108 protein-coding genes and 1 pseudogene (2 of these 109 running past the window's edge) are annotated in these 111,534 nt (G+C 66.0%); 53 read left to right on the forward strand and 56 right to left on the reverse strand.

The features are described 5' to 3' along the window. Together ACQR07_RS01025 and ACQR07_RS01030 are read right to left on the reverse strand one after the other, a co-directional pair. A protein-coding gene (locus ACQR07_RS01025) for an ABC transporter permease (RefSeq protein ID WP_434900531.1) crosses the window boundary here: on the reverse strand, positions 1-315 show its 5' portion. It extends 795 nt beyond the left edge of the window; the window shows 315 of its 1,110 coding nt (coding positions 1-315); its start codon is at positions 313-315; the stop codon falls past the left edge of the window. Beyond that, on the reverse strand, positions 312-1,421 hold the full coding sequence (locus ACQR07_RS01030; protein WP_434900532.1) for a BMP family ABC transporter substrate-binding protein: 1,110 nt from the start codon (positions 1,419-1,421) through the stop codon (positions 312-314). Before ACQR07_RS01030 ends, ACQR07_RS01025 begins: the two co-directional genes overlap by 4 nt. A 469-nt stretch (positions 1,422-1,890) precedes the next feature. Here ACQR07_RS01030 and ACQR07_RS01035 point away from each other — a divergent pair, with 469 nt between their 5' ends. Then, positions 1,891-2,859: an SDR family NAD(P)-dependent oxidoreductase gene (locus tag ACQR07_RS01035; RefSeq protein ID WP_434900533.1), complete on the forward strand. Its 969-nt coding sequence runs from the start codon at positions 1,891-1,893 to the stop codon at positions 2,857-2,859. 356 nt (positions 2,860-3,215) lie between these two features. Here the strand turns inward: ACQR07_RS01035 and ACQR07_RS01040 are convergent, their stop codons facing one another. The 3 genes from ACQR07_RS01040 to ACQR07_RS01050 form a co-directional block, all read right to left on the reverse strand. Further along, on the reverse strand, positions 3,216-3,695 hold the full coding sequence (locus ACQR07_RS01040) for a GcrA family cell cycle regulator (protein ID WP_434900534.1): 480 nt from the start codon (positions 3,693-3,695) through the stop codon (positions 3,216-3,218). Positions 3,696-3,771: 76 nt separating this feature from the next. Then, a complete protein-coding gene (locus tag ACQR07_RS01045; RefSeq protein WP_006614936.1) occupies positions 3,772-3,969 on the reverse strand; it encodes a hypothetical protein in 198 nt (65 codons plus the stop codon). A 1,054-nt stretch (positions 3,970-5,023) separates the two neighbouring features. After that, positions 5,024-5,965 carry an acetamidase/formamidase family protein gene (locus tag ACQR07_RS01050; protein ID WP_434900535.1) on the reverse strand — a complete coding sequence of 314 codons (942 nt, stop codon included), beginning with the start codon at positions 5,963-5,965 and terminating at the stop codon, positions 5,024-5,026. 130 nt (positions 5,966-6,095) lie between these two features. Between ACQR07_RS01050 and ACQR07_RS01055 the strand changes: the two genes are divergently transcribed. Continuing rightward, positions 6,096-6,884 (forward strand): YdcF family protein, encoded by a 789-nt coding sequence (locus ACQR07_RS01055; RefSeq protein WP_434900536.1) that lies wholly within the window; start codon positions 6,096-6,098, stop codon positions 6,882-6,884. On the opposite strand, the gene ACQR07_RS01060 is transcribed toward ACQR07_RS01055, so the two are convergent. Further along, a complete protein-coding gene (locus ACQR07_RS01060; protein WP_434900537.1) occupies positions 6,881-8,728 on the reverse strand; it encodes a tetratricopeptide repeat protein in 1,848 nt (615 codons plus the stop codon). The two genes, ACQR07_RS01055 and ACQR07_RS01060, sit on opposite strands and share 4 nt — an antisense overlap. 198 nt (positions 8,729-8,926) lie before the next feature. On the opposite strand from ACQR07_RS01060, the gene ACQR07_RS01065 reads away from it, so the two are divergent. The 3 genes and pseudogenes from ACQR07_RS01065 (at position 8,927) to ACQR07_RS01075 (ending at position 12,233) form a co-directional block, all read left to right on the forward strand. Continuing rightward, positions 8,927-9,709, forward strand: coding sequence for a DUF169 domain-containing protein (locus ACQR07_RS01065; RefSeq protein ID WP_434900538.1), 783 nt, complete (start codon positions 8,927-8,929; stop codon positions 9,707-9,709). 120 nt (positions 9,710-9,829) lie between these two features. Beyond that, positions 9,830-11,008 carry a saccharopine dehydrogenase family protein gene (locus tag ACQR07_RS01070; RefSeq protein WP_434900539.1) on the forward strand — a complete coding sequence of 393 codons (1,179 nt, stop codon included), beginning with the start codon at positions 9,830-9,832 and terminating at the stop codon, positions 11,006-11,008. Positions 11,009-11,053: 45 nt separating this feature from the next. After that, positions 11,054-12,233: pseudogene (locus ACQR07_RS01075) on the forward strand (saccharopine dehydrogenase family protein). On the opposite strand, the gene ACQR07_RS01080 reads toward ACQR07_RS01075, so the two are convergent. From ACQR07_RS01080 to ACQR07_RS01090, 3 genes are all read right to left on the reverse strand, one after another. Continuing rightward, entirely contained in the window at positions 12,230-13,498 is a 1,269-nt protein-coding gene (locus ACQR07_RS01080) for an O-antigen ligase family protein (RefSeq protein ID WP_434900540.1), read from the reverse strand. The pseudogene ACQR07_RS01075 and the gene ACQR07_RS01080 overlap by 4 nt on opposite strands. Before the next feature lie 88 nt (positions 13,499-13,586). Beyond that, positions 13,587-15,116, reverse strand: coding sequence for an undecaprenyl-phosphate glucose phosphotransferase (locus ACQR07_RS01085; RefSeq protein WP_434900541.1), 1,530 nt, complete (start codon positions 15,114-15,116; stop codon positions 13,587-13,589). Positions 15,117-15,269: 153 nt separating this feature from the next. Further along, positions 15,270-16,379 (reverse strand): glycosyltransferase family 4 protein, encoded by a 1,110-nt coding sequence (locus tag ACQR07_RS01090; RefSeq protein WP_434901036.1) that lies wholly within the window; start codon positions 16,377-16,379, stop codon positions 15,270-15,272. Positions 16,380-16,759: 380 nt separating this feature from the next. On the opposite strand from ACQR07_RS01090, the gene ACQR07_RS01095 reads away from it, so the two are divergent. Further along, positions 16,760-19,087 carry a GumC family protein gene (locus ACQR07_RS01095; protein WP_434900542.1) on the forward strand — a complete coding sequence of 776 codons (2,328 nt, stop codon included), beginning with the start codon at positions 16,760-16,762 and terminating at the stop codon, positions 19,085-19,087. On the opposite strand, the gene ACQR07_RS01100 is transcribed toward ACQR07_RS01095, so the two are convergent. Continuing rightward, positions 19,084-20,316, reverse strand: coding sequence for a GNAT family N-acetyltransferase (locus ACQR07_RS01100; RefSeq protein WP_434900543.1), 1,233 nt, complete (start codon positions 20,314-20,316; stop codon positions 19,084-19,086). The two genes, ACQR07_RS01095 and ACQR07_RS01100, sit on opposite strands and share 4 nt — an antisense overlap. Before the next feature lie 275 nt (positions 20,317-20,591). Between ACQR07_RS01100 and ACQR07_RS01105 the strand changes: the two genes are divergently transcribed. Beyond that, positions 20,592-21,653 carry a polysaccharide deacetylase family protein gene (locus tag ACQR07_RS01105; protein WP_434900544.1) on the forward strand — a complete coding sequence of 354 codons (1,062 nt, stop codon included), beginning with the start codon at positions 20,592-20,594 and terminating at the stop codon, positions 21,651-21,653. On the opposite strand, the gene ACQR07_RS01110 is transcribed toward ACQR07_RS01105, so the two are convergent. Beyond that, entirely contained in the window at positions 21,654-21,875 is a 222-nt protein-coding gene (locus ACQR07_RS01110; protein ID WP_434900545.1) for a DUF2842 domain-containing protein, read from the reverse strand. Positions 21,876-21,977: 102 nt separating this feature from the next. Between ACQR07_RS01110 and ACQR07_RS01115 the strand changes: the two genes are divergently transcribed. The 3 genes from ACQR07_RS01115 (at position 21,978) to ACQR07_RS01125 (ending at position 24,423) form a co-directional block, all read left to right on the forward strand. Continuing rightward, a complete protein-coding gene (locus ACQR07_RS01115; protein WP_434900546.1) occupies positions 21,978-23,057 on the forward strand; it encodes a COX15/CtaA family protein in 1,080 nt (359 codons plus the stop codon). An 802-nt stretch (positions 23,058-23,859) separates the two neighbouring features. Then, complete coding sequence (locus ACQR07_RS01120) at positions 23,860-24,087, forward strand: type II toxin-antitoxin system RelE/ParE family toxin (RefSeq protein ID WP_434900547.1); 228 nt, start codon at positions 23,860-23,862, stop codon at positions 24,085-24,087. A gap of 12 nt (positions 24,088-24,099) precedes the next feature. Then, positions 24,100-24,423, forward strand: coding sequence for a transcriptional regulator (locus tag ACQR07_RS01125; RefSeq protein WP_434900548.1), 324 nt, complete (start codon positions 24,100-24,102; stop codon positions 24,421-24,423). 25 nt (positions 24,424-24,448) lie between these two features. Here the strand turns inward: ACQR07_RS01125 and ACQR07_RS01130 are convergent, their stop codons facing one another. Next, complete coding sequence (locus ACQR07_RS01130; protein ID WP_434900549.1) at positions 24,449-24,745, reverse strand: hypothetical protein; 297 nt, start codon at positions 24,743-24,745, stop codon at positions 24,449-24,451. Positions 24,746-24,878: 133 nt separating this feature from the next. Next, on the reverse strand, positions 24,879-25,217 hold the full coding sequence (locus ACQR07_RS01135) for a hypothetical protein (RefSeq protein WP_434866931.1): 339 nt from the start codon (positions 25,215-25,217) through the stop codon (positions 24,879-24,881). A gap of 327 nt (positions 25,218-25,544) precedes the next feature. Here ACQR07_RS01135 and ACQR07_RS01140 point away from each other — a divergent pair, with 327 nt between their 5' ends. Continuing rightward, positions 25,545-25,739: a hypothetical protein gene (locus ACQR07_RS01140; protein ID WP_434900550.1), complete on the forward strand. Its 195-nt coding sequence runs from the start codon at positions 25,545-25,547 to the stop codon at positions 25,737-25,739. A 439-nt stretch (positions 25,740-26,178) separates the two neighbouring features. Here the strand turns inward: ACQR07_RS01140 and ACQR07_RS01145 are convergent, their stop codons facing one another. The 3 genes from ACQR07_RS01145 to ACQR07_RS01155 form a co-directional block, all read right to left on the reverse strand. Then, entirely contained in the window at positions 26,179-27,462 is a 1,284-nt protein-coding gene (locus ACQR07_RS01145) for an O-acetylhomoserine aminocarboxypropyltransferase (protein ID WP_434900551.1), read from the reverse strand. Between the two features lie 224 nt (positions 27,463-27,686). Next, positions 27,687-28,271 carry a CoA-binding protein gene (locus tag ACQR07_RS01150; RefSeq protein WP_434900552.1) on the reverse strand — a complete coding sequence of 195 codons (585 nt, stop codon included), beginning with the start codon at positions 28,269-28,271 and terminating at the stop codon, positions 27,687-27,689. A gap of 172 nt (positions 28,272-28,443) precedes the next feature. Continuing rightward, positions 28,444-29,265 (reverse strand): enoyl-CoA hydratase, encoded by an 822-nt coding sequence (locus ACQR07_RS01155; protein WP_434900553.1) that lies wholly within the window; start codon positions 29,263-29,265, stop codon positions 28,444-28,446. A gap of 70 nt (positions 29,266-29,335) precedes the next feature. Here ACQR07_RS01155 and ACQR07_RS01160 point away from each other — a divergent pair, with 70 nt between their 5' ends. From ACQR07_RS01160 to ACQR07_RS01190, 7 genes are all read left to right on the forward strand, one after another. After that, positions 29,336-29,767: a PaaI family thioesterase gene (locus ACQR07_RS01160; protein ID WP_434866936.1), complete on the forward strand. Its 432-nt coding sequence runs from the start codon at positions 29,336-29,338 to the stop codon at positions 29,765-29,767. A 158-nt stretch (positions 29,768-29,925) separates the two neighbouring features. After that, positions 29,926-30,390: a 50S ribosomal protein L13 gene (rplM, locus tag ACQR07_RS01165; RefSeq protein ID WP_434866937.1), complete on the forward strand. Its 465-nt coding sequence runs from the start codon at positions 29,926-29,928 to the stop codon at positions 30,388-30,390. A gap of 1 nt (position 30,391) precedes the next feature. Then, positions 30,392-30,874 carry a 30S ribosomal protein S9 gene (rpsI, locus tag ACQR07_RS01170; RefSeq protein WP_006611043.1) on the forward strand — a complete coding sequence of 161 codons (483 nt, stop codon included), beginning with the start codon at positions 30,392-30,394 and terminating at the stop codon, positions 30,872-30,874. A gap of 422 nt (positions 30,875-31,296) precedes the next feature. Next, positions 31,297-32,526 (forward strand): diguanylate cyclase, encoded by a 1,230-nt coding sequence (locus ACQR07_RS01175; RefSeq protein WP_434900554.1) that lies wholly within the window; start codon positions 31,297-31,299, stop codon positions 32,524-32,526. 66 nt (positions 32,527-32,592) lie between these two features. Further along, positions 32,593-32,895, forward strand: coding sequence for an antibiotic biosynthesis monooxygenase family protein (locus ACQR07_RS01180; protein WP_434900555.1), 303 nt, complete (start codon positions 32,593-32,595; stop codon positions 32,893-32,895). Between the two features lie 18 nt (positions 32,896-32,913). Then, positions 32,914-33,462, forward strand: a complete 549-nt coding sequence (locus ACQR07_RS01185; protein WP_434900556.1) for an HD domain-containing protein — start codon at positions 32,914-32,916, stop codon at positions 33,460-33,462. A gap of 130 nt (positions 33,463-33,592) precedes the next feature. Then, positions 33,593-34,762: a M20 aminoacylase family protein gene (locus ACQR07_RS01190; protein ID WP_434900557.1), complete on the forward strand. Its 1,170-nt coding sequence runs from the start codon at positions 33,593-33,595 to the stop codon at positions 34,760-34,762. A gap of 8 nt (positions 34,763-34,770) precedes the next feature. Here ACQR07_RS01190 and ACQR07_RS01195 read toward each other — a convergent pair whose 3' ends face one another. After that, positions 34,771-35,919: an AI-2E family transporter gene (locus tag ACQR07_RS01195; RefSeq protein ID WP_434900558.1), complete on the reverse strand. Its 1,149-nt coding sequence runs from the start codon at positions 35,917-35,919 to the stop codon at positions 34,771-34,773. Positions 35,920-36,162: 243 nt separating this feature from the next. Here ACQR07_RS01195 and ACQR07_RS01200 point away from each other — a divergent pair, with 243 nt between their 5' ends. Further along, positions 36,163-36,948, forward strand: a complete 786-nt coding sequence (locus ACQR07_RS01200) for a gamma-glutamyl-gamma-aminobutyrate hydrolase family protein (RefSeq protein WP_434900559.1) — start codon at positions 36,163-36,165, stop codon at positions 36,946-36,948. Positions 36,949-36,954: 6 nt separating this feature from the next. Here ACQR07_RS01200 and ACQR07_RS01205 read toward each other — a convergent pair whose 3' ends face one another. Then, positions 36,955-37,686, reverse strand: coding sequence for an aspartate/glutamate racemase family protein (locus ACQR07_RS01205; RefSeq protein WP_434900560.1), 732 nt, complete (start codon positions 37,684-37,686; stop codon positions 36,955-36,957). Between the two features lie 163 nt (positions 37,687-37,849). On the opposite strand from ACQR07_RS01205, the gene ACQR07_RS01210 reads away from it, so the two are divergent. From ACQR07_RS01210 to ACQR07_RS01245, 8 genes are all read left to right on the forward strand, one after another. Next, on the forward strand, positions 37,850-38,440 hold the full coding sequence (locus tag ACQR07_RS01210) for a hypothetical protein (RefSeq protein WP_434900561.1): 591 nt from the start codon (positions 37,850-37,852) through the stop codon (positions 38,438-38,440). A 182-nt stretch (positions 38,441-38,622) separates the two neighbouring features. Continuing rightward, positions 38,623-39,210, forward strand: a complete 588-nt coding sequence (locus ACQR07_RS01215) for an NnrU family protein (protein ID WP_434900562.1) — start codon at positions 38,623-38,625, stop codon at positions 39,208-39,210. Positions 39,211-39,321: 111 nt separating this feature from the next. Then, on the forward strand, positions 39,322-40,917 hold the full coding sequence (locus ACQR07_RS01220; RefSeq protein ID WP_434900563.1) for a class I adenylate-forming enzyme family protein: 1,596 nt from the start codon (positions 39,322-39,324) through the stop codon (positions 40,915-40,917). Between the two features lie 177 nt (positions 40,918-41,094). Further along, positions 41,095-41,748: a tetratricopeptide repeat protein gene (locus ACQR07_RS01225; RefSeq protein ID WP_434900564.1), complete on the forward strand. Its 654-nt coding sequence runs from the start codon at positions 41,095-41,097 to the stop codon at positions 41,746-41,748. Positions 41,749-41,792: 44 nt separating this feature from the next. Further along, positions 41,793-42,329: a hypothetical protein gene (locus ACQR07_RS01230; RefSeq protein WP_434900565.1), complete on the forward strand. Its 537-nt coding sequence runs from the start codon at positions 41,793-41,795 to the stop codon at positions 42,327-42,329. A gap of 84 nt (positions 42,330-42,413) precedes the next feature. Beyond that, positions 42,414-43,784 carry a ribosome biogenesis GTPase Der gene (der, locus tag ACQR07_RS01235; protein ID WP_434900566.1) on the forward strand — a complete coding sequence of 457 codons (1,371 nt, stop codon included), beginning with the start codon at positions 42,414-42,416 and terminating at the stop codon, positions 43,782-43,784. Between the two features lie 168 nt (positions 43,785-43,952). After that, positions 43,953-46,052: a methyl-accepting chemotaxis protein gene (locus tag ACQR07_RS01240; protein ID WP_434900567.1), complete on the forward strand. Its 2,100-nt coding sequence runs from the start codon at positions 43,953-43,955 to the stop codon at positions 46,050-46,052. Positions 46,053-46,348: 296 nt separating this feature from the next. Next, positions 46,349-47,611 carry a TCR/Tet family MFS transporter gene (locus ACQR07_RS01245; RefSeq protein WP_434900568.1) on the forward strand — a complete coding sequence of 421 codons (1,263 nt, stop codon included), beginning with the start codon at positions 46,349-46,351 and terminating at the stop codon, positions 47,609-47,611. Between the two features lie 60 nt (positions 47,612-47,671). Here the strand turns inward: ACQR07_RS01245 and ACQR07_RS01250 are convergent, their stop codons facing one another. From ACQR07_RS01250 to ACQR07_RS01260, 3 genes are all read right to left on the reverse strand, one after another. After that, on the reverse strand, positions 47,672-48,898 hold the full coding sequence (locus ACQR07_RS01250) for an ABC transporter substrate-binding protein (protein ID WP_434900569.1): 1,227 nt from the start codon (positions 48,896-48,898) through the stop codon (positions 47,672-47,674). 144 nt (positions 48,899-49,042) lie between these two features. Beyond that, a complete protein-coding gene (locus ACQR07_RS01255; protein WP_434900570.1) occupies positions 49,043-50,179 on the reverse strand; it encodes a hypothetical protein in 1,137 nt (378 codons plus the stop codon). A 98-nt stretch (positions 50,180-50,277) separates the two neighbouring features. Beyond that, positions 50,278-50,910, reverse strand: coding sequence for a TetR/AcrR family transcriptional regulator (locus ACQR07_RS01260; RefSeq protein ID WP_434900571.1), 633 nt, complete (start codon positions 50,908-50,910; stop codon positions 50,278-50,280). Positions 50,911-51,090: 180 nt separating this feature from the next. On the opposite strand from ACQR07_RS01260, the gene ACQR07_RS01265 reads away from it, so the two are divergent. From ACQR07_RS01265 to ACQR07_RS01280, 4 genes are all read left to right on the forward strand, one after another. Continuing rightward, positions 51,091-51,993 (forward strand): DUF3313 family protein, encoded by a 903-nt coding sequence (locus ACQR07_RS01265; RefSeq protein WP_434900572.1) that lies wholly within the window; start codon positions 51,091-51,093, stop codon positions 51,991-51,993. Then, on the forward strand, positions 51,990-53,228 hold the full coding sequence (locus ACQR07_RS01270) for a patatin-like phospholipase family protein (protein WP_434900573.1): 1,239 nt from the start codon (positions 51,990-51,992) through the stop codon (positions 53,226-53,228). Before ACQR07_RS01265 ends, ACQR07_RS01270 begins: the two co-directional genes overlap by 4 nt. Continuing rightward, complete coding sequence (locus ACQR07_RS01275; RefSeq protein WP_434900574.1) at positions 53,225-53,560, forward strand: hypothetical protein; 336 nt, start codon at positions 53,225-53,227, stop codon at positions 53,558-53,560. The genes ACQR07_RS01270 and ACQR07_RS01275 overlap by 4 nt, the downstream gene beginning before the upstream one ends. A 369-nt stretch (positions 53,561-53,929) precedes the next feature. Then, positions 53,930-54,316: an ATP-binding protein gene (locus ACQR07_RS01280; RefSeq protein ID WP_434900575.1), complete on the forward strand. Its 387-nt coding sequence runs from the start codon at positions 53,930-53,932 to the stop codon at positions 54,314-54,316. Positions 54,317-54,323: 7 nt separating this feature from the next. Here the strand turns inward: ACQR07_RS01280 and ACQR07_RS01285 are convergent, their stop codons facing one another. The 6 genes from ACQR07_RS01285 to ACQR07_RS01310 form a co-directional block, all read right to left on the reverse strand. Then, the gene (locus ACQR07_RS01285) at positions 54,324-55,067 is read right to left on the reverse strand and encodes an SDR family NAD(P)-dependent oxidoreductase (RefSeq protein ID WP_434900576.1); all 744 of its coding nucleotides are present in this window, start codon (positions 55,065-55,067) and stop codon (positions 54,324-54,326) included. Between the two features lie 165 nt (positions 55,068-55,232). Beyond that, positions 55,233-55,388 carry a hypothetical protein gene (locus ACQR07_RS01290; protein ID WP_434901067.1) on the reverse strand — a complete coding sequence of 52 codons (156 nt, stop codon included), beginning with the start codon at positions 55,386-55,388 and terminating at the stop codon, positions 55,233-55,235. A gap of 10 nt (positions 55,389-55,398) precedes the next feature. Further along, positions 55,399-56,895, reverse strand: a complete 1,497-nt coding sequence (gene purF / locus ACQR07_RS01295) for an amidophosphoribosyltransferase (protein WP_434900577.1) — start codon at positions 56,893-56,895, stop codon at positions 55,399-55,401. Positions 56,896-56,954: 59 nt separating this feature from the next. Further along, entirely contained in the window at positions 56,955-57,581 is a 627-nt protein-coding gene (locus ACQR07_RS01300; protein ID WP_434866962.1) for a CvpA family protein, read from the reverse strand. Between the two features lie 175 nt (positions 57,582-57,756). Further along, the gene (radA, locus tag ACQR07_RS01305; RefSeq protein WP_434900578.1) at positions 57,757-59,256 is read right to left on the reverse strand and encodes a DNA repair protein RadA; all 1,500 of its coding nucleotides are present in this window, start codon (positions 59,254-59,256) and stop codon (positions 57,757-57,759) included. A gap of 19 nt (positions 59,257-59,275) precedes the next feature. Beyond that, a complete protein-coding gene (locus ACQR07_RS01310; protein ID WP_434900579.1) occupies positions 59,276-60,001 on the reverse strand; it encodes a sulfite exporter TauE/SafE family protein in 726 nt (241 codons plus the stop codon). Between the two features lie 290 nt (positions 60,002-60,291). Between ACQR07_RS01310 and ACQR07_RS01315 the strand changes: the two genes are divergently transcribed. Then, a complete protein-coding gene (locus ACQR07_RS01315; RefSeq protein ID WP_434900580.1) occupies positions 60,292-60,588 on the forward strand; it encodes a hypothetical protein in 297 nt (98 codons plus the stop codon). On the opposite strand, the gene ACQR07_RS01320 is transcribed toward ACQR07_RS01315, so the two are convergent. Then, positions 60,580-61,569: a helix-turn-helix domain-containing protein gene (locus tag ACQR07_RS01320; protein WP_434900581.1), complete on the reverse strand. Its 990-nt coding sequence runs from the start codon at positions 61,567-61,569 to the stop codon at positions 60,580-60,582. The two genes, ACQR07_RS01315 and ACQR07_RS01320, sit on opposite strands and share 9 nt — an antisense overlap. Before the next feature lie 103 nt (positions 61,570-61,672). On the opposite strand from ACQR07_RS01320, the gene ACQR07_RS01325 reads away from it, so the two are divergent. Together ACQR07_RS01325 and ACQR07_RS01330 are read left to right on the forward strand one after the other, a co-directional pair. Further along, positions 61,673-62,398, forward strand: a complete 726-nt coding sequence (locus ACQR07_RS01325; protein ID WP_434900582.1) for an alpha/beta fold hydrolase — start codon at positions 61,673-61,675, stop codon at positions 62,396-62,398. Positions 62,399-62,561: 163 nt separating this feature from the next. Then, positions 62,562-63,047 (forward strand): hypothetical protein, encoded by a 486-nt coding sequence (locus tag ACQR07_RS01330; protein WP_434900583.1) that lies wholly within the window; start codon positions 62,562-62,564, stop codon positions 63,045-63,047. Positions 63,048-63,072: 25 nt separating this feature from the next. Here ACQR07_RS01330 and ACQR07_RS01335 read toward each other — a convergent pair whose 3' ends face one another. Beyond that, the gene (locus tag ACQR07_RS01335; RefSeq protein ID WP_434900584.1) at positions 63,073-63,843 is read right to left on the reverse strand and encodes an exodeoxyribonuclease III; all 771 of its coding nucleotides are present in this window, start codon (positions 63,841-63,843) and stop codon (positions 63,073-63,075) included. 27 nt (positions 63,844-63,870) lie between these two features. Here ACQR07_RS01335 and ACQR07_RS01340 point away from each other — a divergent pair, with 27 nt between their 5' ends. From ACQR07_RS01340 to ACQR07_RS01350, 3 genes are all read left to right on the forward strand, one after another. After that, positions 63,871-64,107, forward strand: a complete 237-nt coding sequence (locus tag ACQR07_RS01340) for a cysteine rich repeat-containing protein (protein WP_434900585.1) — start codon at positions 63,871-63,873, stop codon at positions 64,105-64,107. 122 nt (positions 64,108-64,229) lie between these two features. After that, complete coding sequence (locus ACQR07_RS01345) at positions 64,230-64,964, forward strand: FkbM family methyltransferase (protein ID WP_434900586.1); 735 nt, start codon at positions 64,230-64,232, stop codon at positions 64,962-64,964. An 8-nt stretch (positions 64,965-64,972) separates the two neighbouring features. Further along, on the forward strand, positions 64,973-65,542 hold the full coding sequence (locus ACQR07_RS01350; protein ID WP_434900587.1) for a GNAT family N-acetyltransferase: 570 nt from the start codon (positions 64,973-64,975) through the stop codon (positions 65,540-65,542). Between the two features lie 57 nt (positions 65,543-65,599). Here the strand turns inward: ACQR07_RS01350 and ACQR07_RS01355 are convergent, their stop codons facing one another. After that, a complete protein-coding gene (locus tag ACQR07_RS01355; protein WP_434900588.1) occupies positions 65,600-66,178 on the reverse strand; it encodes a TetR/AcrR family transcriptional regulator in 579 nt (192 codons plus the stop codon). A 94-nt stretch (positions 66,179-66,272) separates the two neighbouring features. Between ACQR07_RS01355 and ACQR07_RS01360 the strand changes: the two genes are divergently transcribed. From ACQR07_RS01360 to ACQR07_RS01370, 3 genes are all read left to right on the forward strand, one after another. After that, on the forward strand, positions 66,273-67,091 hold the full coding sequence (locus ACQR07_RS01360) for an SDR family NAD(P)-dependent oxidoreductase (RefSeq protein ID WP_434900589.1): 819 nt from the start codon (positions 66,273-66,275) through the stop codon (positions 67,089-67,091). A 33-nt stretch (positions 67,092-67,124) separates the two neighbouring features. After that, the gene (locus tag ACQR07_RS01365) at positions 67,125-68,429 is read left to right on the forward strand and encodes an SCP2 sterol-binding domain-containing protein (protein WP_434900590.1); all 1,305 of its coding nucleotides are present in this window, start codon (positions 67,125-67,127) and stop codon (positions 68,427-68,429) included. A gap of 272 nt (positions 68,430-68,701) precedes the next feature. Further along, positions 68,702-68,974, forward strand: a complete 273-nt coding sequence (locus tag ACQR07_RS01370) for a hypothetical protein (protein WP_434866977.1) — start codon at positions 68,702-68,704, stop codon at positions 68,972-68,974. A gap of 355 nt (positions 68,975-69,329) precedes the next feature. Here the strand turns inward: ACQR07_RS01370 and ACQR07_RS01375 are convergent, their stop codons facing one another. The 7 genes from ACQR07_RS01375 to ACQR07_RS01405 all read right to left on the reverse strand — a co-directional run bounded on the left by ACQR07_RS01375 (position 69,330) and on the right by ACQR07_RS01405 (position 76,827). Next, on the reverse strand, positions 69,330-69,797 hold the full coding sequence (locus ACQR07_RS01375) for a hypothetical protein (protein ID WP_434900591.1): 468 nt from the start codon (positions 69,795-69,797) through the stop codon (positions 69,330-69,332). A gap of 616 nt (positions 69,798-70,413) precedes the next feature. Continuing rightward, entirely contained in the window at positions 70,414-70,857 is a 444-nt protein-coding gene (locus tag ACQR07_RS01380) for a hypothetical protein (protein ID WP_434900592.1), read from the reverse strand. A gap of 31 nt (positions 70,858-70,888) precedes the next feature. Further along, positions 70,889-71,086, reverse strand: coding sequence for a hypothetical protein (locus tag ACQR07_RS01385; protein WP_434900593.1), 198 nt, complete (start codon positions 71,084-71,086; stop codon positions 70,889-70,891). Positions 71,087-71,956: 870 nt separating this feature from the next. After that, on the reverse strand, positions 71,957-73,156 hold the full coding sequence (alr, locus tag ACQR07_RS01390; RefSeq protein WP_434900594.1) for an alanine racemase: 1,200 nt from the start codon (positions 73,154-73,156) through the stop codon (positions 71,957-71,959). Between the two features lie 45 nt (positions 73,157-73,201). Then, the gene (locus ACQR07_RS01395; RefSeq protein ID WP_434866981.1) at positions 73,202-74,710 is read right to left on the reverse strand and encodes a replicative DNA helicase; all 1,509 of its coding nucleotides are present in this window, start codon (positions 74,708-74,710) and stop codon (positions 73,202-73,204) included. Positions 74,711-74,985: 275 nt separating this feature from the next. Beyond that, the gene (locus ACQR07_RS01400) at positions 74,986-75,108 is read right to left on the reverse strand and encodes a hypothetical protein (protein ID WP_434901068.1); all 123 of its coding nucleotides are present in this window, start codon (positions 75,106-75,108) and stop codon (positions 74,986-74,988) included. Positions 75,109-75,576: 468 nt separating this feature from the next. Beyond that, entirely contained in the window at positions 75,577-76,827 is a 1,251-nt protein-coding gene (locus tag ACQR07_RS01405) for a class I SAM-dependent methyltransferase (RefSeq protein WP_434900595.1), read from the reverse strand. 409 nt (positions 76,828-77,236) lie between these two features. Between ACQR07_RS01405 and ACQR07_RS01410 the strand changes: the two genes are divergently transcribed. Continuing rightward, positions 77,237-77,983, forward strand: a complete 747-nt coding sequence (locus tag ACQR07_RS01410) for a hypothetical protein (RefSeq protein WP_434900596.1) — start codon at positions 77,237-77,239, stop codon at positions 77,981-77,983. A gap of 62 nt (positions 77,984-78,045) precedes the next feature. On the opposite strand, the gene rplI is transcribed toward ACQR07_RS01410, so the two are convergent. The 4 genes from rplI to rpsF all read right to left on the reverse strand — a co-directional run bounded on the left by rplI (position 78,046) and on the right by rpsF (position 80,488). After that, positions 78,046-78,639 carry a 50S ribosomal protein L9 gene (rplI, locus tag ACQR07_RS01415; RefSeq protein WP_434900597.1) on the reverse strand — a complete coding sequence of 198 codons (594 nt, stop codon included), beginning with the start codon at positions 78,637-78,639 and terminating at the stop codon, positions 78,046-78,048. A 50-nt stretch (positions 78,640-78,689) separates the two neighbouring features. After that, complete coding sequence (locus ACQR07_RS01420; protein ID WP_434900598.1) at positions 78,690-79,637, reverse strand: DUF2232 domain-containing protein; 948 nt, start codon at positions 79,635-79,637, stop codon at positions 78,690-78,692. A 132-nt stretch (positions 79,638-79,769) separates the two neighbouring features. Further along, a complete protein-coding gene (rpsR, locus tag ACQR07_RS01425) occupies positions 79,770-80,009 on the reverse strand; it encodes a 30S ribosomal protein S18 (protein WP_008963441.1) in 240 nt (79 codons plus the stop codon). Between the two features lie 5 nt (positions 80,010-80,014). After that, positions 80,015-80,488 (reverse strand): 30S ribosomal protein S6, encoded by a 474-nt coding sequence (rpsF, locus tag ACQR07_RS01430; RefSeq protein WP_434867424.1) that lies wholly within the window; start codon positions 80,486-80,488, stop codon positions 80,015-80,017. Positions 80,489-80,860: 372 nt separating this feature from the next. On the opposite strand from rpsF, the gene fabD reads away from it, so the two are divergent. The 7 genes from fabD (at position 80,861) to gmk (ending at position 87,974) form a co-directional block, all read left to right on the forward strand. Further along, entirely contained in the window at positions 80,861-81,817 is a 957-nt protein-coding gene (gene fabD, locus ACQR07_RS01435) for an ACP S-malonyltransferase (RefSeq protein ID WP_434900599.1), read from the forward strand. Positions 81,818-81,852: 35 nt separating this feature from the next. Continuing rightward, positions 81,853-82,590, forward strand: a complete 738-nt coding sequence (gene fabG, locus ACQR07_RS01440) for a 3-oxoacyl-[acyl-carrier-protein] reductase (RefSeq protein ID WP_434900600.1) — start codon at positions 81,853-81,855, stop codon at positions 82,588-82,590. A 435-nt stretch (positions 82,591-83,025) separates the two neighbouring features. After that, positions 83,026-83,265, forward strand: a complete 240-nt coding sequence (locus ACQR07_RS01445; protein ID WP_006610957.1) for an acyl carrier protein — start codon at positions 83,026-83,028, stop codon at positions 83,263-83,265. A gap of 223 nt (positions 83,266-83,488) precedes the next feature. After that, on the forward strand, positions 83,489-84,754 hold the full coding sequence (fabF, locus tag ACQR07_RS01450; protein ID WP_434900601.1) for a beta-ketoacyl-ACP synthase II: 1,266 nt from the start codon (positions 83,489-83,491) through the stop codon (positions 84,752-84,754). A gap of 259 nt (positions 84,755-85,013) precedes the next feature. Continuing rightward, positions 85,014-86,300, forward strand: coding sequence for an endolytic transglycosylase MltG (gene mltG, locus ACQR07_RS01455; RefSeq protein WP_434900602.1), 1,287 nt, complete (start codon positions 85,014-85,016; stop codon positions 86,298-86,300). 123 nt (positions 86,301-86,423) lie between these two features. After that, positions 86,424-87,311 carry a YicC/YloC family endoribonuclease gene (locus ACQR07_RS01460; RefSeq protein ID WP_434900603.1) on the forward strand — a complete coding sequence of 296 codons (888 nt, stop codon included), beginning with the start codon at positions 86,424-86,426 and terminating at the stop codon, positions 87,309-87,311. Between the two features lie 3 nt (positions 87,312-87,314). Continuing rightward, complete coding sequence (gmk, locus tag ACQR07_RS01465; RefSeq protein ID WP_434900604.1) at positions 87,315-87,974, forward strand: guanylate kinase; 660 nt, start codon at positions 87,315-87,317, stop codon at positions 87,972-87,974. A 7-nt stretch (positions 87,975-87,981) separates the two neighbouring features. Here the strand turns inward: gmk and ACQR07_RS01470 are convergent, their stop codons facing one another. The 10 genes from ACQR07_RS01470 to lptF form a co-directional block, all read right to left on the reverse strand. Then, positions 87,982-90,384 carry a hypothetical protein gene (locus ACQR07_RS01470; RefSeq protein ID WP_434900605.1) on the reverse strand — a complete coding sequence of 801 codons (2,403 nt, stop codon included), beginning with the start codon at positions 90,382-90,384 and terminating at the stop codon, positions 87,982-87,984. Between the two features lie 288 nt (positions 90,385-90,672). Next, positions 90,673-91,173, reverse strand: coding sequence for a hypothetical protein (locus ACQR07_RS01475; protein WP_434900606.1), 501 nt, complete (start codon positions 91,171-91,173; stop codon positions 90,673-90,675). A 68-nt stretch (positions 91,174-91,241) separates the two neighbouring features. Next, positions 91,242-92,591: a caspase family protein gene (locus ACQR07_RS01480; RefSeq protein WP_434900607.1), complete on the reverse strand. Its 1,350-nt coding sequence runs from the start codon at positions 92,589-92,591 to the stop codon at positions 91,242-91,244. Between the two features lie 107 nt (positions 92,592-92,698). Next, positions 92,699-93,757 (reverse strand): alcohol dehydrogenase, encoded by a 1,059-nt coding sequence (locus ACQR07_RS01485; protein ID WP_434900608.1) that lies wholly within the window; start codon positions 93,755-93,757, stop codon positions 92,699-92,701. A 27-nt stretch (positions 93,758-93,784) separates the two neighbouring features. Continuing rightward, entirely contained in the window at positions 93,785-94,645 is an 861-nt protein-coding gene (gene rsmA, locus ACQR07_RS01490; RefSeq protein WP_434900609.1) for a 16S rRNA (adenine(1518)-N(6)/adenine(1519)-N(6))-dimethyltransferase RsmA, read from the reverse strand. Beyond that, the gene (gene pdxA / locus ACQR07_RS01495; protein ID WP_434900610.1) at positions 94,642-95,643 is read right to left on the reverse strand and encodes a 4-hydroxythreonine-4-phosphate dehydrogenase PdxA; all 1,002 of its coding nucleotides are present in this window, start codon (positions 95,641-95,643) and stop codon (positions 94,642-94,644) included. Before pdxA ends, rsmA begins: the two co-directional genes overlap by 4 nt. Beyond that, positions 95,643-96,578, reverse strand: a complete 936-nt coding sequence (locus tag ACQR07_RS01500) for a SurA N-terminal domain-containing protein (RefSeq protein WP_434866998.1) — start codon at positions 96,576-96,578, stop codon at positions 95,643-95,645. Before ACQR07_RS01500 ends, pdxA begins: the two co-directional genes overlap by 1 nt. A 106-nt stretch (positions 96,579-96,684) precedes the next feature. Continuing rightward, positions 96,685-99,183, reverse strand: a complete 2,499-nt coding sequence (locus ACQR07_RS01505) for an LPS-assembly protein LptD (protein ID WP_434900611.1) — start codon at positions 99,181-99,183, stop codon at positions 96,685-96,687. Then, a complete protein-coding gene (gene lptG, locus ACQR07_RS01510) occupies positions 99,183-100,280 on the reverse strand; it encodes an LPS export ABC transporter permease LptG (protein WP_434867000.1) in 1,098 nt (365 codons plus the stop codon). Before lptG ends, ACQR07_RS01505 begins: the two co-directional genes overlap by 1 nt. Continuing rightward, positions 100,277-101,446, reverse strand: coding sequence for an LPS export ABC transporter permease LptF (gene lptF / locus ACQR07_RS01515; RefSeq protein ID WP_434900612.1), 1,170 nt, complete (start codon positions 101,444-101,446; stop codon positions 100,277-100,279). Before lptF ends, lptG begins: the two co-directional genes overlap by 4 nt. A gap of 332 nt (positions 101,447-101,778) precedes the next feature. On the opposite strand from lptF, the gene ACQR07_RS01520 reads away from it, so the two are divergent. The 3 genes from ACQR07_RS01520 (at position 101,779) to ACQR07_RS01530 (ending at position 104,445) form a co-directional block, all read left to right on the forward strand. Beyond that, positions 101,779-103,275 (forward strand): leucyl aminopeptidase, encoded by a 1,497-nt coding sequence (locus ACQR07_RS01520; protein WP_434900613.1) that lies wholly within the window; start codon positions 101,779-101,781, stop codon positions 103,273-103,275. A 14-nt stretch (positions 103,276-103,289) separates the two neighbouring features. Then, positions 103,290-103,742, forward strand: coding sequence for a DNA polymerase III subunit chi (locus tag ACQR07_RS01525; RefSeq protein WP_434867003.1), 453 nt, complete (start codon positions 103,290-103,292; stop codon positions 103,740-103,742). Positions 103,743-103,947: 205 nt separating this feature from the next. Further along, a complete protein-coding gene (locus ACQR07_RS01530) occupies positions 103,948-104,445 on the forward strand; it encodes a hypothetical protein (protein ID WP_434867425.1) in 498 nt (165 codons plus the stop codon). Between the two features lie 46 nt (positions 104,446-104,491). Here ACQR07_RS01530 and ACQR07_RS01535 read toward each other — a convergent pair whose 3' ends face one another. The 3 genes from ACQR07_RS01535 to ACQR07_RS01545 all read right to left on the reverse strand — a co-directional run bounded on the left by ACQR07_RS01535 (position 104,492) and on the right by ACQR07_RS01545 (position 107,083). After that, complete coding sequence (locus tag ACQR07_RS01535; protein WP_434900614.1) at positions 104,492-106,360, reverse strand: ABC-F family ATP-binding cassette domain-containing protein; 1,869 nt, start codon at positions 106,358-106,360, stop codon at positions 104,492-104,494. A 64-nt stretch (positions 106,361-106,424) separates the two neighbouring features. Next, positions 106,425-106,625: a hypothetical protein gene (locus ACQR07_RS01540; protein ID WP_434900615.1), complete on the reverse strand. Its 201-nt coding sequence runs from the start codon at positions 106,623-106,625 to the stop codon at positions 106,425-106,427. Positions 106,626-106,813: 188 nt separating this feature from the next. After that, complete coding sequence (locus ACQR07_RS01545; RefSeq protein ID WP_434900616.1) at positions 106,814-107,083, reverse strand: sulfur globule protein precursor; 270 nt, start codon at positions 107,081-107,083, stop codon at positions 106,814-106,816. A gap of 285 nt (positions 107,084-107,368) precedes the next feature. On the opposite strand from ACQR07_RS01545, the gene ndk reads away from it, so the two are divergent. Next, the gene (gene ndk, locus ACQR07_RS01550; RefSeq protein WP_257168256.1) at positions 107,369-107,791 is read left to right on the forward strand and encodes a nucleoside-diphosphate kinase; all 423 of its coding nucleotides are present in this window, start codon (positions 107,369-107,371) and stop codon (positions 107,789-107,791) included. 100 nt (positions 107,792-107,891) lie between these two features. Further along, positions 107,892-108,755 (forward strand): TerC family protein, encoded by an 864-nt coding sequence (locus ACQR07_RS01555; RefSeq protein ID WP_434900617.1) that lies wholly within the window; start codon positions 107,892-107,894, stop codon positions 108,753-108,755. A 27-nt stretch (positions 108,756-108,782) separates the two neighbouring features. On the opposite strand, the gene ppx is transcribed toward ACQR07_RS01555, so the two are convergent. Together ppx and ACQR07_RS01565 are read right to left on the reverse strand one after the other, a co-directional pair. Beyond that, complete coding sequence (gene ppx / locus ACQR07_RS01560) at positions 108,783-110,282, reverse strand: exopolyphosphatase (RefSeq protein ID WP_434900618.1); 1,500 nt, start codon at positions 110,280-110,282, stop codon at positions 108,783-108,785. A gap of 27 nt (positions 110,283-110,309) precedes the next feature. Continuing rightward, positions 110,310-111,534, reverse strand: partial view of an RNA degradosome polyphosphate kinase gene (locus ACQR07_RS01565; protein WP_434900619.1) — the 3' portion only. 971 nt of this gene lie beyond the right edge of the window; only the last 1,225 of its 2,196 coding nucleotides appear in the window; its start codon lies beyond the right edge, outside the window — the gene reads right to left on this strand; the stop codon is at positions 110,310-110,312.

A 111,534-nucleotide genomic window follows, 5' to 3' on the forward strand; every position in this document is an offset into this window, starting at 1 on the left:
GCCGATGATCACCATGCCCAATTGCGCGGGCAGGGCGGTGCACAGCGCGGTGAGGATCAGGGGGGCGGCGCGGCTCAGCGTGTTCTGCCAGGAGAACCAGGTGCCGAATGCGCCGTAATACATGTACCAGTAGAGGTCGAGCGGGTTCTTGCCGAACAGCGCGACGAAGATGCCGAACAGGATGAGCGCGGCGACCAGCGCCGCGCCCGGAATGAGAATGTACTCAATGCTCGCGCCATGACGCTGCAGAAAGCCCGCCTCCGCGGCTGGCGCGATGGCGGCCGCATCAACCGGATCGGCCGCCTCCGTGGTCACGACGTCGCTCCGATCACGCCCTCGACCAGGTAGTCCATCTTCTCGAGCTCGGGATCCTTCTGGCCGCGCTCGGTGCCCGCGGTGATCACGGTGTTGCCCTTGTTATCCTTGATCGGCCCCTTGAAGATCGTATAGCCGTCGCCGAGGAATTTGGCCTTGATCTCGTCGGCATGCTTGCGCGCCTGCTCGGAGACCGCCTCGCCATAGGCGGAGATCTTGACCACTTCTTCCTTGAGACCGCCGCGATAGAAGTTCGGAATGCTCTCACCGGCGGCGAGCATCTTGACGAACTTCGGATACAACGCCTCCCAGTTCCACTCGGCACCGGTCAGATAGGCTTTCGGCGCCAGCGGCGACTGGTTGACATGATAGCCGGTGACGAAGGCGCCGCGGCGCGCCGCGTTCTCGACCATCGTCTTCGGACCGTCGACATGGCAGGTCAGCACGTCCACGCCCTGGTCGATCAGGCTGTTCGTCGCCTCGGCTTCCTTGACCGGCATCGACCAGTCGCCGGTGAAGATCGCCTGCGTGGTCGCCTTGGGGTTGGCGAGCCGTGCGCCGAGCGTGAAGGCGTTGATGTTGCGCAGGACCTGCGGGATCGGCTTGGCGGCGACGAAGCCGAGCTTGCTGCTCTTGCTCGTATAGCCGGCGACGATGCCGGCGATGTACTGGGCCTCGTCGATGTAGCCGAAATAGGAGCCGGCGTTCTTCGGGTCCTTGTCGCTCCAGAGCCCGCCGCAGTGCTCGAAGCGCAGCTTCGGGTACTTGTTGGCCATCTTGATCATGTGCGGATTGTAGTAGCCGAACGAGGTCGGGAACAGCAGAGTGGCGCCATCGAGATTGATCATCGACTCGATCGTCTTCTCGACCGCGTCGGTCTCCGGCACCTTCTCCTCTTCAATGACCTTCAGCCCGGGCAGCTTCTTCAGCGCGGCCGCGCCTTGCGCATGCGCCTGGTTGTAGCCGTAGTCGTCGCGCGAGCCGACATAGATGAAGCCGATCGTCGTGTCCGCGGCGAAGGCCGGCCGCAGGCCCGCGGCTGCGCCCAGCGTCAGCGCCGCGCCACCCTGCAACAGATGCCGTCGCGAAATCCTGCCAAAGTCCATTGCTGTGCTCCCTCGGCGAGCTCTTGGCCCGCGCCCTGTCATCTCGGCTTCACCGGCACGGCGGAGCCTCGCGGAGGAACCTTTCAAGCTTTGTGCCAGGGTCGCGGAGCTCCGTAGCCTTGGTAAGTTACGGAAATCACTGCGATTTGCAGTTGGCGATATGTTGGGCGAAATCTTTGACCGTCAGAAATAAGCTCAATTATTGAGCAATCGACTTCAATTGTATGCAACGCGCTCGATCTCGCGAAGCCGGCGCGATGGTGCGTCGGCGTTGTGCGAGTGCGCTGACGTTTTCGCGTCGAGGGGGGCAAGGGGCGCACCGACATCTGCTCTGGTCATTGACCCCAGACGCCCTAAGCTCGCGGCGCGTTCCGCCAAGAGAACGTGCAAGAGAACGTACGAGAGTACGAGGAAGTCGCCGCGGCGGCATCGGCCGTCACGCGGCAGAGCAGGGAAGGAAGTGCGTCCGATGAAGGATTTCGCCGGCAAGATCGCCGTCATCACCGGGGGCGGCACGGGCATGGGCCGCGAGCTCGCCCGTCAGCTCGTCGCCGAGGGCTGCAACGTCGCGATGTGCGACGTCTCGGCCGAGGCCATGGCCGAGACCAAGCGGCTGTGCGAGGCGGAGAAGCTGCCGCAGGGACTGCGGGTCACCGCTCATGTCGCCGACGTCTCGATCGAAGCCCAGCTGCAGCGCTTCCGCGACGAGCTCGTCGAGCAGCAGGCCACCGACAGGATCCATCTGTTGTTCAACAATGCCGGCATCGGCGGCGGCGGTAGCCTGTTCACCAACAGCCGCGAGCAGTGGGAGCGCACCTTCAACATCTGCTGGGGCGGCGTCTATCTCGGCGTCCGCACCTTCCTGCCGATGCTGCTCAAGGCGGATGAAGCCCACATCGTCAACACCTCCAGCGTCAACGGCTTCTGGGCCTCGGTCGGCATGGGCGTGTCGCACACCGCTTACAGCGCCGCGAAATTCGCCGTGAAGGGCTTTACCGAAGCGCTGATCAACGACCTCCGCCTCAACGCCCCGCACATCAAGTGCTCGGTGGTGATGCCCGGCCATATCGGCACCTCGATCGTGTCGAACTCGCGCAAGATGCAGAGCGGAGGCGCCTCGGACGAACTGAGCGAGACCGAGATCGCCCAGGCGCGCCAGCGCATGAAGGGCATGGGTATCGACGTCGCCGCCATGAGCGACCAGGACATCCAGGCTGCCGCCCGCGAGCGCGCCCGCAGCTTCCTCGAAGATGCGCCGACGACGGCCGCGCAGGCCGCGAAGATCATCCTCGACGGCGTGAAAGCCGAGCAATGGCGCATCCTCGTCGGCGAGGACGCCAAGATGCTGGACATGCGCGTGCGGCAATCACCGGAGCAGGCGTATGAACCGGAGTTCTTCCAGCGCTTCGTGCAGGAGGCGGGCTGGAAGCTGGGGTAGGGGCTGTTGTTAGTTGGGCGGGATCTCTCACCGCCGCGACGGTGCGCTCCCCTCCTCATGCCGCGATCGCGTCAGCGATCGCCGGCAGCGGGGAGGGGGCGGGGGTGGGGCACCACACGGCACACTCTTGCTGTTCGTCGCGATCGCGCCAGGCAAGATCGAAGGCGTGCTTCACAGAGTTCCGTACGCGCTGCCCCCACCCCCGACCCCTCCCCGCAGTCGCCAATCGCTGGGGCGATTGGCGACCGGGGGAGGGGAGACGAGATCGCCGCGCCGTCCCCGCAGAACGCGGAGACTGGGCAAAGCGTGAAGGTCGAGAGCATAGGCCCGCAGGATCTTCGCCTCGCCGCTTCCTCCTACCGCGACGATGCCACGCGATACGCCATCCGGGTGTGGCTCGGGCAATACGGCAGGCCGTCGATCGGCTTCGAGCCGCAGAAGCAGAAATCATCCGCTCCCGGCGTCGAGATCGGCCAGCGGCAGCGTTCCTTGGAGAGCTCGAACAGCGAGCAGCCGTTTTCGACGGGACCGGCCGGCGGTTCCTCGATCAGGATCGGCGGCGGATCGTTGGTCACCGCGCGCAGGATGCGGCGGCGCAGCTTTGGCACGGGACGGCGTGAACCGTCGCGGGCAGTCTCGGCGCGGACCACGCGCCTGGAGTCGCCGCCATTGTCGCGCGTCAGCGCGAGGCGGGAGATCTTGCCGATCACGGCATTGCGGCTGACGCCGAGCTCGGCGGCGATCTCTCGGCAGGTCAGCCCGGCCTCAAAGTGCTGCTTCAGGGCCTGGAGCCGTTCCTCGGTCCAGGTGGGTTGGGTCTGTCGTTCGGCGGGCATTGTGTCGCTTCCAAGTTTGATCCGTCCTGGATCGTCCTGGCCGACGGTCGTCCGAAACTTTCCGCTGATGTCCCTGTTACGCCCGTCCGTTGTCGCGAATCGACAGCAGCCCATCCTTGATGGCGAGCCGGATGCCTTCCTCGATCAACGTTCTGCAGACACCCGGAACGCTGGTGCCATGGGTGCCCTGTTTCACGAGCTTTTCGAGATAGCCAATGGTTGCCAGGGCCAGGGTTACGGGGATGCGGTCAGTCTCGGCTTTTTCCGTCGCCATGCCTAAAAGCTAGTCCGTAACCGGGGTACAGAAAAGTAACTTTTTAGACTCTATTAGGAATCCAGGAGGTTGTACAGCGGCCTGGGGATAAGTGGTTAAGATATTGAATTTCAAACAAATATGACGAATCAGGGCGGTCGTGGCGGTGACTCTCCGCCCGCTCGGCGAGTCCGGGCCCGGATTGGTACGGTACACGAGCGAGTGGAGAGGATTCGCGCCGCAACTGGCGGGACTCCTTCCGCGGCGGTTCCCCGGCCGATCGGTGGCGCTCAGGCCCGAGGGCGCATAGCGGCCGCCGACCAGGACGGCGATCGTGCGACGGCAGCGTCCTCGATCGCAATTTCGATTATCCAGAAAATAACGCTTTCGCTTTTCCGGAAAACGTGTTCTATTGCACGCATCCCGCCTCACTCGGTAGGGGCGTAGCGCGCGATCGTCACGACACGCGAGGCGAGGATGCGATGGCTGCAAGGAGCCGCAGCGTGTCCCTATGGGATGCGCGGACGAACGGCTCGTTGCGGACGCAAAAGCGTGTGGTCCTGGCGCCCCGAAGCTGGCGCCAAGTCCGCGGGTGATGATGATCCCGCTGACGACGGTGGCTATCAAGCCGGACACCGGGGAGAGCGCGCCATAAGCGTGAAAACCATCGCGCAGGGAGGGCCGGGCGTTCTCGGCTGTACCTGTGGTTCTGCCGCCTGCATTTTTTCTCGCAGGCGGGCCGCAGGCGTCAGCCGACGCCTGGCCTTCCCTGCGCCCTCCGATTTGAGAGGGTGAGATCTGCAGCATGACTCGGGCAGAACCGTCGCGAGGCAGCGGACGTGTGTCCGCGTGTGTCTATGAGTTGCTCTGTCCGCGCCTCATTCTCCGCTGTCGTCCCGGGCAAGCCGCGACGCCGCGTCAGCGGCGGCGTGGCGCCGACCCGGGATCCATAACCCCAGGGAGCGGTTGGCTTGCGCAAGTCCAACCATCTCGTGTCACACGCCCGCCGGTGGTTATGGATCCCGGGTCAAGCCCGGGACGACAGCGGAGCGCGCTGCGACAGCGTGCGCAGACCTCACCCGTGCACCACCGCCTTCGCGATCATGCAATGAATGCCCTTCGAGCCGTTGACGGTCTGCGTCACCCGGAGATCGGCGGCCAGGCTGCACAGCGTGTAGGCGTCCTCGCGCGACAGATTGCGCTTCTCGCCGAGCAGCACGATCATGTCGCGCAGCGCCTTGACCACGCACTGGTCGAGATCCGGGTCCATCGCCATCGTCATGTAGTGTGTAGCGGTCTCGGCGCGCGGATAGTCGAACTTCAGGTCCTTGCGCACCGTGAGCCGGAAGCGCCCCTGCAGCGCGGTCTCGATCGCGGTGACGCAGACCTCGCCGTCGCCCTGCACGCCATGGCCGTCGCCGCAGGAGAACAGCGCGCCCTGCACAAACACCGGCAGGTACAGCTTCGCGCCGGCGCCGAGCTCCTTGTTGTCGAGATTGCCGCCCATCGCGCGCGGGATCAGCGAGGTGATGCGGCCCCAGGCCGGCGGCGGTGCTACGCCCATCACGCCGAAGAACGGCGCCAGCGGCAGCTCCAGCCCCCAGGGCAGCTTGCCGACCATGCGCTCCTTGTCGAGTGGGATGTTCAACAGCCGGCTGTCGTGGAAGTCGTCGGGCAGGGTGCCGGCCAGCGGCCGGATGAAATTGTAGCCCCAATCCTGGCGCAGCTGCACGTCGAGGATGTCGACCTCGAGCACGTCGCCGACCTCAGCGCCCCTGACCGCGATCGGGCCGGTCAGGATGTGGCCCGGCACCATGCGCTCGGACCTCGCATGGACGTCGAACAATTCCGGCGGCACGTGGAATTTGCTGGTGTCCGGCAGCACGTCTGGCCCGCCGCTGATGGTGTCGATGGTGACCTCGTCGCCGCTGTCGACCGTGAGCACCGGCTTCAGCCGGGATTCGAAGAAGCCCCAATGGCAGGTCTCGGGGCTGGCGTGCAGATGGTGATGGGCCATGATGCTCTCATTGTTACCGGTTCTGATCCAAGCATAGCGCATCACACGGCGTTCGCAGAGAGATGGCGGCGCATGGCCGCTGTCGTGTATGAGGGCGGCCGAGACACCTCACCCCGCGCCGGAGCCCGGAATGTTTTTCGTCCTGTCGAAGACGCTCGGCCTGCTGGCGCTGCCGACCAATTTCATGATCGCGCTCGGTCTCGCCGGCGCCATCCTGATGCTGACCCGCTTTGCCGTGCTTGGCCGCCGGCTGGTGGTGTCGGCCATGCTGCTGCTGGCCATCGCCGGGCTGTCGCCGCTCGGCAGCCTGATGCTCTACCCGCTGGAGAGCCGGTTTCCGAAATGGGACCCGGCCAGTGGTGCGCCGGACGGCATCATCGTGCTCGGCGGTCCCGTGGATTCCGATCTCTCCGTAATGTACGGCATGCCGGTGACGGTGGCGGGCGCCGACCGGGTGATCCAGGCGGCAGCGCTGGCGCGGCGTTATCCGAATGCGCGCGTGCTGTTCACCGGCGGCAGCGCCAATTTGATCGCGACCGAGGCCAAGGAAGCCGATGTCGGCGCCGAGATCCTGCTCAGCCTCGGCGTCGCCAAGGAGCGGCTGCTGCTCGAGCGGCAGTCACGCAACACCTACGAGAACGCGATCTTCTCCAAGGCCATGCTGGCGCCGAAGCCGGGCGAGCGCTGGCTGCTGGTGACCTCGGCCTATCACATGCCGCGTTCGGTCGGCCTGTTCCGCAAGGCAGGTTTTCCGGTCGAGCCCTATCCGGTGGATTGGCGCGTCGGCCGCGTGCTCGATTTCGACGGCGTCTCGCTGCTGGGCCTGCGGCGCACCGACATCGCGGTACGCGAATGGATCGGGCTGTTGGCCTACCGCCTGCGCGGCCGCATCGACGATCTGTTTCCCGGCCCGGCCTAGTCGGCCGTTCTGCTGAAGCCTGCCGCTTTCGCCGCGAGCTCGTCGCGCACGCGGGCAACGACCGGCTCGAAGCGACGGCTGGCATCCTGCCGGAACAGCCGCGCGCTCGGATACCATGGGCTGTCGTCGCGATCCCTCAGCCAGCGCCAGTCGGCGAGATGCGGCAGCATGATCCAGGTTGGCCGTCCCACTGTTGCCGCGAGATGCGCCGCGCTGGTGCAGACCGTCACGACCACGTCGAGGCAGGACATCAGCGCAGCCGTCTCGGCGAAGTTGGTCAGCTCGGTCGTCAGGTCGCGGATCCGGCTCTGCTGCGCGAGCAGCGCATTGTCCGCGGGCCGCAGCTCTTTTTGCAGGCTGATGAAGTCGGCGTCGACATCGAGCAGCGGCAGCAGGGTCGACAACGGCATCGAGCGGTTGCCGTCGTTGGCCTGGTGCGGATTGCCGGCCCAGACCAGGCCGACGCGCAGCCGGTCATGCGCGCCGAGCCGCTGCTCCCAGGCGGCAATACGATCGGCGGGCAGGGGAGGCAGATAGTTGGCGGGCGGAATACTGTCCAGCGTGGTGCCGAAGGCGAGCGGCAGGCTCATGATCGGGCAGTGCATGTCGAAGGCCGGCCGCTGCAGGTCCGGCGCGAAGGTGAGGCACTGCGACACGCCCTGGACACCGGCCATCAGCGGCCGCAGCGCCTCGCGCACGACGAGGATCACCTTGGCGCCGCGCGCCGCGACCATCGGCAGGTAGCGCGCGAACTGGATGTTGTCGCCGAACCCCTCGTCCTCTTCGATCAGGATGGTCTTGCCGGCGATGTCCTCCTTGCCGAGCCATTTCGGCTGAACGAAGCGCGGATATTCCGGCGAAAAACCGGGCACGTTCCAGCGTGCCTCGCGGTGCGCCCAGCCGGAGGCGAAGTCACCGCATTGCAGCTCGACATGGGCGAGCTGCCATTCGGCCTTGGCGTTGCCGGGCTCCACGACGAGGATCCGGCGATAGACCTCGGCCGCCTCCTCGAACCGCAACGATTGCAGCAGGGCAAAGCCCTTGTTCAGCAGCACCTCGACGAAATCCGGCCGCGCCGCCAGCGCCTGATCGAACCATCGCAGCGCCTCGGCGCTGCGGCCGAGCCGGACCAGCGCGTCACCGACATTGTTGCAGGTGATCGGATCGCCCGGCGCGAGCGCCTGCGCCCGTTCGGCGTCCGCCAGATAATCGTCGTAGCGCTTCAAATCGGCAAAGCACCTGGCCCGCATCTGCAGTGCCGGCAGATCGTCCGGCTGCTGTGTCAGGCAGACGGTGAACGCCTGCACGGCCTCTTCGAGGCGCTGCTGCTGTCGCAGCAGCAGCCCGCATTGCCAGGCGGCGTCGCGATGGCCGGGATTGATCGTGAGCGCCTGCTGATAGCTCAGCAGCGCCTCGGCACCGCGATTCTGCGCCAGCAGCACGCTGCCCATGTGCTTCCACAATTCGGCATCGTCGGACTTGAGCTGGATCGCCTTGTCGAACACCGCCAGCGCATCGTCGAGCCGGCCCGTCTGCTTCAAGGTGAAGCCGAGGCTGGTGAGATAGTCGATCTTCGGGGTCTGCCGGATGGCGCGCGAAAACCACGCCACCGCGTGGTCGAGCTGGCCGCTCTGCAGCGCGATGATGCCCATCAGCGCCAGGCTGTCGGCGTGGTTCGGATCGGCGGCCAAGGCCTGCTCGCAGCACATCTGGGCGTCGAGCAGACGTCCGCCGCCGAGATGGGCGAGGCCGGCCTCGTAGAGCGCCGCGGGCGACAGCACCGCTGGTCCGCCCGGGCCGGCCGTCGCGCTCGTGGCGCCTTCCTTCCGGTCGCTGCGGCTCATTGCATGGTCCTGTCCGAGGAGACGAAATTCATAAGTGATTCCTGGGGGATCGAGAAGGATCATGGTATGGCGGGCGAGCCTCGAGGGAGCCTTTGGGGGCGGAAATACTGGCATCGCGCCAAGCGAGGGTCTAACAAGCGCCCCGAAGCCGAACCACGCACGATGTGCGCAGACGACGCGGCAGGGAGGGAGCGCGACATGCAACAGCCGACCCCGGACAGGCTGGACCTGGTGGCCACGGTCGCCGACCTCAACAGCCTGCTGCGGCTGAAGACCACCGTGATCGGCATCAAGATGTTCGCCCGCGTCGAAGACATGGCGGCGGTGGAGAAGATCCGCCGGCCCAACGCGGTGCACACCACCGATCAGATCGTCAGCATGGCCGCACGGCTCGGCTGGACCGTCGGCGTGACCGGCGATGATCTCGTCGGCGCGCAGTGCCGCGCCGTGATCGGTCTCGGCCCGCAGGACGACACTTGGCTCAAGGGCGAGAATTATGTCGGCGTCTGGCATGGCACGGCGGAAGACGCCCGCAAGCGGCAGGAGGCGCTCGATGTGGTGCCTTTCGGCCGCTACCAGGCGATGGCGGTAAGCCCGCTCGCGAGCGGCAGGCTCGATCCGCCCGACATTTGTCTCGTCTACGCGACGCCGGGACAGATGATCATCCTGATCAACGGCCTGCAATATGTCGGCTACAAGAAGTTCGAATGGGGCGTGGTCGGCGAGACCGCCTGCGCCGACTCCTGGGGCCGCGCGCTGAAGACCGGCGAGCCGAGCCTGTCGCTGCCGTGTTTCGCCGAGCGCCGCTATGGCGGCGTGCCGGATGAAGAGATGTTGATGGCGCTAAAGCCGGCCGATCTTGCCAAGGCGATCGCCGGCATGAAGCAGCTGGCCAGGAACGGTCTGCGCTATCCGATCGCGCCATATGGCATTCAGAACGACGTGCGCGCCGGCATGGGCGTATCTTATGGCAAGAAATGACATGCGACGTCATTGCGAGCGAAGCGAAGCAATCCAGAGTCCCGTCCCCAGCCCTGGATTGCTTCGCTTCGCTCGCAATGACGGAGCAACCGTTTTGCAGCTGATCTCCAAGGAACAAGCATGACCTCTTCCAAATTCGACCTCGTCGTCTACGGCGCCACCGGCTTCACCGGCAAGCTCGTCGCTGAATATCTCGCGACGCGCTATCGTGGCGACACATCGCTGCGCTGGGCGATGGCTGGCCGGAGCCTCGATAAGCTTGCGTCCGTGCGCGATGAGATCGGCGCGCCGGCCGACACGCCCTTGATCGTCGCGGATGCATCGAACGCCGAGTCACTCAAGGCCATGGTGGCACAGACCCGGCTGGTGCTCACCACGGTCGGCCCGTATCAGTTCTACGGCAACGAACTCGTTGCCGCCTGCGCCGAAACCGGTACCGACTACATCGATCTCTGCGGCGAGCCGGTGTGGATGCGGCAGATGATCGACAAGCATCAGGCCGCCGCCGAAAAGAGCGGCGCCCGCATCGTGTTCTCCTGCGGCTTTGATTCCGTGCCGTTCGAGCTCGGCGTCTACTTCGTGCAGCAGCAGGCTCAAAAGGTGCTCGGCGCTGCTGCATCGCGCGTGAAGGGCCGCGTCCGCGGCATGAGCGGCACGCTGTCGGGCGGCACGGCGGCGAGCGCCAAGGCGACGTTCGATGCGGTCGCCAAGGATCTGAGCCTCGTGGCGATCCTGAAGGATTCGTTCGCGCTGACGCCGGGCTTCAAGGGGCCGAAGCAGCCGTCCGGCAACAAGCCCGCCTATGAGGAAGACCTGCAGTCCTGGACCGCGCCGTTCATGATGGCGCTGATCAACACCCGCAACGTGCATCGTTCCAACATGCTGATGGGCTTTCCGTACGGCCAGGACTTCGTCTACGACGAGATGGTGCTGACCGGCCCTGGCGAGAAGGGCGAAGCCATCGCCAAGAAGGTGATGGCGGCCAACGCCGAGAAGACCGGCCCGAGCGCGCCGAAGCCGGGCGAAGGGCCGTCGAAGGAGGAGCGCGAAAAGGGGTACTACAATCTGCTGTTTGTCGCCCTCGCGCCCGACGGCCGCCAGGTCCGAGCCTCCGTCAAGGGTGACTGCGACCCCGGCTACGGCTCGACCTCCAAGATGATCAGCGAATGCGCCATCGGCCTGCTGCGTGATGGCGACAGCGTGAAGGGTGGCTTCTGGACGCCGGGCGCAGCGCTGCGCGACAGCCTGATCAAGCGGCTGGTCGACAATGCCGGGCTGACGTTTGCGGTGGAGAGCTGAGACGCGACGGGCGCGCAACCGATCCGCATCCATTCGGGAGCACGAATGACGTCTGCGACATTCGACATCGTGGTCTATGGTGCGACCGGCTTCACCGGCCAGCTCGTCGCCGAGTACATCGCCACGCATGATCGCGGAGACTCCGAGCTGAGCTGGGCGATCGCCGGGCGCAGCCGCGAGAAGCTTGCCGCCGTCCGCGATGCGATCGGAGCGCCGGACGATTTGCCGCTGATCGTCGCCGATTCCAGCGATCCCGCCTCGATCCGCGCGATGGTCGAGCAGGCGAAGCTCGTGCTCACGACGGTCGGGCCGTATCAGCTGTATGGGACCGACGTGCTCGCCGCCTGCGTGGCGACGGGCACCGACTATGTCGATCTCTGCGGCGAGCCGCTGTGGATGCATCAGATGATCAACAGCCATCAGGCCGAAGCCGAGGCGAGCGGCGCACGCATCCTGTTTTCGTGCGGCTTCGATTCGGTGCCGTTCGAACTCGGCGTGCACTACGTGCAGCAGCAGGCCAGGCGCGTGCTCGGCGCCGCCGCGCCCCGCGTCAAGGGCCGCATTCGCAGCATGAGCGGTTCACTATCGGGCGGCACCGCTGCGAGTGCCAAGGCGACGGCGACCGCGTTGGCGCGCGATCTGAGCCTGGTCGCGGTCATGAAGGACCCGTTCGCGCTGACGCCGGGATTCCGCGGACCGAAGCAGCCGCCGGCCAACCGGCCGCTCTACGAGGAGGACCTGCAGTCCTGGGCGGCGCCGTTCGCGATGGCGCTCGTCAACACGCGCAACGTCCATCGTGCCAACATGCTGACCGGGTTTCCGTACGGCCAGGACTTCGTCTACGACGAGATGGTGCTGACCGGCGACGGCGAGCAGGGCCAGGCGAATGCGAGGCTGGTGATGGCGGCCAATGCCGAGAAGACCGGCCCGAATGCGCCCAAGGCCGGCGAGGGGCCGTCGAAGGAGATGCGCGAGAACGGCCATTTTGATCTGCTGTATGTGGCGATCGCTCCCGACGGCCGGCGCGTTCGCGCGTCGGTGAAGGGCCGGGGCGATCCCGGGCTACGGGCTCACGGCGAAGATGATCAGTGAATGCGCCATCGGCCTGCTGCGTGATGGCGCGGGCGTGACGGGCGGCTTCTGGACGCCGGGCGCAGCGCTTGGCGACAGCCTGATCAAGCGGCTGGTCGACCATGCAGGGCTGACGTTTGCGGTGGAGGATTAGGAAGGGAGTGGGCCGATGTCGGCGGATCGGCCGGTTTCGATCTGGTGCAGGCGGTTGGCGGCGATCATGCCCCACATCGTGCCGAGCATCAGGAAGAAGTGCCGCCAGTGGTCGGTGTCGATGATGAAGCTTTCGCCGACGGTGCCGAGAAACGCCGAGAACACCGCGATGTAGGTGCGCTGCCACGGTGCGCGGACGAGCAGATAGCGGAAGCCGAGAATGACGGTGGTGAAGACGAGCGCAGGATAGCAGATGCCGGACAGCCAGCCGCCCGACATGAAGGCGTTCAGATAGGAGTTGTGGGTGTCCTCGGGAAAGTAGTTGTGAAACTGCAGCGGTCCGATCCCGAACGGCAGGTCGAGCGCCATGTCGGCGCCGAGGATGTGCCGTCCGAACCGGCCAAAGCGTCCTTCGTCGTAGCTCTGGTCGAAGCTCGCCCGCTGCTTGAACATGTCGGCGATAGAGTCGATGGAGAGCAGAACGCCGATAAGGACGACGCCAGCGACCGCGGCCGCGAGCGTCATGATGATGATGCGGGAGCGTTCGCGCGGCGAGCTGCTGGTCAGGACCATCAGCGCCAGCATGAAGGCGGCGGTCAGTACCAGCCCGCCCCAGGCGGCGCGCGAGAAGGCGAGCAGGATGGCCAGCGACATGACGCCCAGCGCAAAGCTGGCGCGCAGCGTCGCGGCGAGGCGGGCGGTCACGACATTCTGCAGCGCGAGCAGCGCCGGCAGGATGAGGAACGCGCCGAGCACGTTCGGATCCTTGAAGGTGCCGCGCGCCCGTCCATACAGCGTGAGGAGGTCGTAGCCGCCGGGCACGAGATGGAAATAGCCGGCGACGCCGGCGAGACCGGCCAGGGCGCCGCCCAGCACCAGGCCGCGGCGGAGCATGTCGAGCCGCGCCTGCGTGTCCTCCGCGGTCACCATGGCAAGAAAGATCGCCGTGAAGGCCATGTACCAGGAGGTCGCGATCCAGCTCGCGATTTTGGAATCGTCGAGCAGCGGAATGGCGCTGATCGTGTAGCCGAGATTGACCAGGAAGAGCAGCAGCAGGAGGGGAAGAAAGACGGCGCGCAGCCGCATCCCGGTGGCGATGAACACGGCGGCCGAGGCCAGCGTCGCGAGCTCGTAGGGGCTGGGTTCGATGAACACGATGGCGCCGGAGGCGCCGACCAGCCAGACGAGCGCGCGTTGCAGCGCCAGCACGCCCGGAGGGGCGATCGGCTTCAACGCGAACTCTCCGGCTGTCGCCGCGGTGGCCATCACGAACTCTTAACTCATACGCAACGCGTGGCGGGACCGGCCAACCAGACAGACGAAGCGGGCGCGCGCCCGCTCCGGATCCCCGAAATCAGTAGGCGTTCTCGCTCTTGGTCATCAGCGCCAGCGGCGTCCTGAGCAGGATGTAGAGGTCGAACAGCACGGACCAGTTCTCGATGTAGTAGAGGTCGAACTCGACGCGCTTCTGGATCTTCTCTTCGTTGTCGATCTCGCCGCGCCAGCCGTTGATCTGCGCCCATCCGGTGATCCCGGGCTTGACGCGGTGGCGGGCGAAGTAGCCGTCGACGGCCTCGTCGAACATCCGGTTCTGCAGCTTGCCCTGCACGGCATGCGGCCTGGGACCGACGAGCGACAGATTGGCCTTGAACACGACGTTGAACAGCTGCGGCAGCTCGTCGAGACTGGTCTTGCGAATGAAGCGGCCGACGCGGGTCACTCGCGGATCATTCTTGGTGACGACCTTCGACGCGGTCGGATCGGCCTGGTGGTGGTAGAGCGAGCGGAACTTGAAGACGTCGATGCGCTCGTTGTTGAAGCCGAACCGCTTCTGCCGGAACAGCACCGGACCCGGGCTGTCGAGCTTGATCGCGAGCGCGACCAGCGCCATCACTGGCAGGGCCAGCAGGAGGATCAGGCCGCCGACGACACGGTCGAACAGCTGCTTCATCACCAGATCCCAGTCGGTGATCGGCGCCTCGAACACGTCGAGCGTCGGCACGGCACCGAGATAGGAGTAGGAGCGGGGGCGGAAGCGGAGCTTGTTGGTATGAGCCGAGAGGCGGATGTCGACCGGCAGCACCCACAGCTTCTTCAGCATGTCGAGTATGCGGGTCTCCGCCGAAATCGGCAGCGCGAACAGCACGAGGTCGACGCGGGTACGGCGGGCGAACTCGACGATATCGTCGACCTTGCCGAGCTTGGGTGCGCCGGCGCAGGTCTCGAGCGACCGGGAATCATTGCGGTCGTCGAACACGCCGAGAATCTCGATCTCGGAATCGTCCTGCTCCTTGAGCGCGCGCACCAGATCCTCGCCGCTCTGGTCGGCGCCGACGATGATGGTTCGCCGATCGAGGCGGCCCTGTCTGGCCCAGCTGCGGATCAGGCTGCGAAGCACGACGCGGCTTGCGATCAGCGCTCCCAGGCCGATGAAGAAGAAGGCGGCGAGCCAGAGACGAGACACTTCGCTGCCGATCTTGGCGAAGAACGACAGGCCGATGAACAGCAGGAACACGAAGCAGTAAGAGGAGATCATCCGGGTCATCTGCCGCACCTGGGCGCGGAAGACCTGGACCTGATAGATGTCGGCTGCCTGGAAGCAGATCACGGCGCTGATCGCCAAGCCGACGATGGCAACGAGGTACTCCCAATGGAAGCCGCTGAGCGGGACGACATAGCCGAAATAGATGATGCTGCCGACGATGCTCAGCAGCACGAAATCCGCGATGCGGACGACGCCGGCGAGGACGATCGGAGAGTAGGCGCGGTGAACCTTCTGATTGGCGACGGCGAGCGCCGCAGGCGACAAGCGGCGGCGCCGTTCAACGGCGGGCTGACCGCCGGCGGTCGCGGTCGCTGCCGTCGCGGCAGCAGCATCCAACATCGAGCGAGCGTTGATCGGTTCCACAGTCGTACAAGCCCGGATTATGTTTGTTAGTATTCTTGGTCACGTAAGCGCGGATAGCGCCGGAGGAAATTCCCCACCGGCGTGATTAAATGGCAAATCGGAAGAAACGGTTAGCGATGGTATATGACGTCAGGTCTTGGTAAATGCTTCGCGGTAGGCAGCGAGCACGCCCTCGACCATCGCCTTCTGCGAAAAATGCTGGAAAACCCGCTCGCGCAGCGCCTTGGCGCGAAGCTGCGCGGTAGCGGGATCATCGAGCGCGGCCGCGATCGCGTTGGCGAGTGCGTCGACGTTGCTCGGCGTGAACAGCGCCTCGCCGTGCGGCCCGAAGATCTCGGGGATCCCGCCGATCCGGGCTGCGATCATCGGAATTCCGGCAGCCCCGGCCTCGATGACGACGTAGGGCATGGAGTCGCCGCGCGAGGGGACGACGAGCAGGCGTCCCTTCGAAAAGCCGTCGCGAGCCTTTACGTGCCCGACGAAGCGGATGGAAGATGTCAGGCCGAGCCGCTCCACTTGCGCCTTAAGTCGGGCCATCTCTTCGCCGTCGCCGCCGAGCGTCAGCGTCAGCGTCCTGCCGGCGGCGCGCAGTTGCGCGACGGCATCGATCAGGAGATCGGCGCCCTTGATATGTCTGAACTCCCCGACGTAAGCGAGGTCTGTCTGGTCATCGGCCGGCGTCACCGGATCGAATTCACCTGCCGTCACGCCGTTGAACACGCATTGAACGAGGCCCTGCGGATGGCCGATCATGCGTTCGTAGGTGTCGCGGGCGAAGACGCTTTCGAACAGGAAGAGTTCGGTCCGGTTCATCAGCGCCCGCTCGAGGCGTCCGTACAAAGTCCCTTTGAGCGTGTTGCGCGGATAGTGCAGCGATCCACCATGCGGCGTGTAGATGCGGATCGTGCCGGGCCGATGCGGCAGCATGCGGACGAAGGCGCCTGCCTTGGCGCCGTGGCCGTGCAGCACATCGGGGGCAAGCCTGCCGAAGATCGTATGGAAGCGGCCCAGCGCCAGGACGTCGGTGGGCCAAGGCTCGCGATGGATCGCAACGCGATGGACGCCAAGCGCCAGGCGCGGTGCGATCTGCGCGAGCGCCGCATCCGCGCGCTCGCCGCCGGTCAGGCTGTCCGCGATGATCCCGACGTGATGTCCACGGTCGGCTTGGCCGTTGGCGAGGTCGAGGATGTGTCGAAAGATGCCGCCGACCGGGGCGCGCACGGCGTGCAGGATTCTCAGCGGCTTGTTCGGCGACGAGGCTGCATCGAGACCGCTCGACTCCTCGGCCTGAGCGCGACTACGCCAACCGTCGTTGGGCGAACGAACCTGACGACTGGTTGAAAGAGGAAGCACGGGTGCCTCTCGTCACTGAATCTCGTGTGGGTCTCATCTGGATAGATCCTTGATGGTTAACAAACGGCTCACATCCCCGCAGATCGGCTTCGGTGAATTATTGCGACGATCCGGCGTCGTCTTAACGATCAGTCGCTCAGTGATGACCAACAATCTGCCTGCTGATGACGAGGGATGTGGTCGGGATTAACCGGGCAGCAACCTTAATAGAGTGTGATCGTACCACGTATGGTGGCGGCGTGGCGTGTGTCTCGCGGGAGTGGATGATGCGGTTGGCGTTCTGGCGTGCTGACAGGAACGACAAGACGGCGCGGGTCGAAAAGGCTCCCGTCCGGGAGCCGGCGAGCACGCTGCAGGCAGCGGAGCCAACCGGCGTCGCCGGCGATCTTGACGTGCGCATGGTGGGACGTGCGCTCGCTCGCAAGCGCATCTTCATTCTGAGCGCGACTTTCCTTGCGCTGGTCTTGGCCGTCACAGCCGTCAACATGATCACGCCGCGCTACAAGTCCGAAGCGCGCATCCTGATCGACGGCCGGGAGAACGTATTCCTGCGGCCGAGCAGCGAGCGCAACGAGGAGCGGACGGCGCTCGACCCCGAGGCGGTGGCCAGCCAGGTGCAATTGGTCCTGTCGCGCGACCTGGCGCGTGACGTCATCACCAGGAACAAGCTGGCGGAGCTGCCGGAGTTCGATTCCGTGCTGCGCGGCGTCTCGCCGCTGAAGTCGATCGCGGCCCTGGTCGGGCTGGTGAAGGACCCGCTGTCCATGACGCCGGAAGAGCGGGTCATGGACGCCTATTATGAGCGGCTGACGGTGTACGCCGTCGACAAGTCGCGCGTCCTCGTCGTCGAGTTCCAGTCGCAAAATCCTGCGCTTGCCGCGCAGATCGCCAATGCTATCGCGGACGGCTATCTGGTGCTGCAGCAGAATGCCCGTCAGGCTCAGGCCAAGTCGGCGAGCCAGTGGTTGTCGGGAGAGATTCAGAGCCTGCGCAAGAAGGTCGAGGAGGCGGAATCGCGGGTCGAGGAGTTCCGTGCCAAGTCGAACTCGTTCATGGGCACCAACAACACCTCGCTCTCCAACCAGCAGATGGGCGAGGTCAACACCCAGCTCAACAATGCGCGCGCCTTGAAGTCCGATGCGGAGACCAAGGCGCGGCTGATCCGCGAGATGCTGCAGAGCGGCCAGCCGATCGAGGCGTCCGAGGTGCTGAATTCCGAACTGATGCGGCGGCTGTCCGAGCAGCGCGTTAACCTGCGCGCGCAGCTTGCCGAGCAGTCGTCGACGCTGCTCGACAATCACCCGCGCATCAAGGAGCTGAAGGCGCAACTGGGCGATCTCGATCGCCAGATCCGTGACGAGGCCGGCAAGATCTCGCGCTCGCTCGACAGCGACGCGCGCATCGCCGAGGGGCGGGTGCAGATGCTCAGCCAGAGCCTCGATCAGGCCAAGAAGCAGGCCTCCTCGACCAACGGCGAGGACGTCAAGCTCCGCGCGCTCGAGCGCGAGGCCAAGGCGCAGCGCGACCTCTTGGAATCCTATCTCGCCAAGTACCGCGAGGCGAACACCCGCGAGTCGCTCGATACCCCGCCGGCGGAGGGGCGGATCATCTCGCGGGCCGTGGTCTCCAACACGCCGGCCTATCCGAAGAAGCTGCCGATCGTGCTGATCGCGACCCTGGCGACCCTGATGCTGACATCGGGCGTCGTCATCACCGGCGAGTTGCTGCGCCTGACTGCGCCGCGCGCGGTCGCCGCGACGCCGGTCGCGCCCGTGGCCGTCGCAGCCCGGCCTGCGGCCCGCGTCGAGCCGACGATGGCTGCGCCCGCGCCGCCGCCGTCCGCCCCCGAACCGGTCGCCGAGCCCGTCGTAGCCCCGCCGCCTGTCGCGGTTCATGTCGCTCCCCCCACGCCGATCTCCGTTGCGCCAGCACACGCCGCGGTGCCACCGCCAGTCGCGCCGGTCCCCGAGCCGGCGAAGCCCGTGCCGCCGCTCAACGAACTCGAGCAGCTTGCGGCTGGGCTGATCGCTGCAGGCGCGCGCGCCCACAAGGTCACCGTGCTCGGCACCGCCGGCGGCGAGACTGTCAGCAACGCGGCGCTGTCGATCGCTCGCGCCATGGCCGCACAGGCCCGCGTTGTGCTGGTCGACCTCGCCGGCAGCCCGCAACGGCTTTCCGGCATCTCCGTCGACCCGGCCGCGCCGGGCCTGATCGAGCTGATGCTGGGCGAGGCGTCGTTCGCGTCCATCATCACCAAGGACCAGGCCTCGCGGCTGCATCTCGTCAATGCAGGGCGTCCCGGTGCCGATCGACAGCAGCTGCAGTCGCCGCGGCTGGCGCTGGCGATCGACGCGCTGCTGCGCGTCTACGACCACGTGCTGCTCGACGCCGGCAATGCGTCGGACCTTCCGGCCGAGCTCCTGACGACGGGCGCGCGTGCGGTCGTCGTGCCCGATCCCGCGATGTCCGCCGATGCCCGCAGCCAGATGAGCGAGCAGCTGCGCGAGGTCGGCTTCGGCGCGGTCTACATGCTGAAAGCGCCGGTCGGCAGCGCCAATCGCAACCAGCCGGGACCGCGCGGCGTCGCCGCCTAGTCGTCGGTCTTTTCCTCACTCTTCGCTGCACCTGCGCGCGGCTGCATTACGCCGCGGAGCTGCTGTGCCAGCCGAAACAGCGCCGGGCTGTGCTTGACGGCGTGCTTGGCGCGCCCGGCCGCAGCCATCGCCGTCGCCGCCAGGCGACCGCGCGCGCTGACCGGCACGAAGCTGTCGAAGATCGGCTCGTCGTCCTTGCAGAACATCCGCTTGTAGTCGTCCGAGCCGATGCCGAGATCGAGCGCGCGAAAATTCTCCCGCGCGTAATAATCGATGATCGAGCGCATCAGGATCAGCCCGGGGCTCCAGCGGGCATTTTCCGACAGCGTGTAGGTGTTGAACATCATCGAGAAGCGCGTGCCGTCAGCGACGCCCGCGAACAGCGCGATGATCTCGGCGTCGCAGCGCAGCGCATGAATCTCGATGACGCGCCGGCCGCAGCCGAGCTTCGCCATGCATGCGTGCCGCACGAACGCTTCGATGCCGGGCTCGGCGAACACGTTCGGCAGCTTCTGCTCGGCCATGCGCACCGGCTTCACGCGGAAGAACCAGTCGAGCAGCTCCCCAATCTCGGCATCGCTGCTTGCGACCATGTAGCGATAGCCGGGCAAGGCCTGCAGCTTCTTTTCCTTGCTCTTCAGCCGCTTGCGAAACGAATTCGACAACAGCGCCGTGGGTGCCGCACCCGCCGGCATCGAAAGCACGGGGCAGTCGTTCACCGATGGCTGGTGCGGCCATTGCGCGAAGGGGTTGGCGAGATCGCGCCAGCGCTCGGGCTGCTGCGTCAACGCCAGCACATCGACGCCACCATGATCACGCAGGGCCGCGAGCAGTGCGCCGAGATCGGACGCATCGGCGCGCGCGGCGAAGTCGCGGTCCATCAGCGGCATGTTGAAGGTGGTATGCTTGCCGCCCATGAAGGCGGCGACGCGGACGCCGAAGGCGTGACGCAAGCTCAGCGGCAGCAGCAGCAGCGGGCGCTGGTCGGCGTCACGCGCCACGACGATGAACGGGTCCGCATGCTCGCTTGCGCCGACGGCGCGCTGCCAGGCGCCGAGCAGGTCGAAGCGCTGATAGGGCGTCGAGACATGATCGGGCGCCTCGAGCGCGCGCCAGACCGGTTCGGCGACCGCGAGATCGGACACGATGTCGACGCGCGCGATTCCCGACGCCAGTTGCGGCGCGGGCGCCCGCGCCGTCCGGCTATCGATCACGGCGGCCATGGTCATCGCGCAACCTGCGTTGGTGTGGGAATTTGCTGCTCTGGGCCGTCAGACCCTCGCAAAGAAGTCTCAACAAAGGGTAATGGCAATGACAGCGTCCCAAATCGGGAATATCACCAGAAAAACCTGTTCAAATCCGTCTCGGCCACGCGATCTTAAGGCGCAATGATCTTGATTCGACGCGGGCGGCGACGATGACGCGATCGCGCCACCCTCTGCTCCCATCAGATGGGCGTGGATGGTCCCGTTTCAAGTCGAACGTGTCTGAAGGGGCGCGGCAATTGTCGTCCGACAACAGGTGGCTGCGCAGCGCGCGGCTGGAGCTGGCGTATTTCAGCGGCCGTACGCTGCTCGCGTCGCGGGCCAATGCGGGCGCTGGCGCCATCCTGCGTTTCGAGCGGGTGCTGCCGCGCCGCAAGGCTGCGTTTCAGCCGCTGAAGCGCGCGGAGATCACACCCGCTTTCCTCGACAGGATCATCCGCGCCCTGAAGCGCTGGGGTTATGACATCGTCACACTCGACGAGGCCTGCAGCCGCGCCGTACGGCTGCCGGAAAGCGGGCGCTTTGCCTGCCTGACCTTCGACGGCGCTTCGAAGGACCTGATCACGCACGCTTATCCCGTCCTCGCCCGGCATGGCGTGCCGTTCACGGTCTATGTGCCCAGCGCGTTTCCGGATGGTCTCGGCGAAGCGTGGTGGCTCGGCCTGGAAGCGGTGATCGCCCGCGAGTCCCGCATCAGCCTGGTGATCGATCATCGCGAGCAGCGCTTCACCGTGTTCAAGCCGGCGGAAAAATACGAGCTGTTCGCCTATCTCGCGGGCTGGCTGAGCAAGCTGCCGCCGTCCGAGCTGTCGCTGGCGATCCGCGACCTCTGCTCGCGTCATTCGATCGACCTCGCAGCCCTGAGCCGCCAGTCCGCGATGGACTGGAGCGACATCGCACGCCTCGCCGCCGATCCGAACGTCACGATCGGCAGCGCCACCGTGCATCATCACCTGCTCGCCAATCTCAGGGACGCGGATGCCCAGCGCGAGATCGCGATGGGCAAGGCGGTGTTGGAGACGGCGCTACGCCGCCCGGTCCGGCACATGGCCTATCCGTTCGGCGATCGCGACGCGTTCCGCCGCAGCGACGTCGTGCTTGCCGAGCAGGCCGGGTTCGTCAGCGCGGCCTCGGCGATCCCTGGTGTCGTGCAGAGCGAGGGCCGCACCAACCTGCACATGCTGCCGCGCATCGCCTGGGACGGCCGCTCGCGCTCGCTGCGCGCGCTCAAGGTGCTGATGGCCGGCGTCACCCTGCCGCGCGAAAAATTGGTCTCGCAGCCCAGGCTCGACCTCGGCTGATCAGCCCTGTTGCTGCTCCGGATCGGGTCGCAGCATCCAGCTAACGATCGGCATCGCCGGCAGCACCCAGCCCATGCCGACCACGACGTAATAGACCGCCTGCATCCAGCCGGAATTGGCGATCAGGGGGAATTGCGCCATCACCATGCCCATCATCGACCAGGCGAAGGCGAGCAGGAGCAGCGCGACGGCGCCGATGAGCTTTCGGGTGCGGATGGTCATGACGGCTGTGTCGGCTCTGGCTGGACGTGCTGCGGGTTGCACGGAATTTCGCTGAGATTATAAGGGCCGGAACGCCCCAGTTCAATCGAGCCCTGAAGCTTCATGACCACGGTTCCCCGCACCCGAGATCTCGCCGCGATCCGCATCTGGCTGATGGTGGTCGCCGGTCTGATCGCGCTGATGGTGCTGGTCGGCGGCGCGACGAGGCTGACCGAATCCGGCCTCTCGATCGTCGAGTGGAAGCCGGTCACCGGCACGCTGCCGCCGCTGTCCGAACCGGCCTGGAACGACGCATTCGAGGCCTACAAGACCATTCCGCAGTACCGGCAGATGAATGCCGGCATGACCCTGCACGAGTTCAAGACGATCTTCTGGTGGGAATGGAGCCACCGGCTGCTCGGCCGCGTCATCGGCATGGTCTATCTGCTGCCGTTCCTGTGGTTCCTGTGGCGCGGCGCCGTGTCGGGGCCACTCGGCCGGCGGTTGTGGCTGATCTTCGGCCTGGGCGCGCTGCAGGGCGCGGTCGGCTGGTGGATGGTGGCCTCGGGCCTGACCGAGCGCACCGAGGTGGCGCCGGTGCGGCTGGCGACGCATCTGTCGCTGGCGCTGCTGATCTATGCCGCCATCGTCTGGACGCTGCGGCGGCTCAAGCCGAGCGAGGAGGGCGAGGCACCGGCGCGGTTGCGGCTGACGGCCTGGGTGCTGGTCGGCGTCACCTTCGTGCAACTCTATCTCGGCGCGCTGGTCGCGGGCCTGCGCGCCGGGCTCGTCTACAACACCTGGCCCGACATCGACGGCGGCCTGATCCCGAAGGCGGCCAGCCTGTGGATGCAATCGCCGTGGTGGATCAATCTGTTCGAGAACGATCTGACGGTGCAGTTCCTGCATCGTATGACTGCCTATACGCTGTTCGTGCTGGCAGCCTGGCACGCCTTCGACGTGATGCGCGCCGGCGCCGGCCGCGCGATCGTGCGCGGCGCGCATCGGCTGCTCGCGGCGATCCTGGTGCAGGCCGTGCTGGGCATCGCGACGCTCTTGATGGTCGTGCCGATCTCGCTGGCGCTGCTGCATCAGGGCACGGCGATCATCGTGCTGACGTTTGCCGTACTGCAGGCGGAGCGGCTGTCGGGGCGGCGTGTCACTGCGGTCGCGGTGCCGCAGGCCGCGGTGGCGGCGGGGTAGGGCGTTTTTCGCGCTCGCTGTCGCAAACGACCTCCGCCGTCATTCCGGGGCGCCCGCAGGGCGAGCCCGGAATCCATCGCGCAGCAGATTCCGTGGGCCAATGGATTCCGGGCTCGTGCTGCGCACGCCCCGGAATGACGCGTGGAAGATACGGGCAAACCATCAGGATCTGACACGCGGATTACCTTCAAGAAATGCGCTCTCATCCTCGCGCGCCTTTTGCGCCGAGCTATGCCGATCGTCTCACCCTCGAAACACGCGAGGGCGCAGGGAAGGCCGGATGCCTGGCCGGCACCCATGGCCCGCGTGCAAAGAAAAAAGCACGCGGCGGTCACCACAGGTACGGCCGAGAACACCCGGACTTCCCCGCGCGATGGTTTTAACGCTTATACGCGATCTCCCCGGGGACCGGCTGTCTTGCCCCCGTCACCTCATGCGATGCAGTGAGCACCGGCACGAGACTTGGCGCCAGCATCGGGGCGCCAGGACCACGCGATTTCGCCGTCCGTGACCAGCCGCTCGTCCGCGCAAGCATCCGCCCGCGCACGGCCCGTCACGTCCACCGCATTCCCAATCCCACGCAACTGGACGACCCGGAAGCGCCCCTTGGCTGGACATGAACATAACAAGAACATAAGCTGAGTTGGGTGGCGAAGCAATACTTTTATTGGCCGGCTTTTCGGTGTTCATTTTTGGTAACGTATAGGGTACCATGATCGAGATCCAAGAATATCTCGACGAGCATGGCGTCAGTCCTTTTCGCCGGTGGTTCGATGCTCTCGATGCGCGAACTGCTGCCGTCGTGACGATCGCGATCGGTCGCGTTGCCGATGGCAACACATCCAACGTGAAGCCGATCGGAGAAGGCGCTGCCGAGCTTCGCATCGATCGAGGGCCGGGTTATCGCGTGTATGTCGGATGGCGAGGCAGAACGCTCGTGATCCTGTTGGGCGGAGGCACCAAACGGCGGCAACAGGTCGATATCGAAGCCGCGCTGAGACGATGGCGGGACTACAAGGCGCGCAGCTGACAGGAGCCGGAGATGGCTTTGACGAGAGATTTCCAAGAGACGGTTAGAGCGCGCGCAGAACGCGATCCGGTTTTTCGCGAGGCGATGTTCCAGGAGGCCGTGAGCGCTCTGCTGCGCGGAGAGGTCGACAATGGGCGCGCCGGCCTGCGTGCCTATATCAACGCAACGATCGGCTTCGACTCCTTGAGCAAGGCGCTCGGTCGGCCGCCGAAGAGCCTGATGCGCATGTTTGGTCCCGCAGGCAATCCTACGGCCGAGAACCTTCTCGGAGTGATCAATGTACTACAAGCCGAAACGGGCGTGCAGCTCGAAGTGCGCGCTGTCGCAGCGGCGTGAAGGAGCTTCAGTGCTGGCCAAAGAATTACCAGGCAGCGACCAGCACGGACCACCCCCCAAAGCCCGCCAGGAAGTAGGCGAGCGATTGATAGTCTGCGATGACGAGAGCATCTGCTTCATCATAGCCCAGCCTGTCCATCCAGATTGTCTTTGCTCGCCTTTCAAGGCCGGTCAGTGAAACTGTCCGCCAGAACCAGAAGGTCGCGCCGCTCTTCCAAGTGGAAACCCGTTTCCTGGCCATCGTCGCGCAACTGTGGAGGGAAGCGCAGATGATGCTCAGCACCGCGAGCGGAATCACGACGGATTGCAGTGTCGGCGACATGGCGGTCTCGCGCGCTCCATCCGATCTAGTCGCGGGCAGTCGAGCGATATCGTGCCCTGGAAGCAAGGGGTGCACAAGCGGTATGAGCCGAATTGTCTTGTCAGCGCGCGTTCAAAGCTAAGTCCAGGTCTGCTCAGCAATACCCCGTCACGCCACAAGCATAGGGCAGGCGGAAGATGTAGCTCGTGGTGCCTTCGCCGCCGTAATAGGCGCCTTGATAGTCGTAGGAGAAGGCGCGGCCGTAGTAGCCGGGCAGGTCCTGGCGTCCCAGCAGAATGGGCGTCGAGGGCAGCATCGGGGAGATCAGCGAGTCCGGGTCCTTGACGACCGCGACTGCCGGAGGCAGTGCCTTCACGGCACGGCGGGCTTTGTAGTGGACGACCTTGTCGTGCAGGGCGGGCAGGTCGGCTGCGAGCACGACGCCGTTTGCCGCGGTCGCCGCCAGCAGCATCATGATCACCATCATTCGCATTCTGCTCTCCTCGACGTCTGTTCGGGCGGCGTGCGCACGCTTCGCCAACCATTGCGTCGACGGCTGCGTTCGCGCCTGATTCCCGAAGGCGATTCCATGGGCGGCAGGATGGGCCGTTTATGGTTAACGAAAACCTTCCAGCCGTTGCCCGGCGGCTACAATCACCCGTAGAAGGACGGGCTTTTTCAGCTTTTGTTAAGTTGTGCTGGTGCAAGCTTACGGCCGCTGGCGATTTTGAAGGCCGGCCTGACGCAGCGGCGAAGCCGCGTCGGAGGGGGTAAATCTCTGCTGCATTTCAGTGGAGTCTCAGACCAGAAGGGTTCGAGCATGTCGGTCATTAGGGTTTCCGCGTCGGCGCGCCAACAATTGCTGTCACGAACCGGCAAGTCGAACCCTGATCGCACTGATATCGACGAGGATATCGCCTGCCTGCAGGCGATCGCGGTGCGGTGGCGGATGGCCACGTCGGCGCAGGCGCTGACGGGCGACGCCTGTGAGGACGTGCTGCACCTGATGACATGACGATGACGGGTTAACGAGGGCGCGGTCCGAGAAGCCGGCAACGGCCCGACCGTGGGACGAAGGAGAGCGCGGAAGCCCAGCGGGCCGCCCGCGCTCTCTTTGTTTTTGGACTGATTATCCAAAGACGCCGCGACCGGTCACGCAAACTCGTGCCATATCCGGCGGTGCGCTTCCTCGCTGCGCTTGCGGTGTGGCTATCGCACACGGAACTGCGGGGTCATCGCGACGAGCCATCCCGCCAGTTAGTTACTCCGTCATGCCCGGGCTCGTCCCGGGCATCCACGTCGTTCTCAGCGTGCCGAACGACGTGGATGGCCGGGACAAGCCCGGCCATGACGATGTGGAGACAGATGAGCGCGCGATACTTCGATTGTCAGACGCGATAGCCCGCTGCTTGTGCGGTGAGGGGGAACGAGCGGCTGCGAAGCCGCTCGTCGGCTTACGCGCTGAGCGCCTGCTCGAGGTCGGCGATCAGATCTTCCTTATCCTCGATGCCGACGGAGATGCGGACGATGTCCGGTCCGGCGCCGGCCTTGATCTTCGCGGCGTCGTCGAGCTGGCTGTGCGTGGTCGAGGCGGGGTGGATGACCAGCGAGCGGGTGTCGCCGACATTGGCGAGATGCGAGAACAGCTTCAGGTTTGACACCAGCTTGACGCCGGCGTCATAGCCGCCCTTGAGCGAGAAGGTGAACACCGCGCCCGCGCCCTTCGGGCAGTATTTGCGGGCCAGCGTGTGATACTTGTCCTCGGGCAGGCCGGCATAGTTCACGGATGCGACGGCGGGATGCTTGCTGAGATATTCCGCGACCGCTTTGGCATTGTCGCTGTGCTTCTGCACGCGCAGCGGCAGGGTCTCGATGCCCGTGAGGATCATGAACGCGTTGAACGGCGACAGCGCGGGGCCGAGGTCGCGCAGGCCGAGCACGCGGCAGGCGATCGCGAAGGCAAAATTGCCGAACGTCTCGTGCAGCCGGATGCCATGATATTCGGGACGCGGCTGCGTCAGCATCGGATATTTGTCGCCGCTGCCGGCCCAGTCGAACGTGCCGGCATCGACGATGATGCCGCCGATCGAGTTGCCGTGGCCGCCCAGGAACTTGGTCAGCGAGTGCAGCACGATGTCGGCGCCGTGGTCGATCGGGCGGATCAGGTAGGGCGAGGCGAGCGTGTTGTCGACGATCAGCGGCACGCCGGCCTTGCGCGCGACCTGCGCGATCGCTTCGATGTCGGTGATGGTGCCGCCGGGATTGGCGATCGACTCGATGAAGATCGCCTTGGTGCGGGGGCTTACCGCGGCCTCGAAGCTCGCGACGTCATCGGTGTCGGCCCACACCACGTTCCAGCCGAAGCTTTTGAAAGAGTGGGTGAACTGGTTGATCGAGCCGCCATACAGTTTTCGCGCGGCGATGAATTCGTCGCCGGGAGACAACAGCTGCTGCAAGGCCACGACCTGCGCGGCATGGCCCGAGGCCACGGCGAGCGCGGCGGTGCCGCCCTCGAGGGCTGCGACGCGCTCCTCGAGCACCGCGTTGGTCGGGTTGCCGATGCGGGTGTAGATGTTGCCGAACGCCTGCAGGCCGAACAGCGAGGCGGCGTGGTCGGCATCGTTGAAGACGAACGACGTCGTCTGATAGATCGGCGTCGCCCGCGCGCCCGTGGTCGGGTCGGGCTGGGCGCCGGCGTGAATGGCGAGGGTGGCAAATCCCGGGGCACGATCGGTCATGGTGTTTCCTCTTGGGCTTGATCCCACCGCGGCGCCGGCGGGCGCGGGGGTCGATGATGGGAGACGGTTTCAATAGCGCGCTTTTCTTGCGCCTCCGCGTCATCCCGGCGGAGGACATTTGCCAGCGGCCATGGTGGCGTCAAGGTCGGCTGCGGCAATCGCTTCGATTTGAAATGCGTTGCTGTGTCGCGCCACGGCCGCGACACGTTCCTTTCGCAGATGCGTCAGGTCGGATCGCTTCTGTCCTTCGCGGCGCGGTCGGCCGCCGCCGTCGTGCCGCCGCCGACGCTGGTGCGATTGAGCGACAGCCGCATGCCCTGGGTCGGGATCGGCGCGCGTTTGGCGCTGATGGTGCGCGAGTTGACGCCCATCCAGGAGATCTCCGACGACAGCCGGCCGTATTCGATCTTGGGGCAGCGGTTCATCACGACCTGCACCCCGGCTGCCTCGGCCTTCTCGGCCGCGGCATCGTCACGGGCGCCGAGCTGCATCCAGATCACCTTCGGCAATGGCGATAGCTTCAGCGCCTCGTCGACGACGGGCATGATGTGCTGGGAGCTTCTGAAAATGTCGACCATGTCGAGCGGGCGGCCGATGTCGGCGAGCGAGGCGACGAAGGGACGGCCCATCAGGCTCTTGCCGACATGGCCGGGGTTCACCGGGATCATGTCATAGCCGCGCTGCACCAGGTATTTGAAGGCGAAGAAGCTCGGCCGGATCTCGGACGGCGAGGCGCCGACCATCGCGATCACCTTTACGCCGTTGAGGATGCCGCGGATGTAGTCGTCGGGATAGGTGTCGTGATTCATGGGCGGAGCAATCTGTTAATTAGTGTCATTCCGGGGCGTGCGCAGCACGAGCCCGGAATGACGAAGTTAGTGAGACCGTCATTGCGAGGAGCACTTGCGACGAAGCAATCCAGGGGCTCGGGTGGGACTCTGGATTGCTTCGCTGCGCTCGCAATGACGGCGGAGAGAGCGGTTACTCATCCCGCCACGTCGGTTCACGCTTCTCGATGAAGGCGCCGATGCCTTCTTCCGCGTCGCGGGCGAGCATGTTTTCGGTCATCACCTCTGCCGCATAACGATAGGCGTCGGCAAGGCTCATCTCGGCCTGGCGATAGAACGCCTCCTTGCCGAGCTTGATCGTATGGGCCGACTTGCGCGCGACCTGCTGGGCCAGCGCAATCGCTGCGTCACGTTCGGCGCCGGCCGTGACCACGCGGTTGATCAGTCCGATCTCGCGGGCGCGTAGCGCGGGAACCGGCTCGCCGGTGAGCAGCATCTCCATTGCCTGCTTGCGCGTGACGTTGCGCGACAGCGCCACCATCGGGGTCGAGCAGAACAGGCCGATGTCGACCCCGGGCGTCGCGAAGGCGGCGCGCTCGGAGGCCACCGCAATATCGCAGCTCGCGACCAGCTGGCAGCCGGCGGCGGTGGCGATGCCCTGCACCGAGGCAACGACCGGCTTCGGCAGCTGCACGATCGCCTGCATCATCGCGCTGCAGGCGTGCATCAGCCTGGCAAAGAAGGCGCGGCCGCGATCGGCGTCGGCGCGATGCGCGGCGAGCTCCTTCAGGTCGTGGCCGGCGCAGAAGGCGGGGCCATTCGCTGCGATGACCACGGCCCGCACCGCCTTGTCGGCGCTGATTTCGGCGAGCGCGTGATGCAGCTCGGCGATCAGCGCCTCCGACAGGCTGTTGCGCTGCGCCGGCCGGTTCAGCGTCAGCACAGCGACGGGGCCGGCCATCTCGCGCAACAAGATCGGCGCGTCGGTCGCGTTGGCGAGAGCAGGGGCGGACATTGCGATTTCCATATGGGCGCGTGTTGGCGGCTAATGTAACAGAAGGCAACGAGACAGAGCAGGGGGAGACATGACGGCGGCGAAGATGACCATTGCGGAACTCGAAGCGTTCCTGCACGCGGAATTTCCGCAGGCGTTCCGCACCGGCGGCGACATTTCGATCGAGAGCGCCGATGGCAAGAGCTGCCGGATGCGCCAGCGCTTCAGCGAGCGCATGCTGCGCCCCGGCGGCACCGTGTCCGGGCCGACCCTGATGGCGCTGGCCGATTTCGCGATGTACGTCGTGCTGCTGTCGGCGATCGGCCCGGTCGGGCTCGCGGTGACCACGAATCTCAACATCAACTTCCTGCGCAAGGGCGCAGCCGGCGCCGACGTGCTGGCGGAGGCGAAGCTGCTCAAGCTCGGCAAGCGGCTCGCGGTGGGCGAAGTCACTCTGTTGTCAGGGGAATCGCCCGATCCCATCGCCCACGTCACGGCCACCTATTCCATTCCGAATGCGTAGGGTTTTCGAGGGTATTATTGCACCTTATTTATAAGATGCTGTTTTCATTGGTGTAATTTTGCGTTGATGGCGTTGACGAACGCAGGCCGCTTCTCTAGAAGCTGCCACCAGTTCGGCGCGCCGATCGCGCCGCATTCTCCCTGTCACGGATATCTCTCATGAAAACCTTTTCGGCAAAGCCGGCCGAGGTCCAGAAGAAGTGGGTCGTGATCGACGCCAAGGGTCTGGTCGTCGGTCGTCTCGCTACGCTGGTCGCCATGCGGCTGCGCGGCAAGCACCTCCCGATCTACACCCCGCATGTCGATTGCGGCGACAACGTCATCATCGTCAACGCCAAGCACGCCGTGTTCACCGGCCGCAAGCGCGAGCAGAAGACGTACTACAAGCACACCGGCTTCGTCGGTCACGTCAAGGAGCACACTGCGCGCCAGATCCTCGAGGGTCGCTTCCCGGAGCGCGTGCTCGAGAAGGCCGTCGAGCGCATGATCCCGCGTGGTCCGCTCGGCCGCGTGCAGATGGGCAATCTGCGTGTCTATGGCGGACCTGATCATCCGCACGAGGCGCAGAACCCCGAGAAGATCGACATCGCGAAGTTGAACCGCAAGAACACGAGGGCCGCATAAGATGGCCGAAAGCATCCAGTCTCTCGATCAGCTGTCGCAGCTCAAGGGCGCGGTCACCGCTCCCGACGCTCCGAAGTATGAGAAGAAGGTCGACAAGTTCGGCCGCGCCTATGCCACCGGCAAGCGCAAGGACGCGGTCGCCCGCGTCTGGATCAAGCCGGGCTCCGGCAAGGTCACCGTCAACACCCGCGACATCGAAGTGTACTTCGCCCGTCCGGTGCTGCGCATGATGATCGAGCAGCCGATGGTCGTCGCCGCCCGTAAGGGCCAGTACGACGTCATCTGCACGGTCGCCGGCGGCGGTCTGTCCGGCCAGGCCGGCGCGGTCCGTCACGGCCTGTCCAAGGCGCTGACGAACTTCGAGCCGGAGCTGCGCAGCGTCCTCAAGAAGGGCGGCTTCCTGACCCGCGACTCGCGCGTCGTCGAGCGTAAGAAGTACGGCAAGGCCAAGGCCCGCCGCTCCTTCCAGTTCTCGAAGCGCTGATCTGCTGGAGTCCGGGAATTACCGGATATCCTCAGCTTCGCATTACAACGGGCGCCCTCGGGCGCCCGTTTTGTTTGTGTGGAGACAGATGAGCTCAAATTTGAGCGGATTTCTCGGGATCCCGGCGCGTGTTCGCCGCAAGACGGGAAACCATTGATTCCCAAGGCTGCGCCCCGCAACTACCAATGACGGCTAGTTGGTAACGTGCAATCACGGCGAGCGCGCCTCGCGGATCGCACAGTCGGTTTTGAATCCTGTTTGCAGATTTTTGCGCAGCAAATTTGCCGATCGTTTGCGGCGGGCTTTTCGAGAAAACTTGGCATCCCAGGCAAACGTCTTTCGAACAGACTGGCCGTAGCTTGATCGCGATAAGGCGGCGCTAACCCTGAGGTCCGGCGCCGCCGCAGCAATCGAGGTGACGGATGGTTCTCGACAGCATGACGCTCGACATCGTAGCGACCATGGTCGCGGCGCTGCTTGGCGCCATGTTGCTTTATTTCGGACGGCAGGAGAACACCCCGGCGCTGCGCTGGTGGGGCGCGGCCTACATTCTTGGCGCGGTCGCGATCGCGCTGTGGACCCTGATCGGCGAGGTCTATGGCGATCCGGTGTCGCTGTTCCTCAGCGCCATCGGGCTGATCGCCACCGCCATGGTCTGGAACGCCGCGCGCGTCTTCCATGGCAAGCCGCCGAGCGTGCCGGGACTCGTGCTCGGCGCCATCGTCTGGATCGCGAGCGGCATGCTGCTCGATCCCTCGGCGCAATCCCTGCGGCTCACCATCGGCGCCGCCCTGGTTGTGATCTATGCCATGCTGACCGCGGCCGAGCTCTGGCAGGAGCGGCGGCGGACGCTGCACCGGCGCTGGCCCGCGCTGATCGTTCCGGTGATGCACGGCTTCGTCCTGATGCTGCCGATCCTGCTCGGCAACATGCTGCGCGACGCCGACGGAGCCTTCGCCGCCGCCTGGGTCACGATCTTCTCGATCGAGCTCGTGCTCTATGCCGTCGGCACCGTGTTCGTGATCTTCATGCTGGTGTCCGAGCGCATCGTCAGCGCCCACAAGCGCGCCGCGACCACGGATCCGCTGACCGGGCTGCTCAACCGCCGCGGCTTCGCCGATGCCTGCGCGCAGCTGATCGAGCGCGAGGCGCGGGCGCAGCGGCCGGTCAGCGTGCTGATCTTCGACATCGATCATTTCAAGTCGATCAACGATCGTTTCGGCCACGCCGAGGGCGACGACGTCCTCAAGGTCTTCGCCAATGTCGTGGTCGACAATCTGCGCCTGACCGATCTGTCGGGGCGGATCGGCGGCGAGGAGTTTGCAGCGCTGCTGCCGTGCGCGATGGATGAAGCGATGGTCGCCGCCGAGCGCGTGCGCCAGGCCTTCGCGGCCTCGGGCGTGGTCTGCGAGGACAAGCCGGTCGACACCACCGTCAGCATCGGCGTGGCCGGCGGGCCGGCCGGCATCGAGCTCGACGTGCTGCTCGCGGCCGCCGATACCGCGCTCTACAAGGCCAAGCGCTCGGGCCGCAACCGCGTCGAAGCCTCCGCCGAGCTGCCGCTATCGCTGGAGCGTTATCGCCGCCAGCGCGCCGCCGCCGTCGCGGCCGCCCCTGCGCCGCCATCCGGCCAGGCGGCCATTTCCAACTGACGCGGCTTTCTCTCGCTGCTTCGCTGGGCTAGACAGGCGGTCAAACACCCAGGGAGGCCGCACGAGATGATCACCGAAATCGCCCAGATCGACGTCAAGCCGGGAACGGAGAAGGATTTCGAGGCCGCGGTCGCCAAGGCGCGCGCCGCATTCGGCCGCTCCAAGGGTTTCCACGGCTTCGAGCTGCACAAGTCGATTGAGAAGCCGCAGCGCTACCGGCTGGTGGTGAAGTGGGAGACGCTCGAGAACCACACGGTGGATTTCCGCGGCTCGGAGAATTTCACCGAATGGCGCGGCCTGGTCGGGCAGTATTTCGCCGCGCCGCCTGAGGTCGAGCACACCGCGACGGTGCTGACCTCCGCCGGCTGAACCGCGCGGGCCGCGATCATGACCCATGAGGAGCTGGTCGCGGCCTATTCTGCGCCGGGGCGGCACTATCATGATCTCAGTCACATCGAGGACTGCCTGGCGCGGCTCGATCGCGTCGCCGGCCTCGATGCCCGCGATCGCGAGATCCTGACGCAGGCGATCTGGTGGCACGATGTCGTCTACGATCCCCAGCGCTCCGACAACGAGGAGCAGAGCGCGCTGCTTGCTGAGCGCCATGTCGCGCCCGACTTGCGCGACGAGGTCGCGCGCCTGATCCGGTTGACGCGGACGCATGACGTTGCGTCTGGCGACCAGCGCGGCGCGCTGCTGATCTCGATCGATCTCGCCATCCTCGGAGCCGACGACGTCGCCTACGATGCCTATGCGAGCGCGATCCGGCGCGAATATGCTCATGTTCCGGACGAGGCTTACCGCGCCGGTCGAGCTGCCGTGCTCGAGCGCTTCGCAAGCCGGCCCGTGATCTATCCTGATCCCGTGTTCGCCGCCGCGCTCGATGCGCAGGCGCGGGCCAATCTCGCGCGCGAGCTGAAGCAGCTGCGATCCTAGCTGGGATGCAGCCCGCGCAGCGTCGCATGTGCGAATGTGACTTGTCTTTTGCTGTCGCGCGTCATGCAATGAGCCCAAGCGCTTGTCGGCCTCAGGCCGGCCATTTCCCTAAATTCGGAACCTCGACACCATGCCGATCATCAACCGTGCCGCCGAGCTGGCGGAGGACGCCAAGGTCTGGCGCCGCGATTTCCACCAGCATCCCGAGCTGCAGTACGAGGTGCATCGGACGGCCGCGCGCGTCGCCGAACTGCTGGACTCATTTGGGGTCGACGAGGTCGTCACCGGCATCGGCCGCACCGGCGTGGTCGGCGTCATCCGTGGCCGCGCGGCGTCGCCGCGCGTGATCGGGCTGCGCGCCGACATGGATGCGCTGCCGCTGCAGGAAGTCAGCGACCTCCCGCACAAGTCCACCATTCCCGGCCGGATGCACGCCTGCGGCCATGACGGCCACACCGCGATGCTGCTCGGCGCGGCGCGCTATCTCGCCGAGACGCGCAACTTCGCCGGCACCGCGATCGTGATCTTCCAGCCGGCCGAGGAGGGCGGCGCCGGCGGCCGGGCCATGGTCGAGGACGGGTTGATGGAGCGCTTCGGCATCGAGGAGGTGTACGGCCTGCACAACGCGCCGGGCCAGCCGCTCGGCAGCGTGTCGACACGCGTCGGCGCCGTGATGGCGGCGGCCGACACTTTCGAGGTGCGCCTCAAGGGTCTCGGCGGACACGCCGCGCGGCCGAACCAGTGCGTGGATCCGATCATCGCCGGCGCGCAGATCGTCACGGCGCTGCAGTCGATCGTGGCGCGCAACGTCGATCCCGTCGAAAGCGCGGTGCTGTCGATCACGCGCTTCCATGCGGGGACGTCGGCCGACAACATCATTCCGCAGACCGCTGTGATCGGCGGCACCGTGCGCACGCTCGACGAGGGCGTCCGCCGCCTGATGGACAAGCGCTTCAAGGACCTCGTGACGGCGCTCGCGAGCGGCATGGGCGTCGAGGCCGAGATCGACTACGAATGGGGCTATCCGGTCGTGATCAATCACGCCGAGCAGACCGCGTTCGCGGCCGACGTCGCGCGCAAGGTCGTCGGGCCGGATCAGGTGATCACCGACATGCCGCCCCGGCTCGGCGGCGAGGATTTCGCCTACATGCTGCAGGCGCGGCCCGGCGCGTTCGTGTTCATGGGCATCGGCCCCGGCGCCGGCGTGCATCACCCCGAATACGACTTCAACGACGAGGTGATCCCGCACGGCATCAGCTATTGGGCCAAGCTCGTCGAGACCGCGATGCCGGCGGGCTGAGCGCGCGCTCAGATCGCGGCGGCCGCGTCCTCGGTGCTGCGGTCGCTCTTGAAGTAGTCGATCATGACCTTGGCGATCGCCATCAGCGGCAGCGCCAGGGTCAGGCCCCAGACGCCGAACACGATGCCGAGCAGGATCTGGACCGCGAACAGCGTCGCCGGCGGGATGTCGAGCGCCTGGCGCTGGATCAAGGGCGTCAACACGTAGCTCTCCATCGCGTGCACGCCGAGGAACAGCACGAAGGCGGAGACGGCAGCGACCCAGCCCGAGGCCAGGCTCGCCAGCACCACGATGACGCCGGCGATGATCGCGCCGACGGTCGGGATGAAGGCCAAGAGGCCAGCCTGGATGCCGAGGATGAACGAGCTCTGCACGCCGATGATGGCGAGCCCGATCCAGGTGACAGCGAACACCGCGAACATCGTGGTGATCTGCGCGATCAGCCAGCGCTCCAGCGTGTAGCTGATGCGGTCGATGATCACCGTGGCCTGGTCGCGATATTTGGCCGGCGCCAGGAACAGCAGCCCGGTGCGATAGACCGAGGGCTGCGCCGCGAAGGCGAGGCCCAGGAACAGCACGATGAAGAAGTTGCCCACGGCGCTCACCGTGCCCAGCAGCAGCTTGAAGGTCTGGCTGACGATGGCGCCGCCGGAAGACGCCAGCGCGCTCGGCGAGGGCAGGCCGCCCGGCAGGCCATGCGATGCCGGTTGTGTCGGGGTGGTGGTGCCGCCGTCCGGTGCGGCGGTGACCTGCGCTGCGGTGTTGAAGTCGAAGAAGCTGGTGTCGATGCCGTTGCGGTCGAGGAAGCCCTTGATGGTGCCGAGCTGCGACTTGATCGTGTCGCTCAGCACCTTGGCCTGCTCGGCGATGGTGGTGCCGCCGAGGAAGACGATGCCGACCAGCACCGCCGCGAGCGCCACGCAGACGATGACCAGCCGCACCGGATGCGGCCAGGGCACCACGCGCCCGAGCAGGTTGGTCATGGCGTTGAGCGCGACGCCGAGGAGCATGCCCGAGAACAACAGGAACAGTGCCGCAGCGTAGTACCAGCTGAAGGCCAGCCCCGCGGTGAACAGGATCACTCCGATGCCGCCCACGGCGATCGCCCAGGCCAGGTCGCTGCGGTCCTGGAGGCGCGGGTCGGCGGGGGCGGTCATGGCTCATCCTCTGTGCTGCTCGGCCCGCACACATTGGCCAAAACCGCTGGCGGATCAAGCGCGAGCTTGCCGGCTGTTGCGCGGCAGACCATCGCGCAGGGCGCCCACCGGGCCCGGTCTCCGGAATCGGCATTGGGGACCCGCGCCTTCTCATGTTGATCCGGTGCGGCGACGCAGGCATGATTTGTTCCAGCCGGCAGATCCGCGGATCGCGCCGGCACAGCAGGGAGACGAACGAGGGCAATGAGACGTCCCGTGGTCGGCGTGATCGGCAACAGCCATCGTGTCGAGAACAGGTTCACCGTGCAGATGGTGGGCGAGCGCAACCTGAGCGCCGTGGCCGAGGTCGCGGGCGCGCTGCCGCTGATGTTTGCCGGCGTCCCCGAGATCACCGACATCGGCGCGCTGCTCGACGTCGTGGATGGGGTGGTGCTGACCGGCGCGCGCGCCAATGTGCATCCGACCCGCTTCAACACCCAGCCGAGCCTCAAGCACGAGCCCTACGACGTCCACCGCGACGAGGTCGCGCTGCAGCTCTCGCAGGCGTGCGTCGCGCGCGGCATCCCGCTGTTCGGCATCTGCCGCGGCCTGCAGGAGATGAACGTCGCCTTCGGCGGCTCGCTGCACCCGGAGATCCGCGAGATCCCCGGCCGCATGAACCACCGCATGCCGCGGCTGGAGAACGGTGAGATCCATCCCGATCCCACTGTCGTGTTCGCGGACCGTCACGAGGTCAAGCTGACGCCGGGCGGCGCCTTCGCCGGGATTCTCGGCTGCGACACCATCAAGGTGAATTCGCTGCATGGCCAGGGCATCCTCGACCCCGGCGCCCGTGTCGTCATCGAGGGCATCGCCGAGGATGGCACCATCGAGGCCATTCGCATCGCCGATGCGCCGAGCTTCGCGCTCGGGGTGCAGTGGCATGCCGAGTACGACCCGCAGCGCAACCCGATCAATCGCAAGCTGTTCGAGGCGTTCGGCGCGGCGGTCAAGAAGCGGACCGGCGCCGCGGTGGTCGGCGCCGCCTGACCGCTCTCAGAGCGTCGTTCGCGCCTTCGGCAAGGGGAAGGCAAGATCGCCATGCTTGGAGGTCTTGAGCCCCAGGCCGACCAGCGCCTCGGCGAAGCGCACCGCGGCGGCAACGCCGTCGATCACCGGGATACCCAGTTCGGACGAGAGGTCGTGGGCCAGATCCGCCATGCCGGCGCAGCCCAGCACGATCGCGCCGATGCCATCCTGATCGCGCGCCGCGCGACACTCGCCGAGCAGGGTGCCGCGCACATTGGCCTCGGGCTTGTCAAGATCGAGCACGGCGACGTCGACCGCACGCACCTTCCGGCAATGGTGCTCCATGCCGTAATTGCGCACGAGATGCTCTGCGATGACCTTGGTGCGCGACAGCGTCGTGACGATGCTGAAACGGGTGGCGACGAAGCTTGCCGCATGCATCGCCGCTTCGGCGATGCCGAGCACCGGCGCGGCCGACACTTCGCGCGCGGCGAGCAGGCCGGGATCGCCGAAGCAGGCGATCACATGCGCATGGCAGCCTTCGGCGTCGCCCGCCTGGACCTCCTGGAGCATGCCGACCGCGGCGATCGCCTCGTCATAATGCCCCTCGATCGAGGCGGCGCCGAACCGCGCGGTGCGGCCGACGATCCGTGTCATCGGGCTCGCGCTGGCCTGGGCGGCCTTGGCGATCAGCTCGGTCATCGTGACCGTCATGTTGGGATTGATGACGTTGATGACGGTCTGGCTGTCGCGGCTCATCGTGGCATCCGTTGGAGAGGGCTCGCCGTGTTGTAGCCGAGTTCCGGGCGCAGGGTCGAGAGGTGTTCGCGGGCGCGGGGAACGCGCAGATGTGAACGCGATTGAGCTTGTATCGCGTTTTGCCGCGAACCAGCTTTGAGACCACCGCCTGCGAAGTGTCGCCATGCTGCGTGTCCTGCTGCTCCTTGCCCTGTGGTTCGCCGTGCCGGTTGCGGCCGACGCGCGCGACCGTGTCAATCCGGTCCCGTTCGCGCACACGCCGTGCAGCGTGCTCGACAATCAGCCGTGCACGCCGTCCTGCAGCATCTTTGGTCCGTGGCCGTGCATTCCCGAGATGGACTATCCCTACGGCCAGAACCTGCAGCTGACGATCAAGAGCCGCCCGTCCAAGGACGAGGAAGCCAGGTATCAGCGACCCGATCACGATCTCGACACGATCGGCGATCTGTTCGCCGAACTCAGGTCGTGCTGGACGCCGCCACCGGAGCAGACCGCGCAAGCGGGCATGCAGATGACGGTGCGCTTCAGTTTCAAGCGCACCGGCGAGATGGTGGCACCGCCGCGGCTGACCTTCGCCACATCGGGCGTATCGGCTGAGACCCGCGACGCCTATCTGAAGGCGATCAACGACTCGCTCGGCACCTGCCTGCCGCTGAAGCTCACCTCGGGGCTCGGCGGCGCGCTGGCCGGCCGCCCGATCGCGATCCGCTATGTCGACAATCGCGACCTGAAGAGCACGTCGGAACGGCAATAGCGTCGGCCTTGCATCCCATCCCTCGTCTCTCTACCGTCATTCCGGGTTCGGCGCTGCGAGCCGCGACGGAATGACGGCTGAGGCGCCTGGTGCCTCACCTGGAAATGCCGGTCACGTTGCGGGAGCGCCCCCGAAAATGATACCCAGGTCCCACGACTTTGCGTGCACGTGAGGGGGATGCCGTGGGACTTCTGGTGATGGTGGTGGGGCTGGTGCTGTTTCTCGGCGCGCATGTGTTCACGACGCGGCGCGACGCCCGGGCGCAGGTGATCGCGCGGATGGGCGAGGGCACCTATAAACTCGCCTACACGGTGGTCGCGCTCGCGGGCCTCGCGCTGATCGTCTGGGGCTTTGCCGAGTACCGCAATGGCGGCGGCTGGATCCAGGTCTGGACGCCGCCGAAGGCGTTCAAGCACATCAACCTCGCCTTGATGCTGCCGGCCGTCATCATGATCGTCGCCGCCTATCTTCGCGGTCGCATCTACACGGCGCTGAAGCACCCGATGCTGGCCGGCGTGAAGCTATGGGCGTTCGGCCATCTGCTCGCCAATGGCGATCTCGGCGGCATCATCCTGTTCGGCTCCATCCTGGCATGGGCGGTGTTCGATCGCATCTCGCTCAAGCGCCGCGCCGATGCCGGGGGCCCGCCGATTCCGGTCGGCGGCGTCGGCAACGATGTCATTGCCGTTGTGGTCGGTATCGTCGTTTATCTGGCGCTGGCCTTCGCGTTCCATCCCGTCGTGCTGGGCATTCCCGTCATCGGCAATTAGCGCTGGTCTGACTGCAAAATCTGCAGGACACTTTCGATGCCGTTCGTGATGAGCGGCATCACCTGCCGGCATGACCGGTCAGCAAGAACAACAATCGGGGAGGGCGATCGGATGGAGTGGTCGAAACATGCCGCCATCGCGCCGATGCGCTGCGAGCAGCGTTTCGGCGATCGCGTGGTGCCGTTGTTCACGGAGCGTCCGGCCAGCATCTGGGCCATGGTCGAGCAGGCGGCCGCGCGCAACGGCGGCGGCGAGGCGCTGGTGTGCGGCGATCGGCGGCTGAGCTGGCGAGACGTGGTCCTTCAGTCCGGAAAGATTGCCGCGCTGCTGCGCGACAAGGGGCTGCAACGCGGCGATCGCGTCGCGGTCCTGCTCGGCAACCGCATCGAATTCGTCCTGACGCTGTTTGCAGCAGCGCAACTCGGCCTGATCACGGTGCTGCTCTCGACGCGCCAGCAGAAGCCGGAGATCGCCTATGTACTGAACGATTGCGGCGCCAAGCTGCTGCTGCACGAGGCGGCCTTGGCCGAACGGCTGCCGGACGCGGCCGACGTTCCTGATCTGCTGCATCGGATCGCCGTCGATGACGATAGCGGCCGATCCGACCTCGCGCGTCTTGCCGACCGCGCGCCGCTCGAAGCTGCCGAGGACGTGGCCGAAGAGGACATCGCGATGATCCTCTACACCTCCGGCACCACCGGGCGGCCGAAGGGGGCGATGCTCTCCCATTGCAACATCGTGCACTCCTCGTTGATCTACGAGGCCTGTCTCGGGCTGACCCCGGCTGATCGCTCGATCGCCGCGGTGCCGCTCGGCCATGTCACCGGCGTCGTCGCCAACGTCACCAGCATGGCACGCTGCGCCGGCACCTTGATCATCATGCCGGAGTTCAAGGCCGCCGAGTACCTGAAGCTCGCCGCGCGCGAACGGGTCACCTACACCGTGATGGTGCCGGCGATGTACAATCTCTGCCTGCTGCAGCCGGATTTCGACAGCCATGATCTGGCATCCTGGCGCATCGGCGGTTTCGGCGGCGCGCCGATGCCGGTCGCCACCATCGAGAAGCTCGCGGCCAAGATCCCGGGGCTGCGGCTGGTCAATGCCTATGGCTCGACCGAGACCACCTCGCCGTCGACGCTGATGCCGCCGGCGCTGACCGCTCGTCATATCGACAGCGTCGGGCTGCCCTGTCCGGGCGCCAGCATCCTGGTGATGGACGCGCAGGGCCGCGAGCTGCCGCGCGGTGAAATCGGCGAGATCTGGATCGGCGGCGGCCAGGTCATCAAGGGCTATTGGAACAGGCCTGACGCGACAGCCGAAAGCTTCACGGCCGGCTACTGGCATTCCGGCGACCTCGGCTCGATCGACGCCGACAATTTCGTCCGGGTGTTCGACCGGCAGAAGGACATGATCAACCGCGGCGGCCTCAAGATCTATTCGGCCGAGGTCGAATCGGTGCTGGCGAGCCATCCGGCGGTGGTCGAAAGTGCGATCATCGCCCGTCCCTGTCCGGTGCTGGGCGAGCGGGTGCACGCCGTGGTCGTGACCCGTTCGCCCGCCAGCAGCGAGACCCTGCGCAGCTGGTGCGCCGAGCGGCTGTCTGACTATAAGGTCCCGGAGACCCTGGTCGTCACTTCGGACCCTTTGCCGCGCAATGCGAACGGCAAGGTGATGAAACGGCAGTTGCGCGAGGCCTTGACGGCGTGATAGCCGCCTTTCGGCACGGTGGCGGAAGCTGGGAGCAACGCCTTGATTGGCAGGGGCGTGCCTTGCCACCGCCATAACGGCGCGGTATCCGCGCCGCAAGCGGGCAGGGCCTGTTCGCGCGGCACTTCAATACCATCCGTCCTGCAGCTCGCGGCGGATCTCATGGGATGTTCTTAAGTGTCTGAATTTTATGATGAAGTAGACGAAGAGGTCCGTCGGGAACAGCTCAAGAAGCTGTGGGACCGGTATTCGATCTTTATCATTGCAGCTGCGGTGCTGATCATTGCCGGCGTCGGCGGCTGGCGCGGCTACCAGTATGTCGAGGCCAACAAGGCCGCCGAGGCGGGCTCGGCCTTCAACAAGGCCCTGGAGCTGTCCGAGCAGAACAAGCCCGCCGAGGCCGAGAAGGCGTTCGCCGAGGTCGCGGCGTCAGCGCCGTTCGGATACCGGTTGCTGGCGCGGTTCCACCAGGCCGCCGAAGCCGCGGCGCGCGACAAGGCAGCGGGCGTGAAGCTGTTCGACGAACTGGCCGCGGATCGCAGCATCGGGCCCGAGCAGCAGTCGCTGGCGCGGCTGCGCGCCGCCGGATTGCTGGTCGATACGGCGCCTTACGCCGATCTCAAGAAGCGCCTCGAGGGCGAAACCGTGGCCGATGCACCATTCCGCCACGCCGCCCGCGAATTGCTGGCGCTGTCGGCCTGGAAGGCCAATGATGCCGGCGCGGCCCGCCAATGGCTCGACATGATTGCGCTGGATGGTGAGACGCCGCCGGGCCTGCGCTCGCGCGCCGAAGCGATGCAAGCGCTGCTGCCTGCGGTGGCCAAGAGCTGATTCGTCAGCTCTCGGCGAAACCTGAACCGATCGGAACGACGACCATGCGCTCCCAACGTCTCATTGCCTTGACCGTGCTCGTCGCCCTCACCGGCGTGCTCGGCGGATGCGCGGGTGGCGGCAGCTTCGATCCATCGGATCTGCTCGACTTCCTCGACACCAAGAAGAAGCTGCCGGGCGACCGCAGGGCGGTCTTCCCCGAGGGCGTGCCCGGTCTCGAGCAGGGCGTGCCCAAGGACATGTACAAGGGCGCGCAGCAGCAGCAGATGGCCGATCCCGGCGCCCAGGCCGCGGCACCGCCGCCTGCTGCGATGGAGGAGCCCACCAAAGGCAAGAAGGGCGCCAAGGGCCGGCAGCAGGCCGCCGCACCGAGCGCGGCGCCCGCCGATCCCCAGGACGGCGAAGCTGCAGCCGTCGAGGAGGGCGCAGCCGCTGTGCCGCCCGCGCCGAAGCCCAAAAAGATCGTGCGCCGCCGCACCACCGCACCGCCTGCGGATGACGCCGCGCCGGCGCAGCAGCCGATGCGCCAGTCCGGCGGCACCTTCCCGGCCCCGGTGCCGAGCGGCTCGTTCAGCCGTTAAGGACGCGCGGCGGATCGGCCGCACCCCCGTTTCGGTTTTGTGGCCGAATGCGCTAAAGCTGCGCGCACACGCGCACGGATCATCATGCCTTTCACCATCGCCATCATCGGCCGGCCCAATGTCGGCAAATCGACCCTGTTCAACCGCCTGGTCGGGCAGAAGCTGGCGCTCGTCGACGACATGCCCGGCGTGACCCGGGATCGCCGCGAGGGCGAGGCCAAGCTCGGCGATCTCCACTTTACGATCATCGACACCGCCGGTCTCGACGAGGGCCCCAAGGGTTCGCTGACGGCGCGCATGCAGGAGCAGACGGAGACCGCGATCGCGCTCGCCGACGCGCTGTTCTTCGTCATCGACGCCCGCATCGGACTGACGCCGTCCGACCGCGCTTTTGCCGATTTCGCCCGCCGCGCCGACAAGCCGGTGCTGCTGCTCGCCAACAAGAGCGAGGGCAAGCATGGCGAGCTCGGCGCGATGGAATCCTATGCGCTCGGGCTCGGCGATCCGATCCAGATCTCGGCCGAGCATGGCGAGGGCATGGGCGAGCTCTATGACGCCGTCAGCAAGCTCGTGCCGCCCACCGAGGACGAGGAGGACGAGCGCGAGGAGACCGACGAGGAGCGCGCCGCACGCCCGATCCGTGTCGCCATCGTCGGCCGCCCAAATGCCGGCAAGTCGACGCTCATCAACCACCTGCTCGGCGAGGAGCGGCTGCTCACCAGCCCCGAGGCCGGCACGACGCGCGATTCGATCGCGGTCGAGATCGAATACAAGGGCCGCGGCTTCCGCATCTTCGACACCGCCGGCCTGCGCCGCCGGTCGCGCATCGAGGAGAAGCTGGAGAAGCTGTCGGTGGCCGACGCGCTCCGCGCCGTGCGCTTCGCCGAAGTCGTCGTGCTGATGATGGATGCGCAGCACCGCTTCGAGGAGCAGGACCTGCGCATCGCCGACCTGATTGAGCGCGAAGGTCGTGCGCTGATCCTCGCCGTCAACAAATGGGACCTGATCGAAGCTCAGCCGGGCCAGATCTCGGCGCTTCGCAGGGATGCCGACCATTGGCTGCCGCAGGTCGCAGGCGCGCCGATCGTCGCAGTGTCCGGCCTGATGGGCGAGGGCATCGACCGCCTGATGCAGGCGATCGTCCAGGCCTACGCGGTCTGGAACCGGCGCGTGCCCACGGCTGCCCTGAACCGCTGGTTCGAAGGGGCGATCGCCAACAATCCGCCGCCGGCCGTCTCCGGCCGCCGCCTCAAGCTGAACTACATCACGCAGACCAAGGCGCGGCCGCCGAGCTTCGTGCTGTTCTGCTCGCGCGCGGATGCGATCCCGCAATCTTACTTGCGCTATCTCACCAACTCGATGCGCGAGACCTTCGAGCTGCCGGGCACGCCGGTGCGCATCACCCTGCGCGAGAAGGCCAACCCGTTCGCGCACAAGCGCAAGCGGCCGAACTGATCAGGACCGCTGTTTGTTCTGCCGGCTCTATCCAATGCTCGGCGTGGTGCATGGATCAGAAACCTATCGGATGCCCGTGATTTCCCGGAGTCGCAGCTTAGTGAATTTTTCATGATGATCGCCGAAAATTTGTGCAATTGATTATTAGCTGCGCAAGCGAGGCTCGTCATGGCACTCAGTCTCGGCATTCGGGGGCGATTGATCGCTGGATTCGGGGGGCTGTGCCTGCTGATGGCAGCGGTCGTGGGTATCACGATCATCAAAGTCCGTACCGTCAACGACTCGACGGCGCGCAACGTCAATCTCCGCGTTCCGACCGCGATGTCGGCTAGCAACCTGGTCGTCGACGTCTATGCCACGCTGGCTTCGCTGAGGGGCTGGTTGATCTCCGGCAACGATGTGTTCAAGACCGAGCGGGCCGGGCTTTGGCGCGCGATCGAGACACATGGCGCGGAGATGGACCGCCTGTCGACACAGTGGAGCAACCCGCTCAACAAGCAGGATTGGAAAGCAGCCAAGCCGCTGCTCGACGAACTGCGCAGTGCACAGGACAAAGCCGAGACCATTGCGCACTCGATCGATGAGCAGCCTGCGACGAAGATGCTGGCCGCCGAAGCGGCACCGCTGGCCAAGATCATGCTGCAGACGATGACGTCGATCATCAACGAGGAAGGGAGTCTTCCGTCCAACGATGTACGCAAGGCCTTGCTGCTGGAGTTTGCCGACCTGCGCGGCAGCATGGCGATGGCCATCGGCGCAATCCGTGCCTACCTCCTGACCGCCGACGTGAACTTCAAGAAGGAGTATGAGGAGCTCTGGGCGCTCAATCAGAAGAAGTTCGATGCCTTGTCGAAGCGCCGCTCCGACATGACCCCGGAGCAGCAAAAGGCGTTCGCGGCGCTAGCCGAAGCCCGCGGCAAGTTCTCGCCAATGCCGCAGCAGATGTTCGACATCCGGGCCTCTGACCGCTGGAACATGGCGCAATGGTTCCTGACAAACGAAGCGGCTCCCCGTGCCAACAAACTGCTCGACATCTTTGCAGGCGCAAAATCGGCCGATGGTACGCGCTCCGGCGGCATGGTGGCTCGCCAGCAGACCATGCTGACCAACGACGGCAACGCTGTCCTGGCCGAGACCGGATTTCTTGTCATCTTGCTGTGGACATTGCTGGGTGTCGCCATCGGTGTCGCCGGAGCGGTCGTCTACTTCACCAATCGCTCGATCGTACCTCCAATCCTGAAGATGGTCGGTGCCATGGGCACGCTCGCGTCCGGCGATCACTCGGTGGAAATTCCCGGAATCGAGCAGCAGGACGAGATCGGCCGGATGGCGCGCGCCGTCACGGTATTCAAGGAGAACATGATCAAGGCAAAGGAGCTTGCAGCCAAGGAGGCGGAGGCCATCAAGCAGCGCATGGCACGCGCCACGCGGGTCAACGAGCTGACTGACACGTTCGAAGCCGGCATCTCCGGAATGCTGCGGTCGGTTGCGGCAGCATCGACCGAGTTGCAGGCCACGGCCTCGCAGATGACGGCGACCGCCGAGGAGACGAGCGCGCAGGCCACCGCCGTAGCGGCGGCGACCGAAGAAGCTTCCGTCAATGTTCAAACGGTGGCAGCCGCGTCTGAGGAATTGGCGAGTTCGGTCGCGGAGATCGGTCGCCAGGTCACGCAATCGGCCAGTATTGCTCAGAAGGCGGTGGCTGACGTTGATCGTACCAACTCGACGGTGCAGAGCCTGCAGAATGACGCGGCCGGCATCGGCGACGTCGTCAAGCTTATCAGTGAGATCGCGAGCCAGACCAACCTCCTGGCGCTCAATGCCACCATCGAGGCCGCGCGCGCCGGTGACGCCGGTCGCGGCTTTGCGGTGGTGGCGGCGGAGGTCAAGAATCTTGCCGAGCAGACCGCCAAGGCCACCGATCAGATCTCCAGCCAAGTTGCTTCGATCCAGGCATCGTCCGATCAGGTGGTCGGTGCGATCAGCGGCATCGGCGCGACCATCCGGCGAATGAACGAGATCGCCGGCGCGATTGCAAGCGCCGTGGAGGAGCAGGGTTCGGCAACCCAGGAGATTGCGCGAAACGTGCAGCAGGCCGCCGCAGGCACCGGCGAGATCTCTTCGAACGTGACCGGCGTTCGTCAGGCGGCCACCGATACCGGCGGCGCTGCGCAGCAGGTGCTGACCGCCTCTGGTGAATTATCGAAGCAGTCGGAGATGTTGCGCGAGGGGGTTGAAAGCTTCCTCGCCGATATCAAGGCCGCATGAGTGTCATCGTAAGGATGCCTCCTGTTCATCGTTGATGCGGTCGACCTTCGATCCTGCGCAGCAACGCGTGGTGTTGCGAACTGGCGCTCGCTCTTGGCGATCGACGGGACTACGATCAGGAGCATCTTCGCCGCGTCCCAGCAGGATCAGAGCGGCGCGGCAAGCGCACCTCGTCAGGATCGCCGCAGGCTTCGCCACGGATCGCGCTGATCCGCCCGGATTGCTGACCTCGACGGTGCGTGTATAAGTCGCCGCCCGTCTTGCGGTTGGCGCGGACGGTCATCCGATGGCAGCTCATGGTCGATTCCGAGGTTCCGACATCTGGCGGCGTGCAGACGGCGCCACGCCGCGGCGCCGTCGCTTTCATCTTCGTCACCATCCTGCTCGATATGCTCGCGCTCGGGCTGATCATGCCGATCCTGCCGAAGCTGATCGAGAGCTTCGTCGCCAACGACACCGCGCAGGCCGCGCGCATCTTCGGCGTGTTCGGCACCGCCTGGGCGCTGATGCAGTTCGTGTTCGCGCCGGTGCTGGGCAGCCTGTCGGACCGGTTCGGCCGCCGCCCGGTGATCCTGATGTCGAACTTCGGCCTGGCTGCCGACTACGTGCTGATGGCGCTGGCGCCATCGCTGGCCTGGCTGTTTGTCGGGCGGCTGATCTCGGGCGTCACGTCGGCGAGTGTCTCCACCGCGTTCGCCTATATCTCCGACCTGACGCCGCCGGACCGCCGCGCGGCGGTGTTCGGCCGCATCGGGGCGGCGTTCGGTGCCGGCTTCGTGCTCGGGCCCGCCACCGGCGGGCTGCTCGGCGACATCGATCAGCGGCTGCCATTCTGGGCCGCGGCTGGGCTCAGCTTCGCCAATGCGCTGTACGGACTCCTGGTGCTGCCGGAATCGCTGCCCTCGGAGCGGCGCAATCCGTTCCGATGGCGGACGGCGAACCCGCTCGGCGCGCTGCAATTGCTGCGCTCGGACGAGACGCTGTTCGGATTGTCGATCGTCAACTTCATCACCCAGCTCGCCCATGTGGTGCTGCCGTCGACCTTTGTGCTGTATGCAACCTACCGCTACGGCTGGGACACGCGCACGGTCGGCCTCACTCTGGCGATCGTGGGCGTCTGCGCGATGGTGGTGCAGGGCGGGGCGGTCGGCTTGATCGTGCGCTCGCTCGGCGAGCGCGGCGCGCTGATGCTCGGGCTTGGTTCGGGAACCCTGGGCTTCCTGATCTTCGGCCTCGCACCCACGGGCCAGCTGAGCTGGCTCGGCATTCCCGCGATGGCGCTGTGGGGTGTCTCGGGTGCGGCGATCCAGGCGCTGATGACGCGGCTGGTGCCGTCCGACCGCCAGGGCCAGCTGCAGGGCGCCACGTCGAGCGTCCAGAGCATGGCCCAGCTGGCGGGTCCCTTCCTGTTCACGCTGACGTTTGCCTATTTCATCGGCGCGACCGCGCCGCTGCATCTGCCGGGTGCGCCGTTCCTGCTGGCCTCGGTGCTGCTGATAGGAGCGTTGGTGATCGCGGTGCGGACGCTGCGCGCAGGCAAAGAAAAACCCTCATCCTGAACGGATGAGGGTCTCGCTTGGGGGCGAGACGACGCTGCGCGCCGCCTCGTATTTACGCCGTTACTTCTTCACCAGCGGGCACTCGCTGGCTTCGAGCGGCTTGGCGGCGTCCTCGGCCGGAATGGTCGACACCAGCTTGTAGTAGTCCCAAGGATATTTGGACTCTTCCGGCTTCTTGACCTCGAACAGATAGGCCGGGATCAGGCGGCGGCCGTCGGCGCGCAGCGGGCCCTTGCCGAACAGCGGGTCGTCGGTCGGGAGCTCCTTCATCTTGGCGACGACCTTGGCGCCGTCATGCGGATTGCCGCCCATCGCGTCCAGCGTCTTGAGATAATGCAGCGTGCCGGCGTACACGCCGGCCACTGTCATCGACGGCATCGTGCCCTTCGGCGACACCTTCTGGAAGCGCTTCGACCATTCGCGGGTGTTGTCGTTCAGATCCCAGTAGAACGACTCGGTGAAGGTCAAGCCCTGCGCGACCTTGAGCCCGAGCGCATGCACGTCGTTGACGAACAGCAAGAGCGCGGCGAGCTTCTGGCCGCCCTGGACGATGCCGAACTCGGACGCCTGCTTGATCGAGTTGGTGGTGTCGCCGCCGGCATTGGCGAGGCCGATGACCTTGGCCTTCGACGACTGCGCCTGCAGCAGGAAGGACGAGAAATCGGCGGTGTTGAGCGGGTGCTTGACCGCGCCGAGCACCTTGCCGCCATTGGCGGTCACCACCGCGGAGGTGTCGCGCTCGAGCGCGTGGCCGAACGCGTAGTCGGCGGTGAGGAAGAACCAGCTGTCGCCGCCCGCCTTGGTCAGCGCCTTGCCGGTGCCGTTGGCGAGCATGTAGGTGTCGTAGGTGTAGGAGACCGTGTTGGCGTTGCAGGCCTTGCCGGTGAGGTCCGCGGTGGCGGCGCCGGAGTTCAGCAGGATCGAGTTCTTCTCCTTGACGAGATTGGAGACGGCGAGCGCCACGCCGGAGTTGGGCGTGTCCATGATCACGTCGACCTTCTGGGTGTCGATCCACTGCCGGCCGATATTGACGCCGACGTCGGGCTTGTTCTGGTGATCGCCGCTGATGACCTCGATGGTCCAGCCCTTGGCCTTGAGGCCGGAGTCCTCGACCGCCATGTTCGCGGCGGCGACGGAGTTCGGCCCGCCGATGTCGGCATAGAGGCTCGACATGTCGTTGAGCACGCCGATCTTGACGACCTTGTCGTCGGCGAAGGCGGAGCCGGCAAAGCTCAGCGTGGTGGCGGCAAGCAGCGCGGCCATTCGCCGCGCATGAGACGTCGTCATCAAAGTCCTCCCTGGTGTCGTGTCACGGCAGGGCTTTCTTGGGTGCCCTTTGCCGATGGTCTCCCTGGATAGCCGGTCTCGTCAGTTGCGGCAATGCGCCAAAAGGGGGGAGGCTCGCCTAAGCTTTGTGCGGCCAGCTTAGCGTTAACGCAGCGCGTCCGAGGTCAGCCTGAATTTCTGAATGCGCTTACCGGTGTCGACCTCGGCGGTATAGACGTTACCCTGCTTGTCGACCGCCATCGCATGCACCCAGTGAAATTGGCCGGCATTGCGGCCATTGTGGCCGAAGCTTCCGACCACGCTGCCATCCGCCCGCTTGATGATGCGGATCTCGTTGTTCTCGCCGTCCGCGGACAGCAGGTAGCTCTGCCTGGGATCGGGCCAGATCGCGATATCCCAGACCGCGCCGTTGCCGAGCGTGGCCTTCTCGAAGAACCATTCGGTCACGAACGTGCCGTCCTTCTTGAACACCTGGATGCGGTCGTTGATGCGGTCGCAGACATAGACGAGGCCGTCGTCGGTTATCTTCACGCAATGCACCGGATTGCCGAACTGCTGTGACACCGGCGCCTTGGGATCATAGGGCGGCTGCTTGGTGTCATCAGGGACGTGGCCGTAGGCGCCCCAATGGCGCTTGTAGGCCAGGGTGGTGGCATCGAACACGATGACACGCCGGTTGCCGTAGCCGTCGGCGACGTAGATCTCGTTGGCCTCCTTGTCGATCGCGGTCTCCGCCGGCTTGCCGAGCTGCGTGGTGTCGTTGGAGCCCTTGCTCGGCGCGATCGAGCCGATCTGCGCGACGAACTTGCCGTCGACGGTGAATTTCAGGATCGCATTGTCGTTGTCGGCATTGCCGCCGATCCACACGAAGCCGCGCTCGTCGACCTCGATGCCGTGCTCGCGGCCGACCCATTCGTAGCCCGGTCCGGGACCACCCCAGGCGCGCAGCAGATTGCCGTCGGCATCGAACTCCAGCACCGGCGGCGCCGGGATGCAGCATTTCGAGCGCGGCGGATTCAGCGCCGCGCCCTTCTCGTCGTCGGTCAGCGAGCGCGGGCGATGGATGACCCAGACATGGCCTTGGCTGTCGACGGTGATGCCGCCGACCTGACCGAGGATCCAGTTGTTGGGCAGTTGTTTCGGCCAGGACGGCTCGACGGCGAAGGTCGGGATTTCGCCGGCGCTGACGGCCCGCGGAAGCAGGGCACCGGCGGTCGCGACGATGGCCAGCAGCAACGTTCGGACAACACCGCTCGCGCCTCCGCGTCGTGCTCGCGTCATGGCATCCTCCCGATCGATTGCTTGCGGTCATCCGCTTAGTTGAGCGCAGTCAATCTCGGGCAGGGCAGGGTGTCAATCTCAGGTGGCGACGCGCCATCTCAATCGACCGTCTGCGCGGCAATTGTCTTGACCGCGGGCGCCGCCGCGGGCTTGAGGAAGCGCCTCAGCATGAGCCGCAGATGCTGCGAGCTCTGCTGGATATCGACGGCCGGATTGCGGATCGGCAGCGCCCGAGCGCCGTCCACGACAGCGAACAGGATATTGGCAGTCGCCTCGGGATCGAGCCCCGTATCGACCTCGCCACGGCGCTGCGCCTTGACGATGAAGTCGACCAGCAACGCCCGCATCGCGCGCGCATGGGCGTGGACGATGGCCGCGAAGTCCGGATTGCGGCAGGCCTCGGCCAGCGCCTCGGCGGTGAGCACCTGCGCCTGCGGCTGGTGGATGCTGGTGCTCTCGAGCTCCTGCACCAGCGCCTCGATGACATCGGGCGCCGCCAGGATCACCTGCAGCCGCGAGGCGGCGTGGCCGAGATTCTGCTCCACCAGCGCCTGGATCATCGTCTCCTTGCTGGGGAAGTAGTGATAGAGGTGGCCCGGGCTGATCCCGGCTTCGGTACAGATGTCGGTGGTGCTGGCGCCGTGAAACCCGTCCCTGACGAAGCAGGTCAGTGCGGCCTGGAGAATCTCCCGCCGCTTCTGCTCGTGCCTGACCGGATCGACCTTCCTCATCGCCTCGAACTCTGCCCGTCCATTTTCCGCCGCACTTCATCAAGCCCCGGCAACTCATTGTAATATAAAATAATATTTCTCGCCGCTCTAATCTAGAGAATTTGATCTATTTTGGATGGACAAGTCCTGAAGCACGTGGCCTTAGTTAGAGTGAGTTATCTATCAATGGGTCTCCCGCAGATGTCGCGTCTCGCCCCGCTGCAATGGACGGCGCTGCTGTTGCTGTCGTCCGCGACCGCCGGCTGCGCGACCGCGCCGCTGGAGCGCGCCGGCTCGCTGAAGAATTACGATCGCCTGGCCGACGCCAACGGCCTGGTGACGCGCGCCCAGATCAAGGCCAACAAGAAGGAGCTGCTCGAGGCCAAGACGGTCCGGATCGAGCCGACCGCGTTTTCACCGCTAGGCGACGTCGCCTTCGACGAGACCGAGCGGAAGCTGGTGGCCAACGCCATCAGCCGCGAAATGTGCCTGCGGCTCAGCGAGCGTTTTCGTGTGGTCGCGCCGGACGAGGACGCCGATCTGATCGTCAAGGCGACCGTCACCCATGCAACGCCGACCAACGCGACCGCGTCCGCCGCCTCGCGGGCTGCCTCCATTGCCAAGAGCGTCGCGTTGCCGGGCGTTCCCGTACCGGTGCCGCGGCTGCCGGTCGGTCTCGGCACTCTGTCGGTCGAGGCCGAGGCGCGCGACTTCGCCGGCTTCCAGAAGGCCGCCATGGTGTGGGCGCGCGGCGCCAATTCGGCGTCGACGGCACGCATGGCCAAGGATGGCGACGCCTACGATCTCGCCGGCGAGTTCGGCGCCGATTTCGCCAAGCTCGTATCGACCGGCGAGTCGCCGTTTTCATCCGTCGCCTCGTTCACGTCTTTGCCATCGGTGTCGAGCGTGCCGGCCAAGCTCGGCGGCGCCCCTAAATATGCCGCATGTGAGCAGTTTGGTCGCTTCCCGGGTCTGAAGGGATTCGTCGGCGCGGGCCTCGGCCTGCCGCCGGGCTGGACCGACAAGGGCGCGGACGAGGCCAAAACCTCGTCGCCGCCGCCCACGCCGGAAGTCGCGAGCATGGAGCAGCAGCCGACGCGATGAAGCCCGCCGTGACTTTCCGCGCCATTGTCTCGCGTTTTGCCGTCGCGCTGCTGGCGTCGCTGCAGCTGGCCGGCTGCGCCGCCATCTTGCCGCGCAACGCGGCGCCCGAGATGGCGGCCATTCGTGCCGAGCCGGTCGGCTTTCGTGACGTGCGCTATTGGGGCGACGAGCCGTCGCCGCGGATGGCGGAGGCCTCGATGCAGCGTGCCTCGGCAGAAATGGCCGCCTCGCGTCCGCTGAACTTCCTGGCGATATCAGGCGGTGCCGAGAACGGCGCGTTCGGCGCCGGTCTCCTGGCCGGCTGGAGCGAGGGCGGCAGCCGGCCGAGCTTCGACATGGTGACGGGCGTCAGCTCCGGCGCGCTGATCGCGCCGTTCGTCTTTCTCGGCCGCGCACACGACGACAAGCTGCGCGAGATCTTCACCGCCTATGAGCGCAAGGACATCTTCACCGTCAACATTCCAGGCCTGCTGCAGGGCTCGGCGCTGGCCGACAACACGCCGCTGTCGCGGCTGATCGAGAAGTATGTCGACCGCGAATTCCTGCGCGACGTCGCGCGCGAGAGCGCGAAGGGCAGGGTGCTGCTGGTCGGCACCACCAATCTCGATGCGCAGCGCCCGGTGCTGTGGGACATGGGCCGCATCGCCGCCGCCGACACGCCGGAGGCGATCGATCTGTTCCGTCAGGTGCTGCTCGCCTCCGCGACCGTTCCTGGCGCGTTCGCGCCCGTGCGCATCAAGGTCCGGATCGGCGACAAGGACTACGACGAGCTGCATGTCGACGGCGGCGTGACGCGGCAGGTGTTCATCGGACCCTCGGTGCTGCGCCTCGTCTCCGGCCGCGGTCCGCGGCGCAGCGTGAATGGCGCGCATCTCTATGTCATCCGCAACGCCCGCATCGATCCGCAATGGGACAGCGTCGGTGCCGACGTGCTGTCGGTGACGCAGCGCTCGCTGTCGACGCTGATCAAGAACCAGGGCATCGGCGACATCTACCGCATCTACTCGGTGGCGAAGTTCAACGGCATCGACTTCAACCTTGCCAGCGTGCCGACGGATTTCCAGGCGAAATCCGATGGTCCGTTCGACCGCACCTACATGACCGCGCTGTTCGATCGCGGTTTCGAGATGGGCCGCCGCGGCTATCCGTGGGTGCGGAGCCTGCCGGGCCTGCAGTCCGATGAACACGGCATCACCGCGCAGCTGCCCGCGCGCACGATGGCGGCGGCGCGATGATGAGCACGCAGGGCCGTTCCGGCGTGAGAGCCTCTGCGCGCGCGGTGCTGGCCGGCGGGGCGCTGCTGATGATCCTGTCGCTCGGCGGCTGCGCGACGTCCAGCACGCCCGCACCGGAAGCGGCCTCGGATTTTCACAACACCTACAATTATCTGCCCGTGAACGACGTGCCGCATGACGACCAGCGGCCGGTGCTCTCGGTGGAGCAGCAGGAGAAGACGCGCAAGGAGCTCGAGGCCGCCCGCGACCGCCAGCTGCCGGCAGCATTGAAGGGCACGCCGGCAAAGCCGGCGGCGGCAAAGCCAGCGGCCGCGAGTCCTGCGCCAAAGTAGTTGGTGCCGATGAGCTACGACGTTGATGAGTCAGAAGCGTGATGGAGCAAGCAGGAGAGTGGGCAGTGCCGACCATATCCTCCGCCGTCGTCCCGGCGAACGCCGGGACCCATACCGCGTGATGTGCGTGGGGACAAAGGTCTGAGTTGCCATCATCTGCAAACACGACCGCCTGTGGTTATGGATCCCGGCGTTCGCCGGGATGACACCTGTGGGTGTCGTTAGACGCTGGGCATCAAGGCGGATGTCCACTACCAGCGATGTCGCCGCCGCGACCGTCGCTGCCAACGATCGTCGCTGCGCGATCACGCCGGCGATATACAGTCGTCACGGCTGGCGCCTGACGTGCATGAACCAGGAGCCGACCGCGTGACCGACCAGACCCAGCCGACACTTTCCAAGCGCACCAATGCCGCCAAGGTCCGCAAGGCCGCGCAGCATCCGAAGCGGCCGGGTGTCGGCTGCTCGGCGGAGCCGGGCCGCTTCGTGCCGGTGGTCGACCGCAACAGATGCGAGGCCAAGGGCGACTGCATCGAGGTCTGCCCCTACGACGTGTTCGACGTCGCGCCGATCAGCGATGACGATTTCCGCGCGCTGTCCTTCCTCGGCAGGATGCGCGTCCGCTTCCACGGCATGAAGACGGCCACCACGCCGCGGAGTGAGCTCTGCCTCGCCTGCGGCCTGTGCGTGGTCGCCTGTCCCGAGCGCGCCATCTCTCTGGTCGAGGTCGCGGCGGGCAAGCTAGGTCTGCGGTAGCGTCGCCTCACGCCGGCGGCTGAAAGCTCTTCAGCGTGCGGGTCTTGTAGTCGTAGAGTTTGCCGGTCTCGGTCCAGGCGGGCGCGCACATCGGCACGATGAATTCGGCGACCTGCTCGGGCGTGTCGAGCGTCATCGGGTCTTCGCCCGGAAACACCGTGGCGCGCATGCGGGTGCGGATCGGGCCGGGGCTGAACAGATTGACGCGCAACGGTGTGCGCTCGGTTTCGTGCGCCCAGACGCGCGCCAGCGTTTCCATCGCGGCCTTGGTCGCGGCATAGGGACCGAGATAGGCCGGAGCCTTGGCGGCGGCGCCCGAGGTGACGAACACGGCGCGGCCGGCATCCGAGACCTTCAGCAGCGGCTCCATGCAGCGGATCAGTTGGAAGTTGGCGGTGAGGTTGACTGCGACCGCGTCGTTCCACGGCTTGAGATCGATATGGCCGAGCGGCGAGGAAGGGCCGGGCACGGCGGCGTTGCCGACGAGGATGTCGAGCTTGCCGTGGCGCTCGTGCAGCGCCGCGCCGAGCCGGGCAATGCCGTCGCTGTCGGTCATGCTGAGCGGCACCAAGGTGGCACCGTTGCCGGTCTCCTTGCGGATCTCGTCGTCGAGCTCCTCCAGCCCGCCTTGGGTGCGGGCGACGGCCACGACATGCGCACCGGCACGGGCGAGCGCCCGCGCGGTCGCATGGCCGATGCCGCGCGAGGCGCCGGTGACGAGGGCGATGCGGTTGGCGAGGGGAAGGGTCATCAGGATGATCTCTAGGCCGTCGTCCCGGCGAACGCCGGGACCCATACTCCGCGGCGGTTATGAGGGAGTTGGCTGGTTGTGGCTAGTCCTGCCCGTCAAACAGGATTCGGTGGCTATGGGTCCCGGCGTTCGCCGGGACGACGGCCAGAATGGCGCACAAGACTGTCACGTATCGCCGCCACCACCGCCGTAGTTGGTCTGGCCGCTCCGATCTGGCCGATCGTCCGGCGTGACCTTCAGGCCCTGGCGGAACGCGTACACGATGAACGCAACCAGGAGCACGCCGCCGATCGCTGCAACGACCGGCTGGAGCATGCTCACGGTTTAAGCCTCAGCTCGCTTCCGCCAGCAGCGACAGTTGCTGCTGGGTCGGCTCGACCAGCGACTGGTCGGTGAGGTGGGTCGGGTAGGTGCCGGTGAAGCAATGGTCGGCGTATTTCGGTGCCGCGGGGTCGCGGGCCGGCTCGCCCATGGCGCGGTACATGCCGTCGATCGACAGGAACGCCAGCGAATCCGCGCCGATCAGCTCGCGCATTTCCTCGAGGGAATGCGTCGCCGCCAAGAGCCCGCCGCGATCCGGCAGATCGATGCCGTAATAGTCGGGATAGAGGATCGGCGGCGACGCCAGGCGGAAGTGCACCTCGGTGGCGCCGGCGTCGCGCATCATGCGCACGATCTTGCGCGAGGTGGTGCCGCGCACCAGCGAATCGTCGATCAGGATGATGCGCTTGCCCTCGATCGCGGCGCGGTTGGCGGAGTGCTTCATGCGCACGCCGGATTCGCGGATCGCCTGGGTCGGCTGAATGAAGGTGCGGCCGACATAGTGGTTGCGGATGATGCCGAGCTCGAACGGCACGCCGGAATGCTGGCTGTAGCCGATCGCGGCGGGCACGCCGGAGTCCGGCACCGGCACGACGACGTCGACCTCGGCATGGCTCTCACGCGCGAGCTGTGCGCCGAACGCCTTGCGGACCTCGTAGACCGAGCGGCCGCCGACGATCGAGTCGGGACGCGCAAAGTAGATGTATTCGAACACGCAAGGACGCGCCGGCTTCGGCGGGAACGGCTTGTGGCTGTGCATGCCGGCTTCGTCGAAGATCACGACCTCGCCCGGCTCGATGTCGCGGATGTAGCGGGCGCCGATCATGTCGAGCGCGCAGGTCTCGGACGCCAGGATCGGGCAGCCGTCGAGCTCGCCATAGACCAGCGGGCGGATGCCCAGCGGATCGCGCGCGCCGATCAGCTTCTTGTTGGTCAGGCAGACCAGCGAGTAAGCGCCCTCGAGCGCGCGCAGCGCCTCGATGAAGCGGTCGATGAAATTGGTGCGGCGGGAATGCGCGACCAGATGCAGGATCACCTCGGTGTCGGTGGTCGACTGCATGATCGCGCCGGCGCGCACCAGCTCGCGGCGCAGGGTGAGACCGTTGGTGAGGTTGCCGTTGTGGCCGACCGCGAAGCCGCCGGCGTTCAGCTCTGCGAACAGTGGCTGCACGTTGCGCAGGATCGTGGCGCCCGTCGTCGCGTAGCGCACATGGCCGACCGCGGCGCTGCCGGGCAGCCGCTCGATCACCTCGCGGCGGGAGAAGGTATCGCCGACCAGGCCGAGGCGGCGCTCGCTGTGGAAGCGCGTGCCGTCATAGGAGACGATGCCGGCGGCTTCCTGGCCACGATGCTGCAGGGCGTGCAGGCCGAGCGCGGTGATTGCAGCGGAATCATTGTGCCCATAAATGCCAAACACGCCGCACTCCTCGCGCAGCGTGTCTCCGTCCAGGTCAGGGTCTCTCGTGTAGGCTTGAGGTCCGAAGTCCAGATCTGCGTGGATATCCATGTGGGCTCCGCCGGAAGAATCGTGGTGCTGGTCCATCGCGCCTCTCTTCTGGGCTTGGCTCACTTGGCCGCGGGTTTCTCGATCAGCTTCTTCAAGCTGTCGCGGGCAGGCTTGCTGTACCCATCGCCGCCCGCTGCGGGCGACTCGGTGTCAGTCTGGTCGTCGTCCGGCTTGTTCTTCTTGAATTTCTTTAAAATGGTGTTCTCGGGATCGTCAGGCAAGAGCGACATCATCCAATCCCCGGTTCCCTGCAGGACGACCCGGGATTTTGCGGCAGTAACCCAGTCCGGGCGCTGCTTGTCCGGCACCAGCCAGCTGAAGAACAGGAAGGCGACCACGACGATCAGGAGGCCGCGTCCCAGGCCGAACAGGAAACCGAGGGTGCGGTCGAGCGCGCCGATGCGCGAATCGAGGATCATGTCGGAGATCTTGACCGTGATCACCGAAACGATCAGGAGCGTGCCCACGAAAGTACCGGCGACGACGACGACGCTCGCGACGGTATCGTTGTTGAAATAGGTCTTCGCGGTCGGCAGCAGCTTGGAGAATGAATAAAGTGTGACGAGGGCGGCCGCGCCCCAGGCTGCGATCGACAGGACCTCGCGCATGAAGCCGCGGACCATCGCGAGCAGCCCCGAGATCAGCATGACACCGAGCAGGATGAGATCGAGGAGCGTTATCGGCATCGGCTGCTCAGGTCCACTTCGACAGGTCCAAGGTTCGCGAATCGACGGAGGACCGATCCTCCAGATCGGAGGAGAGCAGGGTTCCCCGGTCAAGTCCGGATGCGCGTGAGATGGTCCTGCGCGCACCCGGTTGCGGCGTTGTATAGCGGCGAGTCACGCGAACGTCACGGTCCGGCTAGCCGTCCTGGCGGCGGAATCTCGCTGGTGTGGCATTTTTTTCGGCATGGCTCGGGCCGCGGCGGCCCTGTTCGGGCGCCTCGGCATCGTCCCGGCCGCTCGTGTGGCGCGCACGCGGCGTGCCGCGGGCGGCAATGTCCGCCACCAGCGAGGTCAGCCCGCCGACGGTATTGAGGTTGAGGCCGGCGTCGCCGCCGGCCTCGCCGCGGGCGCGCTCCGGCAGCACCACGCGCAGAAAGCCGAGCTTCGCGGCCTCTTTCAGCCGCGCCGAGGTCTGCGCCACCGGCCGCACCGCGCCCGACAGCGAGATTTCGCCGAAATACACCGCGTCCGGCGGCAGTGGCGCATTCACCAGCGACGAGACCAGCGCCGCGGCCGCGGCGAGATCCGCCGCCGGCTCGTGGATGCGCAGGCCTCCGGCGACGTTGAGATAGACGTCATGGCCGGACAGCTTGACGCCACAATGCGCCTCCAGCACCGCCAGCACCATCGACAGCCGGCTCGGATCCCAGCCGACCACGGCGCGGCGCGGTGTGCCGAGCGAGGTCGGCGCCACCAGGGCCTGCATCTCGACCAGCACCGGACGCGTGCCCTCGATGCCGGCAAAAACGGCCGTGCCCGGGCTGCCGAGATCGCGCTCGGATAAAAACAGCTCGGAGGGATTGGTGACCTCACGCAGGCCGAGGCCGGTCATCTCGAACACGCCGATCTCGTCGGTCGGTCCGAACCGGTTCTTCACCGCGCGCAGGATGCGGAACTGCTGCGATCCTTCGCCTTCGAACGACAGCACCGCGTCGACCATGTGCTCGACCACGCGGGGGCCGGCGATCTGGCCGTCCTTGGTGACGTGGCCGACCAGGATGATGGCCGCACCGGATTTTTTTGCAAAGCGAATCAGCTTCTGCGCCGAGGCGCGCACCTGGGTCACCGTGCCCGGGGCCGATTCGACCGTGTCGGTCCACATCGTCTGGATCGAATCGATCACGATCAGCCGGGGCACGGCACCCTCGGACAGCGTCGAGATGATGTCCTCGACCGAGGTCTCGGCCGCCAGCTGCACCGGCGCATCTGCGAGCCCCAGCCGTTCGGCGCGCAGCCGCACCTGGGCGACGGCTTCTTCGCCGGAGATGTAGACGGCGCGATGGCCGGCACGTGCCATCATCGCGGTGGCCTGCGTCAGCAGGGTCGACTTGCCGATGCCGGGATCGCCGCCGACCAGCAGAATGGAGCCGCGCACAAAACCGCCGCCGGTGACGCGGTCGAGTTCGGTCATGCCCGACGACAGCCTGGGCGCGTCGATGCTCTTGCCGGTCAACGATTCCAGCTGGAACGTGCGGCCCTTGCGCTTGGAGCGCAGCGACACCGGCGCCGAGGTCGCGCCGGTCGTGTCCTCCTCGGCCAGCGTGTTCCACTCGCCGCAGGCTTCGCATTTGCCCTGCCAGCGCGAATAGGCCGCGCCGCAATTCTGGCAGACGAAAGAGAGCGTGGACTTGGCCATGTCGGGAGAATCGATGCGGTCAGGAGTGGGTGGCGTTCCATAACATACTTAGGCCCGCGGCCAGCATGATGCCATCCATGACCAGGCGGAACACGTCCGGCTTCATGTGCAGAACGAAACGCTTGGCGACGAAGGCGCCGGCCATCAGCGAGCCGCCCGCGATCAGGCCCTTGAGCAGGATGTCCGGCGTCAGCGCGCCGAAGCGCTGGAAGGTGATCGACTTCGAGACATAGAGCCCGAGCGAACTCGCCGCCTCCGTAGCGAGGAACGCGCCCTTCGAGAGGCCGTAGAACAGGAACAGCGGCACGCTGAGCGGCCCGGTCGAGACCACGATGCCGGTCAGAAATCCGATGACCGCACCGCCGAGCGCGAGATGCCAGAGGTTGGCCTTGATCTCGTGCCGCGCCAGCCAATGGCGCGCCGGCACCATCGCGATTAGGAACAGCCCGATGGTGATGTCGACAGCCTGTGGCGGCAGGATCAGCAGGGTGCGGGCGCCGAGCGCCGCCGCCGGAATGCCGGTTACGGAATAGGCCGCGCAGGCGCGCCAGTCGACCTCGCGCCACCACGCCAGGATGCGCGACAGGTTCGCCATCACGGCCGCCACCGCCATGATCGGCACGGCTTCCTTCGGCCCATATTCGTACACCAGCACCGGCATCAGCATGATCGACGATCCGGTGCCGACGATGCCTGACAAGGTGCCGGCGACGAGGCCGACGGCGAGGACGAACAGGAAGCCCAAGATTGTCGTCCTCCGCAATTGAGGCAAGCTTTCTCTTCACGTCATTGCGAGCGAAGCGAAGCAATCCAGGGCTCCGGGCGGGACTCTGGATTGCTTCGTCGCTGAGCCTGTCATCGGGCCGCGCTTCGCGCGGACCCGTTGGCTCCTCGCAATGACGGCGGAAAGAGCTGCGTCGGTGGTTAACAGGTGGTTCGACGGGAATCGAAATCAGCAATGATTGTGCGTCTGCACCTTTAAAAGTTGAAGCGTATTCGTCGCATCACCTGCCGAAGTTCCGCAGCGAGGCGACGATGAGCAGACGGCCGACATCCCCGAACGTGCAGCCGCATGCGGCTGCCACCGCCGACTTCCCGTGGCTCGCCGGCGCGATGCTGGCGGTCGAGGCCAGCGAGGTGATCCGGCTGCGGCTGGAAAAGTTCGCGCGCGGCGATCAGGATTCGTCCTACGAAGCGCAACTGATGGTCGGCGAGAAGATTGTGGCCGCGTTCGAGGCCGCCGCCAGCCTGTGCGCCGGCGCCTCCGCCGAAGCCATCGTCGGCCGCTACCGCGAGCACGTCGCAGCCAATGCCCGGCGGCTGTCAGCCTGACAGGTCTTCCACCTGCGCACGCCAGTCGCGCGGGCGCGTGCCGAAGCGCTGCTTGAAGCGGCGCGTGAAATGCGACAAATCGGAAAAGCCCCAGTCGAAGGCGATGCGGCCGATGTCGTGGCCCGCGCGGGCGGGATCGCGCAAGTCGCGCGCGACGCCGTCGAGCCGTCGCGCCATCACCAGCTCGGAAAAGCTGGTGCCGGCACGCGCCAACAGCTTGTGCACGTAGCGCTCGCTGATTCCGACGGCGGCGGCAATCGCCGCCACCGTCAGGCCGGGCTCGCGCAGCCGCTCGTGAATGGCGCGGCGCAGCGCCAATGTGGTGGCATCGGCGAATGAGGTGGTCGCCTGCGCCTCGCGGCGGCCGCGGCGCGAGACGCTCAGCGCGACCAGATCGAGCAGCACGTCGAACAGCGCGGTGGCATCGTCAGGTGCGAGCCGCAGCGCATTGGCGTTGAGCGAGCGTGCGGTCTCGACGATCAGCGCGCCGAGACAGGGATCGTCGGACAGCCGCGTCGGCGTGATGTCCTGAACCGTCGGCAGGCGCGCGAACAGTGCATCGGCCGGGACACGAAACGAGATGACGCCGAGCGACGGCCCGCGATCGTGCCGCAGCTCGAAGGTCCGGTCGCTGTCGAAGATGCCGACCTGTCCGGCGGACAGGCTGACCTCGCCATCGTCCTGCAAAATCGTGCAGCGCCCGGCGAGCTTGAGATTCAAATAGAAGCAGCGCTGGTCGGAGGCGGCGATGTCCATGCGCGAGCGGCGCACGATGTGCTCGGGGAAGCTGACGCGGTTGATGGCGCCGCGGCCGAGGCCGATGTGCTGCACCTCCGCCGCAAAGCCCGTGCCGCGCGCCGGCTCCGGCGTCAGGTTCATGAAGGCCTGACAGATCGCCTCGCGGTAATAGGAGAACTGCTCCTCCGGCCGCACCATGGCCGTATTCCAGCTCCGCTGACGTTCCGGCTCCGCGCCCGGCATCGGTTCACTCCGAGACCATTTGGGTTCAGTTGTGGCCAAGCGCTGAGAGCGCCGTGCGGCCATTGTCCTTGCACCGTCCGTCATCGTGCAAAGGAAGTGATCGATGTCAACCTACGTCCTGGTCCATGGCGCCTGGCATACCGGCGCCGAGCTCGAGCCCGTTGCGGCGCCCATCCGCGCCGCCGGCCACACCGTGCATCTGCCGACCATCCGCGGCAACCGTCCCGGCGACGCCAAGACATCAGGCCTCGACGAGGCCATCAGCTCGATCTGCGACTACTTCACCGCGCACGACATCACCGACGCCGTGCTGATGGGGCATTCCTATGGCGGCATGGTCATCACCGGCGTCGCCGACCGGATGCCGGAGCGCATCCGCCGGCTCGTCTACTGGAATGCGTTCGTGCCCAACGATGGCGAGTGCCTCAACGACATGGTGCCGCCGCATTACGTCGCGCTGTTCGACGCGGTCGCGGCCGAGCGCGGCGACGGCTCGGTGGTGCTGCCGTTCCCGGTCTGGCGCGAGGCCTTCATCAACGACGCCGATCTCGCCACCGCGACGCGCACCTATGAGATCCTCAATCCGCATCCGAACAAGACCTTCACGGATGCGATCAAGCTGAAGACCAATCCGGCTGAGATGGCCATCGCCAAATCCTACATCAATTGCACCGAGGACACGGCCTTGCCGCACAGCCTGCCGTGGCATCCGCGGCTCTCCGGCAAGCTCGGCCTGTTCCGCCTGATCCAGGTGCCCGGCAGCCACGAGCTGTGCTTCTCCGATCCGGCGAGGCTCGCACAGGCGATCATGGATGCGGGGCGGGACTGATCGGGGGCAGGGGCGCTGACCGTCAGCCGTGCAAAGAAGGGAGGTGCAAATTCCTGGTTGTGATCCACCTCACATCCGCTGGGGCCGAGACCTGACAGATTAACCTCCGATGAACGGACCCGGTTGGTCAGCAATCCCTGCCCAAGCATCGGAGATCGCAGTCATGGCCCAGTTCCATCTGTCGTCCAAAGTTCTCAATCCCAAAGCGCCCGCGCAGAAGGGCGTGTCCAAGACCGGCTGGCTCGCGATGGCGGCCGGCGCGATCACCACCGTGTTCGCGGCGATCGGCGCCGTGAACAGCGTCATTCCCGCCGCCGCGAACGTCGGCGCCACCGTGCTCGATACGCTGGGCCTGCCGGCCTGTCTGACCTACGCCGACCGCTTCGGCGGCACCCAGAGCAGCTTTCGCAAGGAAGGCGATCTGTGGCGCGAATATCCGCGCGGATCGGAGACGTTCAGCTACGAGTTCAAGGAGATTCGCCGCACGCGCCAGGAGATCATGCTGTGGAACGTGACGCCGCGCCCGAACGTGCCGGATGCCGCGAGCCTGGTCGTGCATCTGCCGGTGTGCGGCGGCATGGCGGTGCTGACCGAAGGGCTGCCGGAGCGTTCGACCAATCTCGAGCAGATCTGGCCCGATCGCGGCTGACCCGATCAGGTTCGACCGTGCCGAATCATGTCAGCACGATCCAGGCCGGCGCATGATCGCTGGCGCCGTCCTCGCCGCGGACGGCGCGATCGACGCCGGCCTTCTTCAGGCGCGGCGCCAGCGCCGGGCTCAGCAGCAGATGGTCGAGCCGGAGTCCGGCATCGCGCGGCCAGCGGTTGCGCTTGTAGTCCCAGAACGTGAACATCGGCTGCTCCGGATGCAGGGTGCGGATCGCGTCACACCAGCCCTGGTCGAGCAGCGCCTTGAAGGCGGCGCGGCTCTTCGGCTGAATCAGCGCATCCTTGTCCCACGACCGCGTCGGGTAGATGTCCTCAGGCGTCGGCGCGACGTTGTAGTCGCCGGCGAGCACGACCGGCAGATCGTCCTTGATGAAACCGGCCGCGTGCTTGTGCAGCCGCTTGAACCAGGCGAGTTTGGTGTCGAATTTCGGTCCCGGCTGCGGATTGCCGTTCGGCAGATAGAGACAGCCGACGACGATGCCGCGCACCGCCGCCTCGATGTAGCGGGCCTCGTGATCGCCGGCATCGCCGGGCAGGGCGGTGCGCGTCAGCACCGGCTCGGCCTTGCGGGCGAGAATCGCGACGCCGTTCCAGGTCTTCTGGCCCTGCCACACCGCGGCATAGCCCGCCTTCTGCAGGGCATCGGCAGGAAACTCGGCCTGGGTGCATTTCAGCTCCTGCAGGCAGACGATGTCCGGCTTAGCGGCACCGAGCCAGCCCAGCAGGTTGGGGAGACGGCGCCGGACATTGTTGATGTTGAAGGTCGCGATCTTCATGATGCCGCTGCAAGAGGAAAGGGCCGGATGTTCAAGCTCGCAATCGCCATTTCGTTCACGCTGTCGTTCGGCCTCGCCGCTGCAGCCCGCGCCCAGCAATTGCCGACCGACGAACAGCGCGTCGCCTGCCTCGCCGATTACAACAGGTTCTGCCCCGACGTCCTGCCCGGTGGCGGCCGCATCATCGCCTGCATGATGCGGCAATACGCCCAGCTTTCCGAGGCCTGCAAGAAGGTGATGGACGCCGCCGTGAAGAAGGACTGAGGAATGGCGCGCCTCCGGCCCGGGAGCGGCGGTGGGGCTGGCCGGATTGCCAACCGACGGCAGCCCAGACTAGAACACGCGGCCGATCCGGGTGTCCCGTCCATGTCTGTGTTGAGAAGCGAATGATCGATCGAGAGGCGGCGCGATTTCTGGTCAGGGTGATCCGATCCAGATATCGCGATCACCGGACGGAACTGCGCGAGTTGCGACGGCACATTCGGCCCGGCGACGTCGTTTGCGACATCGGCGCCAACAAGGGCAGCTTCCTGTATTGGCTGGCGCGATGGTCGGCTCCGGGTCGCGCGATCGCGTTCGAGCCGCAGCCGGATCTCGCCGAGCAGCTGTCGCGGTTGTGCACGACCTTCTCCCTCGACAACGTGGTGGTCGAGCGCCGCGCCGTCGATGCTGCGTCGGGCACGCGGACGCTGTTCATCCCGGACGGCCACCAGCCCGGCGCGTCGCTGCTCGAGCCCGCCGAGCCCAACCGGCCGATCGAGGTGCAGACCATTTCGCTCGACGACTATCTGCCCGCCGATCGCAACGTCTCGGCGATGAAGATCGATGTCGAAGGCGCGGAGCTCGACGTGCTCAGCGGCGCCGTGAACACGCTGCGCCGCTGCCACCCGCTGATCGTGCTCGAATGCGACCGCCGCCTCGCCACGCTCGACAAGGTGTACGAGACGTTCGAGCTGCTGCGCGGCCTCGGCTATTCCGGCAGCTTCATCCACCGCGGCCGCCTGCTCCCGCTTTCGAGCTTCGACCCCGAGCGCCACCAGCGCACCGACGGCGAGTGGTTCTGGAAGAGCAAGGACTACTGCAACAACTTCATCTTCAGAAGCAGCGCCGCGCAAGCGTGAGATCCGTCATGTCCAAAGCACCGGTCCCTCATCCGATCCTGTCGACCACCCGGCTGCGGCTGCGTCAGTTTCATCCTGACGACACCGAGGCCATGCACCGCTGCTTCAGCGACCCGGCTGCGATGCGGTTCTGGAATCATCCGGTGCATACCAAGCCGATCGAGAGCGAGCGCGCCGTGCGCCGCTTCATCGACTGCACGCCGTCCTACTACCGGTTCTGGGCGGTGACGGAGGCGAAGACCAACCGCTGCATCGGCATGGTCAACTATCACGACGGCCACATCCGCAGCCGGCGCGCCGCGATCGGCTATATCATCGATCCCGCCCGGCAGCGCGAGGGCATCGCCATGGAAGCGGTGTCGGCAATGATCGACCATTGCTTCGGCGACCTCGGCCTGCACCGCGTGCAGGCGTTGATCCACCCCGACAACGCCGCCTCGCGTCGCCTCGCCGAAAAGCTCGGCTTCCGCTGCGAGGGCCAGCTGCGCGACCATCTGCGCGTCGGCGAGGAATGGCGCGACGACATGCTGTATGCGCTGTTGGCGACCGATCTGCGTGGTGGAGAGCAGGGCGCGTAGCGCGCTCAACGCTGCGCGCGTTTCGCAACTGACAAGCCAAACGGGGACGGCCGCCGCTCACTCAGCCGCGAGCTTGTCCTGTGCGGCCGCGACGATCTCGTTCTGCAGCGCCGAGGGGCCGAGCGCGCGGGCCATCACCACGGTGCCGATCAGCATCGTCAGCGTCCGGATCGCTTCGCCGCGCGCCCCGCGCTTCGCCACGCCACGCGCCGCCAGGCCGGCCGCGACACGCGTGATCAACTGCTCGGCGCCGTCGGCGAATTCGCCACCGAGCACGTCCGGAATCCGCCCGGCATCCGCGCCGAAGCCTGCCGCCGGGCAGCCGATGCCGGGGTGGGCGATGTGCTCCGCCGACAGATAGCGCGCCACATAGGCCGCCAGCGCCGCTTCGGCCCCGCCTTTGTCCGTGTCGCTGTCGATGCCGTCGGCCATGGTGGCGAAGGCGTGCCGCGTGGCGGCCGCGAGCAGGTCGTCCTTGGAGGCGAAGTGCCGGTAGAAGCCGCCCTGCGTCATGCCGGCGGCGCCCATCACGTCGGCGATGCTCGCCCCGGCGATCCCGCGCTCGCGCAGCAGCCGCGCCGCCGTATCGACGATTTTCGCTTTGCTTTCAGCGGTTTGTTCCCGGGTTTTGCGCATCTGATCGAACCTGCCTCGTGTCGCTTGACATTTTAGCGGTCGTTCGACATCTTTGCAATTAGAGTTCGATCGTAATCTAAATAGGACGTGACCCATGACCCACCCATTGCAGCGACCGCTCGCGCAGGCCGAGCGCCTGAAGCGGGCCTACGGCGCCTATGCAGTCGTCACCGGCGCCTCCGATGGGATCGGCCGTGCCTTGGCAATGCGGCTGGCGGAGGCCGGCTTCGGTCTCGTGCTGGTCGCACGTCGCAAGGCCATGCTGGATGCGCTCGCCGCCGAGCTCGAACCGCGTACGTCCCTCCGGCCAGTCGTGATCACAGCCGATCTCTCGGTGCCGGAGGACGTCGCCCGGATCGAGCGGGAGACCGCGGATCTCGATGTCGGCCTCTTGGTCGCCGCCGCCGGCTTCGGCACTTCGGGGCCGTTCGTCGAAGGCGATCTCGCAGCCGAGCTGAACATGATCGATGTCAATTGCCGCGCGCTGGCACAGCTCACGCATCTGTTCGGCCGCCGCTTCGCTGCGCGACGGCGCGGCGGCATCGTCCTGATGAGCTCGCTGGTCGCGTTCCAGGGCGTGGCGCGCGTCGCCAACTACGCGGCGACCAAGGCCTTCGTGCAGAGCCTCGCCGAGGGCCTCGCGCCGGAGCTCAAGCCTTTCGGTGTCGACGTGCTGGCCTCGGCGCCGGGGCCGGTCATGAGCGGCTTCGGCCAGCGCGCCCATATGACGATCCGCAGCGGCCAGACCCCGGACGAGGTCGCCGTCGGCACGCTCAACATGCTCGGACGGCGCACCACGGTGCGGCCCGGCTTCCTCGCCAAGGCGCTGGAGGCGAGCCTGATGCTGCTGCCGCGGTCGGCCCGCGCCGCGATGCTGGCGCGGGTGATGGCCGGCATGACGCAGACGGCGTGAGCCGATCCTTTCCAAAGCCCGGAGTGCGATGCCATGACGACCGACACGCTGTCCTCCGTTGCCGTCGCATCACCGCGGCTTTCGGCCTCGGAGCTGCTCGATCTCGCGCGCGCCTGCGGCGCCGATGATTGCGGCCTTGCCTCGATCGACGATCCCGGCCTTGCCGAGGATCGGCCGCATATTCTCGCGGCCTTCCCCAGGACGCGCACGCTGCTGGTGCTGGTCGAACGGATGCATCGCGAGCCGGTTCGCTCGCCGGCGCGCTCGGTCGCCAACCTCGAGTTTCATCGTTCGGGCGACCACGTCGACGAGGTCGCGCGCGGCATCGTCCGCGCGCTCGAGGATCGCGGCATCCGCGCGCTCAATCCGGCGATGGCGTTCCCGATGGAGATGGACCGTTTCCCGGACCGCGCCTGGATCGTCTCGCACAAGCGCGCCGCCGAGGCCGCAGGCCTCGGCCGGATGGGCATCCATCGCAGCGTCATTCATCCGCGCTTCGGCAGCTTCATCCTGCTCGGCACGGTGCTGATCGCCGCCGAGGTCGATGCGGTCGCTGCACCGCTCGACCATAATCCATGCCTCGAATGCAAGCTGTGCGTCGCCGCCTGTCCGGTCGGCGCGATCAAGCCCGACGGGGCCTTCGACTTCTCCGCCTGCCTGACCCACAATTATCAGCAGTTCATGGGCGGCTTCGTCAACTTCGTCGAGGACATCGCCGAGTCGCGCTCGGCCAAGGATCTGCGCAGCCGGGTGAGCTACGCCGAAACGGTGACGCGCTGGCAGAGTCTGTCCTACGGGCCGAACTACAACGCCGCCTATTGCCTTGCCGTCTGCCCGGCCGGCCATGACGTCATCGGACCCTATCTCGCCGACCGCAAGCAGCACGTGACGGACGTGCTCGAGCCGCTGACGCGCAAGACCGAGCCGGTCTATGTCGTGCCCGGCAGCGACGCCGCCGACTATGTCGCGCGGCGCTTTCCGCACAAAAAAGTCCGCTTCGTTCGCTCGAGCGCGCGGGCGACCTCGATCCGCGGCTTCCTCGACGGCATGCGCCTGGCTTTCCAGCCCGGCAAATCCAAGGGGCTGGCGGCGATCTATCACTTCACCTTCACCGGCCAGGAGACAGCCGAAGCCACCGTCACCATCCGCGACCGCCGGCTGACCGTACAGCCCGGCCATGTCGGCAAGGCCGATCTCCGTATCATCGCCGACAGCAAGGCCTGGCTGCGCTTCCTCGCCAAGGAGATCTCGGTGGCGCGTCTGATCCTGACGCGCGCGCTGCGGCTGAAGGGGCCGGTGCGCCTGATGGCGGCGTTCGGGAAGTGCTTTCCGTCCTGAGCGCGGGCAGGGGACGAGGCCAGCGATCGGTGCGGGAGAGACAACGGCCCGCCTTTTCTGCTAGGCTCATGGACGTTCCGCGAGCCCCGCCACGGCCAAGCCGCCGATCCCGCATCCGATGCGCTCGCCCCCCGTCGGCGGCTGCGCCAGGATCACGATCGAGACGTCGAGGCGGTGCACCGCGGCTTCAGCGGCCCCGACGCCTGCGGCTCCGGAATGATCGGGTTGGAATCAAACGGATCGCGAGCGAGCGTGCGTGTGGAGAAGCTCCAATGGACCGCGATATCAAGGACGTCATCGGACTGCTGATGCACATCCTGGACGGCGGGGAGACCTCGCAACAGGAGCTGGACGAGCTGGGGTTCGAGGCGGAGGGCGACCTCGAAACGGCACTTAACGAAGCGTATGTGGCGCTGCGCGAGTTCGCGCGAGATCAAGACCTCAGGCGGAACGATGCCGCGGCCGATCGCGCCATGCGCGCGGGCTTGGAGCGGTGCTTGACCAGGATCGTGACCGCATCGGATCCCGCGCCGAAGTTCGCCTGAACGGACTGCTTCGCAGTTCGCCACAGCTTCATCCATCGGCACGACTTCGCCGCAGCGCAAAGAGAAATTTGCAGCTCCGAGGAGATCTTGCCGAGATTTTGGTGACGGTGCACAAAACTCTTGGCGAGTTTTGTGCACCGTCACCGAATTTAAGGAGCTCTCGGTTGCGCGGCTGATCCTCACCCGATCGCTGCGGCTGAAGGGGCCGGTCCGCCTGATGGCGGCGTTCGGGAAATGCTTTCCGTCGTAGCCTCAGCCGAGGCGCTGCCCCTGGGGAGTTCTGTGCCCTAGAGTTGGTGACAGCGCACTTATGCCGATTGTCGCTGCGCTCATCCGGGCCACGCTTGCTGCAATGTCAGGGTAGCTCTGGACAGCCGTCCCGCAGTTGTAGCGGTTGAAACTGCCGCCACACTCCGAGGAGCGTCGAGTCGCGCAGGCTGAACAGGAAGCTGATGCTGATATGATCGGGTGCCTGTTGTGACGACGGTGGATCGCGGAATTCGACGTGAACGTAGTGGGGCACGATCGTCTCCTCATGATACCAGGAGCCCGTCAGAAACAATTCGCGGCGCGAGCCCTTGGAGACCAGCCGCAGCAGACATGGTTTGACGCGGGTTTCTCGGTCAGACGAGAGGAATCTCAATTCCTGCAAGGAGCCCGCGTCGCCCTCCGAGAATTCAAGGTGTAGACGCGTCGCCTGATAGGCAGGCGGCAGCCCCGGGATCGTGCCGTCGGTGCCGAGAGAAAGGATAACGTCTTGATGCGCGATAGCTGCCGTGCTGGCGAGCATGACAGTCGCGAAAAGGGCCATCATACGGTTCATTGGCGAGGTGCTCATCTCAAGGAGGTGGCCGGGGATTTTGGTGACGGGGCATAAAACTCTTGGCGAGTTTTGTGTCACCGAATCCTGATAGTTGGAAGATAGGGGGCATTGCCTCAATATTGTTGATGCAGACATCTCAACACCGACGGTGCAACCTCTCCCCGCTCTTCTGCGGGGAGAGGTCGGATTGCGCAGCAATCCGGGTGAGGGGCATGGCACATACGGGGCCAAATCGCAGGTCTATCGGACTCGCAAAATGGCTCGACGTGGATGTGAACCCGTCGATCAACCGTAGGTTTGAGTACACCAAATTGCCACTTCCCGTGAGGCTGCCCCTCACCCCAACCCTCTCCCCGTGAAGAACGGGGAGAGGGAGCGCACCGTGCTCGCGGATGCTGATAGTTTTGAGAAAAGGCGCTGCCTTGATCATTGCCGGCTCAGTCTGCTCAACGCGGACGGCGCAACCTCTCCCCGGCCTTTGCGGGGAGAGGTCGGATTGCGCAGCAATCCGGGTGAGGGGCATGGCACATAGGAATCCAAGTCACAGGTCCATCGGATTCGCAGATTCGCTCGACGTGCTGACCGTCGCTCCATCGATCGATCCAACTGCCCCAGATCAGCACTTCCCGTGCCGCCGCCCCCCCCAACCCTCTCCCCGTGAAGAACGGGGAGAGGGGGCGCACCGTGCTGGCGGATGCTGATAGCAGACGTTGCGCGCAAGGAGGAGCTTCAGCGGTTCACATGGCGCTGTCGGAGCGGCGGGATGCAGCCGCACCACGCTGGCTTCGGTCTCCTTGCGGTAATGCACGGCAATCGTGAGCTCGCCCATCTGCACCGCGGCCAGCAAGGTTTCGAGAAAATCGGCATTCACGTCGGGTCGGTCGAAGGTGACGCCTGGGACCATTTCGATGATATCGAGAATCCTGCCGAGATCGGCCGCCGCGGCTGCGCGCGTCGCCAGACTGGCAGCGAGATCGGCAATGGCGCTGGACGCTCGCGCAAACTGCCCGCTGACGCTTTTCGCAGCGCCTGTCGCGATGTCTTTGAGTTTGGAGAACACGCCTCATCCCTTCGGTGAACGTCCGGCAGGGCTATTGTAACGATGCTGCCCCGTGGGCCGCCATCAGCATCCGCTCGACAATCGCATCGAACTCTTCCTTTGCAATTGCATCGGTTGCAGCCATTTCGTCGTATGATTTTCGGTAAGGCTCCCACCAGTGGTGGTGAAGTCCCTCGCGGTGCAGAACCCGCGCGGCAGCCTCGACCTGTGCCAGTGAAGGACGCCACATGCGCGATATCTCCTGAGCCGCTGGGTGAAGCTGCCTGGTCTGGCCGATCCGACGGAGTCTTTCGCCGGGCTCGTTTGATTTGGAGGGTAGGCTTGATCGTTGCAAGAGCAAGTCACGGGCGCGGGCAGCTGCACCAAAAGACAGAATTTGCTAGCGATCTCAACGCGACTCACTCTGTCCAGTCCTGCCGCCAAAAATATTCAACTTCCGTTTATCAGAAAATCATGCTTCACTCCCTCCGTCCCGCCTCGGCACGAGGGGCGTATCGCGATCGTCATGACACGCGGGGTGGGATGCGGTGGGCGCTTTGGGTCGCAGCATGGCTTGGCCGTGCGGACGAACGGCTCGGGTGCACGTCGAAAACGTATGGTCCTGGCATCTCGACGCTGATGCTACGCTGGTGGTGATGATGATCCGCCGGTCACGGGGGCAAGACAGCCGATCCCCGGGGAGAGTACGCATAAGGCGTAAGGCCATCGCGCAGGGAATGCCGGTTGACCGGCTGGACCTGTGGTGACTGCCGCCTGCTTTTTTTCTGCAGGCGGGCCATGGGTTGCGGCCAGCACCCGGCATTCCCTGCACCCTCGTTCTGAGAAGAGGGTGAGAACGAGATGCAAGCCTCGGGCGTTTCCTGCCGCGAGAACGATGGTGCGCGTCCGAACACCGCTGGTGCCTCGCCAGCGCTCATCCAGGTGATGGCAGCGGGTGTTGCTGCGCATGTTTGCCGATATCCATCAGCCCGTCATTGCGAGCGAAGCGAAGCAATCCAGAGTCCCGCACACCACCCTGGATTGCTTCGCTTCGCTCGCAATGACGATGCGAAGGCAGCATCCCGTGTCACTGCGTGCGGCGGCTGCCGCCGGCCGACGATCAGCTCTCTGCGGGCGCGGCGCCGCCCTTGTAGATGCGGTGATAGCGCCGTCCCAAATTGGTCAGGACTTCGTAGCCGATGGTGCCGAAATGATGCGCGAGCTCGTCGACGGTGATGCCTTCGCCGAGCAGGGTCGCGAAGTGGCCGCGGCGGGCGGCTTTCGGCGGCAGCTCGGTGACATCGACCGCGATCAGGTCCATCGAGATGCGGCCCGCGACGGGGCAGCGCTGGCCGGCGATGATGACGTCGGCGCCGCGGGTGCCGTCGTTGGACGAGGCGGCGCGGAAATAGCCGTCGGCATAGCCGGCCGAGAGGATCGCGATCTTTGTTGGCCGGCGCGCCGTCCAGGTGCCGCCATAGCCGACGGCATCGCCGCGCGCGACGTCGCGCAGCTGCACGATACGGGCCTTGATCTCGGCGACCGGCTGCATCGGGTTGTCGGCTTCCGGCGTCGGATTGACGCCGTAGAGCGCCGCACCGGGCCGCACCATGTCGAACTGGAAGGAGGCGCCGAGGAAGATGCCGGAGGACGCCGCGAGCGCGGCCGGCACGCCGGTGAAGACGCTGGCGACCTCGCGAAAGGTCGCAAGCTGGCGGGCATTCGACGGGCTGTTGATCTGCTCGGCCGAGGCGAGGTGACTCATCACCAGCGTGATGCCGTGATCACCGCTCTGGATGCGCGGGATCATGCCTTGCGCGTCGATCGGGCTGAGGCCGAGCCGGTTCATGCCGGTGTCGACATGAATGGCGGCGCCGCCCTTCCAGCCGGTGCGGCGGCAGAACATGTCCCATTCGGCGAGCTCGTTGAGATCGCCGATCACGGGGCGGCAGTTGATCGCGGCGTAGTCGTCGCCGGTGTTCTGGAAGAAGCCGTCGAGCACGTACAGCGCGGCGGTGTCGGGCAGGGCGCTGCGGGCGACCTTGGCCTCGGCGAGGGTGGCGACGAAGAAGGTCTTGCAGCCGGCGGCCGCGAGCGTGCGCGCCACCTGCGGGATGCCGCAGCCATAGGCGTCGGCCTTGATCACGCCGGCGCATTCGGCGGGGACTGCGGTCTTTTCCAGCTTGCGCCAATTGGCGGCGAGCGCATCGAGATCGATCGTGAGCACGCCGGTGGCGCTGGCGGGGATCGCATCATCGGCTGCCGAGATGGTCTGCCCTGCGACGGGCGTCTCGGCAGGTTTCTGTTCGGGAACACTCATGTGGCGGTTGTACGCGCCGGAGCGCGCCGGTTCAACCGCACACGGTCAATAGTCGTGATGCTGCGGCGGCAGGCCGTCATGGGCGAGATCGCCGAAGCGCGTCACCGAGGCGTCGAAGTGCAGCTCGACCGTGCCGGTCGGACCGTGACGCTGCTTGCCGATGATCACCTCGGCCTTGCCGAGCGCCAGATCCATTTCCATCTGCCACTTCTGGTGCTCCTCGGTGCCGGGGCGCGGCTCCTTGGCAGCGAGGTAGTATTCGCCGCGGTACACGAACAGCACGACGTCGGCGTCCTGCTCGATCGAGCCGGATTCACGCAGGTCCGACAGCTGCGGCCGCTTGTCCTCGCGGTTTTCGACCTGGCGCGACAGCTGCGACAGCGCGATGATGGGAACACTGAGCTCCTTGGCCAGCGCCTTCAGGCTGGTGGTGATCTCGGTGATTTCCTGCACGCGGTTGTCGTTGCCGCGCTTGCCCGAACCCGACAGCAGCTGGATGTAGTCGATCACCAGCAGGTCGAGGCCCTTCTGGCGCTTCAGGCGGCGGGCGCGCGCCATCACCTGCGAGATCGAGATGCCGCCGGTTTCGTCGACATAGAACGGCAGCGATTGCAGCTCGATCGAGCACTCGCGCAGCTTCTCGAAATCGGCTTCCGTGATGCCGCCGCGGCGGATCATGCTCGACGGAATGCCGCTGCGCTCGGCAACGATACGGGTGGCGAGCTGCTCGCCGCTCATTTCGCACGAGAAGAACCCGACCACGCCGCCCTGCGCGGCCCGATAGGTGCCGTCAGGCTGCAATTCGGGGACATAGGCCTGGGCGACATTGTAGGCGATGTTGGTGGCGAGCGAGGTCTTGCCCATGCCGGGACGGCCGGCGAGGATGATCAAGTCGGAGTGCTGCAGGCCGCCCATCTTGGCGTCGAGGTCGCGCAGGCCGGTCGAGATGCCGGACAGCTTGCCGTCGCGCTGGAACGCCTTGGCGGCCATGTCGAGCGCGACAGTCAGCGCCTGCGAGAATTTCTGGAACCCGCCATCGTAGCGGCCGGACTCGGCGAGCTCGTACAGCCTGCGCTCGGCGTCCTCGATCTGGTTGCGCGGGGCGAAGTCGACCGGCGCGTCATAGGCGACGTTGACCATGTCCTCGCCGATGCCGATCAGGTCGCGGCGCAACGACAGATCGTAGATGGTGCGGCCATAGTCCTGCGCGTTGATGATCGTGGTCGCTTCGGCAGCGAGTCGCGCCAGATACTGGCCGACGGTCATGCCGCCGAGATCGACGTCGGCGGGCAGGAAGGTTTTCAGCGTGACGGGCGTCGCGATCTTGCCCATCCGGATCAGGCTCGAGGCGGTCTCGAAGATGGTCTGGTGCAGCGGCTCGAAGAAATGCTTCGGCTCGAGGAAGTCCGAGACGCGATAGAACGCATCATTGTTGACGAGAATGGCGCCGAGCAGACCCTGCTCCGCCTCGATGTTGTGAGGCGCGCTGCGATAGGCCGGCGCAGCGGCGTCCGTGGGAGCCAGCTTGTGAACGTTCGAATCGGTCAATGCCATGGATGCGTGTTTAGCAGCTTTGAAGGGGAGGGGATAAAGCGCCAGTCGCACGCGAAGCGAAAGCGAAACGTGGCCTCTATTCACCGTCTGCTAAATTTGGTGGATGAATCCGGACTCGCCAGATGCCGTGCTTGACGGGAACAGGCGGACTCGGCGCCGCGGGGGGAGAAGCGGAACTGCGGTGCAATCACGCCGCGAGAGCGGCGTCATGCAAAATCACGCCGCAGCGGTCACGACCGGCGGCGCTGCGGCTTTGGTGTTTTTCACGCGATGCGTCAGACCAGCAGCAGATACAGCAGGGCAATGAGCGAAGCGCCCACACCGGCGGCGATCAGCGCATAATCGGTGCTGAGGTCGGTCTTGGGTTCCAGCATGGCTCGGATGGGGCTCTGGGTCATGCCGGGACACTACGGCCGGAAGACCCCGGGATCTGTGAGCCAGTTCACAGACCGGACGATTTGTTTGGAGATCTGCGAGGGCGGAGCGCGATCTCGTGCTCCAATCGAAACTCGCACCGTGCGCAGCTTCAGATCGACCTCAAATCGGGCGAGAGCGAGCGGCCCATCACTCGAGATCGCCGCACTCGAGATCGCCGCTCCACACTCAGCCGTCGTCCCGGGCAAGCCACGAGGCCGCGCCAGCGGGCTCGTGGCGCCGACCCGGGACCCATAACCACAGGGAGACATGATGGCGCACGATGCCGGCCGAGCTTCGCGCATCAACGCCCCCCTGTGGTTATGGGTCCCTGCGTTCGCAGGGACGACAGCGGAGCGTGTGGATACTGCGCTGGCCCTCAGGGCCAGGCGGCGCCACAAAGCTCCAATCTGCCCGGGTGTCCAGCCACGGCTCTGCGTCTGCAACGCCTTCTATTCCCCCGCCATCCGCAACGTCGGACTGCTTCGGCGTTCGCGCGTTCGCAGCCGGGCTTCCTCGCGATGGATGTAGTCGCGGGTCATCGGCACGACGCCCTGACGCCTGGCGAGCTGGATCTGGACGTTCATCATGTTCTGCTGGCGGAACGCCAGCTCGGACACCGCCAGATAGAACTCCCACATCCGGGCAAACCGCGCGTCGTAGAGCTGCACCGCTTCCTCGCGGCGCGCCATGAAGCGCTCGCGCCAGGCCTTCAGCGTCTCCGCATAATGCAGCCGCAGGATCTCGATGTCGCAGACCAGGAGGCCTGCGCGCTCGATCGCCGGCAGCACCTCCGACAGCGCCGGGATGTAGCCGCCGGGAAAGATGTATTTGGCGATCCACGGATTGGTGGCGTCCGGCCCTTCCGACCGGGCGATCGAATGCAGCACCATGACGCCGTTCTCGTCGAGCAGCTCGGCGCAGCGGCGGAAGAACGTGTCGTAGAAGGCGACGCCGACGTGCTCGAACATGCCGACCGAGACGATGCGGTCGAAGCTGCCGGGCACGTCGCGATAGTCCTGCAGCAGGAAGCGGGCGGAGGCCGACAGGTTTTGTTCGGCTGCGCGCGTATTGGCGACCTGCAGCTGCTCGGCCGACAGCGTCACGCCGGTGATTTCGGCCGCGGTCATTTCAGCAAGATAAAGCCCAAGGCCGCCCCAGCCGCAGCCAATGTCGAGGACGCGATGGTTCGGGGTGATCAGGAGCTTCGCGGCGAGGTGCCGCTTCTTGGCGAGCTGGGCATCGTCCAGCGTGCTGCCTTGTGTCTCGAAATAGGCGCAGGAATATTGCCGGTCGGCGTCGAGGAACAGCGCGTACAGCCGGCCATCGAGATCGTAGTGATGGGCGACGTTGCGGCGCGCGCGGGCGCGGATGTTGAGCTGGCGCAAACGGCGGATCAGGTAGCGCAGACACCATTGCGGCTTGGCCCAGTCGGGAAGGGCCGCCGGCTGGCTCATGATGATGGCCAGAAAGTCGGCGATCGAGCCCTGCTCGACCACGAAGCTGCCGTCCATGTAGATCTCGCCGAGCGCCAGCTCGGGGTTGGTCAGGATGCGGCGCTCGGCCTCGCGGGTCAGGAACCTGACCGCGACCGGAACGCCGGTGCCATCGCCGCAGCGGAAGGTGGCTCCGTCGGCGGTCGTGAAACTGATCGATCCGCGGCAAATGAAGTGATCGAGAAGACGACGCAACAAACGGTCCATCGACACCACCCGACGAGCTATCTCGTGAGATGCTGGTCCCCGCACACGCAATCCGACGCTTGGCGACCCGAATGGTTCCTCTTCAAACCTTACCTATGCTGCTTGACGGGCATAGATGTTGCTCCTCTAGCGAACACGATGCAGTTATTTCGACGTGACATCGAAGGAGTCAGAGCTGTGAGCTGGGGCATCTGTGCGCTTTCTTTCCCCCTCCGATCCGTTAAAAAGGCCGCGGCCGCCGGCTCCCAGCCGGTGTTCGGCGCTTTTGTCGGACGAGGCCGCGAGACATCGCAATCGCGGAGGGGCCGCGGCCTGGATCGGGTCACGTCTCGCCGGATGGCGAGCGGGAGCACGGCAGCTCGTGTCGCGGGCCGAGCCGTGCGGGCAAAACCATAGGCGGAGAATGACGATGGTGGGCCGAGCGCTCAATTTGGCGGCGGTGGTGGCGGTGGTCTGCATGGGCCTGGCGGGCGCCGCCATGGCGCAGGAGAACCTCGATGCGGGCAAGAGCCCGGCGCAGATCTACAACGGCACCTGCGTGGCCTGCCACAAGTCGCCGCGGGGTCTCGTCAAGAATACGTCGCCGGGATCGCTGCCCGGCTTCCTGCGGCAGCATTATACGACCAGCCCCGAAATGGCCGGCGTGCTCGCCAATTACGTGCTTGCCAACGGCGGCACCGATGTCCGCGCCTCGGGCCACCGGGACGGCAAGGAGACGCGGTCCGAGCGCCGGTCGCGCGCAGCCACCGAGCCGGCCGAGGCGAAGCCGGCGGCGGCTGATAATGCTGCTGCAGGCGCGGCCGAGCCGCGCCGCCGCTCGGGACACCACTCCCGGCGGTCCGAGCCGAAGCCGGATGCGGCGTCTGACAACAAGGATCAGGTCGTTGCGCCCGCCGACGGCGAGGGCAGCGGGTCCGGCGCGAAGAGCAAGCGCGGCAAGCGCAAGAAGCCGGCCCAGGAGGGCGCCGCATCGGACGACACGCGCAGCGAGTCGACCGGAGCGACCCGGCCGGCGGTGGCTCGCGACGACAATGCCGTCCGTGCCGAGCCGCCGCGGGTCGAGACGCCCAAATCGAGCGATGCCGCCCCGGCGCTGCGCGCCGACCCGGTGCCGCCGGTGACGCCCGCGCCGGATCCGTCGGCGCCTGCGCGATGAGAGATGAAAAAAGCCCGGCTCGCTGAGCCGGGCTTTTCTACAGATGTCGCTGACTTGGGTTCTTACTGCTGCGCCGGCGCTTCGGCAGCACCCTCGTCCTGGGCCTCCGGATCGAAGAACTCGCCGGCGGCGGCGATGGCTTCGGCGGCGGCGTCGCGGTCCTCCTGGCGGGTCGAGATGTCCTCGCCGCGCTTGATGCGCTCGGCCTCGTCGGCGCTGCGGGCCACCGTCACGGTCACCGAGGTCTCGACCTCCGGGTGGATCGCGATGGTGATCGTCTGCTTGCCGATCGCCTTGATCGGCGCATCGAGCCAGACCTGCGGACGGCTGACGGTGATGCCGTCGGCGGCGAGCGCGATGACGATGTCACGGACCGAGACCGAGCCGAACAGCTGGCCGGATTCGGAGGCCTGGCGGATGATGATGATGTCGCGGCCGTCGATCTTCTCGGCGACCTTGGACGCCTCGCCCTTGGCCTTGATGTTGTTGGCCTCGAGCTCGGCCTTCATGCCCTCGTACTTGGCCTTGTTCTCGGCGGTCGCCCGCAGCGCCTTCTTGCGCTTGAGCAGGAAATTGCGGGCGAACCCGTCCTTGACCTTCACGATCTCGCCCATCTGGCCGAGCTTGGCGACACGTTCCAGCAGAATGACTTCCATCGATGTTCTCCTTCAAGATGTTCGGAAGCGGTTGGTGTGTGGTTGAACTTTTATGGCACCGGCAACGGCGGCGGCCGCCTGGGGCCGAAGCGGTGACGGAGGTCGAAGGCGGCGTCGGCGAGGCCGAGGGCGGTCATCGCCAGCATGGGTATCGGCCAGATGAAGGTGACCAGCATCGCGTAGGCGAGGCCAAGCCACAGCGGTCGCGTCCGCATCGGCAAAGTAAGCGTATGCAGGACCGCCAGGCCGGTGAGCGCATAGGCGGTCAGCAGCGCCGCAGCGGCGATTCGCGCGAGCATGCCGACCAAGCCGTCGGGGAAGCAGAAGGCGATGATCGCGAACAGCGCCGGCAGGGTCATCAGCGGCAGCTTGGTGTCGCGCAGGCGCGGCCAGGGACGCATCAGCCGGCCGGAGATCGCCGTGATCTTCGCGGCGATCACGACGTTCAGGGCCAGCACCGTGGTCGTCATCATCGCGGCCAGCAGCGGCGCCATGAAGATCAGGAATTCGACCAGCCGCGGAATGTCGACGACATCGGGGGTCACGGTGTTGGCGAGGACGCGCCCCAGCAGCCGCCGAAGTTCCTGGTTCGTGGCCGACATATCCGTGCCGAAGGCAAACGCGACGATCAGCGCCGTGATGACAGCAATCCAGAGCAGGATGTTGCCGGCAGGATACCATTCGACCGTGTCCTGGCCGGAGGGGGCGGTCGTCGTCCGGCCGAGCAGGACCAGATGGCCGAGCCACCAGGCGGGCAGCGTCGCCGACAAGGCAAAGGCCAGACCGCGCTCGAAACCGAAGATGGCGAGCACGCCAAGCGTTGCCACCAAGCCGGCAATCGCCGCACAAAGGCGGCCCCAGGCGATGCCGGCGACCATCAGCGGAACGGGAGCGCACAGGGCGAGGACGAGCGACATCATCACGCCCGACTTGGTCGAGGCAAACATGACGGCGGAGGCGGCGCCTGCCGCGAGCGCGATGAGTATCTGTCCGATCATCAGCTGTCCCGCTCCCTTCGAGCGGTTAGAGGCCTCTTGGCCCCAACTATCGGCGACCGGACGACCCGGAAGCCTTATGAGAATTCAACGAAAGGAGCCGGCGGCGCGAGGCCGCCGGTCCGAGGTCCGCGCTTAGCGGATGACGTAGGGCAGCAGGCCGAGGAAGCGGGCGCGCTTGATGGCGCGGGCCAGCTCGCGCTGCTTCTTGGCGGACACCGCCGTGATGCGGCTCGGCACGATCTTGCCGCGCTCGGAGACGTAGCGCATCAAGAGCTTGGAATCCTTGTAGTCGATCTTCGGCGCATTCGGGCCGGAGAACGGGCAGGTCTTGCGGCGGCGGAAGAACGGGCGGCGTGCAGGGGCTTCAGCCATTGATCTCACTCCTCTTCCGTCGTTTCTTCTTCGCGCGGCCGGCGCGGGCCGCGATCACCGCGGAATCCGCCGCCGCCTTCGCGATCACCACGGAAACCACCGCCTTCGCGTTCACCACGGAAGCCGCCGCCGCGGTCGTCGCGCTCACGGTCGCGATCGGCCTTGCGCATCATCGCAGACGGGCCTTCCTCGAGCTCCTCGACGCGGACGCTGAGGTAACGGATGACGTCCTCGCTGATCCGCTCCTGGCGCTCGATCTCGGCGATCGCCGCGGACGGCGCGTCGATGTTGAGCAGCACGAAGTGCGCCTTGCGGTTCTTGTTCATGCGGTAGGTGAGGGAGCGAACGCCCCAATTCTCGGTCTTAGTGACCTTACCGCCGAGACCTTCGACGATACCGGTCATCTGAGTCGTCAGTTCTTCCACCTGCTGGGTGCTCGCGTCCTGACGCGCGAGGAAAACATGCTCGTAAAGCGGCATGGCTGTCCTTTCCAAGTTGGCGTAAATCCCGGCGTCAAGCCCTTCGAGACCTTTTTGGAAAGGACTCGCAGACGTCAGCTCAGAAGGCGGGAACACGGGACGACGGGCCGACTGGCCCTGCCACATCAAAGCCGCCTGGACCGCTTGGAGAGGTAAATCCCCAAGAATGAGCAAGGCGAATTTGCTGGGACCGTCCGTTCAGCTCCCGGCTCGGGATCCACGGATGGCGGGCCTTATACCGATTTTCGCAGCCGAGGCAAGGGAAAGTGGTCGAATTGCGCCTGTCCCGCGCTTGACATCCCGGCCTTGGCCAGTGTCTTTCCGGCCAAAGTTACTCAATTCCAGGGATTTTGGAACGTTCAGGGAGCGGCCATGACGGCAGCATTCACTTTTCCGGGGCAGGGGTCCCAGGCCGTCGGCATGGGCAAGGCGCTCGCCGACGCGTTTCCGGCGGCGCGCGCCGTGTTCGAGGAGGTCGATGCGGCCCTCGGCGAGAAGCTCACCGCCATCATCTGGGAAGGTCCGGCCGAAACCCTCCAGCTGACGGAGAACGCGCAGCCGGCCCTGATGGCCGTCTCGATGGCCACCTTGCGGGTGCTCGAGGCCGAAGCGGGGTTCGCGGTCGGGCGGGACGCAGCGTTCGTCGCCGGGCACTCGCTCGGCGAATATTCCGCGCTGGCTGCCGCCGGCAGCCTGACGATTGCTGATACCGCCCGCCTGCTGAGGACCCGCGGCCTTGCCATGCAGAAGGCCGTCCCCGTGGGCGTCGGTGCGATGGCCGCGCTGCTGGGGCTCGACTACGAGACGGCGGTCGCCGTGGCCGAAGAAGCCGCCCAGGGCGAGGTCTGTCAGGCCGCCAACGACAATGGCGGTGGCCAGGTCGTGGTGTCCGGCAACAAGGCCGCCGTGGATCGCGCCGTCGAGATCGCGCGCGGCAAGGGCGCCAAGCGCGCGATGCTGCTGCCGGTCTCCGCGCCGTTTCACTGCCAGCTGATGCAGCCGGCCGCCGACGTGATGGCCGAGGCCCTGTCCAAGGTCACGATCAAGGCGCCGGCCGCGCCGCTGGTGTCGAACGTGCTCGCCGCGCCGATCAGCGATCCCGACGAGATTCGTCGCCGCCTTGTCGAGCAGGTCACGGGTACCGTGCGCTGGCGCGAATCGATCGCCTATATGGCAGGCCAGGGCGTGACCCGGTTCTTCGAGATCGGCGCGGGCAAGGTGCTGAGCGGTCTCGTCAAGCGGATCGCGGATGGCGCGGTCGGCGTAGCGGTCGGCGGGCCGGCGGATATTGCGGCTGCGAAGGATGCGCTCGCTGCGGCGAAGGCGTAATGCGCCGCGCACAGCGGCATTGAGGAGAGTTGAAGATGTTCGATCTGACTGGCAGGACCGCGCTGGTGACCGGCGCGACCGGCGGTATCGGTAATGCGATCGCCAAGGCCTTGCATGCCCAGGGCGCGACCGTTGCCGTGTCCGGCACGCGGCGCGAGGTGCTGGAGACGCTGGCCGGCGAGCTGGGCAGCCGCGTGCACGTGCTGCCCTGCAACCTGTCGGATGCGGCCGAGGTCGAGGCACTCGTGCCGGCTGCGGAGCAGGCGATGGGGCAGGTCGACATTCTCGTCGCCAACGCCGGTATCACCCGTGACAACCTGTTCGTGCAGTTGCGCGACGAGGACTGGGACGAAGTCATCAGGGTCAACCTGACGGCGACCTTCCGCCTCTCGCGCGCCGCCACCAAGCTGATGATGCGCAAGCGCTTCGGTCGCATCATCGCGATCACCTCGATCGTCGGCGTCACCGGCAATCCGGGGCAGGGCAATTACACGGCCTCCAAGGCTGGCATCATCGGCATGATCAAGACGCTCGGCGCCGAATATGCCAAGCGCGGTGTGACCGCCAATTGCATCGCACCCGGCTTCATCAAGACACCGATGACCGACGCGCTGAACGACAAGCAGCGCGAGAGCATCCTGGCCAAGGTGCCCGCGGCGCGGTTGGGCACGCCCGAGGATATTGCTGCAGCTGCGGTGTACCTCGCCTCCAACGAGGCGGGCTACGTCACCGGACAGACCATTCACGTCAACGGCGGCATGGCCATGATCTAGGCAGCCGCGGCGGTTGGGAATGCGGCGAAAAGACGTCGTGCCGAGCTGCCGGGGCCGTGTGGGCAATGATTTGCGTGTATGGTAACCGGGCCGCTCATGGGGGCACGAAGAACGCCATTGCAGGATGTCCAAACCCTGTATATTGGCGGGGCGAGCTACCATCGTTCGCCGGGCCTCCGTCGGCTGGTGCTGCTGGTCCGGGTTCCTTTTAGAACCCCCTGGATCGGAGGCGTACCGGCCTCAGGGAGTGTGGATTGGAGTTTGTGAGTGGCCCCGTTTCCGAAGTTTTCGGACCGCACGTGTGTCCGTCAATTTCGGTAAAGGGGCGCTGCGGGGCAAATCTGGTTTTGCGCGATCGCGAAGGAAGTTTCACGGCCGGGGTGACGCGGATCATCCGGGGGTCTGGTCTTAAAGGAACAAGCACGAGGTTGAACGATGAGTGAGATTGGCGAGCGGGTTAAGAAGATCGTGGTCGAACACCTTGGTGTCGAGCCCGAGAAAGTGGTCGACAACGCGAGCTTCATTGACGACCTCGGTGCCGACAGCCTCGACACGGTCGAGCTCGTCATGGCCTTCGAGGAAGAGTTCGGTTGCGAGATTCCGGACGATGCCGCGGAGACGATCCTGACCGTCGGCGACGCCACCAAGTTCCTCGAGAAGAACGCCAAGAGCTGAGGCTCCGGGCGAGAGTTGTGCGAAACCGGCCGGTCCGCGTCGTGCGGTCGACCGGTTTCTTGCTATTGGCGGCGTCGCGATGCGCCGTCGCATGAAGGGCCGGGGTGCACGATGCGGATGCGCTGCCCGGCTAGATCGTGTTGATCAAAACAACTGACCCCATGGGTAGCGACGGCCGTCAGCCGAACCACACGCGCTCAAGGTCGGGTCTGGAGAAACGAACATGAGGCGGGTTGTTGTCACGGGCCTTGGCATGGTTTCGCCGCTCGGCTGTGGTGTGGAAACGACCTGGCAGCGCATCCTCGAGGGCAAGAGCGGCGCGCGCAGGATCGAGACATTCGACGTGTCCGATCTGACGGCCAAGATCGCCTGTCAGGTGCCGCGAGGCGACGGCAGCGACGGCACCTTCAATGCCGACCAGTGGATGGAGCCGAAGGACCAGCGCAAGGTCGACGACTTCATCATCTTCGCGATGGCCGCCGCGCGCCAGGCACTCGACGATGCCAACTGGCATCCTGCGACCGAAGAGGACCGCTGCGCCACCGGCACAATGATCGGCTCTGGCATCGGTGGCCTCTCGGGCATCGCCGACACGGCGATTCTGCTCAAGGAGCGTGGCGCACGAAAGGTGTCGCCGTTCTTCATTCCGGGACGACTGATCAATCTGGCGTCGGGCTACGTCTCGATCGAGCACGGCCTGAAGGGTCCCAATCATTCCGTGGTCACGGCCTGCTCGACGGGCGCCCATGCGATCGGTGATGCGAGTCGGCTGATCGCTCTCGGCGATGCCGACGTCATGGTCGCCGGCGGAACCGAATCGCCGATCTGCCGGATCGGCATGGCCGGCTTCTGTGCGGCGCGCGCCTTGTCGACCGGATTCAACGACACGCCGGAACGGGGGTCGCGTCCCTACGACAAGGATCGCGACGGCTTCGTGATGGGCGAAGGCTCCGGTGTCTTGGTGCTGGAAGAATACGAGCACGCGAAGGCGCGCGGTGCGCGCATTTATGCCGAGGTCGTTGGTTACGGGCTGTCGGGCGACGCCTATCACATCACGTCGCCCTCGCCGGATGGCGATGGCGGCTTCCGCAGCATGAGCGCGGCGATGAAGCGCGCCGGCATCACGGCTGCCGACATCGACTACATCAACGCCCATGGCACCTCGACACAGGTCGGCGACGAGATCGAGCTCGGCGCGGTCGAGCGCCTGCTCGGCAACGCCGCCTCGAAGATCTCGATGTCGTCGACCAAGTCGTCGATCGGCCATCTGCTCGGCGCCGCCGGCGCCGTCGAAGCGATCTTCAGCATTCTCGCGATTCGGGATAACATCGCGCCGCCGACGATCAATCTGGAGACCCCGTCGGTCGAGACCGCGATCGACTTGGTGCCGCACACGCCACGCAAGCGGGAGATCAACGTGGCGCTGTCGAACTCGTTCGGTTTCGGCGGCACCAATGCGTCGGTGATTCTGCGGCGCGTGGTGAGCTAGTGAGGAAGGTTGGAATACCGCTGCGAACCGTTGCGGTTTCGTCACGTGGATTTCCGACCACAGCCACACTAGAACCTAAGAGTTCGCGTGTCCTTCGCAGGACGATCAGGCGCGGAACGGGCGGCCATGGCCATGAGACCCGGCGAAACACCTTTTCGCCGTATTCGACGATAAAGCGTGAGGATGGGCGTGAACTTCAGGTCGCTTGCGTGGGGTGCGCACGGCCACGACGAGAGCGACAGCACTGAAGGTTGCATCGATGAGTGAACGGCCGCCCATCTCGCCCCGTAGTCCGCGCGCAGCGCTGGAGCCCGAACGGGTGCCGCCCCCGCCACGTCGCTCCGACCGGGCGCGCAATCCGTTCGTCGTCGTGGGCAATGCGATCATCACGCTGCTGCTGCTGGCGATGATCGGAGCGGGGGCCGCCTACTACTATGGCCGCCAGATTCTCGAAGCCGCCGGGCCGCTGCAGGAAGACAAGATCGTCAACATTCCGCAGCGCGCCGGCAAGCGTGACATCGCCGACGTGCTGGCGCGCGAAGGCGTGATCGACGTCAATCCGTGGATCTTCATCGGCGGCGTCTACGCACTCAAGGCAAGCTCCGACCTGAAGCCGGGCGAGTATGCGTTCCAGAAGAACGCGTCGCTGCGCGACGTCATCGGCGTGATCGTCGAAGGCAAGGTCGTGCAGCATGGCGTCACGATTCCCGAAGGGCTGACGTCGGAGCAGATCGTCGCCCGTCTGTCGGACAATGAGATCTTCACCGGCAGCGTCCGTGAGATTCCGCGCGAGGGAACGCTGTTGCCGGAGACCTACAAGTTCCCGCGCGGCACCAGCCGCGACCAGGTGATCCAGCGCATGCAGCAGGCGCAGAAGCGTGTGCTGGCCGAGATCTGGGAGCGCCGCAGCCCCGACCTGCCGGTCAAGTCGCCGGAGCAACTGGTGACCCTGGCCTCGATCGTCGAGAAGGAAACCGGCAAGCCCGACGAGCGCAGCCGCGTCGCTGCCGTGTTCGTCAACCGGCTGAAGCAGCGGATCAAGCTGCAGTCGGATCCGACCATCATCTACGGCCTGGTCGGCGGCAAAGGCACCTTGGGGCGTCCGATCAAGCGCAGCGAGATCACGCAGCCCTCGCCCTACAATACCTATGTGATCGAGGGCCTGCCGCCAGGGCCGATTTCCAACCCGGGCCGCGCCTCGCTCGAAGCGACCGCGAATCCGGCGCGGACGCGCGACCTGTATTTCGTCGCCGACGGGTCCGGCGGTCATGCCTTCACCGAGACCTACGATCTGCACCAGAAGAACGTCGCCAAGCTCAGGGCGATGGAGCGGCAGACCCAGAACGACACGGTCGAGCCCGACGAGGCGCCGCCGGCGGTGGCCGGCGGATCAGTGGTGGATCCTGCGGGCGCAGCCCCCAGGACACCTCCCGTGGGCGCCAAGAGGCCGCCTGCCAATCGTGCGACTGGCGCAGCGCCCGCAAACCCCGGTAACGGGGCGCGGCAGGGGGCGGCCCAACCGAGCCCGCCGGTCGTTCAGCAATAATTTCCCACGCATGCCGGCCGCGCAGAACCGGGCTTAACATTTGGCCAAAAGGCCGTAAGGTTCGCGCACTTTTGGTGGGGCGAGTCTGTCGCCCGTTCCTGATGTGCCGGAGATATTGCTGAAATGGCGCTGTCGAGCATGACCGGCTTTGCCCGTAGTCACGGGGCAAGCGGTCCCTACTCGTTCGAGTGGGAGTTGAAGTCGGTCAACGCCAAGGGATTGGACGTCCGGGTGCGGCTGCCGCAGGGTTGGGACGAGGTCGAGGCTTACGCCAAGAAGCGCGCGTCCGAGCAACTGTCGCGCGGGACCGTCTATGCAAACCTCACCGTCAAACGTTCCGAAGCCGGCTCTGCGGTGCGCATCAACGAGGACGTCCTGGCTGCCATCGTGAAGGTGGCGAGCTCGCTGTCCGGCCGGATCGACGCCGTCGCGCCGAGCATCGACGGCCTGCTGTCGATCAAGGGCGTGATCGAGGTGGTCGAGCCGGAGAGCGACGAGACCGAGGAGAAGGCGGCGAAGGATGCTGCGATCGCGGCGTTCGAAACGGCGCTGAAACACCTGGTCGAGATGCGCCGGCGCGAAGGCGACACGCTCGGACAGATCCTCAACCAGCGCGTCGACGAGATCGAGACCTTGGCGAAAAAGGCTGAGGCGTCGCCGGGCCGCAAGCCCGAGGCCATCAAGGCGCGGCTCGCGGAGCAGGTCGCAGCGCTGCTCGAGACGTCCGATCGCTTCGATCCCGATCGCCTAGCGCAGGAGGCGCTGCTGATCGCTGCCAAGGCCGACATCCGCGAGGAGCTCGATCGCATCGCCTCACACGTCAGCCAAGCGCGCGAGATGCTCGGCAAGGGCGGGCCGGTCGGCCGCCGGCTCGACTTCCTCGCCCAGGAATTCCATCGCGAGGTCAACACCACCTGCTCGAAATCGAACGACATCGAGCTGACGAACACGGGACTCGAGATGAAGACCGTGGTCGAGCAGTTTCGCGAACAGGTCCAGAATCTGGAGTGATCCATGGCGGCTCACGACGGAAGCTTTGATGGAGTCGAGCGGCGCGGCCTGATGTTCGTGCTGTCGTCGCCGTCGGGGGCGGGCAAGACGACGCTGTCGCGCATGCTGATCGAGCGCATGCCGGGACTGCAGATGTCGGTGTCGGCAACGACGCGCCCGATGCGTCCCGGCGAGGTCGACGGCCGCGACTATCACTTCGTCGACCGCGCGCGCTTCGAAGACATGGTGAAGCGCAACGAGCTGCTCGAATGGGCGACCGTGTTCGACAACCGCTATGGCACGCCGCGCCCGCCGGTCGAAGCGGCGCTGTCCGCAGGGCAGGACGTGCTGTTCGATATCGACTGGCAGGGCACGCAGCAATTGCGCGAGAAGGCTCGGCAGGACGTCGTCAGCGTGTTCATCCTGCCACCGTCGGCCGCCGATCTGGAGAAGCGGCTTCACACCCGTGCGCAGGATTCCGACGAGGTCATCCGCGGCCGCATGAGCCGTGCCAGCCACGAGATGAGCCACTGGGCGGAGTACGACTACATCGTCATCAACCGCAACGTCGACGACGCCTTCGCCGAGGTGCAGTCGATCCTCAAGGCGGAGCGCCTGAGGCGCGAGCGCCGGACCGGGCTGACGACGTTCGTGCGCGAGCTGCAGCGCCAGCTCGAGGGCTGAGATCCGCTTACGCGCGGCGGCCGAGGCGCGCCAGGATGTCCTGGATGCCGTCGAGCTCATCGTCCTGTTGATGAATGTTGCGCGGCCGCGGTCGCAGCGCCTGGGGCCGCGGGATGAAGTCGAGCGGCGGGGTCGCCGGGTCCTCATACGGCGGCGGCACGAACAGCGGACGCTGCTGCTGCGGCGGTTGATGCTGATGCGGTTGGGGCCGCTGCTGCTGCGGTTGGGGGCGTGGTCGCTCGGGAGCTGCGGGCACCGGCGGAAGCGAGGAGCGCGACTCGAGCAAGCTCATCAGCTGTGCGGCCGGATCGCCCTGAACGGGCGGATTGCGCCGCGGTGCCTCGGCGACGAACGCCTCCGTCGCGTAAGCCTCGCGGTCGTCGTCCTGGGGCGCCTCGGCCTCCATCTCGTCCTCGGGCAGCGCAAAGCGCGATTGCAGCAGGTTGATCAACGCCGCCGCTGGATCATCCAGATCGGAGTCGTCGCTCGGCGACTCCATGGCCGCTGCGGGGAGCCGAGCCTGTTCGTCGTCCGGCTGGCGCGTGGGCTGCCGCGCCGCATGGGCGCGAAGGGTCTCGATCAGCGCCGCGGCCGGGTCACTTGACGGCGGCGCCGAGGAGCCCGCGGAAGGGGCCATCGTGGCAGCGCGTTGCGCAGCCGCCTGACCGTCATATGCGCGATCGGGTTGCTGCTGTGGGGATTGTTGCTGCTGTGGGGATTGAAGGGTCTGGGGTGTAAAGGCCTGGGATGCGAAGGCCTGAGTCGCAGCCGCTGCGGCCATCGGCACTGCAGGCGCGGCCGCGCCCTGATCGCCAGGCGTTGGCTGCGAATCGCGTCGCTTGGCCGCCCGGGACACCAGCAGCGCAGCGATGACCTTTGCAGCATCCATCGGCGCCGCACCCGCGGTTGCGCCAGCGCCGCTCCGCGCCCTTCGCAGGGCGGAGACGATCTCGCCCACATCGACGGGAGCGGTCGCGTTCGCGGGGGTCGGTTGTGACGGGGCGGCTGGTTGGGGCGCCGCCATCGTTGCAACGGCCTGGGCCGGCGGCATCTGCGGCGTGGCCGGCCAGGTTGCAGCTGGCGCGCCGGGGGCGGCCGCGTTCTGAGGCACGGCCTGTTCGCGGGCAGCGGCCTGGGCAGCCGCGAGCTTGGCCGCAGCCGCGTGAGCGGCAGCGCGTTGAGCTGCCGCCAACTGAGCCTGCTGCATGCCAGGGGCGGCTTGCGAGACGGGCGATCGTGGGTCGCCTTGCGCCGTGGCCGCTGCAGCCGTCATTGCGGCGTGCCGGACGGCGGCCTGATCGGCGAGCTGGTCGGCAGCCTGCCACACAGCAGCGTCGGCGGCCGGCTGCAACCGCGGCACTTCGGCCGCCTCGTCGCGCTCGCGTCGGCCCGCCATCGCGCTCGCACGGTCCTGATAGGCTGCATCCTGATAGGCTGCGGGGGCCGTAGCGCGGGTTGGCCGTGGTGGGACCTGCTCGGGCATCGACGCGGACAGACGTGCGCTGGCGACGTCGAGCGCCGAAGCCGGCTCTGGTGTGCGAAAACCGGCCGAGCCGGCGGACGCACCGCGCGCATTGAACTGACCGAAGCCCGAATTGTTCGCGGTGGCCTGGACCTTGCCGCGCGGCTTCGCGCGCGAGCGGCGCGTTTGTTCCGTCGCGTGCCAGTCAGTCCCGCGCCGGCGCTTCCGTCCGACCCGGCTGAGACGATAGAGCGCGCTGGCCAGCAAGCCGGAGATTGCAAGCGCTCCCACCACCACGAGCATCAGAATGGGAATCGGGGCCCCGGGCTTGGTCGTCTTCGGCGGACCCATCGCCGACCCGTCGGCCGGTGGCGTCGCGTTGGCATCCGCCTCGGCATTGCCTTCATCGGCCATGGCGGCAGGTGATACGTCACTCGTCGTCGGCTCGACGCGTTGCGGCGCGGCGGACGGCCAGGGCGAGCTATCGAGGCTGCGTGGCAGGCTGGCGTCCGACGCCGTCAAAGTCGTCGGCGTGATCGCGACGTTCTGCGGTTTGGGCGTGCCTCTCACCGCAAGGTCGGTGCGCAGCCGTGGCGCGGGTGCTTCTGCGAGGGCATCGGCGGCGGTGCGCGGTGCAGGCCCGTCGCCGCGCTTGGCGGTCAGTTTGGGCGGCGTGGGCTGACCGAAATCCCAGGGGGCGGGCTGTTGCGGCGTGCGCGCCGGTGCCGCGATGTCCCGGGTGTTGCCGTTGGCATCCTTGAGATACCAGCAACGTCGGTTGGTGCCGCGATCGAAACGGTAATACCAACGCTGCGCGTCGGATTTCTCTCCGCTCGGCTCGGTCAGGCAGTCTTCCGCGGCCATCACCACGCGCGGCATCACGATCAAGGCAAGTCCAGCAATGCCGGCTGCAATGGCGATTGCAACTCCTGCCGTTCGGCTTGCCATTGATGACTCCGGATACGCGACGCAACGGTGCGTTCTCGGAAACAAGTTGGGTGGCAATGAGCCGCAATTCCGGATTAATTCTGGCCCGCTCCTTTCACCGCAAGGTGCGGCTTTTTTCCCACAACGGGACCCGCGTCACGCCCAGCACATTCGGCCGCGATGTCGCGGCAAATCCGCCACATCAGTAAAGATCGATTGTCCGCGTGCGAGCAGGGCTGCGGCGCTGACGAGCGCTGCGCTTGGGGACGAACGATCTCTGCTGCTGACCGCCGCCAGCCAGTGCGTCCGCTACTGCTTGACGCCGGTCCAGGTTCCCGAGCAGCCGTCGCTGCGGCGGAAGGTGCCGGAGGCGGTGCGGCCGCTGGCCCGGCCCGACGTGGTGAAGCGGACGCCGTTGTCGCTGCCGGATGAATTGACCGCGCCGCTCGGGGAGACCGTCCCCGACGTCACGCCTTGAGCGATGATCTTGCCGCTGGTGACGACCACGGCCGAGCTCAGTGTTCCCGGGCAGGCGGCGCCTCCGATATTGGTGACGACCCAGGCTCCGTCGAAGCTGTTGGCGCCGCCGGAAGGCCGTGCGCGGGGCGTTTCGGACGAGCTGCGGCGCGGCGACGGCCGTTCGCGCTCGACCGCACGCGGCTCGGAGCGCGAGCCCGAGATCGCCTTGTCATCGTTGCCGATACTGCCGCCTGCACTGCCCGATTGCGCCCGGAGCGTGGTGACCGGTAGCGCCATCATCAGGAAGGCCAGGATGCCTCCACCTGCCCAGCGCGCAACTCGCATCGGCATCATTCGTTATCCTCGCATCCTGTTAGTTCGATCATTTAGTTCGATCACTTGGCTGAACATGGGTTCGCTCACCGGCCGGAGCCGTCGGCGCATACCGCGCCGACGATGCGACAGGATTTTCCAGCCTTGCCGCAGTCGTCAAGAGCGGCGTCGCGCGCGGCCTTGATGGTATCCCGCTGTATCAGCGACCATGATTTGTCCGAGATGGCGAAAGCGCCGCAATGGGCGCCGTAGAAGCTGAGTTCGACGGGACATTTCGCCGATCCGCAGTTCGACCGCGCATCGGCGACGGCGGCGCGGCGCGAGGCGTGATTCCACGACATGCCCCATTTGTTGTTGTCGACGCCGTAGACGATCGAGCCCCACGGCTTGAGATCGTCGAGCTTGCGCAGCCGGCTCAGCAGGCCCTCGGTGGCTTCACCGGTCGGTGTGATGCTGCTCTTCTCCTGAAACCGGCTGATCGCGCGCGCGAGCGTATCGCGGCCATCGCCGGACTGCGGATCGAAATTGCGCTCATAGAGACGGTCGCGGACTTCGCCGATCAGCGCGGCATCCTTGAGCGGGATGCGGTCGGGGTCGGGCCGCAGCGTCGTGGCCGGCGCTTCCTGCGCGGGCATCGCCGCGACCTGTGGTCCGCTCTGCGGCACCGGCGGCACGAAGTAGAACGCGCCGTCGATCGGCGACGACGACACCCAGGGCTGCTGCGCGCCGCTGGTGGCGCGCTTCACGGCCAGGCCGACCTGGTTGAAGGTCTGGAAGATGTCGAGGCCCGGCTGCGTCAAGGTCGCTGCCAGGGCCTTCGTATACGGGCTATGACCGTCGTCGCCATCTTGCGCGACGTTTCCCGGCTGCGTCGCATAGGAGATCAAGGTGCCGTCCGGCGCACGCATCTGCGCAAGGCCGCCGTCGGCCGCACGCAGGCTGCGCGTGCCGAATGGATTGTTGCGGCAGGCATCGAGGATGACGACGTTGAGCCGCGTGCCCGAGCCCTGCATCTGCCGCAGCACCAGGTTGACGTCCATCATCTGGAAATCGACATCGGCCTCGCGCGTCGGATTGGCGCCGACCGGCACCAGATAGTTGGCGCCGGCGACCTGCACGCCGTGCCCGGCGTAGTAGAACAGCGCGACATCGGCACCCTGGACCTCACGGCCGAAGCTCTGGACCGCGCCGTCGATCGCCGGCTTGTCGAGATCGAGCTGGGCGCGGCCGCCGGTCAGCGTGAAGCCGAGCCGCTTCAAGGTCTCCGCCATCAGCGCGGCATCCTTGGCCGGATTGTCGAGGCTTGCGATGTTGCGATAGGCGGAGTTGCCGACGACGAGCGCGACGCGCTTCTCGGCGTGCGCAGGCAGGATGCAGCATAGTACCAGAAAGGCCGCGAGCAGCAGGCGGCTACCTTCATACGCGCATCGTTGCATCACCTCAGGCCCCGTCGCCACGTCCTATCAAGCGATGGGGCAGAGTAGCAGCAGACGGCCGTGGCGCAAGTGCCGCGGCCGCCTGCCATGTTCAGGGAGTGAACTAATCAGTTCGTCAGCACGACGCGTCCGACCACGTGTCCGGCGCGCAGCGCATCGATCCATTTCTGCACGTCGCCCATCGGCTCCTCGCGCATCGGCGGCGGCTTGATCTTGCCGGCGCGCGCCAGTGCCATCAGTTCGTGCGCCTCGGCGAGCGTGCCGACCATGAAGCCCTCGATGGTCATGCGCTTGTACACCCATTGAACCATCGGCAGGGTGAACTGGCCGCCCATCAGTCCGGAGACGACGATCTTGCCGCCGCGCGCGGCGACCGCCACTGCAAACGCCATCGATTTCTCGTTGCCGGCGAAATCGACGATTTCGTCGAAGCCGCCGTCGGTCTCCTTGAGGATACGCTTGATCACGTCCGGCTCGGCGGGGTCGTAGGCCGTGGCGGCGCCGTTCTTCAGCGCCGTCTCGCGTGCGGCGGCGGAGAGATCGGCGACCGAAATCGGCTGCTTGAACATCGCCTGCGCGAACGACAATCCCATCATGCCGACGCCGCCGAGACCGATCAGCAGCAGATTGCGCTGCCGCGGCCGGTCGACGAGGCGCTTGAGCGCGCCATAGGCGGTGACGCCCGAGCACATCAAGGTCGCCGCCTGGTTGACCGGCAGCGGATCATATTCGAGCAGATATTTCGCGTCGGGCACCAGCACGTGCGTGGCGAAGCCGCCATCGATCGAGACGCCGAGGAAGCGCTGCCGAGCGCACAGATTCTCGTCGCCATTGGCGCAGTCGCGGCACTGGCCGCAGCCGATCCACGGAAACACCGCGCGCCGCGCGCCGATCAGCTCCTTCGGCACGTCGGGCCCGACCTCGTCGACCACGCCGGCGATCTCATGTCCCAGGGTGAAGGGCAGCGTCATGCCGCGGGTGGTGTCGAGACGCTTGCCGCCGCCGAGATCGGCATAGCCGTCCTGGATGTGAAGGTCGGAATGACACAGGCCGCAGCGCTCGATCCGGACGAGAACCTCGCGTCCCGCCGGCTTCGGCGTCTCGACGATGGTTTCGCAGAGCGGAGCGTCGAACTTGACGAGCGACTGGCGGCGCATCAACGCCATGAGACATCTCCCTGAAATGCTTGTCGATTACGATTTGTTGTCGGCGCGACTATTGGTCAATTCGCGGGCCATGGCAGCAAAGCCGGACACCGGGATGGTCTCGGCGCGGCGGGTCGGATCGACGCCTGCGGCAGCGGCCAGACGCGCGGGATCGGCGGGCAGCGATTTCAGGCTCTGCCGCAGCATCTTGCGACGCTGGCCGAAGGCCGCGGCGGCGACCTGCTCGAGCGCGCGGCGGTCGCACGGTTCGGGCGCGGCGCGCGGCACCAGCCGCACCACCGACGACGTCACCTTCGGCGGCGGCACGAAGGCCGACGGCGAGATGTCGAACAGGATCTTGGTCTCGCAGCGCCAGTTCGCGAGCACGCCGAGCCGGCCATAGGCCTCCTCGTCCTCGGTTGCCACGATGCGCTCGGCGACCTCGCGCTGGAACATCAGCACCATCATGTCGTACCAGGGCGGCCACGGCTCGGTGGAAAGCCAGCCGACCAGCAGCGCCGTCGCGATGTTGTAGGGCAGATTGGCGACGATCTTGGCCCTGTTGCTGCCGAGGTAGGGACGCGGATCGAACGTGCGAGCGTCGCCGCAGACGATCTCGAGACGGCCGGGATAGCGCTCGGCGATCGCCTGCAGCGCCGGAATCGCGCGCTCGTCGTGCTCGACCGCGATCACGTGGCGGGCGCCGAGCGCCAGCAGCGCGCGCGTGAGGCCGCCCGGACCGGGACCGATCTCCACGACCGTGACGTCCTCGAGCGGGCCCGCCGCGCGCGCGATGCGGGCTGTGAGATTGAGATCGAGCAAAAAGTTCTGGCCGAGCGCCTTGCGCGCCGACAGCTGATGCTCGCGAATGACTTCGCGCAGCGGCGGCAGGTCGTCGATCGCGCTCATGCGGCTCGGCTGGCCATGCGCGCGGCCAGACGCAGCGCCGCCACCAGGCTGGCCGGATTGGCCGTGCCTTTGCCGGCGATCGCGAAAGCCGTGCCGTGATCGGGCGAGGTGCGGATGAAGGGCAGGCCCAGCGTGACGTTGACGCCCTCATCGAACGCCAGCGTCTTGATCGGGATCAGCGCCTGGTCGTGGTACATGCAGACGGCGCAGTCGTAGGTCTTGCGCGCGGCGTCATGAAACATGGTGTCGGCTGGCAGCGGACCCTGCACGTCGAGGCCGGCATTGCGCAGATTGGCGATCGCCGGCGCAATGATCGCATCCTCTTCGCTGCCCAGCGCGCCGTCTTCCCCGGCATGCGGATTGAGTCCTGACATGGCGATGCGTGGCCGTGACACGCCGAAATAACGCCGCAGGCTGGCAGCAACGATGCGGGTCGTGGAGGTGATGAGCGGGCTGGTGAGCTGCTCGATCGCCTCGCGTAGTGACACGTGGATGGTCACCGGCACGACGGCCAGCACGGGCGACCACAGCATCATCACCGGCTGCGGAACGCTGCCGTTATCGGCCGCGAGCTCGGCGAGAAACTCGGTATGACCGGGATGGGAGAAGCCGGCCCGATACAGCACGGCCTTCGCGATCGGATTGGTCACGACGGCCCCGGCACGTCCGGCCTTGACGTCGGCGACGGCTTCACGGATCGAGCCGATGACCGCCTCGGCGCTGGTCACATCGGGACGCCCGGGCTGGGACGTCACGCGATGGCCGGTGGGTACGACGGGCAATGCCTTGGCGAATGTCTGGACCGTGTCGGCCGGATCCACCTCCGCAACGGGAACCTCGAGGCCGAGCAGTTCCGCGCGCTGCGCGAAGAAGCTGGGGTCGCCGCGCAGGTAGAACGCCGGGAGGTCCAGCTCAGTCCGGCGCAGCCACGCCTGCAGGGTGATGTCGGGTCCGATGCCTGCAGGTTCGCCCAGCGTGAGCGCGAGGGGCTTGCTCATCAGCGATATTCGATCATCGCAGCCTTGCGGACTTCCTGCAGATAGGCCTTCGACGTCGCTTCATACTTCTTGGTGTACATCTCTTCGCGGATCTGGCGCTTCTTCGGCGTATCGATGGTGGTCGGACTGCGCGAGCACAGCGCGACCATCTGAACGCCCTGCTTGGTCGCCTCGGGCGGGGTCAGGTGACCGATTGGCGTGTCGTCGAGCAGCTTGCGCAGATTGGGCGGAATGTCGGCCGAGGTCTTGACGACGATCTCCTTGATGACGGCACTCGCGGTCGTCTTGAAGACATTGTTGGCTTCGGCGCAGGTCTGAACCCGCGCGCGCAGCGCCTCGGCCTCCTTGCGCCGCGCCTCCATTGCGCCCTGGTCCGACGAGTTCGTGACGATCAGCACGATCGGCTGCATCTTGTATTCGAAGGCCTGGCCCTGCTGATCGGAATCACCGGCGGCTGCCGCGGCGGCGGCGACGTCCTTGTCGGACACCAGCAGGCGTTCCTTGTAGCGGCCGCGCACCAGGCTGGACCACACGATCTCCGCCTTGATGCGGGCCTTGAGCGTCTCGGCGCGGACGCCCTGGCTTTCGAGCGATTTTGCCAACTGCTCGGCGTTGAGCCGCATGCGCGAGCCCATGCCGGCGAACGACTGGTCGATGTCGGAGGACGTCGGCTCGACGCCGAACTTCTTGCCCTCCTTGATCTTCACCTTGTCGTCGATCAGCTCGTTGATGACCTCCTGGCGGGTCTGCTGCTTATGCGTGCTCAAGAAGTTGAGCTTCATGCGCTGCTCGACGTCGAAATTGGTGATGGGATCGCCATTCACCATCACGACGATGCCCTGGGCGTGAGCGGGGCATAGTCCGGCAATCGACACCAGCAGCGCGAGACTGCAGAGAGCCAGGGCCAGAATGCGGGGAGGGAACGCGATGGTCATGACCAAGCTTCGTTGTTCGCAAACATGAATTCAACCGGGAGCGGCACCTCGGCTCGTTGTCGGGATCGTTTCCGCCCGACCTGCACCGGTCGGAAACCGGTGCGCACTACTGGAGGCCGCCACCCGCTCCATTGGTCGAGGACGTCGCAAGCGTCCGAAGCCCGATCTGCAGCATGTAGGCATGGCTCAGAACGGGTGGAGTGGCACCTGCTGTATAATTATACGACGTTACGTAGTTCGCGGCCAGCACGAAACAATCGTCCACATAGCCTGCGCCGATCACATACTGGTTGATCTTGTTGGCGGCGAGGTCCCAGCGCGCCGCGCCGGTCAGCACCCAGTTGGGCGCGACCTTGACCGAGCCGCTGCCCAGGATGCCCTCACGCCGGTTGAGGTAGCCGATCGCCGGATCGGCGGCGTAGTTGCCGTAGGTCAGCGCCATCGACCAGCGGTCGAAATTCGCTTTCGCCTCGGCTTCGAAGCGCTGGACGTTCAGGGTCTGCTGGTCGAACCGGCTGCGCATGCTGAACGTGTAGGTCCGGTTCGGCGAATAATCCACCCGCGCGACGTAGTCGGAGGCTCGCTTGTCCAGGCCGGAACCGATGCCGGTGTTGTTCATGTCCTGCACGGCGAACGAGTTCAGGCCGAACAGCTGGTAGGACTGGCCGAACAGCACGTTGATGGTTCCGCCGCGATCGAATTGCGTGGTCGCCTGGACGCCGACATTGGCGCGGCCGCCGCCCTCGACACGATCGTAGCCGGAGAACTTGTCGACGCTGAACAGGTTGCTGGCGTCGTACACCAGGCTCTGCGCGTCCTCGTTCGGCAGCTTGCCGGCATAGGACTCGTTCGGCCGGATGATGACCTGCGCGATCGGCTCGATCGTGGTCGTGCCCCACGGCTGGACGTTGATGAACGGGTAACGATACTCCAGGCCGATCGTCGGCATCAGCCGCAGCGCCTGGGTGTCGCCGGTCTGCAGGAAGTTGCCGACGCCTGGCTGCGCCGACACGTTGGCGTTGATCGCGTCGGCGCGCAGGATCGCGAACGGCGTCCAGATCTGACCATAGGGGTCAGTGTAGGATCGCCGCCACTCGGCCTGCGCGGTCAGGCGGGTATAGGTGCCGGGCGTGGCGCGCAGCAGACACTGGGTGGGCAGCCGAGCGCGCGGATCGGCCGACAGCGCCGTGCACAGGCCGGCGGTGTTGGCAGTCTGCGTAATCGGATCGAACACCGCCTGTTCGCGCGTGAGATTCACGAAGTTGGTCTTGTAGCTGAACTCGCCGCCGAACACCGGATGGTTCAGCACGTTCGAATAATCCAGCACCGGATAAACCACCGGGACGGTCTGCTGGTTGCCGGAGAAGCTCAGGTAGTGCATCGCCCGGACGTCGAAGAAGCTGCGGCTGCCGACGCCGGTCAGATACAGCTGCGAGATCGCCTCCGTCGGCAGGCTCATGAACGAGTTGAACGGGTCGCGGTACTGCGCCAGCCGGTAATCCGACAGGAACGTATAGTCGGACAGCAGGATGCCGTCCCAGCCCCAGACCCATTTGTCGTTGATCGCGAACTGGCCCTTGGTGTCCAAGCCGCCGCGGAACTGACGGTCGCCCGGCTGGCCGGCGAAGGCGTTGCGGTTCAACTGGTCGATGCCGTACAGCCGCACCTGATAGGTGCCATTGCTGAGGCGCTGACGGAATTCGGTCTGCAGCAGCACGCCCTGCTTGGAGGTGATGCGCGGCGTGAAGGTCGCGTCGTAATCCGGCGCGATCGCCCAGTAATAGGGGATGTCGACGCCGAAGCCGTAGCCGGCGGTCTGGCTGAAGCCCGGCATCAGGAAGCCGCTCTTGCGCTTCACGGTCGGATCGGGCGTCGAGAAATAGGGAATATAGGCGAGCGGAACGCCGAAGAATTCGAGCTGGGCGTTCTCGAAATACAGCATCTTCTCGGTCTGGTCGTGGATGATGCGCGCACCCTTGACCTGCCACAGCGGCGGCTTCTTCGGATTGTCCTTGCACGGCGCGCAAGCCGTATAAACACCGTTCTCGAACACGGTGTAATTGCCGTTCGAGCGGTCGGCGCGCGTCGCCGCCATCCGCGTCTGATCCTCGGTCTCGACGCGCAGCGAATCGACGAAGCCGTCGCGGTAATTGTCCGACAGGTCGAGGCTGTTGGCGTAGGTGATCTTGCCGTCGGCGTCGGTCATGCGGATGTTGCCTTCCGCATGCAGGCGCTTGGTCTTCTGGTCGTAGATGACCTTGTCGGCCTCGACCGATGTACCGTTGTAGAACAGCTGCACGTTGCCGACCGCCGACACGCGCGAGCTGTTGTAGTCGTAATCGACCTCGGTCGCCTGCACCAGCATCTGGTTGTCGTTGGCGACACGCGGCGGCGGCGGCTTGGGCGGACGGGGATTGTAGGTGAAGCTCTGCGCAGCGGCAGGCGAGAACGCAGCATCAACCGCTGCCGCCAGCACGAGGCCGAGCGTCAGCGCAAACGCGAGTACGACAGACCCGGCGCAACGGGCGCGCGTGAACGCAAGGCGCGCAACGGCATACTGCCGGAGCGCGGCGAGCGCGGTCTGACGGACGGCAACGAACGACACTAGCCGTCCTCCTGGTAGAGCAAGGCCATAAACCCGGTGAGGCCGCCGACGAATACGGGCAACCACGCCGCAACGATCGGTTCCATCAACGCAGCCTTGCTCAAATCTTCCGTTACTTTCGACAAAACGTAGAGCAGAAAGCCGGCGCCCACGCCACTCAAAACCATTTTTTGTACGCCACCCATTCGGAAGAACCTGAGCGACACGGACGCGGCCAGCATGACCATCGCAGCCAGCAAAAACGGCTGTGCGATCAGCTTATGATACTGCAATCGATACCCTGCGGTCGCGAAGCCCGAGCTCTCCGACGAACGGATGTAGCTCGGCAGTTGCCAAAACGACACAGTTTCGGGGGTCGAGAAGCTGTTGCGAACCTGCGCCGGCGTCAGAGTGGTGGGCAGGATGAACGTCGGTTCGTCCACCGGCGGCGCGTCGAGCGAGAATCGGCGCACCGATTTGAACACCCATTGGCCCTCTTCGAGCGTCGCCTCGCGCGCCTCGATTCGGTCCTTGAAGCGCTTGTCCGTATCAAAACGGAACAGCGTCAGTCCGGTCAGCCGAACACCCTGCTGCTCGCTGCGCGCGGCGTTGATGATGACGGAGCCGTCCGGGTTGAGCTGATTGAGCCAGAAGCCGGACGCATCCTGCACGCCGCCGCCGGGCGCCGACCCGAACAGTTCGGCTTCCATCCGCTTCGACAGCTCGCGCAGGTTGGCCGACATCGGATTGTAAAGCGTCGTTGCCATCAGCCCGAGCAGGAGCGCGCTGGCCAGCGCCGGGGCGATGAACTGCCAGGCGGAAACGCCGGCTGCGCGCGCCACCACCAGCTCGAGCCGGCGCGACAGCGCGAGATAGCAGGTCATGGCGCCGATCAGCACGCAGAACGGCATCATCTTCTCGAGCAGCTGCGGCACGCGGAACAGCGACGTCTCGGCGACCATCAGCGCGGAGGCCGACGCCAGGCCGGATGTCCTGCGCACCATCTCGATGTAATCGACCAGCACCAGCAGCAGGAAGATGCTCGCGAACACGCCGACCGCCGAGACCAGGAAGCGGCCGGCGAAGTAGCGCCCGAGCGTGTTGGTGACCATGTTCATGCGGCGGCCGGCCTTCTGAACAGCCGGGCGATTCGCTCATTGGAGCGGTTGATCGCTTCCACCAGCCGGGCAGGCGGCTCGACCACGATGCCGCCGATGATGATCCAGATGCTCAGGCCGAGCACGCCGAACAGCATGATGTACTGGATCAGCGCTGCGATCGGCGTCTTCACGGTCATGACCGAGCAGGCAAAGCCGGCCATGCGGACCCCGAACACCGCGAGAATGGCGCTGCCGAAAGAGAAGTTGCGGCTCTGGCGGGTCGTGCGCGGCGCGCCGAGAAACGCGAAGGTGAGGGCGGCGAAGGCGAACGGATAGATCGGCGCCAGGAAGCGGTCATGCAGCTCCTGCCGGAACTGTCCGGGGATCTGCTTGTAGATCGGATCGTCCTCCGACGGCGCCATCAGCTCCCACACATAGCGCTCGCGGATGCCGAGCGTGACGTCGCGGCCCTGGTTCGAGAACTTCGACATGTCGAAGGCATAGCGTGCGAACGCGACCATCGCCGGCTCGCGCTTGCCGAGCTCGAAGCGTTCCAGATTGCCATCCTCGAGCACCAGGAAGGAGCCGTCGCTGTTCTTCGCGACGGTGCCCTCCTCGGCGACAATCGTGATTCGTTCCTTGGGGTCGCGGCGGTCGTCGATCAGAATGCTCTTGAGCTTGCCGCCGGGCTGCCGCTCGCCAATCCGGATCGTCAGGTTCTGGTCGAGCTGCGCGAAACGCCCGGGTTGCAGGATGTTGGTGAGCACGTCAGCGGTGATTTCGGCGTCCCACTGCTTGATCCGGCGCAGGCCGTCGGGGGCGATATAGGACGCGAGCACGGTCACCAGCACGGCGACGACGCAGGTGGCGTAGGCGAACGGCACGAACAGCCGGATCGGCGACATGCCGGCGGCGTTCATGACGATGATTTCCGAATCGGTCGCCAGCTTGTTCAGCGTATGCGACACCGAGATCATCAGCGCGATCGGGGCGATGACGCCGAGCAGCGAGGGGATCACGAGGCCGGTGATCCCGAGGAAGGTCAGGATGGTCTGTCCCTGGCTGGTCATCAGGTCGATGCCGCGCAGCGCCTGGGTGATCCAGATCACCCCGGTGAGGCTGACCAGGACTACCGCAAACGACGCCAGCGTCGTGCGAAAGATGTACCTGTCGATGGACCCCATCGTGCGCGCTCGATCCCCGTTCAGCAGTCCCGGAACGAGCGCTGCAGCCACCCTCGGAACGGGTCCCTCAGGCTGCTGGCGCCATCACGTTCCATGGGCAGTGAATATCATTACCATCCCTTTGATCCGTCGACAAAATGGCTGTGGCGTGGCGCCACGAAAATTCGGCTAAAATTTCATTGTTGTGGCCGCCCCGCCACGGGAGGCTTGGCAGCTCCGGCCAAGGCGGGCCATACTGCTGCGAAGTTGGGTTCCGAACTGCCGCCATCCCCGTCTGTCCGCTCGGATTTCTGGACGTCGGCGGCTCTCACATCGAATTTGGAGGATTGCTGATGTCCGACGCCGTCAAGGTCGGCTTCGTCCCGCTGTCGACCGCGCCGCGCGGTATTGTCGTGGCATTTTGCGACGACACCCTGCGACTTGGAGTCGCGACCGACAAGGCGCTGGGAGGGGTCTCGGACCTCATCAAGCGCGCGGCCGGGGCGACCCGGTTCAAGGGCAAGGATGGCGCGGTGCTGGACCTGCCGGCACCCGAGGGAATCAAGATTCAGCGCTTGATCGTGATCGGCACGGGCAAGGGCGGCGATCACAAGGAAAAGGATTTCCTCAAATATGGCGGTATCTTAGCCGGAAAGCTCAACGCTGTAACTGAGCCGGTCAGTGTGCTGGCCGAGCTGCCGGCGGGGCCGATGACGCCGGATCAGGTCAGCTCGCTCGCGGCCGGCCTCAGGCTCCGGGCCTATCGGTTCGACCGCTACAAGACCAAGAAGAAGGACGAAGAGGGCGGCGTCAGCGCCCCGATCTCGATCGCCGTGTCGGACGTCGCCGCCACCAAGAAGGCGTTCGCGCCGCGCGGCCATGTCACGGACGGGGTGATTCTGGCGCGCGATCTCGTCAACGAGCCGCCGAACGTGCTCTACCCGGAGGAGTTCGCCAAGCGCGCTGCCGCCCTGCGCAAGCTCGGCGTGACCGTCGAGATCCTCGACGTGCCCGCCATGAAGAAGCTCGGCATGGGCGCGCTGCTCGGCGTCGGCCAGGGCTCAGCGCGGCCGAGCCGTACGGTGGTGATGCGTTATAATGGCGGCAAGAAGGGCGAGCAGCCGGTCGCCTTCATCGGCAAGGGCGTGTGCTTCGACACCGGCGGCATCTCGATCAAGCCGGCCGGCTCGATGGAGGACATGAAGGGCGACATGGGTGGTGCCGCCTGTGTGGTCGGCCTGATGCACGCATTGGCGGCCCGCAAGGCCAAGGCCAACGTGATCGGCGCGATCGGCCTGGTCGAGAACATGCCGGACGGCAACGCCCAGCGCCCCGGCGACATCGTCACGTCGATGTCCGGGCAGACCATCGAGATCATCAACACCGACGCGGAAGGCCGGCTCGTGCTCGCCGACGTGCTCTGGTACGTCGCGACCAAGTTCAAGCCGAAATTCATGATCGATCTGGCGACGTTGACGGGGGCGATCATGGTCGCGCTCGGCACCGAGCATGCCGGCCTGTTCGCCAACAATGACGATCTGGCCGACAAGCTGATCAAGGCGGGGCAGGAGACCGGCGAGAAGGTCTGGCGCATGCCACTCGGCTCCGAATACGACAAGCTGATCGATTCGCAGTTCGCCGACATGAAGAACACCGGCGGCCGCCACGGTGGCTCGATCACGGCCGCGCAATTCCTGCAGCGCTTCGTCAACGATACGCCGTGGGCGCATCTCGATATCGCCGGCACCGCAATGGGCGCGCCGAAATCGGAGATCAACCAAAGCTGGGGATCCGGCTATGGCGTTCGTCTGCTCGACCGGCTGGTGTGGGATTCCTACGAAGCGAGGTAGGGGATCGCTGTGCGATGACCGAAGTTCTGTTCTATCATCTGCAGAACATGACGCTGGAAGGCGTGCTGCCGCCGCTGCTCGAGAAGTCGCTCGAGCGCGGCTGGCGAGTCGTCGTGCAATCGACATCGGAAGAACGTGCAGATGCGCTCGATGCGCATCTGTGGACCTATCGTGACGATTCGTTTCTGCCCCACGCCACCTGGCGCGTGGCGGATGCGGCCGACCAGCCGATCGTGCTGGCCGTGGAAGAGTCCAATCCCAACGGCGCCAATGTCCGGTTCCTGGTGGACAACGCGCCGCTGCCGTCCGACGCGCACAACTATGAGCGCATGGTGCTCGTGTTCAACGGTGATGATACGGATGCGCTCGCGGCGGCGCGGTCGGCATGGACCGATTGCAAAACGCGTGGATTCGATGTCACCTATTGGCAGGCCGACGAGCGAGGGCGTTGGCAACGTCGGCAATGATGGCGTAAGCATCGTGACGCGGGTCATCGTGGCTGCGTCGCGCGATTAATGATAAACTGCCGGATCTACCGGCAGAGCATTGGCAAAGCCACGAACGTGCCGCAAAGTGGTGTTGGGACAAGACGTTACACTGTCCACCGGTTGCAATTCAGCAAGGTTCATCGTGCGAGACAACAAACAGCTGACGCGCGTTCTGGCGTTCCTGGTGCTTGCATCGGCCGTGTCCGGCTGCTCGGGCGCGGGCGATCTGCTGTCCAAGGACAACGAATGGTTCAACCGGCCGCAGCGCCTGTTCATCAAGAGCATCTCGATCGATACGCCGCCGCTGACGCCGGACAAGCCGATCGGGGCCGAAGATCTCGTCGGTGCTGATGGCGGGTGTCCGGGCATGGCACCGGCGGCCGGTGCTGCAGGAGCGAACGCGCTGTCCAGCGACGCGGGCGCGGCGCCGGTGCCCGCCGGCGGCACCGTCGCGCTCGGCCACACCGAATGTGACGTCGTCCGCGGCATTGGTGCGCCGGACAGCGTCAACATCGGCAACAATGGCGGTGATCGCGTCGCGACCGTGACCTGGCTGCGCGGCGCGCGCGCCGGCGTGTACACGTTCACGGCAGGACGATTGAGCTCGATCGAGCGCGCCCCCGATCCCGGCCCGGCGTCGAAGATGGCGAAGCCCGCCAAGGCGAAGAAGCGGGCGGGCTGATTTCGGCGTCTGATGCCGCCGTGTAAGACGGCTGCTGCGCAACGTGTCAGCCTGCGGCCTCGTCGTAGAGCGTGCTGGCTTCCAGCCATTGCTCCTCGGCGCGCGCCAGTGCCTCGGCGGCATTCGCGCGCGCCTTCGACAATTGTGCCGCCTGCTTCGGATCGCGCGTGAAAATGTCGGGCAGCGACAAGGCGTCGTCGATCTTGGCAATGATATCGGTGATGCGCGTGATCTCGGCTTCCGCAGCCGAGATCTTCTGCTTTAGCGAGCCCCGCTTGTTGTCGCCGCGCGGCCGCTCGGGTTTCTCCGTGCTCTGCGACCGCTCATTATCGCGTGACGGCGTCGCACTGCGAGCCGACAGGATCATGCGCCTGTAGTCGTCGAGATCGCCGTCATAGGTCTTGACCGTGCGGTCGGCGACGACCCAGAGACGATCCGCGCAAGCCTCGATCAGATAGCGGTCGTGCGACACCATGATCACCGCGCCCGGAAATTCGTTGATCGCCTCGGCGAGCGCGGCGCGGCTGTCGATGTCGAGGTGGTTGGTCGGCTCGTCGAGGATGATCATGTTCGGACCGAAGAACGTGGCGAGCCCGAGCAGCAGCCGCGCCTTCTCGCCGCCCGACAGACTCTTCACCAGCGTGTCGGCTGCCTTGCCGGAGAAACCGATCGCGCCGGCGCGGGCGCGCACTTTCGATTCCGGTGCCTCGCCCATCAGCTTGCGCACATGCGTGTAGGGCGAACCGGCCTCGTCGAGCTCGTCGAGCTGGTGCTGGGCAAAATAGGCGATCGACAACTTGTCGGCGCGCGTCACCTTGCCGGAGAACGGCGCCAACCGGGCCGCCAGCAGTTTCACCAGGGTCGACTTGCCGTTGCCGTTGGCGCCGAGCAGCGCGATGCGGTCGTCATTGTCGATCCGAAGCGTCACGCGGTTGAGCACGGGCTGCGCGGCGTCGTAGCCGACGGAGGCGTTGTCGACGGCGATGATCGGCGGCGACAGCAATCTCTCGGGTGCGGGGAAGCTGATCTCGTGAACGTCCTGGGTGACGAGCGCGGTGATCGGCTTCATGCGCTCCAGCATCTTGACGCGGGACTGCGCCTGGCGCGCCTTCGAGGCCTTGGCCTTGAAGCGGTCGACGAAGGATTGCAGCCGCGCGCGCTCCGCCTCCTGACGCTTGACGGCCTTGGCGTCGAGCATTTCGCGGGTCGCGCGCTGCTCTTCGTAGGAGGAGTAGCTGCCGCGGTACAGCGTCAGTTTGCCGCGGTCGAGATGCAGGATCTGGTCGACCGAGGTTTCGAGGAGATCGCGGTCATGGCTGATCACGATCACCGTGCGCGGGTAGTGCGCCAGATGGTCCTCCAGCCACAGTGTGCCTTCGAGGTCGAGATAGTTGGTCGGCTCGTCCAGCAGCAGCAGGTCGGGGGCGGCGAACAGCGTCGCGGCGAGCGCCACCCGCATGCGCCAGCCGCCGGAGAATTCGGCACAGGCGCGGGCCTGATCGGCGGCGGAAAAACCGAGGCCGCTGAGAATGGCGGCGGCGCGCGCCGGGGCCGAATGGGCATCGATGTCGACCAGCCGGGTCTGGATCTCCGCGATCCGGTCGGGGTCCTCGGCGGTTTCGGCTTCGCGCAGCAAGGCATCGCGTTCGAGATCGGCCCGGAGTACCACCTCGACCAGGCTTTCCGGTCCGCTCGGCGCCTCCTGGGCCAGGCTACCGATCCGCCATCGTGGCGGTACGGTGATGGTCCCGTTCTCCAGCGACAGTTCGCCGCGGATGGCCTTGAACAGCGTCGACTTGCCGGTCCCGTTGCGGCCGACCAGGCCGACGCGGGCGCCGGGCGGGATCTGCACCGAGCTGTGGTCGATGAGAAGCCGTCCGGCAAGACGGATCGAGATGTCGGAGATGGAAAGCATGCGCGCCTTGTCACCGCGCGGCCGGCCAAACGCAACTGCTTTGTCACGGCTTCAGGCGCTTAGGTCATTCGAACCAGGTCATCCCAAGGTCACGCTTGCCGTCGTCGCGCTTGCGCAACTCGTTCATGAGGTGCGCCAGCGGGCCGGGCAGATGGGAGGCGTCCGGAGGCAAACTGCGTTGCAGCCGTTCACCCACGGCATCGCAGATCGATCGGCTCACTTTGCGATCGAGTGCTTCGCTGAAATCGGTGGTGCGGCCAGTCATGACGGAGTTCCAAGAGCAATTGTAAAGTGATGCTCTATCAAGTCATGGCACGCCTATTGGTTTCCGCGTGGCCAAGCGGCTGGTCGACTTTCAGTTGAAAATGCATGAAAAAAAGCCCCGGCGTTGGGGGACGCCGGGGCAATACGAGGTCGGCGTGGCGGGGGGCGGATGCCGCGCCGAGACTCGGATCAGTAGCAGCGGTTGATCAAGCGCCAGCGCGGTCCCCAGGGGGTCGGAACCACGCGGCGGACGTAGCAGCCGCCGTAGCCGTAGCTGTAGGCCGGACCGCCGACGACGAAGCGCGGACCGTAGAACGGACGGTGCCAGCCGCCATAGCCGCCATGCCATCCACCACCATGCCAGCCGCCGTGCCAATGGGCCGAGGCCGCGGTCGGGGCGAGGGCGGCTGCGCCCAGGGCAACAGCGGCCGCCGCGATGAGGGAGAGTTTGCGCAACATGATCGTCTCCTGGATGCCGGCGCTGGTGGCGCCGAGATGATCGGACGGATGAGGCTGGGAGAAGGCCGTTGCCGTGAGGTGATCGGCTCGTCGTCCCCCGCTGGCAGCCACCCTAGGGCATGGGAGCTGAACGCTGGTGGCACGGAGCCTTCAGGCTGCGTTCAGAATCGTGACATTGTCGTAAGGCTTCGAGCTCCGGGCGGGGTCCCGATCGCTTGCCGTCGGCCGATCGCGTCGATATAAGCCCGCAACTCACCCAAATCCCGCACCTCCAAGGACGATATCATGGCGATTGAGCGCACCTTTTCGATCATCAAGCCCGACGCGACCGAGCGTAATCTCACCGGCGCGGTCAACGCGCTGATCGAGAAGGCTGGCCTGCGCATCGTGGCCCAGAAGCGGATCCGCATGACCCGCGACCAGGCAGAGACCTTCTACGCCGTGCACAAGGCGCGGCCGTTCTTCGGCGAGCTGGTCGATTTCATGATCTCGGGGCCGGTCGTGGTCCAGGTCCTGGAGGGCGAGGGCGCCATCCTGAAGTACCGTGACGTGATGGGCGCCACCGATCCGTCGAAGGCTGCCGAGGGCACCATCCGCAAGGCGCACGCCAAGTCGATCGGCGAGAACTCGGTGCACGGCTCGGACGCCGCCGAAACCGCCGCGATCGAGATCGCCCAGTTCTTCTCCGGCAACGAGATCGTCGGCTGATCCACGGTCGTGCGGCGGGACGCAAGTTCCGCCGCACATCTCTTCGGCCCGATGCCGTGCGTCGGTCCGACCTCCATTAACGACGACGAAAGGCCCGGCCGTGAATTGGCTAACGCAACTCGCTGATTCCGCCAGCTTCGGCCATCTGCTCGCTCAATTTCAGACCGACGTGCACAGCCCCGGCTTCTGGCTCGCGCTCGGCAAGATCATCTGGATCAACGTGTTGTTGTCGGGCGACAACGCGCTGGTGATCGCACTGGCCTGCCGCGGCCTGCACGGCAAGCATCGCTTCTGGGGCATGGTGGCCGGCTCCGGCATCGCGGTCGCGCTGCGCATTGCGTTTACGGGCATCGTCGCCACCCTGATGGCGCTTCCCTATCTGAAACTGATCGGCGGCCTGGCGCTGCTGGTGATCGCCGCCAAGCTGCTCGTTCCCGAAGACGAGAACGACGACATCGCCGCCGGGACCACGCTGTGGCATGCGGTCCGCATCGTCGCGCTCGCCGATCTCGTGATGAGCCTCGACAACGTGATTGCGGTGGCCGCTGCCGCCAACGGCCAGGCCTCGCTGCTGATCATCGGCCTTGCGATGAGCATTCCGCTGATCATTGCGGGCGCGGCGCTGATCATGCTGGTGCTCGACCGCTTTCCGCTCCTGGTCTGGCTCGGCGCCATGCTGCTCGGCTGGGTCGCCGGCGAGGTGATCGCGACCGATCCGGCGATCGAGCCGATGCTGCACCATGTGCTCGATGGCACCGTCAACATCAGCATCGAGGCCGCCTCGGCCCTGTTCGCCGGCAAGTCCAATCTGACTGGCCATATCGACGTCATGGAGACGCTGATGTCGCTGCTCGGCGCCGCGGTGGTGCTGGTCGCCGGCTCGATCTGGCGCGGCCGCGCTTTGCAGCGCCAGGCCGAAGGCGAACTCGAGCCTGCGCCGGCCCGCGGCGTCGATCTGCCCTGACGATCCGGTTGCCAGTTAGTTAATTAGTCAGCTCAGCACCACCGAGCCGGAGCGGCCGACGAGGCGTGCGAGCTGCTTGAAGCGGCCGCCGACGCGATCGGCAACGAGGTCGACCAGATGATGTTCGAACACCAGCATCAGCTTGCGATCCTGGGTGCGGAAATGCGTGGCAGGCAGCACGCCGGGCCGCGCCGCCGATATCAGATGCGCGACGCGAAACGCCGTGCCGAGCAGGCGCGCGCGATCGATCTGGGCCGGGCTCAGCTGCTCGGTGAGGGCAGGGGCCGCCGCCTCGTCGCGCTGGCCCTCGTAACGGAAGAACACCGACAGCGCGGCGAAGATGCGGCCCTCGTGGCTGATCGAGCCGAAATTGCCGTTGAGGATGATGCCGTAGGTCTGCTCGCCGCGATGATCCGGATGCATCCGCCAGCCGATGTCGGACATCAGGCAGGCCGCGTGGCGCAGCCGCCGCTCTTCCTCGGTCTCGCGGATGTGCACGACGCGGAACAGCCGGTCGGTCCAGTCGATCAGCTCGCGCGCGTGCTGCGCCGAGCGTGACAGCAGCTCGTTGAGCCCCTGCGCCGCGCTGAGCAGGCCGTCCTTGGCGCGCTCGGCGTCGGGAAGCTTCGAATAGAGCAGGCCCTCACGGACGCCGAAGGTCGAGAACACCACCGTCGTCGGCTTGGCCACGCGGATGATGTGCTCGAGCACCAGCGCGGCATAGGCCAGCAGCGGGCGGCGTGCCTCGGCGATGGCCTCGATGTCGGCCAGCATGTCGGCGGCGACGAGCCGGCGCAGGCGGCGCACGAAGGCAAGCGCATCCGCGGCCGGGATGGCATAGCCGTGCATCACGCCGAGCGGATAGCCGCTCTGGATGATGTGGATACGCGCCAGCGCACGCCAGGTGCCGCCGACCGCGTAGAAGGTCCGGTTCTTTCCGGCCAGCAGCTGCGGCAGGTCGGTCAGCGCCTCGCTCGCGATCCGCTGCGCCTTCTTGAGCGATTTTTCGGCGAGATCCTGCAGCGCCAGGCTGCCGAGCGGCAGGGTGACGCCACTGCGCACCTGGTGGCCGCGCACGTCGATCAGCTCGAGCGAGCCGCCGCCGAGATCGCCGACGATGCCATCGGGCTTGTGGATGCCGGAGATCACGCCGAGCGCCGAATAGCGCGCCTCCTCGGGACCGGTGAGGATCTGGATCGACACGCCGCAGATCTTCTCGGCCTTGGCGATGAAGTCAGGACCATTCGAGGCATCACGGCAGGCGGCCGTGGCAATCGCATGGACTTCGCCGACCTTCTGCACCTTGCAGAGCGCACGGAACCGTTTCAGCGCGGTCAGCGCCTTGTCGACGGCGTCGGCGGCGAGCAGGCCGGTGGTTTGGACCTCGCGTCCGAGGCCGCACAGCGCCTTCTCGTTGAACACGGTGACGAGGCTGCGCTCCATCGCCTGGTAGACGACGAGGCGGACCGAATTCGAGCCGATGTCAATGACGCCGACGCTGGCGGCCCGGTCAGCAGGCCGTGTCACCGCGGCGTCCTCTGATCGCAGCCGTGGCTACGACGGATGGCGTTCATTTCGGCGCGTGAGCCGGCGCGGTGATGATTCCTTGAGCGACTTTCCACGGCCGGACAGACTCGGATTCGTCATGAAGTAATTGTGCAGGTTGAACGGCTCCTCGCCCTTCGCGGCCTTCATACGCGTTGACGACCCATCCGGCAACAATTGCCAGCTCTGCTCGGTGTCCTTGAGGTTGGCGACCATGATCTGCTCCAGCACCTGCTGGTGCACGGTCGGATTCTGCAGCGGGCACAACACCTCGACGCGGCGGTCGAGATTGCGCGGCATCATGTCGGCCGAGGAAATGTAGACCGCTGCCTTGGCGCTGGGCAGGCCCTGACCCATACCGAAGCAGTAGATGCGGCCGTGCTCGAGGAAGCGCCCGATCACCGATTTGACACGAATGTTCTCCGACAGGCCCGGCAGGCCGGGCCGCAGGCAACAGATGCCGCGCACGATCAGCTCGATCGAGACGCCGGCCTGCGAGGCCTCGTACAGCGCGTCGATGATGTCGGGATCGACCAGCGAGTTCATCTTCATCCAGATCACGGCCGGCTTGCCCTGGCGGGCGAAACTGGTCTCGCCGTGGATGTGCTCGATCATGCGTTTGCGAAGCGTGAGCGGCGACACCGCCATCTTCTCGATGTCGATAGGCTCGGCATAGCCGGTGATGTAGTTGAACACGCGGGTGACGTCGCGGCCGATCACGGGGTCCGAGGTGAAGTAGGACAGATCGGTGTAGATGCGCGCGGTGACCGGGTGATAGTTGCCGGTGCCGGTGTGCACATAGGTCGTGAGGCTGCCGCCCTCGCGGCGCACGACCATCGAAAGCTTGGCATGGGTCTTCAGCTCCAGGAAGCCGTAGACCACCTGCACGCCGGCGCGCTCCAGATCGCGCGCCCAGCGGATGTTGGCCTCCTCGTCGAAGCGCGCCTTCAGCTCGACCAGCGCCGTCACCGACTTGCCGGCTTCGGCCGCTTCGACCAGCGTGCGCACGATCGGCGAATTGTTGGAGGTGCGATACAGCGTCTGCTTGATGGCGACGACGTCCGGATCGCGCGCCGCCTGCTGCAGGAATTGCACGACGACGTCGAATGATTCATAGGGATGATGGACGATCAGGTCCTTCTGCCGGATCGCGGCGAAGATGTCGCCGCCATGGTCGCGGACGCGCTCGGGATGGCGCGGCACATAGGGCGCGAATTCGAGGTCGGGACGGTCG

It is taken from the genome of Bradyrhizobium sp. HKCCYLS20291 (assembly GCF_051167715.1).
GTDB lineage: Bacteria > Pseudomonadota > Alphaproteobacteria > Rhizobiales > Xanthobacteraceae > Bradyrhizobium.

What these genes read in the sequence shown, in the direction of transcription:
- ACQR07_RS01030 (WP_434900532.1), bottom strand. Translation starts at nt 1,421, where the DNA reads ATGGACTTTGGCAGGATTTCGCGACGGCATCTGTTGCAGGGTGGCGCG.
- ACQR07_RS01035 (WP_434900533.1), top strand. Translation starts at nt 1,891, where the DNA reads ATGAAGGATTTCGCCGGCAAGATCGCCGTCATCACCGGGGGCGGCACG.
- ACQR07_RS01040 (WP_434900534.1), bottom strand. Translation starts at nt 3,695, where the DNA reads ATGCCCGCCGAACGACAGACCCAACCCACCTGGACCGAGGAACGGCTC.
- ACQR07_RS01045 (WP_006614936.1), bottom strand. Translation starts at nt 3,969, where the DNA reads ATGGCGACGGAAAAAGCCGAGACTGACCGCATCCCCGTAACCCTGGCC.
- ACQR07_RS01050 (WP_434900535.1), bottom strand. Translation starts at nt 5,965, where the DNA reads ATGGCCCATCACCATCTGCACGCCAGCCCCGAGACCTGCCATTGGGGC.
- ACQR07_RS01055 (WP_434900536.1), top strand. Translation starts at nt 6,096, where the DNA reads ATGTTTTTCGTCCTGTCGAAGACGCTCGGCCTGCTGGCGCTGCCGACC.
- ACQR07_RS01060 (WP_434900537.1), bottom strand. Translation starts at nt 8,728, where the DNA reads ATGAGCCGCAGCGACCGGAAGGAAGGCGCCACGAGCGCGACGGCCGGC.
- ACQR07_RS01065 (WP_434900538.1), top strand. Translation starts at nt 8,927, where the DNA reads ATGCAACAGCCGACCCCGGACAGGCTGGACCTGGTGGCCACGGTCGCC.
- ACQR07_RS01070 (WP_434900539.1), top strand. Translation starts at nt 9,830, where the DNA reads ATGACCTCTTCCAAATTCGACCTCGTCGTCTACGGCGCCACCGGCTTC.
- ACQR07_RS01080 (WP_434900540.1), bottom strand. Translation starts at nt 13,498, where the DNA reads ATGGCCACCGCGGCGACAGCCGGAGAGTTCGCGTTGAAGCCGATCGCC.
- ACQR07_RS01085 (WP_434900541.1), bottom strand. Translation starts at nt 15,116, where the DNA reads ATGTTGGATGCTGCTGCCGCGACGGCAGCGACCGCGACCGCCGGCGGT.
- ACQR07_RS01095 (WP_434900542.1), top strand. Translation starts at nt 16,760, where the DNA reads ATGCGGTTGGCGTTCTGGCGTGCTGACAGGAACGACAAGACGGCGCGG.
- ACQR07_RS01100 (WP_434900543.1), bottom strand. Translation starts at nt 20,316, where the DNA reads ATGACCATGGCCGCCGTGATCGATAGCCGGACGGCGCGGGCGCCCGCG.
- ACQR07_RS01110 (WP_434900545.1), bottom strand. Translation starts at nt 21,875, where the DNA reads ATGACCATCCGCACCCGAAAGCTCATCGGCGCCGTCGCGCTGCTCCTG.
- ACQR07_RS01115 (WP_434900546.1), top strand. Translation starts at nt 21,978, where the DNA reads ATGACCACGGTTCCCCGCACCCGAGATCTCGCCGCGATCCGCATCTGG.
- ACQR07_RS01125 (WP_434900548.1), top strand. Translation starts at nt 24,100, where the DNA reads ATGGCTTTGACGAGAGATTTCCAAGAGACGGTTAGAGCGCGCGCAGAA.
- ACQR07_RS01130 (WP_434900549.1), bottom strand. Translation starts at nt 24,745, where the DNA reads ATGTCGCCGACACTGCAATCCGTCGTGATTCCGCTCGCGGTGCTGAGC.
- ACQR07_RS01135 (WP_434866931.1), bottom strand. Translation starts at nt 25,217, where the DNA reads ATGCGAATGATGGTGATCATGATGCTGCTGGCGGCGACCGCGGCAAAC.
- ACQR07_RS01140 (WP_434900550.1), top strand. Translation starts at nt 25,545, where the DNA reads ATGTCGGTCATTAGGGTTTCCGCGTCGGCGCGCCAACAATTGCTGTCA.
- ACQR07_RS01145 (WP_434900551.1), bottom strand. Translation starts at nt 27,462, where the DNA reads ATGACCGATCGTGCCCCGGGATTTGCCACCCTCGCCATTCACGCCGGC.
- ACQR07_RS01150 (WP_434900552.1), bottom strand. Translation starts at nt 28,271, where the DNA reads ATGAATCACGACACCTATCCCGACGACTACATCCGCGGCATCCTCAAC.
- ACQR07_RS01155 (WP_434900553.1), bottom strand. Translation starts at nt 29,265, where the DNA reads ATGTCCGCCCCTGCTCTCGCCAACGCGACCGACGCGCCGATCTTGTTG.
- ACQR07_RS01160 (WP_434866936.1), top strand. Translation starts at nt 29,336, where the DNA reads ATGACGGCGGCGAAGATGACCATTGCGGAACTCGAAGCGTTCCTGCAC.
- rplM (WP_434866937.1), top strand. Translation starts at nt 29,926, where the DNA reads ATGAAAACCTTTTCGGCAAAGCCGGCCGAGGTCCAGAAGAAGTGGGTC.
- rpsI (WP_006611043.1), top strand. Translation starts at nt 30,392, where the DNA reads ATGGCCGAAAGCATCCAGTCTCTCGATCAGCTGTCGCAGCTCAAGGGC.
- ACQR07_RS01175 (WP_434900554.1), top strand. Translation starts at nt 31,297, where the DNA reads ATGGTTCTCGACAGCATGACGCTCGACATCGTAGCGACCATGGTCGCG.
- ACQR07_RS01180 (WP_434900555.1), top strand. Translation starts at nt 32,593, where the DNA reads ATGATCACCGAAATCGCCCAGATCGACGTCAAGCCGGGAACGGAGAAG.
- ACQR07_RS01185 (WP_434900556.1), top strand. Translation starts at nt 32,914, where the DNA reads ATGACCCATGAGGAGCTGGTCGCGGCCTATTCTGCGCCGGGGCGGCAC.
- ACQR07_RS01190 (WP_434900557.1), top strand. Translation starts at nt 33,593, where the DNA reads ATGCCGATCATCAACCGTGCCGCCGAGCTGGCGGAGGACGCCAAGGTC.
- ACQR07_RS01195 (WP_434900558.1), bottom strand. Translation starts at nt 35,919, where the DNA reads ATGACCGCCCCCGCCGACCCGCGCCTCCAGGACCGCAGCGACCTGGCC.
- ACQR07_RS01200 (WP_434900559.1), top strand. Translation starts at nt 36,163, where the DNA reads ATGAGACGTCCCGTGGTCGGCGTGATCGGCAACAGCCATCGTGTCGAG.
- ACQR07_RS01205 (WP_434900560.1), bottom strand. Translation starts at nt 37,686, where the DNA reads ATGAGCCGCGACAGCCAGACCGTCATCAACGTCATCAATCCCAACATG.
- ACQR07_RS01210 (WP_434900561.1), top strand. Translation starts at nt 37,850, where the DNA reads ATGCTGCGTGTCCTGCTGCTCCTTGCCCTGTGGTTCGCCGTGCCGGTT.
- ACQR07_RS01220 (WP_434900563.1), top strand. Translation starts at nt 39,322, where the DNA reads ATGGAGTGGTCGAAACATGCCGCCATCGCGCCGATGCGCTGCGAGCAG.
- ACQR07_RS01230 (WP_434900565.1), top strand. Translation starts at nt 41,793, where the DNA reads ATGCGCTCCCAACGTCTCATTGCCTTGACCGTGCTCGTCGCCCTCACC.
- der (WP_434900566.1), top strand. Translation starts at nt 42,414, where the DNA reads ATGCCTTTCACCATCGCCATCATCGGCCGGCCCAATGTCGGCAAATCG.
- ACQR07_RS01240 (WP_434900567.1), top strand. Translation starts at nt 43,953, where the DNA reads ATGGCACTCAGTCTCGGCATTCGGGGGCGATTGATCGCTGGATTCGGG.
- ACQR07_RS01245 (WP_434900568.1), top strand. Translation starts at nt 46,349, where the DNA reads ATGGTCGATTCCGAGGTTCCGACATCTGGCGGCGTGCAGACGGCGCCA.
- ACQR07_RS01250 (WP_434900569.1), bottom strand. Translation starts at nt 48,898, where the DNA reads ATGACGACGTCTCATGCGCGGCGAATGGCCGCGCTGCTTGCCGCCACC.
- ACQR07_RS01255 (WP_434900570.1), bottom strand. Translation starts at nt 50,179, where the DNA reads ATGACGCGAGCACGACGCGGAGGCGCGAGCGGTGTTGTCCGAACGTTG.
- ACQR07_RS01260 (WP_434900571.1), bottom strand. Translation starts at nt 50,910, where the DNA reads ATGAGGAAGGTCGATCCGGTCAGGCACGAGCAGAAGCGGCGGGAGATT.
- ACQR07_RS01265 (WP_434900572.1), top strand. Translation starts at nt 51,091, where the DNA reads ATGTCGCGTCTCGCCCCGCTGCAATGGACGGCGCTGCTGTTGCTGTCG.
- ACQR07_RS01270 (WP_434900573.1), top strand. Translation starts at nt 51,990, where the DNA reads ATGAAGCCCGCCGTGACTTTCCGCGCCATTGTCTCGCGTTTTGCCGTC.
- ACQR07_RS01275 (WP_434900574.1), top strand. Translation starts at nt 53,225, where the DNA reads ATGATGAGCACGCAGGGCCGTTCCGGCGTGAGAGCCTCTGCGCGCGCG.
- ACQR07_RS01285 (WP_434900576.1), bottom strand. Translation starts at nt 55,067, where the DNA reads ATGACCCTTCCCCTCGCCAACCGCATCGCCCTCGTCACCGGCGCCTCG.
- purF (WP_434900577.1), bottom strand. Translation starts at nt 56,895, where the DNA reads ATGGATATCCACGCAGATCTGGACTTCGGACCTCAAGCCTACACGAGA.
- ACQR07_RS01300 (WP_434866962.1), bottom strand. Translation starts at nt 57,581, where the DNA reads ATGCCGATAACGCTCCTCGATCTCATCCTGCTCGGTGTCATGCTGATC.
- radA (WP_434900578.1), bottom strand. Translation starts at nt 59,256, where the DNA reads ATGGCCAAGTCCACGCTCTCTTTCGTCTGCCAGAATTGCGGCGCGGCC.
- ACQR07_RS01315 (WP_434900580.1), top strand. Translation starts at nt 60,292, where the DNA reads ATGAGCAGACGGCCGACATCCCCGAACGTGCAGCCGCATGCGGCTGCC.
- ACQR07_RS01320 (WP_434900581.1), bottom strand. Translation starts at nt 61,569, where the DNA reads ATGCCGGGCGCGGAGCCGGAACGTCAGCGGAGCTGGAATACGGCCATG.
- ACQR07_RS01325 (WP_434900582.1), top strand. Translation starts at nt 61,673, where the DNA reads ATGTCAACCTACGTCCTGGTCCATGGCGCCTGGCATACCGGCGCCGAG.
- ACQR07_RS01330 (WP_434900583.1), top strand. Translation starts at nt 62,562, where the DNA reads ATGGCCCAGTTCCATCTGTCGTCCAAAGTTCTCAATCCCAAAGCGCCC.
- ACQR07_RS01335 (WP_434900584.1), bottom strand. Translation starts at nt 63,843, where the DNA reads ATGAAGATCGCGACCTTCAACATCAACAATGTCCGGCGCCGTCTCCCC.
- ACQR07_RS01340 (WP_434900585.1), top strand. Translation starts at nt 63,871, where the DNA reads ATGTTCAAGCTCGCAATCGCCATTTCGTTCACGCTGTCGTTCGGCCTC.
- ACQR07_RS01345 (WP_434900586.1), top strand. Translation starts at nt 64,230, where the DNA reads ATGATCGATCGAGAGGCGGCGCGATTTCTGGTCAGGGTGATCCGATCC.
- ACQR07_RS01350 (WP_434900587.1), top strand. Translation starts at nt 64,973, where the DNA reads ATGTCCAAAGCACCGGTCCCTCATCCGATCCTGTCGACCACCCGGCTG.
- ACQR07_RS01355 (WP_434900588.1), bottom strand. Translation starts at nt 66,178, where the DNA reads ATGCGCAAAACCCGGGAACAAACCGCTGAAAGCAAAGCGAAAATCGTC.
- ACQR07_RS01360 (WP_434900589.1), top strand. Translation starts at nt 66,273, where the DNA reads ATGACCCACCCATTGCAGCGACCGCTCGCGCAGGCCGAGCGCCTGAAG.
- ACQR07_RS01365 (WP_434900590.1), top strand. Translation starts at nt 67,125, where the DNA reads ATGACGACCGACACGCTGTCCTCCGTTGCCGTCGCATCACCGCGGCTT.
- ACQR07_RS01370 (WP_434866977.1), top strand. Translation starts at nt 68,702, where the DNA reads ATGGACCGCGATATCAAGGACGTCATCGGACTGCTGATGCACATCCTG.
- ACQR07_RS01375 (WP_434900591.1), bottom strand. Translation starts at nt 69,797, where the DNA reads ATGAACCGTATGATGGCCCTTTTCGCGACTGTCATGCTCGCCAGCACG.
- ACQR07_RS01385 (WP_434900593.1), bottom strand. Translation starts at nt 71,086, where the DNA reads ATGTGGCGTCCTTCACTGGCACAGGTCGAGGCTGCCGCGCGGGTTCTG.
- alr (WP_434900594.1), bottom strand. Translation starts at nt 73,156, where the DNA reads ATGAGTGTTCCCGAACAGAAACCTGCCGAGACGCCCGTCGCAGGGCAG.
- ACQR07_RS01395 (WP_434866981.1), bottom strand. Translation starts at nt 74,710, where the DNA reads ATGGCATTGACCGATTCGAACGTTCACAAGCTGGCTCCCACGGACGCC.
- ACQR07_RS01400 (WP_434901068.1), bottom strand. Translation starts at nt 75,108, where the DNA reads ATGACCCAGAGCCCCATCCGAGCCATGCTGGAACCCAAGACCGACCTC.
- ACQR07_RS01405 (WP_434900595.1), bottom strand. Translation starts at nt 76,827, where the DNA reads ATGGACCGTTTGTTGCGTCGTCTTCTCGATCACTTCATTTGCCGCGGA.
- ACQR07_RS01410 (WP_434900596.1), top strand. Translation starts at nt 77,237, where the DNA reads ATGGTGGGCCGAGCGCTCAATTTGGCGGCGGTGGTGGCGGTGGTCTGC.
- rplI (WP_434900597.1), bottom strand. Translation starts at nt 78,639, where the DNA reads ATGGAAGTCATTCTGCTGGAACGTGTCGCCAAGCTCGGCCAGATGGGC.
- ACQR07_RS01420 (WP_434900598.1), bottom strand. Translation starts at nt 79,637, where the DNA reads ATGATCGGACAGATACTCATCGCGCTCGCGGCAGGCGCCGCCTCCGCC.
- rpsR (WP_008963441.1), bottom strand. Translation starts at nt 80,009, where the DNA reads ATGGCTGAAGCCCCTGCACGCCGCCCGTTCTTCCGCCGCCGCAAGACC.
- rpsF (WP_434867424.1), bottom strand. Translation starts at nt 80,488, where the DNA reads ATGCCGCTTTACGAGCATGTTTTCCTCGCGCGTCAGGACGCGAGCACC.
- fabD (WP_434900599.1), top strand. Translation starts at nt 80,861, where the DNA reads ATGACGGCAGCATTCACTTTTCCGGGGCAGGGGTCCCAGGCCGTCGGC.
- fabG (WP_434900600.1), top strand. Translation starts at nt 81,853, where the DNA reads ATGTTCGATCTGACTGGCAGGACCGCGCTGGTGACCGGCGCGACCGGC.
- ACQR07_RS01445 (WP_006610957.1), top strand. Translation starts at nt 83,026, where the DNA reads ATGAGTGAGATTGGCGAGCGGGTTAAGAAGATCGTGGTCGAACACCTT.
- fabF (WP_434900601.1), top strand. Translation starts at nt 83,489, where the DNA reads ATGAGGCGGGTTGTTGTCACGGGCCTTGGCATGGTTTCGCCGCTCGGC.
- mltG (WP_434900602.1), top strand. Translation starts at nt 85,014, where the DNA reads ATGAGTGAACGGCCGCCCATCTCGCCCCGTAGTCCGCGCGCAGCGCTG.
- ACQR07_RS01460 (WP_434900603.1), top strand. Translation starts at nt 86,424, where the DNA reads ATGGCGCTGTCGAGCATGACCGGCTTTGCCCGTAGTCACGGGGCAAGC.
- gmk (WP_434900604.1), top strand. Translation starts at nt 87,315, where the DNA reads ATGGCGGCTCACGACGGAAGCTTTGATGGAGTCGAGCGGCGCGGCCTG.
- ACQR07_RS01470 (WP_434900605.1), bottom strand. Translation starts at nt 90,384, where the DNA reads ATGGCAAGCCGAACGGCAGGAGTTGCAATCGCCATTGCAGCCGGCATT.
- ACQR07_RS01475 (WP_434900606.1), bottom strand. Translation starts at nt 91,173, where the DNA reads ATGCCGATGCGAGTTGCGCGCTGGGCAGGTGGAGGCATCCTGGCCTTC.
- ACQR07_RS01480 (WP_434900607.1), bottom strand. Translation starts at nt 92,591, where the DNA reads ATGCAACGATGCGCGTATGAAGGTAGCCGCCTGCTGCTCGCGGCCTTT.
- ACQR07_RS01485 (WP_434900608.1), bottom strand. Translation starts at nt 93,757, where the DNA reads ATGGCGTTGATGCGCCGCCAGTCGCTCGTCAAGTTCGACGCTCCGCTC.
- rsmA (WP_434900609.1), bottom strand. Translation starts at nt 94,645, where the DNA reads ATGAGCGCGATCGACGACCTGCCGCCGCTGCGCGAAGTCATTCGCGAG.
- pdxA (WP_434900610.1), bottom strand. Translation starts at nt 95,643, where the DNA reads ATGAGCAAGCCCCTCGCGCTCACGCTGGGCGAACCTGCAGGCATCGGA.
- ACQR07_RS01500 (WP_434866998.1), bottom strand. Translation starts at nt 96,578, where the DNA reads ATGACCATCGCGTTCCCTCCCCGCATTCTGGCCCTGGCTCTCTGCAGT.
- lptG (WP_434867000.1), bottom strand. Translation starts at nt 100,280, where the DNA reads ATGAACATGGTCACCAACACGCTCGGGCGCTACTTCGCCGGCCGCTTC.
- lptF (WP_434900612.1), bottom strand. Translation starts at nt 101,446, where the DNA reads ATGGGGTCCATCGACAGGTACATCTTTCGCACGACGCTGGCGTCGTTT.
- ACQR07_RS01520 (WP_434900613.1), top strand. Translation starts at nt 101,779, where the DNA reads ATGTCCGACGCCGTCAAGGTCGGCTTCGTCCCGCTGTCGACCGCGCCG.
- ACQR07_RS01525 (WP_434867003.1), top strand. Translation starts at nt 103,290, where the DNA reads ATGACCGAAGTTCTGTTCTATCATCTGCAGAACATGACGCTGGAAGGC.
- ACQR07_RS01535 (WP_434900614.1), bottom strand. Translation starts at nt 106,360, where the DNA reads ATGCTTTCCATCTCCGACATCTCGATCCGTCTTGCCGGACGGCTTCTC.
- ACQR07_RS01540 (WP_434900615.1), bottom strand. Translation starts at nt 106,625, where the DNA reads ATGACTGGCCGCACCACCGATTTCAGCGAAGCACTCGATCGCAAAGTG.
- ACQR07_RS01545 (WP_434900616.1), bottom strand. Translation starts at nt 107,083, where the DNA reads ATGTTGCGCAAACTCTCCCTCATCGCGGCGGCCGCTGTTGCCCTGGGC.
- ndk (WP_257168256.1), top strand. Translation starts at nt 107,369, where the DNA reads ATGGCGATTGAGCGCACCTTTTCGATCATCAAGCCCGACGCGACCGAG.